Source organism: Bradyrhizobium sp. I1.14.4 (genome assembly GCF_050435825.1).
GTDB lineage: Bacteria > Pseudomonadota > Alphaproteobacteria > Rhizobiales > Xanthobacteraceae > Bradyrhizobium.
Genome location: NZ_JBNDLA010000003.1, coordinates 1 through 112,111 on the forward strand (window position 1 = coordinate 1; position 112,111 = coordinate 112,111).

Sequence of the window (112,111 nt, forward strand, 5' to 3'; positions counted from 1 at the left end):
TCAACCGAAAGGCCTTGGCGTTCTTGCGCCTGGCCTCAATCCGCCTCATGCTGCGAAAGCTCTGTCAAAAAACATCATGATCTCGGACAGACTCTAAGGGGGAAAATCCGGCGAAGCCGGAGTTTCAGCGCAGCCGACAGCCCGGCCCGCTAGGGCGACGTTCACCTGGACTGGTGCAATTGCTTTATCAACGCCGCGCTCACGGGGCCGCTTGGCCGCCTGCGCTTCGCAATTCCGACAAAGCAGAGCCCCATTGTAGTCCGAACGTGAGATGAGCGGCACACTTGTCGGAATAACAACTGACAATTCGTAAGAATCACATGACTCTCGCCGAGCGGCGTTTTCCGTGATGGGCGCCAGATTTCTTGCCGACGAACTGCCGTTCAGCATGCTCAGCTCTGCGGCACCTTCGCAGCTGCTCGCGAGCCTGAACAGCACGTTGTGCGATCCGTCGATCGCTGCGCCATCGGCACCGCATGCCTGCTCAATCGACGCCCTGCACTTATTTGCACGCTAGGCCCGCCGACTGCCGCACCAGCTTCTGACGGCACTTTACCTCACGGATCCGTCGTGCTTCGAGACAGTGCACGAGGGGGCACGAGGGTATGAGAGCATGTCAGCAAGGAGCCCAAAGGATCACGCCGTTCCATTAGCTTCAGCGCGTAGACCGTTGACGCATCGACGCGAGAGTTGACGCCTGTGGTATCCCGCGCCGCCCTTCCCGCCCGCTATCCACCTGTCGGTACCTGGCCTGCACTCATGCCTGCCGATATCGCTGCAGCGTATCTGGGTTTCGCGGACACGCGCGAACTCGCGCGCGCCGTCGGCCGCGGCGAGGCACCGCCACCAATCGCCCATCGCGGAACTGGACGGGCTCGACAACCGGTCTGGTCGAGAGCCAACATCGATCATTTCAGTATCCAGTACGCAGCAGCAGCGGCACCAGATGAAGCCAAAAATGAAGACTTGGCCTCTCTCGTATGAATACGCTCGATGCCACGTCGAGGCCTCCTCGCTATTTCCGGTCGAAGCCATTGAAGGGTGATCGATCGGGCTACTTCTTCGAGCCGCCGACTTGGGCCCGCAAGCAGGGCTGCCCCGTACATGCTGAAGCGCTCGGAGATGACTTCGCGTCGGCGGTCGAGCGAGCTGAAAATATTCTGCTGCCCGCTTTCGACAGCTGGCGTTCCGGAGGATTGACCGACATGCTTCCTGTGCTCCCTGTGCCCGGCACCTTTGACTGGCTCGTCGGTGTTTTCCGAACGCACCAGCGATGGCGAGACATCGATCACAAGACACAGCGCTTATACGGCCAGGGTCTGCAACTTTTCGCCAATCACGAACTAAAAGACGGCAGTCGCGTCGGCTCCAAGCAGATCTCTGATTTCACCAAAGCATTCGTCGATGCGGTCTACGCGAAGCTCCTCGTCGTGCAATACGAGGACAAGGAAGGTAACACCGCCAGGCGCGAACGTCGACGCTTCGCAAATGCAGCCATGACTGCTTGCAGACGTGCCTGGTTTGTTGGTCAGCGCGCGCAAGAAACAATGGTACCGCTGGTCAATCCATTTTCGCGGATGGGCCTAAAATCCCGTGCGCCTGGGCAGCCCATGCGGGAGACACCGACGGCAAGCTGGGACGAACTGGTCGCATTCAGGCGGGCTGCGAAACGGCTCGGATATCACTCAATTGGAACTGCCGCGCTATTGACATGGGAGTGGTTGCAGCGCGAGGAGCATGTATTCGGCGCTTTCGAAATCGCGCACTATCGGCCGAAAGAGCGGTCAAACAGCGTACGGATTGTGCATCCAAAGAATAACGAGGAAGCCTGGTGGCCTCTGTTCGACGACAAGGGCGCCCTCCTCTTCCCCGAATTGATGGCAGAACTTGATGCGATCAAAGGCTCTGTCGTTTCAGGATTGGTGTTCCGCCGTGATCATGCCCACCGCAAGTCGCTCGCCTTGATCCCATGGATGACCGAGCGCAAGGACCTTCGCTATTTTCGCCATGTGGTCAAAAAGATAGTCATCGCAGCTGGTCTTCGGCACGAGCTCTCATTTACGTCGTTCCGCCACGGCGGGTTCACGGAAGGTGCCGATAGCGATCTCACGGACGCTGAACTTCGCGCCGCCGGCCGCCATCGTTCGAGACAACAACTCCCAACCTACGCCAAACGCACGCGGAAGCAGTTGATCGCGGCAGCAAGGAAGCGCCGAGAGGAACGAGCGAGAACAGCCCTTTCATCAGACTCCGCGCTCGCTTCTCATGGTCCCGTCATTCCAGATAATTGACGCGATTTTCCTCATCAGGGAACGCTTGCGATCGGTCTGCCGCCTAGCGCCCGGTCCATGTCGGCTTGCGCTTCTCGCCGAAGGCCTTGAGACCTTCCTTGGCGTCCTCGGTCATCGCAAGCAGCGCGATCTGGCTTTCGGTATAGGCGATGCTTTCGTCGAACGACATCGACGCGATCGCCCGCATCGCGTATTTGCCGCGACGGATCGCAGTCGGGGATTTGTCGACGATGCGGCCGATCAGCCAATCGACCTTGGCATCGAGCTCGGCCGCCGGCACGACGTGGTTGAGAAGACCAGCAGCCTGCGCGGTCGCAGCATCGAACGGCTCGCCGGTCAGCGCCCATTCGTTGACGAGGCGCGGCGGGGCGATCGACTGCAGCAGGCTCAGCACCTGCATCGGAAACACACCGACCTTCACCTCGGGCAAGCCGAAGATCACCTGATCGCCGGCCACCGCCATGTCGGTCATGCACAGCAGCCCCATGCCGCCAGCCATGCAGACGCCACCGACCCGCGCGATCGCGGGCTTGGTCGCGTCCTGCGACAACCGCAGCAGATCGGCGTAGTCGACATTGGGGCGCGAAAAGTCCATCGAGAACGCCGCGCCGCTGTTCTGCAAATCGGCGCCGGCGCAGAACGCCTTGTCGCCCGTGCCGGTCAGCACGATGACGCGCACGTCCTTGTCGTCATGCGCCTCGCGATAGCCCTTGGCGATGCCCGCGATCACACCGGCATTGAGCGCGTTGCGCTTGTCCGGGCGGTTGATGGTGATCCAGAACGCCTGCCCGCGCTTTTCAAGAAGAACGCTGTTGTCGGTCATGTTTCCTGCCTGTTTTCTTGCCTGCGCGCTGTTGTCAGCCGACATTTGCCGCAGGATCGGCGCCGACTGCAAGCAGGATTTATGCGGCGGTCGACGCCTTCCTGATCCAGACCTTGTTGTCGTGGAACGCCGCGCCGCCAAGAGGTGCGACAGCCTCCGCTCCGGTCAGCATGTTGATGCCGCGCCCGCCGATGTGGGACTTGTTCGGATGGATCGACTCGGCGATCAGCACGCCGCGGCGAACGCCATCGAACAGTTTTGCAGTCAGCGTGGTCTCGCCGCGCATGTTGCCGAGCGTGACGGCGTCGCCATCGGCGATCGACAGGCCAGCCGCATCGTCGGGATGAATCATCACGGTCGGCGCGCCCTCGCGGGCCTGCGACGACGGCGTTTCGTTGAAGCTGGTGTTGAGGAAGCTGCGCGACGGCGACGTCGCGAGCCGGAACGGATGCTGCGCATCCGCCTCCTCGATGATCGTCCAGTGGTCGGGCAGCGAGGGCATCTTGTCCCATGCACCCATCAGCCCGCCGGTCCCGACCGGCACCTTGCCCCACTCCACCTTGAAGTGGAACTTCTTGTCCGGATGGGCAAAGCCATCGAGATAATGCGAGGTGCGGAAATCAGGCTGCAGATCACGCCACAGCTCGGCTTCGAGTGTGTCGATGTCGCCGTGCCCGCTCTTCTTCAGCGTCGCATCGATCAGCTGCCGCGGCGTCATGTCGAAGCCGGGATGCACGGCATTGAGGCGGCGGCCGAGCCCCTGCATCACCTCGTGATTGGAACGGCACTCGCCGGGCGGATCGATCAGCTTCGGGCCGACCGAAATGTGCTGATGGCCGCCGCCGTAATAGAGGTCGTCGTGCTCCATGAACATCGTCGCCGGCAGCACGATATCGGCCATCTGGGCCGTCTCGGTCATGAACTGCTCGTGCACCGCGACGAACAGGTCCTCGCGGGCAAATCCCTGGCGCACCAGCGCCTGCTCGGGTGCCACCGTCATTGGATTGGTGTTCTGGATCAGCATCGCCTTGACCGGCCCGCCGCCGCGCAGCGCCTCAGTATCGCCGGTCAGGATCCGGCCGATCTTCGACTGATCGAGAACCCGTGTGCTGGGATCGATCGCGTCGTGGCCTTCAATGATGGACTCGTCGAAGCGCCAGATTCCGGCATTGTTGAAGAATGCGCCGCCGCCCTCGTATTGCCAGGCACCGGTGACCGCCGGAATGCACGACGCAGCGTGCATCTGGGCGGCGCCGTTGCGGCTGCGGGTGAAACCGTAGCCGAGACGGAAGAAGGCGCGCTTGGTGGTCCCGACCAACCGCGCGAATGCCTCGATCTCCTCGACCGGCACGCCCGAGATCGCTGATGCCCATTCCGGCGTGCGGGTCTTCAGATGCGCCTCGAGCTCGCCGGGGCAATCTGTATAGCGCGCAAGGTAATCGCGATCGGCAAATCCCTCGCGGAACAGCACATGCATCACGGCACAGGCGAAGGCGCCATCGGTCCCCGGCCGCAGCAGGATCTTGATATCGGCCTGCTTCATGGTCTCGTTGTTATAAACGTCGATCGCCGCGATCTTCGCGCCGCGCTCCTTGCGCGCGCGCGATGCATGCGTCATCACGTTGACCTGGGTGTTCACCGGATTGGTGCCCCAGATCACGACGAGGTCGGAGACGCCCATTTCGCGGGGATCGACGCCCGCGATCTTGCCGGTCCCGGCAGCAAAGCCGATGCGCGCGATGGTTGCGCAGATCGTGCCGTAGAAGCGCGAATACTTCTTCACGTGCGACAGCCGGTTGAGGCCGTCGCGCATCACGAGCCCCATGGTGCCGGCGTAATAGTAGGGCCAGACCGACTCGGCGCCGAACTCCCGTTCGGCAGCATCGAAACGCGCCGCGATCTCGTCCAGCGCCTCGTCCCAGGAAATCCGCGCGAACTGGCCGGAGCCCTTCGGCCCGGTCCGGCGCAGCGGAACCATCAGCCGCTCGGCATGATGAATCCGCTCGGCATAGCGCGCGACCTTGGCGCAGACCACGCCGGCCGTATAGGTCTGCTGCTTCGATCCTCTGACACGACCGATCGCGCGGCCCTCGATCACCTCGATGTCGAGCGCACATGCCGAGGGGCAGTCGTGCGGACAGGTGGAATGGCGGATGTCGACTTTGGCGTGTTGGTTCATGGCCAAATTGGTAACATCAAATATCCACTCCGCCGAGGGGCATTATTGACCCGGTCCGGGCGAAAACCGGGCATGAGCCATGCGACGGCCGCGGCCCGGACGGCGCCGCTATCGGCCTCAACCGTCCGTCAAACGCGGAAGATGCGGGTATAGCGCGCCTTGATCGATTCTCCTTCCCGCTCCACCGCCGCAGGGTCGTCCTTCATCGTCTTGATGTCCTTCAACGGCTTGCGCCCGGCCTTCTCCTGGGCCTGGGCGTGGACGGATCTGAGCCCGCCGATCTCGACATTGAGCTGCTGCCCCTCGCGTCCGAGCGCGAAGGATTGAAACAGCCTGGCGGCATTCGGATGCGGGCAGTCCTTGAAGATCCCATTCGGGCCAACAATCATCGGCGACCCTTCGGTGGCGTAGACCGGCTCGACCGGGCGGCCGGCCTCCTTCATCTGAAAGATGTTGTACTCGTTGCCGTCGGCCATCACCGCACGCTCGCCGAGATCGAGCTTCTTGGGTGGGTCGGTCGAGGACTGCACCTGCATGATGTTCTGCTTCGCGAGTTGCTCGAAAAAGCTCCAGCCGAGATCGCGCTGCATCTGATAGGTCGCGGTCATGATGGTGCCGCTGTAGCCGGGATGCGCCTTGACGATCTTGCCCTTCCATTTCGGATCGAGCAGATCGGCAAAACTTTTGGGCGCCTCCTCGGCCTTCACGAGATTGGTGTTGTAGGCGATGATCGACAGCCAGACCCGGAAGCTTGCGAACTGCCCATCGGCATCGCGATGCTCCTCCGGATAGTATTTTGCGACCTCTTCCGGGACATAGGGCGCCAGAATGCCGTCGCGCTTCCACACGATGAAATGCGCGGCGTCGGAGGAATTGACGACATCGACGGCATGAATGTTGCTGGCGTATTCTTGGCCGACCCGCTGGAACACACGCTCCGCGCCGGTGCGTTCGACGCGCACGGTCATGCCTGAATATTTCGCTTCAAACGCCTTCGCCAGCTTCTCCGCGACCGGCAGATCGGTCGAGGTGTAATAGACGACCTGCCCCTCTTTCTTCGCCGCCTCGATCAGCGTCGGAGTAACCGGTTCGGTTGGAGGCGCAGCGGCCATCACGCGCGTCGAAAACGCGGCCCCTGCCAGCAGGGCGCCGGAGCCCCTCAGCATGTCGCGGCGCGATAACCCAGGATGTTTCCTCATATGATTCCCCGCACGCGGTGGCGAAGTTGAATACACCGTCCTCCCGCTCATATTCCGATGCACGAAGACGGAGTCTGTCGTCGACAGAGCCGTCAGGTTGCAGCTAGACTTCTGACCAAGAAACAAGACTAAAGTTGGGGGAAGCAATCAATGGCGGGCTTTCGGTACGCCTTGGTGTTTGTCGCGGCGTTGCTGACCGTGTCCATGTCAGGCTCATATGCGGACGCCGAAGATTATCCCGCGCGGCCGGTCAGGATTATCGTTCCCTTTGGTCCCGGCGGTCCGGCGGATGTCGTTGCACGACAGATCGGCAGCATCTTGCAGGAAGGCCTGGGCCAGCCGTTCGTGGTCGAGAACCGCACCGGCGCCGGCGGCGTGATCGGCACGCTCGAGGTCGCGAAGGCGCCGGCCGACGGTTACACCCTTCTGATGATGTCGAACACCCAGACCGCGAATGAATCGCTGGTGCCGCAGCGTAAATATGAACTGATGCGCGACCTGACGCCGATTGCGTCCCTGAACACGTCAGATCTAGTGATCGTGGTTCACCCGGCCGTCCCAGCGAAAACGCTGCAGGAGTTCATCGCACTTGCAAGGGCCCAGCCCGGAAAGCTGAACTACGCCTCGTCAGGCCAGGGTACGCCGTATCACATAGCGGGCGAATTGTTCAAAGCCATGGCCGGGATCGACGTCGTGCATGTGCCCTACCGCAACAGCGGCGAAGCCCGCAGCGGCATCATCGGCGGCCAGGTCCAGATGATGATCGATGCCGTTCCGGCGATGGCAGCGAATGTTCTCGAGAACCAGGTGCGTGCGCTCGCGACAACCGGCAAGACCCGTTCGAACGTGCTGCCCAACGTTCCAACGGTGATCGAGGCAGGCGTTTCCGGCTATGAGGCGACGATCTGGCTCGGCCTGATGGCGCCAGCGGATACGCCGAAGCCGATCATCGACAAGCTCAACACGGCCGTGAACGCCGCAATCAGACGGCCGGAGGTCGAGAAGCTCTGGGCCGCACAGGGGGCGGTGCCGATGACAATGACGCCGGACGAGTTCGACAAATTCCTGCACGCCGATATCGTAAGATGGGCAGAAGTCGTCAAACGGTTGGACAAGGCCCAATAGACACGCAACGGCAAGACCGTGGCGATGGAACGGAGCGCATGAAGACGTTGAACATCCTGAGCGGCGGCGCGGCGCAGGGCCTGGTGCGCAGCCTCGCGCCGGCCTTTGAAGCCGAAACCGGCCTCGGCATTACTGGGGATTTCGGTGCGGTCGGCGCCATGACCGACAGATTGCGCGCCGGCGTTCCGACCGACATTGTCATCCTGACCACCGCCCTGATTGCGAAGCTCGCCGACGAAGGGCTACTTCTGCGCAGCTCGATCACCAACATCGGCCGCGTTGAAACCGCCCTTGCCGTTCGGGCCGGCGATCTCCTGGTCAGCGCCAAGGACGCGATCAGCCTGCGCGCAGCGCTGCTCGCTGCGGACGCGATCTTCGTGCCCGATACGAAGGCATCGACGGCCGGAATTCATGTCGCCAGGGTCCTTGCGCAACTCGACATTGCCGATGTCGTCGCCGATCGACTGAAAGTCTTTCCGAACGGCGCAACGGCGATGCGGCATCTGGCCGGGTCCAGCGACCGTCGGCCGATCGGCTGCACGCAATCGACCGAGATCATCAGCACTCAGGGCGTCGTGCTATCGGGTGCCTTGCCGCCGGGATGCGAGCTCGCGACCATGTATACGGCTGCCGTTGCGACTCAGGCCTCGGCTGCAGCGCAGGCGCAACGTCTCATCGCGTTGCTGACGTCGCCGGAGACATCTGAGCTACGCAGCAAAGCTGGTTTTGTCTCCGGCCTGACGTCGTAGATGCCACAACCTAACGCGCCAACTGTGTGAGACCCGTCGGCGGTCCATCGACCGCAGTCCAGCCGCCATCGACGAACAGCGTGCTGCCGCTGACATAGCTGGCCGCGTCCGACGCAAGGTAGGCAACCGCGGTCGCGACCTCGTCGGCGCTGCTCCAGCGATTGAGCACGGTGTGGCTGGCATAGAGGTTGTAAATATCGGGCCGTTGCTTGAACGGACCGGTCAGCGCGGTCTCAGCGATGCTCGGCGCGATCGCGTTGACGCGGACGCCGGACCGTCCGACCTCGGACGCGAAGCCCTTGACCAGGAGACCGATCGCAGCCTTGGTCGATCCATAGACCGCGAGCCCCGGCTCGATGGTCACCGCACGCACCGAAGAGCAGGCAATAAGGCTGCCGCCCTGCTGCTTCACCATGATGCTGCCGAACGCCTGGAAGAACCAGACTGTGCCCTTGATGTTGAGGTTGATGACACGATCGAGATCATCCTCGGTGTAATCGAGGATGGTCTTGCGGATGTTCAGCCCCGGCGTCGTCACCGCGATGTCGATGCGCTGAAATTCCGCCAGCGCCTTTGCGGCCAATGCCTCGACGCCGGCGCGATCAGCAGCATCGCAACTGGCACCTGTTGCTGCCCCGCCCTGCTGCCGGATCGCAACAGCTGTTGCCTCCGCGCCTTCCTGTGTTCGATCGGCACACAGCACGCGCGCGCCAAGCGACGCCAGCGCTTCAGCCGAGGACCTGCCGATCCCTGAGGCCGCTCCCAACACGACGGCAGTCTTGCCGGTGAGATCGAACAGCTTGCGGTAGTTGGTCATTTGACCTCCCGGGGATGCGAGCAATGCTCGTTTGCCTTCCGTGACCACTTCATATACTAATATATCAGTTTTGGGACCGAGAATGCCCGCCCGCTCGCCGAAAAAGTCTGAGCTCCGCAACCTCGCTGGACACAGACGGACGGGTCGTCCGCGGACCGCAACTGCGGCAGCGCGGATCTATGCTGAGCTGCGCGCTGAGCTCGTCGCGTTGCAGCGCAGACCTGGCGATCCGATTATCGAGGCTGAGATTGCACTTTTATACGGCGTCAGCCGGACTCCGGTGCGGGAAGCCATCCTGCGGCTGTCGGATGAGGGGCTTGTCGAGATTTTCCCGCAATCGGGAATCTTCGTGTCTCGCATACCGCTCGCCGCCCTCCCCGAGGCGATTATCGTCCGAAGGTCGCTGGAGGAAACCACGACCCGCATGGCAACCGAGCGAGCCAGCGCCAGCCAGATCCTCGGCCTGCAGGCGATCCTCGAACGCCAACGCGAGGCCGAGATGGCCGGGGACCGCGAAGCATTCCATCAGGCCGACGAGGCATTTCACGCCGCCATCGCTGACGTTGCCGGACACCCCGGCATCTGGAACCTGATCCTGCAGGTCAAGGTTCACGTTGACCGCTTCCGATGGCTCACTCTACCCCAACGTGGGCGGATGGCCGAGGTCATCGCCGAGCATGAGGACATCACGGCCGCGATCGAGGCCCGCGACCCTGCATCCGCCGGAGCCGCGATGGCCAGACATCTCGAACGGCTTCTGGCCGACATCTCGGCCACCCAGCACAACAATCCGGAACTCTTCGACGAGCGAAGCCAGCCGGCATGACCGCGGCCGGACTCCGGCCAGGCAGTTTTGGGAGGAAATGACGTGAACCGTACGCATCGATCGCAGCACCGCGGTACCGGGCTCAACCGTCGTGACATCATCAAGATCGGCGCCGGCCTTGGCGCGATCGTTGCGGCCTCGGCGCAGACGGCGCTCGGCCAGTCGAAGGCGGTTTTCAAGGCGTCGGACGTACAGCCGCCTGGCTACCCAACCGTGGTCGCGACGGAAAATTTCGGCAAGAAGCTTGCGGTGGTGACCAATGATCGCCTGTCGCTGCAGATGTTTCCGTCGATGCAACTCGGCGGCGAGAAGGAAACCATCGAGCAGACCCAGATCGGCGCGATCCAGATGCTGCGCGTCAGCGCCGGCTCGATCGGACCCATCGTCGATGACATCAACGTCGTCAACATGCCTTTCCTGTTCAAGAACATGGCGCATGCCGAGCGGATGATGGATGGCCCGATCGGTCAGGAATTGCTGGACAAGATCACAGCAAGCCCGAACGCGGGGCTGGTCGCACTGTGCTGGATGAATTCCGGAGCACGCAGCCTCTACAACACCAAGCACGCGATCAAGACGGTCGCCGACATCAAGGGCCTCAAATTCCGCGTCATCGGCAATCCGATCTTCATCGACATGATGAATGCGCTTGGCGGTAACGGCGTCGCGATGGGCTACGATCAGGTGTTCAGCGCGCTGCAGACCGGCGTCATCGACGGCGCCGAGAACAATCCCCCGAGCTACGTCTTCAGCAATCACTACACCGCAGCGAAACACTTTTCGCTCACCGAGCACCTGATCGTTCCAGAGCTGCTGCTGTTCTCGAAACGGGCATGGTCCGCCCTGGCAGCCGATGACCAGACGCTGATCAGAAAGCTCGCCCGCGAGGCGCAGATGGAAGAGCGCGGGCTCTGGAACACCTACGAGCAGCAGGCGATGGAGAAAGCAAAAGCCGCCGGGTGCGAGATCATCGAGATCGCCGACAAGGCGCCATTCCAGAACGCGGTCAGGCCGGTATGGGACAAATATGGCCCGAAATACCAGGACATGATCGGACGCATCCAGTCCGCCTGACACGGCGCCATACGGTAAATCGACATCTCATAGGAAAAGGACATGGCCGGATCATATCGCCGCGCGATGGACTATCTGTATCTTGCCTGCGTCATCACGGGCTCTGCAGCGCTGATCCTGATTTCAGCGGTCATCCCCTGGGCGGTGTTCACCCGCTATGTCCTGAACAGTGCCGCATCCTGGCCCGAACCCCTCGCGGTGCTGCTCACCATCGTCGTGACGTTCATCGGTGGCGCCGCCGGATATCGGCTCGATCTGCATATGAACGTGGCATATTTTGCCGACGAGCTGCCCGATCCATTCCGCAACCTCGCCGATCTTGTCGTCCAGCTGCTGATGGGCCTGATCGCACTGTTCATGATCATCTGGGGCTATCGGCTCGTCGAGGTGACCTGGCACAACACGATCGCCGACTTCCCGTCCCTTTCGGTCGGCGTCACCTATCTTCCGATTCCGATCGGCGGCACCTGTCTGCTCCTGTTCATCATCGAGCGGATTTTTCTGGGTGCGCCACCCGATCCGATCGGACCACACCGCGACTTTTCCACCGACTGATCGCGAGAGGCCACGATGGATATCCTTATTCTGCTCGCGACAATGCTGCTCTGTTTCCTGATCGGCATGCCGATCGCCTACTCGCTGGCAATGGCGGCCATCGTCGGCGCCTTGTGGATCGGCATTCCCCTGGAAGCGGTGATGCTGAAGATTTCCGACGGTGTCAGCAAAGTCGCCATGCTGACAATCCCGTTCTTCGTTCTAGCCGGCGCGATCATGGCGGAGGGCGGCATGGCCCGGCGTCTGGTTGCGTTTGCCGACGTGCTGGTCGGCCTGACCGGTCTGCGTGGCGGCCTTTCGATCGTCAACGTGCTTGCGACGACATTCCTGAGTGGCATTTCCGGATCGGCCGTCGCCGATACATCCGCCATCGGTTCGGTGATGATCCCGCAGATGGAACGGAACGGCTATCCGCGCGTGTTCGCGACCAACCTGACGATCACCTCGTCGGTTCAGGCCCTGCTGGTCCCGCCGAGCCACAATGCGGTGCTCTACTCACTTGCGACGGGCGGAACGATTTCGATCAGCGCCCTCTTCATGGCTGGTGTGTTCCCCGGGCTGCTGCTCGGCTTCTCGCTGATCATTCTGTGCCTGGCCGTCGCCTATCGCGAAAAGCACCCGCACGGCCAGACTGTGCCGGCAAGAGACGCGATCCGGATCGCCATCGATGCTTCCTGGGGTCTCATCACTCTCGTCATCATCCTTGGCGGCATTCTCGGCGGCATCTTCACCGCGATCGAAGCCGGCGCAATCGCCTGCATCTGGGCCTTCTTCGTCACCATGTTCATCTATCGCGACTATCGCTGGCGCGACCTGCCGGTGCTGCTCCATCGCACACTGCGTACCGTCGCGATGGTGATGACGCTGATCGCTTGCGCCTCCAGCGTCGGCTACATCATGGCCCTGACGCAGATGCCGGCCAAGATGACCGCTTTCTTCCTGTCGATCTCCGATAACAAGTACGTCATCCTGCTCCTGATCAATGTCTTGCTGTTGGTGCTCGGCACACTCGTCGACATGGCGCCATCGATCCTGATCGCAACGCCGATCCTGTTGCCGGTGATGAAGAACTTCGGCGTCGATCCGGTCCATTTCGGCATGATCATGCTGCTCAATCTCGGCATCGGCCTGTGCCATCCACCGGTCGGAGCGATCCTTTTTGTCGGCTGCGCGGTCGGCAAGGTCACGATCGAGCAGGTCATGCGCAAGATCTGGCCGTTCTACGCGGTGATGTTCTTTGTCCTGCTGTGCGTGACCTATCTCCCGGAAATCTCGCTATGGCTGCCGCGGCAACTTCAGGTTCTGCACTGAGGCAGGCGGCATCTTGCACAACTGCGGCAAACGCGTCAGCATCATGGATAGAAGCGCGCCTGCGCCAGCTCCGTCAAGAATGGGCACCCGCCGTGAGGATCATCGACCTGAGCCGAGAGCTCTATCATCGCACGCCGAGCTATCCCGGCCATCCGCCGATCATGCACGGGATGTGGAAGAACCACGAGGAAGCCCTGGCGGAGTCGCGAAATGTCTATGGGCTGGCCTCGATGTTCATCTCGATGCCCGACCACGGCGGGACCCATATCGATGCACCCCGGCATTTCGGCCCCGACGGCATACCGATCAATGAATATCCGCTGGAAAAGTGCATCGTGCCGGGCATCTGTCTCGACCTGCGCCACATTGCGCCGCGTGCCGAGATCACCCCATCCGACCTCGATACGGCCGTGAGGGCGGCTGGACGGCAGATCCCGAAAGGTGGCACGGTCCTGCTCTGCACCGGCCATCACGCGCGGACGTTTCCGCGCAAGGAATACGCGACCGACAATTCCGGCGTGAACGTCGCGGCCACCGAGTGGCTAGCGAAACAGGGCATCGTCCATTTCGGCATCGACTCGATGCGCCCAGGTCCCGACAGCGACGAGAACCTGCTTGTTCACAAGGCCTGCCTCGATCTCGACATCACCCACATCGAAAGCCTGTGCAATCTCGAAGCCCTGCTCGGCCAGGGGCAGTTCACCTTCATCGGCCTGCCAATGAAATGGCGTGACGGAACGGCATCGCCGATCCGCGCGGTAGCCGTATTCGATCTTTAGAGCCGTGATGCGGATGACGGATGTCCGATGACAGGCAGCAGATCGGCTCTTCCCTTGCGTCGTTCGATCCTGAAAGCCGGTGGTGCGCTCGCGATCGCCGGCCTCACCGGAATGGCCAGGGCCGCCGGCTATCCGGAACGCCCAGTCAAGATCATCGTGCCATTCGCGCCGGGCGGACCGACCGATATCATGGCCCGCATCCTTGGCACCCACCTTGGCGAAGCGCTCGGCGGCACCATCGTGGTCGAGAACCGTCCCGGCGGCGGCGGCAATATCGGAATCGGCATCGCCGCACATGCCGAGCCTGACGGCTATACCCTCCTGATCACATCGAGCGCCTATGTCGTCAACCCGGGCCTCTATGCCAAAATCCCATACGATCCGGACAAGGACTTTGCGCCAATTGCCGAGCTCGGCACTTCGCCCAATGTGATCCTGGTCGATCCGAAGCTCGGGATCAGTTCGATCACCGACCTGATCGCGCGTGCAAAGGCCAACCCGGACGAACTGAACTATGCCAGCCCCGGCCTCGGAACGACGCCGCATCTCGCCGGCGAGCTGTTCAAGATGATGGGCCAGATCCAGATGACGCATGTGCCGTTCTCGGGCGCCGGTCCAGCCATACAGGCGATCCTGAGCGGAACGACCCAGGTCGCGTTCGCGGCACTCCCGCCTGCCCATCCACATATCGAGTCAGGAGCATTGAAGGCGCTGGCCGTCACTGGAACCCATCGATGGTTCGATTTGCCTGATGTGCCGACCATGATCGAGCTCGGCTACAAGGATTTCGTCTCCGACACCTTCCAGGGGTTTCTCGCCCCCGCAAATACGTCCCCCTCCATCGTCGAGTTGCTGTCGGCGAAATCGATCGCGATCCTGAAGACGCCGAAGATCGCCGAACAGCTGCGCAACGACGGCTTCGAGGTGCTTGCAAACGGCCCCGATGGCATGCGCAAGCGTATCGCAGACGAAGTTCCGAAATGGCGCGACATCATCGCAAAGGCCGGGATCAAGCCGGTCTGAGCAGATCAAGATTGCGCGACACGCACAGCGTGTGACCTTGCGACCGCTCGCCGGCATCCCTACGCTGCCCGCCCATAACAAAACAAGACCAGGGAGGCGATCGTCATGACCACCAGGCGGGATTTCCTGAGAGCGGGAGCAACGGCGGCGGCAGGCATTGTGTTTTGCAGCTGCGGACTCGTCCACAACGCGAATGCGCAGCAATCGCACCAGAAGTTGCCGGTCACCGTCGACGGCAAGCGCATCAAGACGATCGACATTCATTCGCATTGCCACTTCCGCGAGGCGGGAGCCCTGCTCGGCGCCGACGCCGGGAAACTGCAACTGCCGCCGGTCAACGGCGCCGCCGAGGCCTTCATCGAGATCGACAAGCGCCTGGCGGCGATGGACGCGCAGGCCGTCGATATGGAAGTGCTCTCGATCAATCCGTTCTGGTACGACCGCGATCGTGATCTTGCCAGGAAGATTGTGAAAATCCAGAATGAAAAACTTGCCGAACTCTGCGCCTCGAAGCCCGACAGGTTCGCAGCCTTCGCCTCGCTGACGCTGCAGGCGCCGGATCTTGCGGTTCAGGAGCTGGTGACCGCGGTCAAGAAACAGGGGCTGAAGGGGGCAGCGATCGGCGGCGTCGTCGACGGCCTCGAATTCTCCGATCCGAAGTTTCATCCCGTATGGGCGAAAGCCGAGGAACTCGGTGTCCCCCTGTTCATCCATCCGCAGGGCGTGCCCGAGCTCGGCAAACGGCTCTCCGGCAATGGTTGGCTTGGCAACACGATCGGCAATCCGCTCGAGACCACGATCGCGCTCTCTCACCTGATCTTCGAAGGCACGCTCGACCGCTTTCCGGGATTGAAGGTCATTGCCGCACATGGCGGCGGCTACCTCCCCTCGTATGCCGATCGCTCGGACCATCCCTGCCTGGTCGGACCCAAGGGATGCAATCCGGAGATCAAGCTCCAGAAGGCGCCGACGGAATATCTCAAGCAGATTTATTTCGACTCTCTGATCTTCACACCTGAGGCCATCCGGCACCTTGCGGCCCAGGTCGGCGCCGGCCAGATCGTGCTGGGAAGCGACTATCCCTATCCATGGCAACTGGCGCCGGTCGATCACATCTTCGCTTGCTCATCGCTCGGCGACGACGACAAGGCCAACATTCTCGGCCGGACCGCAGCAAAGCTGCTCGGCGTCGCCGCGTGAGGACGGCGGCGGACCGTTGAACAGTTTGAATTGCCGAGGTCGCGCCGCGATGCGCGACGATGGCGTCAACGATCAATAGGCTTTCACCGTCCGTATCCCATTGCGCGGCTGAGCCGTGGGCGCCGGCTGCGCAACTCTGGGCGACGGATCGGTGTCGACCGCGTCAGTTCCAGCGAACTCCGCTTGCGCCGCGTCTGAAATCCATTTGACCGCTGCGGGGTGACTGACCAGCATCCCGATCAATGCAATGATCACGAGCACCGGCAAAGCGACAAGCTTGATGCTGAAGCTCCCGTAGTTGCTCTCTGGATCCTGCTGTCGGTTGTCGAACGAGCCCTGCATGGATTCCTCTACAGTGCGGATGTGCTCCCCGAGGCATCACTTACCGCAGGGCACGCGAGGCCGATGTGAATGGTTTCACAGGCTTTGTCCGGTTCACCGTTTCGTGAAACGCGGGATCGATCGAGCAGCCGGAGCGGCTACTCGCCGTCGTTCGCGCCGGCGTCGACCAGCTCTTGCAGAGATGCGGGCTTCAGCACAACGATCGCGCCATGCTCAAGCCTGACCCAACCGCGCATCGCCCAGGCGCGGAGCTGCTTGTTGATGCTCTCACGGGTCATACCGACCATCTCGCTGATCTCCTGCTGGGTGATCGAGATGGTGCGCCCCTGCGGCTTGTGCTTGTCGCTCAGGCGCAGCAGCGCGCTGGCCAGACGGCCGGGCAAGTCCTGCAGGATAACCTGCTCGACCTGATCGCTGGTCCAGCGCAACCTCGCGCAAAGCAGCTCGATAAACTTCATCGCAAGCGTCGGCTGGCTGCGCACGAAGGGAATGAACTCGCGCCGGTCGATGACGAACAGCTCGCAATTGGTGTTGGCGGTGGCATCGGCGGTCCGCGACAGGCCGTCGAGCAGCGCGATCTCCCCGAATATCTCTCCTGCCTCGATCAGGTTCAGAATCGCGTTGCGGCCGTCCGGCGACGAGATGCTGATTTTCACCGTGCCCGAAATCACCGCAATCAGGCTCGTGCCCGGATCGCCTTTGGAAAAGATCGTGGTACCCCGCTTCAGCGTGGTGTGCTTGGCATAGCGGCAGAGCTGATCGAATGCCTCGGGCTCGAGATCGGCGAAATAGGGATGCTTGCGCAGCACCGACAGCTTGTTGTTCGAAAACGATGGCGCGCCGGCAGTTCGTTCTATGGGCGGCGCACCGGTCATCGTGATCCAGACTGATTGTGTTGCGTTCAGTCGGCCGCCAGCAGAGCGGACACCGACAAAGCCATCGATCAATGAAAGCGCAGAGACTATAACCCCACCGGGGCCCTACAGCAACAAAAGGTCCGGGCCGGTGGCATTGGGATCTGAGGCAACCAACGTACAATTTGGAATAAATACGCACCTATGCAACGCTCAATTGTAGCCAGCGGCCGCCTTTGACCGGAATGCCCGGTCCATCAACGACAATTCTCGCCTGGCAAAACCCGTCTGTGTAAAGGTCAACGCCGCCAGCTCACAGCAGCTTGCCGTCCGGCCCAAAGAACGGATGCGGCCCGTCAAACTGACCGATGGGGACCTGATGAGTGACCAACTGTCCAAAATCCTGCCCAGGAAACCATGTGTGCAAGTGGAATGCAGGCGGTTCCACCTTGAAGGATGGTTGGCGGAACTGTCCGAGGTCGAGGTCGACCGCATGGTTCGGCGCGGGGCACAATGTCACGGGAATCCCGGCAAAGGTCGTCAGCATGGCACGATGGACATGCCCGCACGCGATCAACCGCACACGCGGGTGACGTCCGACGATGCCTGCCAATTCGTCGGCATTGAAGAGGTCCTGGCGGTCCATATGCCAAATGCCGCCCTTGAATGGCGGGTGATGCAGGAAAAGTAGCGCCGGCCGATCGACTGCCGTCGCCAGCGTCGCGTCCAGCCATTGCAGCGTGGACGTTTCGAGCATGCCGTGGGGCTTCCCAGCTACGCTTGAATCCAGCAGCAGGAGATCGAGGCCATTCACCTCGATCTTCTGGTCGAGCGGGCCCGTTGCGTGAACATAGGGCCCGGCAGGGAACGCGGCGCGCATCCACTCACGCGAGTCGTGATTGCCGGGAATTCCGGCAAACGGCAGGCGGAGCGGCGCGAGCAATCGCTTGAGATAGTCGTATTCCTCGACCGACGGCGTATCGACAAGGTCGCCCGAGATGACAACGAAATCGGGCGCCGGCTCAAACGCGCTCAGCGCGGCCACACAACGCTCGAGCGCCTTCGCGGTATCGACCCGGCCATAGGCCAACGCTCCCGGCGGCTTGATGTGGAGGTCGGATATCTGGGCGATGAGGACCGGTTTCGACGGCATCGATCAATCTCAGGGTTCGGAAGGGAGGAGACGGACAGCACTAGGCGAGATCGAAAGCCCTATTCGATCGCCCACCTTGGCTTGAATCGTGTTGGGCGCGTCGACATTCAGCGGCTTGCTCGATGCACCGCTCACGACGAGCCGCTGTCGGTCGCCGATGAAGCTGACGGAATCGACAATGCCTGAGAGCAGCTCCGCCCCAGCGTCAACCACGCGAATGGTTTCTGGGCGGATCATGACGGTCGCATTCGCAGTCGTTGATTCTCCCTCGATCGGCAACCGTCCACCGGGCAGGATCAATACCCCGTTCTCGATCGCGGCTTCTATGATGTTCGCCGCTCCGACGAATTCCGCCACAAACCGATCCTTCGGCGCAAAGTAAACCTCGCGCGGCGTACCGATCTGCGCAATCGCACCTTTCCGCATCACCACGATGCGGTCGCCCAATTCCATGGCTTCGGCCTGATCATGCGTGACATAGATCGTCGTGATCCCGAGTGCTCGCAACAGCCGGTTGAGTTCGCTCCGTAGCCGGTCCCGCAAGGCGGCATCAAGCGCAGTCAAGGGCTCGTCGAGCAGCAAAATGCCGGGCCGGATTGCGACGGCGCGAGCCAGTGCGACGCGCTGACGTTGGCCGCCCGAAAGCTGGTCGATGCGGCGGTTCTCCAACCCCCCGATGTTTGTGAGAGTCACCAGATCGGCGACGCGTGCGGCACGCTCGTCCCTGGCAACACCGCGGATCCTCAGCCCGTAGGCGATATTGTCCGCCACCGTCATGTTGGGGAACAGGGCGTAGGACTGGAACACCATCCCGACATTGCGCCGCTCGATCGGGACCGATGTCACCTCCTTGCCGTCGAACAGGACCTTGCCGCCAGCATCCGGCAACTCGAGGCCAGCGATGATGCGCAGCATCGTGGTCTTGCCGCAGCCGGATGGGCCAAGCAGCACCAGCGTCTCGCCACGCGCAATGTCGAGGGTTGCGGGATCTAGGGCGCGCGTGCCATCGGCAAAGGTCTTGCCACAGGCCTCGATCCGCACCGCTGCGCCGTGCCCGGCCGTACTCATCGCTTGTAATCCCTGTCGGCCAGCAGTTGCATCGCGACCAGAAGCGGAATGATCATCACAAAGAAGATCAGCGTGTAGGCCGAGGCCACTTCGAGTCGCATCGAGGCGTAGCTGTCGGCGAGCCCGATCGGCAATGTCTTCGTCAACGGCGTGTGCAGCATCCAGGTCAGGTTGAATTCACCGAGCGACAGCGTGACCACCATCAGTGCGCCAGCCAGTATTCCCGGCAGCGCGTTCGGCACGATGACATCGCAGAAGCGCCGCCATGGCGATGCCCCCAGCGAGGCGGCCCCCTCATCGAGCGTCTTGATGTCCACGGTCGCAAACACCGCCATGACCGACCGCACCATGAACGGCATGGTGAAGATCACGTGTCCGACCAGGATGAAGAGCCAGGAACGGCGAAAGTCGCCAAAGCTCCCGTAGGCGAGCAGCAGTGCGAGCGCAATCGCAAGCCCGGGGATCGCCAACGGCAGCGTGATGATCTCCTCGACGATGCGGGCAAGCCGGCCTCCCCGCGTATGGAGGGCATAGGCTGCGGGAACACCCGCAAGCAGCGTGACCGCAAGCGTCGCAAACGCGATCACGAACGACAGCAGAATGGTGCCGGCGTAGAGCTCCCAGACCTGCGCGACCCATTGCAGGGTCACGCCGGACTGGATGCCCCGGAAATAATTGACGGTCACGCCGGCGGAGATCGAAAGTCCCGCAGGCACCACCAGGAATGCTGCAACGAGCAGCGTGAAGATGAACTGGCCGGTGAAGATCAGACGATCGCGCATGCATTCACCCGGCCGCTGCGACTGCGGTGCCGCTAAAGGTGCGCGCCAGCGCAAGGATGAGCCAGGTGATCAGGCCAAGCCCCACCGACAGCGCGGCCGAGGTCGCGAAGTTGGCGGCCAGCGTGAACTCGGTGTAGATCAGCATCGGCAGCACATCGATGTTCGTCGCCAGTGTGAAGGCGGTCCCGAAGGCACCCATCGCGGTCGCAAATGCGATCGCGCCCGACGCGACGAAAGCCGGTGCCAGCGCCGGCAGAACGACGTCACGCTGGACCGCCCAGGGGCTGGCGCCAAGCGAGCGCGCGGCCTCCTCCAAACCGACATCGAGCTTTTGCACGGCCGCCATGATGGTCAGGATCACGCGGGGGATCGAGAAGTAGAGATAGCCCAGGAAGAGCCCGTAGATCGAATAGGCGAACACGAACTTCTCGCCGAATATCCGGTTCGACAGATCGCCGATCAGTCCTTGTCGACCCGCCAGCAGAATGATCATGAAGCCGACCACCACGCCGGGAAAGGCCAACGGGAAGGTCAGCATCGCGATGAGCACGGCCCGCCCGGGAAAGCGGTGCCGCTGCAGAAACATTCCGGCAATTGTCGCCACGATCAACGTGACCACCGTCGTTGCCGCCGCCAGGAGCACGGTGTTGATCAGCGTCGCGCGATAGCGGCCTTCCGTCAGGATGGCGAGGTATCCGGCGAGCCCGTGCGACCCTTCGGCGCCTGCGACCACCAGCCGTGCCATCGGCAACAGGAAGAATGCCGTGGTCACGACCGCAAGCGGCAGCAGGCAGAGCCAAACGAAGGATTTTTGCGACATCGGAAGAATAGTGCCCCGGCAAGGGGCACCATATTGCCTCAGCGGACCTCGGCGAGATAGCGGTCGACGAAGACTTTTTGCATGTTTTCCATCTCGCCCCAATCGACGCTCTTGGCGCGGGCATAGTCGCTGTCGGGGAGGAATTTGCTCTTCACGGAAGCCGGCAATTCGATCGGGCGGGCCGGACGCAGATAGGCATTGGTCCAGATCGCCTGCCCCTTGTCGGACAGCAGATAGTCCATCGTCTTCTTGGCCTTCTCCTTGTCGGGCGCATTCTTCACGAGACCGACGACATAGGGAAACACCACCGACCCCTCGCAGGGAATGACGAACTCGAAGTTGCCCTTTTCCGAATACTTCGCGCGGTAGGCGTTGAAGTCGTAGTCGAACAGGATCGGCATCTCACCGGAGACGACGCGGGCATATGACGTCTGCTTGGGCACGATCGGATCGTTCTTGCGCAGTTCCTTGAAGAAGTTGATCGCCGGATCGAAATTGGTAGGTGAGCCGCCCAGCGCCAGATTGACGGCGACCGCGCCGACATAACCGACCGCCGCCGACGACGGGTCGAGGTAGCCGACCATGCCCTTGTAGTCGGGCTTCAGGAGGTCCTTCCAGCAAGCCGGCACCAGCTTGCCGCCAAGCGCATCCTTGTTCACGAACAGGCCGAGCGTGCCGGAGTGGATCGTGGTCCAATAGCCATCCGGATCCTTGAGGCCGGCGGGGACTTGATCCCAATGCGCCGGCTTGTAGGGCTCGAGCGCGTCCTGGGCCTTGGCCTTCATGCCGAAGGTCACGCCGAAATAGCCGATATCGCCGACCGGATTGCTCTTCTCGGCCAGGATCTGAGCCAGTGCCTGGCCGGAATTCTTGTTGTCATGCGGGATATCGTAGTTGAGATCCGCCTTGATCGCCTTCAGCATCGAGGCCCAATCTGCCCATTCCGGCGGACAATTGTAGCAGATCACGTCGGCCGCCTTGGCGGATTGCCACGGCGCGATCAGCGTCAGCGCCAGCAACGCAAGGACAAGGCGGACGGTCTTCATGGGAGGCTCCGGTCCGAGAGAGGATGCAATGAGGACTTCAACATCAACCGGGCGACCAAGTATAGGCCGCGTATGAACGTTTTGCGACGCGCTCGCTGCCGTGCAGCAAATGCAACGGCCCCGGTGCCGACCATCAGATGCTCGCGGCAACCGATCGTTTCGCGCTAGGCTGCCGGCCAAAAGAGGAAACGCCCATGTACCAGCCGCCCGGCGTCAAAACGTCCCCTGATCTTCCCGTCCCCGACCTGATGAAAGCCTGGGTCCTTGGCGACCCCGACCACCTCCTCCTGCGCGAAAAGCCAACGCCGGTCCCGTCACGTGCCGAGGTGCTGGTGCGCATCGACGCTGTTGCGATCTGCGCCACCGATCTCGAGATTATCCATGCCGGGTCGCCGGCGAGCATTCAGGGCGGCGTGCCCTTCAACAAGAACTTCACGCCGGGCCACGAATACATGGGCACGGTCGCCGCGCTCGGCCCGGACGTTGATGAATTCAGGATCGGCGAACGGGTCAGCGTCGAGATCCACGCCGGCTGCGGTCAATGCAAACGCTGCCGCCAGGGCATGTACACCTCCTGTCTCAACTATGGAAAGCCGCATAAGGGTCACCGCGCCAACGGCTTTACGACCGACGGCGGATTCGCCGAATACGCGGTCAATCACATCAATACGCTGGCGCGCGTACCGGATACCATGAGCGACGCGGAAGCGACGCTGGTGGTGACCGCCGGTACGTCAATGTATGGCTTGACGGAATTGGGAGGATTGGTGGCCGGCGAGAGCGTCGTGGTGATCGGCCCAGGGCCGATCGGACTTCTCGCAGTTGCTGTGGCCAAGGCGCTTGGTGCAAGCCCGGTGATCCTGACCGGCACGCGCAACAAGCGGCTGGCGATCGGCCAGGAACTGGGGGCCGACCGCGTCGTCAACATCAGCGACGAAGACGCCGTTGAGGTCGTGAAGCAACTAACAGGTGGGATCGGCGCGGACTATGTCGTCGAATGTGCCGGCACCGAAGCGACACTCAACCAGGCCATTCACATGACCAATCGCGGCGGCAAGATTTGTCTGGCCGCCTTCCCGCACGAAGCCGCGACGCTGGACATCGCGCATCTCGTGCGGAACAACATCTACGCTTACGGGATCCGCGGCGAAGGCCGCAGCGCCACTCACCGCGCCATGGCACTGATGGCAGCGAAGCGGTTCGACGCGACTAGGATCCACACGCATACGTTTCCGCTGGCCGACCTGCCGACGGCGCTCAGATATGCGCGAGACCGCGTGGATGACGCGATCAAGGTCGTCCTTACCAATCGCAAGGCCGACGCGATCGCGAGCGCTGCGGAGTAAGGTCCGTTCGTGCCGGTTGCAGGAGTGCTGATCCGAGAGCCTGCTCATACCGAGCAGTATCGCTCCTTGATCTCGTCGTCGGCCAACAGTGCCTGCGCCGATGCCTGGTGCACCACCGCGCCCTGATCCAAAACGTAGGCGCGATCGGCAATACCAAGCGCGAGCTCAACGTTCTGCTCGACCAGCAGAACCGTCGTTCCTTGCGCCTTCATGCTGCGGAACAGCTCGAACATCTCGTCGACCAGGACTGGCATGATGCCCTCCGAAGGCTCATCCAGCATGATCAGATCCGGCTTTGCGACCATCGCTCGCGCGATCGCCAGCATCTGCTGCTCGCCGCCAGACATCGTGACCGCCTCTTGATCCATGCGCTCGGCCAGTCTTGGAAATATCACCGCGATCTCGTCAATCAGCTCGGCTTCCCGCTTCTTCGCCGGCGACGCCACCAGGCCGAGCCGCAAATTTTCCCGCACGGACAGGCCCTGCACGATGCGCCTCTCTTCGGGGACATAGGCCAGGCCCAACGCGAAGCGCACATGCGCCGGCTGGCGCAGCAGCTCTTCGCCCTTGAAGGTGACCGAGCCGCGCGCCCGCGCCATCAATCCCATGATCGATTTCAGCGTGGTCGTCTTGCCGGCCCCATTGCGGCCGATGAGGCAGACGATTTCGCCTTTGGTCACCTCGAGGCTGATGTCCTGCAACGCGTGGCTAGCGCCATACCAGGCATTGAGCTTGCTGATCTGCAGCATTCCGTCAATGCTCCCGCTGACCGAGATAGACCCGCTTCACGGCCTCGTTCTGTCGGACCTCCTGCGGCGTTCCTTCGGCCAGCAACTCTCCATGGTGCAGCACGAGGATGCGATCACTGATCCCGAGCACTAGCTTCATCTTGTGCTCGACGAGGATGACCGTACGCTCCTCTGCCAGCTTCACGATCAGATCCATCATGGTTCGGGTTTCTTCCGGACTCATGCCGGCCGTCGGCTCGTCCAGCAGCAGCAAACGGGGGTGGCTGGCAAGTGCCATGCCGATCTCCAGCGCCCGCTGCTCACCATGTGCCAATGTCTTGGCAGCTCGTTCCCGAGATTCCCACAGCCCAACCAGGGCAAGCAGCCCGTCAGCCCGCTCGACCAGTTCGGTCAGGCGCGCGCGTGGGCGCCAGATGTCATATCTTGACACCAGTGCCTGCAGGCCGACGCGGATGTTCTCGCGCGTCGTGAGCTGCGGGAATACGCTGGTGATCTGAAAGGATTTTGCGATCCCCATGTGAGCAAAGCGGTGTTGCGGCAGGCCGGTGACATCCTTGCCCTCGAATTCAACGCTACCCCTCGTGGGCGGAAAGGCGCCGCACAGCAGATTGAAATAGGTGCTCTTTCCTGCACCGTTCGGACCAATGATGGAGGTGATCGCTCCTCTGGAAAACTCGGCTGAGATATTGTCGAGCGCAACAAACTTCCCGAACGTCTTGCCGACGCCCCTGGTGCGCAGAATGATTTCTCTCGCTTGGCCTGCTGCGGCAGTCATCGTTTGCCCCGCGCGATCAGCGTGCCCCAGATGCCGGCCGGAAAGAACAGCACGCATGCAATGAAGATGGCGCCTACGATCAGTTGCCAGTGAACGGTCCACACGGATACTACGTTCTCCAGGACCAGGAAGACCGCGGCGCCGATCATCGGCCCGAAGAACGTCCCCATACCACCCAGCAATGCGATCATCACGACCAGGCCCGACGTCTCGTAGTGCAGGATCTCGATTGGAACGATCGACAGATGCAGGGCCTGCAAGGCGCCGGCGAGGCCGCAGAAGCCACCTGACAAAACGAAGGTCAGCAATCGCGTCAACGTGACATCATAGCCCGACGCGCGTGCACGCATCTCGTTCTCGCGCACCGCTTCAATGACGGCGCCAAATGGCGACGCGAGAATGCGCGACATCACGAAAAAAGCGGCAATCACGAAAGCCGCAATGACGTAGTACCGGATCATCGGATTGATGAAGTCGATCCGCAAGCCGAACAGATCGATGGTGCAGACATTGATGCCGCGGAGCCCATTTTCGCCGCCGGTCAAGTCAACCGCCTGGTAGAGAAGGTAATAGACACATTGCGACAGCGCCATCGTGACCATGGCGAAGTAGATGCCGCGGGTCCTGATCGCGAGCACGCCAATCAACAGCGCCATCAACAGGCCGCCGGCGACCCCGGCCGTGATCGCCGCATACCATGGCCAGCCGAAATGCACGATGGCGATGCCACAGAAGTAGGCGCCAGTCCCGAATAGCGCCGCATGACCAAACGACAGGAGCCCAAGATAGCCAAACACGAGATTGAACCCCAGGGCGTACAACCCATAGATCAGGATGTTCACGGCCAGGGCCGTGAAGGGCATCGCCAACGGGAAAATCAGGATCACCGCAGCCACAATGCTGGCGCGATGTCTCGTTGCCAACTCGTACCAGCTGGCTGTCGTGGCACGGGAGTGTTTGATGGATTCAGTAGTTTCGGTCATGCCGGGCTCAGCTCATCAATCCGGCGCGGCCGAAGAAGCCTTGGGGACGAACGATGAGAACGATCGCCATCAAGGCAAAGATCGAAACCTTGGCCATCTCGGGTGCAAACAGCGAGGTCATGCTGACCACCACGCCGACCAGCAAGCCTGCCAATACGGCGCCGCCGATCGATCCCATACCCCCCACGACCGTCACGACGAAAGCCTCGGCGAGAATCGTGCCGCCCATCTCCGGAATGACACCCTGAAGCGGGGCCGCCAACAGGCCGGCAAAGCCCGCAATCGCGGTACCTATCCCGAACACGATCAACCAGACCCTGGAAACATCGACCCCAAGGACGCGGACGATTTGCGGATCGCGCGCGCCGGCGCGGATAATGAGCCCGAAGCTGGTCTTCTCCAGAAACAGCCAGAGCGCCAGCAGGACGACGGCCGTCGCGCCAATCACGAACAGACGGTAGAGCGGGAAATAGCCGACACCGATGTAGACGGCCCCTTGAAGGACCTCGGGCGTATCGAAGGGATAACCGGTCTTGCCGAAGGCGATGCGCACGCATTCGACCATCACGTAACTCAGCCCGAAGGTCAGCAGCAGCGGATAGTCGATACCGCGGCCGTAAAGCGGCCGGATCAGCACGCGCTCGACTGCAAGGCCGAACAGTCCGATCACGATCGGCACAGCCGCGAGGCAGATCCAGAAATTCCCGCCGATCGAAATCAGATAGAGCCCGACATAGGCGCCGACCATGTAGAACGCGCCGTGAGCGAAGTTGACGACGGTCAACATCCCGAAGATCAGCGAGAGACCGATCGCAAACAGCACGTAGATTGCACCGAGCGCCAGCCCGGCAAATAATTGCAGCGCAATCAGGTCAAAGCTCAAGCCGGCCATTTATCCCCCAAACTACGGCGCGCACCGCCCGCGGCGCGCGCCGCCGTCGCACGGCTCAGCTCTTGTGGCCGAGCGCTTCGCAGGTACGCAGGTTCTTCTCATTGGGTTCTTCGGTTGAGAGAACCTCGAACACATCGGACTCGTTCTTCATATCCTTGGACTTCGACTTGATCACGAGTACCGATTGCACCGACTGGTGATCACATTTGCGATAGTATTGCGGCCCCTTGTAGTCGTCGTACTTCAGGGCTTCCAACGCGGTGACGATTTTGTCGGTCTCAACGCTGCCGGCACCCTTGACCGCCTCGAGCACGGTCCGAACGCCACCATAGCCGAGCGCACCGTAATCGGTGGGCAACTTGCCGTCATACATCTTGCGGAAGGCGTCGTTGAACGCCTTGGTCGAGGCGAATTTTTCCTCGATGCCCCAGTAGAACGAGCAGCCGCCGACGACGCCTTCGAATGCCTGAGGGCCCGCGGCGACGCGGCTGGCATGCGAGAGCAGCGGTGCAATGATCTGAATCGATTTCTTTACGCCGAAGTCGGTTGCCTGCTTCAGCGCGATCTGCTGGTCCCGGCCGAAATTGCTGATGCACAGAATATCGGGCTTCAGCGCCTGGAGACGGGGCAGCAGGGTAGAGAAGTCGGTTGTTCCCAACGGATGGCGGATGTCACCGAGATTCTCGATGTTGAACTCCTTGCCGACCTCGAGGAAACCGCGAACCATCTCGTGACCGTAGGCGTAATCCGCCGTCAAGAACGCAACCTTCTTGCCGAATTTGGCAAAGGCATAACGGCCGACGGCGCCTGACGTCATGTGCGGGTTCAACGCTTCGTGGAACGTGAATTTGCTGAAGTCTGCCGCCTCGTTGATTGCGTCGGACTGGCTGATCGAATTGAAGATTACGCCGCGCTCTTTGGTGACGTTGTTGATTGCGAGCTGAACCGCCGCGGACAGACTGCCGACGACAAAATTTACCTTCTCCTTCTCGACCAGCTCCAATGTCCGCGTAGCCGCCTCGCCGGGATTCAGCTTGTCGTCGCGCACGACAAGCTCGGCCTTGCGGCCGTTGAGACCGCCGGCATCATTGAACTGGGCGACAGCGAGCTGCCCGGCCCGCACCTGGTCCTGGGCCTCGGCGCCATACGGACCGGTCAAGGGAACGGGGAAGCCGATCTTGATGGGTGCTTCCTCGGCGTGCAGCAGATTGATGCGAAAAGGTGAGACGGCGAGAGCGGCGCCTGCGCTTGCCGTCGTCAGCAGACGACGCCGCGATATCGATCCAGCTTCAGCGACCTTGTTCGTCATGACTATTCCTCCCCCAGAACTGTCTGTATTTTGCTTATCGTCTTACTTTGCCCGGAGCATCTCCACCTCAGATGCGTCCCAAGGCAGTCAGGATAACCTGAGGCGTAAGCGGAATCTCGGTAATTATTGCGCCGAACGGCCGGAGCGCGTCATTGACCGCGTTGGCAACCGCAGCTGCCGCACCGGCCGTGCCGGCCTCGCCCGCCCCTTTGGCTCCCAGCTCCGATTCCTGCGTCGGAGATACCACGTGGCCGATCTCGATATCGGGCATCTCGCCGGACATCGGGACCAGATAGTCCGCCATATTGGCGTTGGTCAGCTGACCGCGCTCGTCATAGATGCATTTCTCGAAGAGCGCCGCGCCGAGCCCCTGCACGACCCCGCCCCGGATCTGCTCGTCGACGAGTTGCGGGTTGATGATGGTGCCGCAGTCTTCGACAACCCAATGCTTCAACAGCGTAACGAACCCGGTTTCGGTATCTACCTCAAGCCATGAGGCCTGAATGCCGTTGGTGAACGCAAAGGGATACTGGCGCGGAACGAAATGTCGGGTCGCCATCAACTCAGGCTGAATGCCTGGCGGGAGGGTGTCCGGTCGAAAATAGACGATCCGCGCCAGCTCGTTCAGCTCGATGCGCGGCGCACCGTCGTCGGCATTGACGATGCTGTTGTTGACGATATCGAGCCCGTCCGGCGTCGATTGCAGGATGGCCGCGGCGACATCCAGGATATTCTGGCGCAAAGCCTTGGCAGCCTGCAACGCGGCTTCGCCGCCGATGCCGGCGCCGCGCGAGGCCCAGGTACCACCGCCGTAGGGCGTATTGTCGGTGTCGCCCAGGGTCACTCGGATTCGGTCCATCGAGACGCCAAGCACACTGCCTGCGATCTGGGCAGTTAGCGATTCCGACCCTTGCCCCTGTTCCGTGATGCTGGTCTGGCAGATGACCGAGCCTTGCGCGTCGAGCCGAACCGCAACGCCATCTTGCGACGAAATTCTCGCGCCGCCGACGCCATAAAAGGCAGCACTTGGGTTGGTCACCTCGATGAAGCTGGCGATTCCGATGCCCCGGTGAACGTTTCTGGCGCGCAAGGCCGTTTGCTCAGCGCGCAGCGCGTCGTAATCCATCATCTGAAGCAACTTGGCCAACGAGGCGTGATGCGAAAGCTGCTCGAACTTCATGCCTGAGGGTGATGCGCAGGGATAGGCATCGTCGGCGATCAAGTTGCGCCGGCGGATTTCGACGGGGTCCATGCCGATCTTCGCTGCGGCAAGATCGACCAGGCCTTCGGTGACCGAACAGGCAATCGGGTGTCCGACCGCTCGGTACTGGCACATGACGTTCTTGTTCTGGAACACGACGCGCGCCCGCGCTCGATAATTCGGGGTGACATATGGCCCACCGACCAGATTGACCACCTGATTTGCCTCGATGGCGCTGGTGCGCGGATACATCGAATACGGGCCGATCCCCGTCAGATCGTCGATCTCGAAGGCCGTGATCGTACCGTCGGGCCTGACGCCGATCCGTCCCTTACATCGATGATCGCGGGCGTGAATGTCCGTATTGAAGCTCTCGACGCGGTCGGCCACGAACTTGACGGGCCGGCGCAGCAGTTTGGACAGTGCGTAGGTCGCCATTTCGTCGGCGTAGACGTGGACCTTGATGCCGAAGGAGCCGCCGACATCCTTGCAAACCACCCGGACTTGCGCTTCCTTCAGCCCCAGATGTAGGGCTGCGATATTCTGCACCATATGGGGCGCCTGCGTGCCCTGATAGATCGTGAGCCGCGCCTCGGCCGTATTCCAGTCGGCAACGACTGCCCGCGGTTCAAGCGTCACGCCGGTGTGGCGCCCGAATACGAAGTCGGCTTCGACGACCTCGGACCCCAACAATGCGTCGTCGACATCGCCGGCATCGAGGCTCCGTTCAAAGGCAAGATTGTCACCGAGCGAGGCATGAATGACGGGCGTGGCCGCATCGAGCGCTGTGCGCATGTCCGTGACCGCCTCGAGTTCCTCGTAGTCGACGGAAATGTGCTCCATGGCATCTTCAGCTGCCGCACGGCTGGTTGCCACAATCGCCGCAACTGCCTCACCCTGCCAGCAAGCCCGGTCGATAGCGATCGCGTGCTGCGGCGCCGACTTCAATCCCTTCAGATGCGAGAGCACGCCGACCCACGGCGTGATGACAGCTTCCAGCTCACGCCCCGTGACGATAGAAATGACGCCCGGCATGCGCCTAGCCATCTCGGCATTGATCGCCACGATTCTGGCGTGGGCATACGGCGACCGTAGAAAAACCGCGTGCGCCATCCGCGGCAATTCCAGGTCACTGACATATTGTCCGCGCCCTTGCAGCAACCTGTCGAGGTTCGGCCTTGGCACCGTCTTGCCGATGTAGGAATTCGGGCGATCGAGCACCGAAAGCGCGCCTGCTGGTGCACGGGTCACGGTCATGACCGCCGCTCCGCGCGGGTCCTGGCTGTCGCCTCCACAGCGTCCACGACGGCCTGATAGCCGGTGCAGCGGCAATAGTTGCCGGAGAGATGCTCGCGGATCGCTTGACGATCAGGCGCAGCCGTGTGCTTCAGCAGGTCCTGGGCCGTCATCAGCATCCCAGGCGTGCAGTAACCGCACTGCAATGCATTGCGTTCGCGAAATGCCGCCTGAAGGTCGGCGATTTCACCGCTGTCGGACAGCCCCTCGATTGTCTCGACCGACGCGCCCTGCGCCTGGACCGTCAGCATCAGGCAGGAGCGAACGATCTCACCATCGATTCGAACCGTGCAGGCACCGCAAACGCCGTGTTCGCAACCGATATGGGTTCCAGTCAGCTCGAGATTTTCTCGGAGGAAATCAGCGAGATTGAGCCGCGGCAGGACAAAGGCATCGATGGGTTCACCGTTGACGAGAAGCGAGATCGATACCGGAGCGCTCACGTGGTCACCTCCGTTTCCAACTCCGGCCGCGCGAGCAAGACGGCCACGCAGCGTCGGAGCAAGACTGTGGCCAAGTGTCGGCGCATGGCCGGGCTAGCCTGCTGATCCTCCTGTGGGTCGAGTTCATTGGCCAGCGCTGTCGTCGCTCCGGCGAGCAAGGCGGGAGTCAAGGATGCGTTGATCAGCTTGCCGGCGGCCGCTGCGAGCAACGGCCGGTCGCCAACAGCAAAGAAACCGAGCCGAAGATCCGCAAACTTGCCATCTGCGACAACTGCGCGTGCCGCGAGACCAACAATGGCGTAGTCACCGTGCCGCCGGGCATACTCCTGAAAGAAAAATGTCGAGCCGCGGCCTGCGACCGGCACCTCGACCGCGACAAGCAATTCGCTCGGCGACAGCGCCGTTTGGTAGATCCCCTTGAAAAATGCAGTCGCAGCAATCCGGCGCTCCCCGGCCGGGCCCCGAACAACGATCGAGGCGTCAAGCGCCACAGCACAGGCCGGCAGTTCCGACGCAGGATCGGCATGAGCGAGGCTGCCGCCAATCGTTCCGCGATTGCGAATCGCGGGATGAGCAACGTGGGCAACAGCATCGCGCAACAGCGGTGCGTGCAGTGCAATGTCCGATGATCTGAGCAGGTCGACATGCCGGGTCAGCCCGCCAACGACCAGCACGTTTCCCCTCACCGCAATGCCGCGCAACTCGGCGAGGCCGCCGATATCGATCAGAATGTCCGGAGATAGGAGCCGCAGGTTCATCGCCGGCATCAGGCTCTGGCCACCCGACAAAACCTTCGCCTTGTCGCCATGCGCGGCAAGCAACTCCAGCGCATTCACGACGCTGGTCGCACGGGCGTAGGCGAAAGCCGCAGCTTTCATGTGGGCGTGGCCTCCCGGGCCCAATTTTGGTTTGCCCGATTAGAGGGCCGCCCTGTTCAAAGGTCAAGTTTGTTTATCGAGTGATTATTTGTGCGGCAGGGCTTGTCTTCGCCTTGGGAAGGCCGCAGGTTCCTTGCCAACTAAAGTTCAACGCGCGGGGAGGCGGATGATGAAGCTCGGGTTCTTTACGATGCCGATCCATCCTCTCGATAAGGACTGGCGGCAATCGCTCCGGGAGGATCGTGAGGCCTTCCTGCTCGCGGATGAGCTCGGGTTTACCGAGGGCTACGTCGGCGAGCATGTCACCGACAAAGCCGAGAACATCACATCCAGCATCGCCTTCATTGCGTGGCTCGCAGCCGCAACCAAACAGATCAAGCTTGGAACCGGCACCATCAACATGCCGAACACCCATCCGGCAGCGATCGCCGCGTCCGTCGCCATGCTTGATCACATGCTCGATGGCCGCTTCATACTGGGAATAAGCCCTGGCGGATTGCTGTCCGACGCAGAGGTTTTCGGCAATCTCGATGCCGACCGCAATGGCATGTTCCTCGAGGCGATCAATCAGGTTCTCGATCTCTGGGCCGGCAAGCCGCCCTATGATTTGCAGGGCAAATTTTGGAATGTCTCGGTCAAGAGAACTTTGATCGAGGACATCGGCCAGGGAATCGTAGCTCGACCCTTGCAGACCCCCCACCCACCGATCGTGGTGACGGCAGTCGCGCCGTTCTCAAAAGGCGTCACGGAGGCCGCGGCGCGTGGCTGGGATCCGATCTCGGCAAACTTCCTGATGCCAGCCTGGGTGAAGAGTCACTGGCCCAAATACGTCGAGGGTTGCGAGCGCGTGAACCGGCCAATCGACACCGCCAATTGGCGCGTCGCCAAGAGCGTGTTCGTGGCAAAGGACGCAGCAACCGCGAAAGCCTATGCCACGGCGCCCGACAGTCCCTACGTGTATTATTATCACCAGCTGTTCACGAAGCTGAAGCGCAGCGGCCGGCTCGAGCTGTTCAAGACGCGGCGGGACCAGCCTGATGCTGAGGTGACACTGCAGTCGATCTGCGACAAGCTGATCATCTACGGCCCGCCCGAAAGCGTGGCCGACCAGCTGCTCGCGTTCCAGGAGGAGACTGGCACCTTCGGAACCTTGCTTTATGCCGGCAAGGACTGGAAAGATCGTGAGCTCGGCCGTCAATCAATGATCCTGATGGCCGAGAAGGTCTTGCCGCGGATTAATGCTGGATCATCGGCGTGATCAAGGAGTTTCGACATGGCCCTTACTGATCGGATTCCGTACCAGGCGCAGGTCGATCGGCCGAAGCTGACATTGCCCGATGGCAAGAAACTCGCCGTCTGGGTCATCCTCAATGTCGAGGAATGGCGCATCGGGAGTGCGATGCCGCGTACCGTGCTGAGCCCTCCGATGGGCCAGCCCCTGCTGCCCGACGTGCCGAACTGGTCGTGGCACGAATACGGCATGCGCGCCGGCTTCTGGCGGCAATTCAAAGCCTTCACTGACCGAAAGATACCGGTGACGCTGGCTGCGAATGCCAACGTCTGCAACAGCTATCCGCGCGTGGCATCGGCGGCGCTTGAGGCGGGCTTCGAATTCATGGGACATGGGTTTGTCCAGGGCCCGATGCACAAGGTCGAGAACCAGGCCGACGCAATCAAGCGCACGGTCGAAACCATTGCCGGATTTACCGGCAAGCCACCGCGATCATGGGAAAGCCCGGGCTTGACCGAAACCGAAGAAACGCTTGATCTCCTGCGCCTGAACGGGATCGAATACGTGGCCGATTGGGTGATCGACGATCTTCCCCAGGACATCGCCACGCCGCACGGAACTGTGACGACGATTCCCTACTCGGTCGAGACCAACGACATCGTCATTCACGCGTTGCAGCACCTTCCGTCAGACCAGTTCCTGACGCGCTGCACCGACCAGTTCGATCGGCTATACCTCGAAGGCGCAGAGAATGCGCGGATCATGGCAATCTCGGTGCATCCCTACATCACAGGGGTACCACATCGAATCAAGTACCTGGAGGCCCTGCTCGATTACGTCATCGGCCATGACGGCGCGGCACTGATGACGGCGAGCGAGATCGGAGATTGGTATCGGGATCAGATGGCGACAAAGTAATACGGCTCAGCCGACGATTTTGATCGGCGCCCGCCGACGATCTGTCGCGCTCTCAGCCATCCTCTCAAACCCCGCGAGGAAGAGATCCAGCGCGTCACTGATCATCTGCGCCTTGTCCTCCAGGACCGGCGCTTCGTAGATGTACTTGCGTACCCCATAATAGAAGATGCCGCCGTGAAATACCCAGGCCAGCTCCAGCTCGGCGGCGCCGGGTCTGCTTTGCGTCGCAAGGCCAGCGTCGTGGCGGCATTCCCTGAGAATACGGGTCAGGATCTTGTCCTTGACCATGCCAACATACCAACGATTGATATCGAGGCCCTTCAGGCCGGAGTAGAGGTAGATTCTCAACCATTTTCGGTTGAAGATCGCATCCGTGTAGACTTCGTAGAATTCCTGAAGCCGCGCGCGGAGTGGGCGCGACCGATCCGACAGCAACTTCTCCCAGCCGATTTCGAGGGGTTCGAGATATACCTTGCGGTAGACCTCTTTGATGAGATCGTCCTTGCTCGGAAAGTAACGGTAAAGCAACGGCTGCGTTACACCGAGTTTGCGCGCGAGTGCACGCGTGCCGCCGCCAAATCCCTCTTCCGCAAAAAGCTCGGTCGCCTTGGTAACGAACTCACTGCGACGATCGTCGGCAGATAATCGCCTCTGTTTGACACGAGCTCGCTTGACCGGCGTCTTTCGATTCATGATGCCTTGTCACCGTCGTCAGCCAGGAACCGGCCAAAACCTCCCCGCGCGAATAACAGCGGATTGCTTCGATTGTAGGCGTAGGCTTCCACCGCCCCCAGGAAAATAACGTGATCCCCGCCGTAGTAGCGGTTGGCGGCACGACATTGGAAATTTGCGACCACATCAGCAAGCACAGGAGCGTTCCCGAGACCTGGTGTCCAACGCACACCCGTGAACTTATCGCCTGACGATCTGGCAAACCGCATCGCCAACGTCTGCTGTGACGCATCGAGGACGTTGACCGTGAAATGGCTGGCATTCTGGAAGATCGGCAGCCCCTGCGAAAACATGCCCAGGCTCCACAGCACCAGTGGCGGGTTGAGCGACACCGACGCAAAGGAATTGCAAGTAATTCCGTACGGCCGTCCTTCGGCCGACATTGCCGTGACGATCGTCACACCGGTCGCAAATGTGCCGAGTGCGTTGCGGAAGTCACGAGGATCGATCGTCGAGCTGTCGCTTGCGAGCTCACCGGCCGGATCGGGTGGATGTTTGGGTGAGTCGGACATCCAGCGGCCTCAAAGCGTCGGGTTTTCAGACGGTAGCCCAAGAGCCACCCGCCCGTAATTCGTGCCCGCCGCGTCGAAATTGAAGGCGAGATGTGCGTTGATCGCATGCGCATCTCGGAATTGGCGCTGCAACGCTCCCGAGGTGAACAGGCTGCGCGCCCCGCTCGCCGCAAACAGAAGAGACACCGCCTCTGTGCACAGGTTGACCGCGAACGCGCCATCGCGCCGGAGCTTCGTCTTGGCCGCAATGCTCGGTATATCGCCACGCCGGACCTCCGCAAGCACATCAACGCAATTCGTGCGCATGATCAGCCGCGCGGCATCTATCTTCGCGGATGCCTCGGCGATCTTGATCTGCGTGCTCTGCAGGTCCCCGATCTTGGCCCGGTTATATGTCGAGGCGCGGTGTCGCGCGATCTCGACATAATCGTCAAGGCAAGCCTGGGCATTTCCCAGTCCGACCCCAGACAATACATAGGGAAACAACGAAAATACCGGAAGCATGTAAAGCGCATTCGGATTAACAACACTGCCAGGCGTTGCGCCACCCGCAAGATCGCTGACGGCAACCGTCATATGCTCGGGGACGAATGCGTCAGTTACCCGCACATCGTTCGATCCCGTTCCGCGCAGACCAGCCGCATTCCAGGTGTCGTCGATGCTGTAGTCCCGTCTGTTCAACAGGAACAGCCGATATTCGACACCATCGGCCTCATCATCCGAGGCAACCACACTCGCGAGCATGTTCCATCCGCAGGCCTCCACTCCGGACGAGAACGGCCAATGACCACTCAGCACATATCCGCCACTAGTCTTTCTGGCGCGACCTGCCGGGAAAACAAAGGAGGACGCGATCAGCGTATCTGGATTCCCGCCCCACACCGCGCTCTGAGCCGCGGGCGCGAACATACCCAGCATCCAGTGGTGACTTGCAAGGTTGGCAAAATTCCAGGACACCGAGGCGTCTCCCTGCCCCAGCGCATCGGCGCAATCGACCAATGCAACATAGTCGAGCTCGCTGCCTCCGACGCGCTTGGGCTGCAGGATCCGGAAAAGGCCGCTATCATGCAGATCGCGCTCGGTCTCCGATGGCAGGTGGCGCAGCTCTTCGGTCCGCGACGCCCGTTCACGCAAAGCCGGAACAAGCGCCCTGGCTCGTGCGACCATGGCCAAATAACGGTCCACATCTGGGCCTGGCGGCACCTTCGCCTCGAGCCCGCGGCCAACCTCAACCATGGTCTCTCCTTCGTTCGATCCCCCAGGACATTCGCGCGTGCGATCGAGCCGTACGGCTCAGTTTATCGATCGATCACCAGAGATCAAGACGCGCAAGCGTGCGTCCCGCGAATTCGCGCTCAGGACCCACGACTGCCGCAGGGGCGCCCATTTGACGGAACGCTTCCAGGGATGCTTCGTCCGCACGAGACAGGCTAATCTAGCATTATCTTGCCCAAGATTCGATGCGTAACTCTGGCGCCCGCTCACGACCGCGGCTTACCGAAGGGTGCCACCTACGGCTCAGAAACGCAAAGAAGCCCGGTGGCTATTCGGCCACCGGGCACACTACGTCGTCGAATTGCTGGCAACAGCCCGCCCCACCTCGTGTGATCTAGACGAGTTCTTTCCGCCAATACAGCGTGTGCTGCCATGCCCATGGCAAGACAGGTTCGAAGAGCCGATACCCCTGCCGGATAAAGTTGTTGGCCGAGAAGACGTTATCGGTCGTATCCGAAACGATCGCTTTCCAGCCGGCACGCCGCGCTCGCGCTTCCAGCGCGCGAGTAAGTCGCACCTGCAGGCCGTGGCCGCAATGCGGCATCGCAACGCCGACCCGGCATAGATATCCAGCATTTGCAATATGGGTCGAGGGAACGACACCCGCGAACGCGATCGACTTCGCTCCGCGGTAAGCAATCCACCAATACCCCTGCCCGAAGTCCGGTACGCGGGTCCCGTCACAGAATATCAGCTGATGAAGCTTAGCGAGCGAGTCCGAGACCTCCTCGTCTTGCGCGATGATCCGCTCGATGCGATGCACAAGTTCGAGTGCTCCGTCGCCGTTTTCGATCGCCTGCGGCGCTTTGCCCCAGCCGCGATCGAGGATGGCATTGGCGGCGGAGACGCGGGCAGCCGGGGTTGCGCTGGTCGATCGCATCACGCCGACCAGTGCGTTGAGTGCGCTTCTCGTGTGACTACGCGCAAGCGAGCGGATCTGCGTGATAGTCCTCGCCACTCACTTCTCCTCCCAATCGGACGGGAGATATTCGCTCGGAGCCGTGTCGACATAATCCGTATCAGGATCGGGTAACGCCGAGCGAAATGCGATCGTGGGAAAATCCGTTCGCTCGCATTCGTGACGCGGTCGCGGGATGAACTGGATAATCTCTGCGCTCATGCAAACTCCGACAACGCAATGGCGATCAGGCCCGCGAGCGCGAGCGATATCAGATAGGCGGTCATGCAAGCCTCGTTGATCGGCCGTCCGCGCCCGATGCGGCCATCGAATGGAATGTGCGGCAGATCGCTCAGCGGGCGGCGATCTTTGGGGCGCGAACCTTATCCCTGACGAGTGGGGCCGCGGGCGGCGCCGGCTTTCGCCGCGCCGCAGGGCCGGCGCGTTCGCGCGCACCGGCCAATTTCGTGCTCGTTTCAATGGGTTCGGACGGCGGCTCGCTTGCGACGCTCAGGCGACGGGCTGGGAGGATGTGGCGTCGTGACGTTGCGGCCGCCGTCCGATTGGTGAAACGGCAAAGAAAAAGCCCGCCGCGGATTGCTCCGCGCGGGCTCAACAATTTCTGATTATCGGATTATGCCCCTGAGTTGCCCGACGTGTCAAACCTTTTTGCAAGCTGAATACGATCGGTAAAATATGATGCGTCGGTTTCGACGGCGGGAAACCGCCCTGATCGAAAATCTGCGCATGATCCGGAATCGCAACACGAGCTGGCGCCGATCGGCCGTATGCTTGTTGCGATGATGTCAGTGTGCAGCTGATTTGCCCGACGCGTCAAGCGGACGAGTGGCGCATAATATTTGGATCGACATCAGGACAGTTTTGGACAGTTTTGGCCGCGTCGGTTCGAACCAACCCACGCCGCAGTTAGATTGCAAGGAGGAAGCGCCGATGTATTTCGTTGCTGCCGTGCTCGCGGTCCTGTCCGGCCTGTTCTATGCCGCGAGCCATCATCAGATCGGTTCACTCGGTACCACCATGTGTCAGTATGGCGGGGTCCTCTGCGATAGTCCCGTGCTGGTTCTCGTCAGCGCGGGGTTCGCCGCCGCGTGGGGCATGCTCGTCAGCGTGCGCTGATCGCGTGCGATATTGGCGACAATGACGTTGTCGCCGCTGACTTGCCCGACGAGCCAATTTCCGTGCTTTGCGTCGGATGCAATCTCAAGAAACCCCCGCATCTATTGCGGCGTGCTCGGGCTTGCCGGTTGAGCAGGCTCTGGACCAGCCGGAGCTGGCTCCATCGGCCTCTTGGGCTCGGTCGGCATCACCTTCGCGCCGGCCGCACGTGCCGCCTCGCCGGTCGTTGAGTAGTTGGCGGAAGCGGCCGGCTGCACCTTCGGCTTGTTCCACGGGCCGTGGTCGACGATCAGCATGCCCAACACGCCGAGGATCGCAACCACCGCCGCAACCAACAGCGGTGCGCCACCGTGCCGATTTCGATGCTTGACCGGATCGCCTTGGGTACCGCCTCGGCTTATGCCATGCGCATGCGTTGTCATCGTCGTCTCCTCCACGGAAACAAGCCGCGACCCGCGCGTAAGTTTCCGGTTCCCCGATGTGAAAGCGAGACATGCCGGTGGAACCAATCCACAACTGCTGAATTTCCACGATATGTGGGCGTCACCCGCCGTTCAAAACACGCGAACGCGGGTAGCCAACGGCGACGGTCACCTGGCTTTTAGTGAAATCGCGGCACGGCACATGAACTCCGAAACACCCGAGTCCCCGCTGCAGCCCACGCTCGGTGAGCGAGCGATCGACATAGCGACGGACGTTTCGCGTACCATCACGGAGGTATCGGACGGACTTCGAGCGGCCGCCGATCGCCTTAGCGACGCGATCGCAACCTCGCGCCGGCCGGGCGGAGTCCTCGCCACGGTGAGCGCGGTCACACGTGAAGCGCCGCTCGCAAGTCTGTTCGTCGCGTTTCTGCTCGGCGTCGCTGTCGCGCGCCGGCGCTAGGCGTTGATGCGACCCGAAGGCTTGTCCTAGAACTTGCCCTTCGTCGCGTCCTTGGTTGCGGACATCACGCTTCCGCTGATCTGCCGCATATGTTCGCCAGCATTGGTGAACTGGCTACGCAGGAATTCCGACTGGATCCGCATCGCCTCCTGCAGATCGGTCGCGTGCACGAGCTTGCGCGCATGCTCAAACGCCGCTTTCATGTTCTGTTCGGTGAACGATAGCGCCTGTTTGGAGATCTCGGTACCGGCGCCCGGCATCGTCGTCATCGACTTGCTCGCGGCATCAAAGAACAGGCTGAAGGCCTGTTCGGCTTGGTCGATGGTCTTTTCCGCGAGATCGCGCAACTCGGCGGGAACTTCAAGCTTCGGCTCAATCATGATCGCGCCCCCCTGAAAAAGCGTCCGGCGACGTTAGCATAGATTGTGACGGCGTCAGCGCCGTATCGCCAACCAGGACCGGCCCCACCCGCTGCAGCAGGCCAAGGAAAAATTACCTAGCTACGGCCGGACGACGTCACCAGCCGATTCCAACCATGTCAGCACTGTGGCATAGTGATTCGGTCTCTTCGTTGGCCGCGTTCGCGTCTCTGGGGAATAAGGGGATCTGATGCTGCGCGCCGTTCGTCTACGTCTCTCGCAGCCGCTCAGTAGCGGTAGGTGTCGATATCGAGAAGCGGGAATGCGCTGAACACGCCCGGGAGATTGGTCGGCATCGCCGGATGCAGATAGGACCTGTCCAGCTCGGCAAAGCTGGTGACGCCGAGCAGCCCAAGGCAGCGGATCACCTCGTCCTCCAGCAATTCCAGCATCCGCACAATGCCTGCCTCGCCGGCCGCAGCGAGTGCCCAGCATTGCAGACGGCCGATCCCGACTAGGTCGGCCCCCGAGGTGATGGCCTTCACAATGTCGGTGCCGCGGCAGATCGAGCCGTCGACCATGATCTTGGCACGGCCGGCGACGGCCTGAACGATCTCGGGCAGCACATGCATGGACCCACGGCCGTGGTCGAGCTGCCGTCCGCCGTGATTTGAAACGTAGATCCAGTCGACCCCGTGGTCGAGGGCGGTCCTTGCGTCTTCTGCGGTGGCGATTCCCTTGAGTATAAGCGGAACCTTGAACTTGTCCTTTATCAACTTCACCGTCCGCCATTCCAGCCCCTTCTGGAAATCGCCGCCGGTGGCTCGAATTCGGCTTTCGCGGACATAGCGCTTGGCGATATCGCGCTCACGCCGGCTGTAATGGGCGGTGTCCACCGTGAGGCAGAACGCGGCGTAGCCGTTGTCGATGGTACGGCTGACCACATCCTCGACGAATGCATCGTCGCCGCGCACATAGAGCTGGAAGATCCGCAGCGCATCCGGCGCCGCCTTGGCGGTGTTCTCCAGCCCCGGCTCCGACACCGAGCTCAGCATGTGCGCCGCGCCGAATCTTCCTGCTCCGCGCGCAACGGCCGCGCCCGCATCCGGATCGAATATCTCGAGCGCGCCGACCGGCGCGATCATCACGGGAAGCCGGAGCTTGCGTCCGAATACCTCGGTGGAAGGATCGACATTGATGACGTTGCGCAGCACGCGCGGCCGGAACGCGATCTCGTCGAGCGCCATCCTGTTGCGGCGCATCGTGGTCTCGGTTTCCGAGGCGCCGACGATGTAGTCCCACGCGTTCTGGTTCAACTTGGCGCGGGCCTTTCGCGCGAATTCGTGCAGGTTCTGGAATTCCTCGCCGCTGGCGCCGAGTTCGACATTGCGCACCTGTCGAATGGGGGTCCCGTCATTCATGGTGTTTCTTCTCCCGATTTGGCCGGCACATTAGCCGCAGACAAACCGGAAAAGCTACCACCTTGAACCACAAATCCAGCCAGCGAAGGCCAGCTATTCGCTCGCGGGATAGATCGCCTTTCGACACGAAGCGGCCGCGTCCAAGCGGACCTCTCCCGAGGCGAGCTAGCTGCCCGAAAACCGGTTTCGATACTCGGTCGGCGACACGCCGAGGTGGCGCAAGAAAGCCCGCCGCATTCGTTCGTCATCGCCAAACCCCGCGCGCTTGGCGACCTCGACCACGCCGCCGATCTGGCGGCTTTCGAGCAGCAAGCGCGCGGTCTCCACACGCAGCGCTTCGACGCCGCTTGCAGGTGTCATGCCGGTTCGGCTGACATATGTCCGGGCAAACGTACGTGGCGTCATCCCGGCCTTCTCCGCGAGTGTCTCGACCTTGAGGTCGCTCGTGATGTTCTCGATGATCCAGGCATGAAGCGCGCTGAAGCGTCCCTCGACGTCCGACGCCTGGGCCGCAAGGACAGTCGAGAACTGGCTCTGACCGCCGGGCCGTTTCAGAAACACCACAAGTCTGCGCGCAACATCGAGCGCGATGGTGTGGCCAAAATCCTCTTCGATCATGGCGAGCGCGAGGTCGATGCCGGCACTGACGCCGGCCGACGACCAGACCCGTCCGTCCTTGACGAAGATGGCGTTGGGCTCGACGCGGATGTTCGGGAAACTGTCCTGCAGCCGCGGGCAATAGCGCCAGTGCGTCGCAGCACGCTTGCCGTCCAGGATTCCGCTCCAGGCCAGCGCAAAGGCGCCTAGGCATACCGACGCGATACGGCGCGCCTTCGGTAACGCTTCCGCAATCCACCCCATCAATTTGGCGTCGTTCCGGATCTTCCAAATGCCGGGCCCGCCGGGGATCACAAGCGTGTCGACCCCGACGGGGGCAATGCTGTCGATCGGCGCTGTGTCGATCATCATGCCGACATCGGTCGGCACCAATCCGCCTGAGGTCGACAGATAGGATATCGAATAGCCGGGCCCGGGCAGCTCGATCGCCTCCAGTTCGGCGAAGACCTGCGCCGGCCCCGAAATATCAAGCAAGGTCACGCCCGGAAAGGCGACGATCGCGATCAATCGCGTCGCCATCTTGTCGCGCGGCTCAAGCCGGGGCGCTTTGGCAGTTTTCGAGGGCATATTGTCCTTTAAGCCATTCCGGGCTGCCCTGTATAGCTCGCGGTGGAATTCTGGAGTTCTGCCATGTCGCGACATCTGGGCAGCGGATATGAGGCGATCAAATCGCCTTGGACGGATTACGCGATCTACAGTCTACCCGATGCGTCCCGGATCGAGGCCTGCGACCGTCAGCCGCTGATGGACGCCATGAACGGCATCATTGCCGTCAACTGGAAGGCCACCGAGCCGCACTGGACAGCGACCTCCTCGCCCTTCGACAAGAAGTACAGCCTGATCCTCGTCTATGACGGCTCAGGCCTCGTGGCCTTCTCGGTCTACCGCATCCTGCAGATGTCGGCCGGACTTGGAATCTATCGAAGCGGCACCGAAGTGCTCCCGGCACACCAGGGCCGCGGCTTCTATAGCTTCTTCACATCGGAAGTTCTGAAATGTTCGGGCGCGGCCGAGAGAGCCGACGGCAACGTGCTCTACGGTTGGCGGACCCGCAATCCGATCGTCTGGGCAGCGAACGCTAAGATTTGCGAAAAAGTGTCTCCATCATTGCTCGACGATGCGCAGGATCCCGCGTTGCAGGCGGCCTGTCTCGAGATGTGCACCTCGCTCTATCCGGGTAAGCCGCTCGAACTGCCCGACATGATCATGCGTGGCGCTTACGGCCACATTCAGCACCATCGGCAGGCCTATCATGGCACCGTGTCGCTGGTCGATGCCGCGATGTCGCGCAAGATTCCGAATTCAGCGGATGCCCTTTTCTCGGTCGGTTACGCGAGGGTTTGATGTCGATGCTCGGACAACAAGCGGTATACGTGCCCACGTCGCGCTTCACCGATCGCGCCTATCTTGCTTGGACGGCGGTGGCGATCGCCTACGCCATTGCCTTCCTGCAGCGCGTGTCGCCGCAATCGGTAAGCCTCAGCTTCATGCACGACTTCAGCACCGACGCTGCCGGTGTTGCGATGCTCGCCTCGAGCTACTTCTGGGGCTACACCCTTATGCAGATTCCGGCCGGCCTTCTGGTCGATCGTTACGGCGTCAAGCGCGTCGTCCTCGTCAGCATGATCGCCTCGTCGCTCGGCAGCGCTGCATTCGCCCTGGCGCCGAACCTGCTCGACGTCTTTGCCGCGCGCCTGATCGTGGCCTGCGGCGACGCGCTGGTCTTCACCGCACTCCTGAAGCTCGTCGCGCAGAGCTTCGCCGACGAGCGGTTCGGCATGATGTCGGGCATTTCGCAGGTCTCCGGCTATGTCGGAGGCGTGATCGCAACCACGCCGCTCGCAGCCGCGGTCTCGGGGTTCGGTTGGCGGGCCTGCTTCCTGTTCATCGCCTGCATCGGGTTGGCCAACCTCGCCTTCGCCAAGCTCGCGCTCAAGCCCGATCCGGCCTCGTACACCAACAAGACGCTGAAGGGCGTGGTGCTCGCTGCGCGGCAATCGCTGGCCGATGTCGCGAACTGGGGCTGCGCAATGACGTTTGCGTCGCACTTCGCGGTCGTGACAACGCTGTCGGGCGTCTGGGGCATTCCGATGGTCGCGCACATTTTCCATATCTCTCCGACGGCTGCCGGCACGCCGCTGCTCGCCTTCATGATCGGCAATGCGCTCGGCTCGATCTTCCTGGGTCACGCTGCTGATCGTGCAGCGGCGGTGCTCGACCGCGCGTTGGTCGGCATTTGCGTGTTGCGCATGTTGCTGATCGCGCTGCTGCTGCCCCCGATCGCCCAGACCTTTGGGCTTGCCTACGTCACCGTTGTGTTCACGGCCCTGGGGCTCGTCGCCGGCGGCACGGTCCCGCTGGTGCTTAAATGCGTCAAGAAACTCTACACCGCCGACCTGATCGGTGTCGGTGCTTCCGTCAACACCACGGCCGCCGGGATCTTCGCCGGCATCTCGCAGCCCATCATTGGCTTCGCGATGCTTGCTGCGAGCCACGCCTCCGGGGCCGACGCCGTGCACAACACGGCCGCGATCGGTGACGGCGGCTACAGCGCCTTGATTATTATTCTGCTTCTCATGTCACTGCCCGGCATTGCCGGGCCGCTATTGATGAGAAGCAAGTTGATAGATCGTTAGCGTCGTTATGAGTGTAGGGGGTGTTATGGAGCGCTTGTTCTTGAGAAAAGGCGAAGTCGCATCAAACTTTCCGGTCAGCAGCTGGCAAAGCGTGATGTTTTCCGAGTTTGAAGCGCAGATGAGCAGCGAGGCAAGGCCGTTCCCTTGCGTGTTCGGGGTGACCGGACATCGCCAGGATCAGCTCCGCTACCTCTTTCTCGATCCATACGATGTCGCAGCGCTTGGCGAACAGCTGGCACAATATGTCTCGGAGGCGCGCTCGTTCGGCCCCAACACCTCGTTGATCGTCTTCACGCGGCCCCGCCCGGTGCAGACGCTCGATGCCTATTATCGTAAGATGTGGCTGACGCTCGATCAGCTCGCGCGCCTGGACAAGAACCCATGGCCGGCCGAGATTCCGGAACAGATTGACCACCCGATGTGGGAGTTCTCATTTGCGGGCGAGCCAATCTTCGTGGTCTGCACGACACCCGCGCATGTGATGCGCCAGAGCCGCCGATCCAGCGCCTTCATGCTCACGTTCCAGCCGCGCTGGGTGTTCGAGAAGATCCTCGGGACGGAAAAAGCGGCGACCGCCGCGTTCGCCGAGGTGCGCAAACGTCTGATCCCTTACGACAGCGCCAGTCCCTCTCCGCTTCTTGGCCGCTACGGCGCAACCGACGGCCGCGAATATCTGCAGTACTTCCTGCACGACGACAACAATGCGAGCGCCGGCTGTCCCTTCGCCCAGCTTGCGCAGAACAAGACGCCACCTATCGCGAATAAGGAACAGGCAGCATGACCCAGATCATCGCAAGCACGAAGACCGAATTTGCCATCGATCCGGATATCCTGAACCTGCTCCCGGCCCAGGGCTCCGTCGAGCTGCAGCATGATGCGGCCGGCAAGGTGCATCACTTCCATACCCATCCGGTCGATGAAATCCTGATGATCATCAGTGGCCAGCTGAACTTCATCTGGGACGGCGGTGAGCGGGTCGTCGGCGCCGGCGACACGATCCTGCTGCCTGCCGGCACCAGGCATCAATCTGAGGCGCTCGAGGGCGGCGCAATCTACGTGATCGCGACGCAGCCGCCCGCCAAGCCAATGAACAACTGACACGGAGGGGAGATTGCGAACACCTCACGACAGTGAAGGATCGCGCGGCGGCTCAACCGCCAAACGTTCGACCAGCTCGACAACCTCGGAACGCTGGTCGGGCGCAAGTCGAAGGAAAGCCTTCAACAGTCGCAGGCTTTCCAGTGTTTCGCTCGATGGAGCTCCGAGCTTCTTCTGCAGCTCTGCAACATATGTGGGATTTTTCATCTCGCACCTTAAGTGAGGATTACGAATGGCATACCCAGGTAAACGTGAAGGCTTGGCCCAGAAGGTCGACACCGCAGCGCAAGAGGCCGAACGCCTCGGCCTGACCACGGCAACCCTAATACTCCGGATGGCACGCCTCGAGATTGATCGGGCGGAGCCCGAGGAGGTTGAAAGTATGCCAAGGAACAACTTGCGCAGCAAGCCGAACTGAGGTCCTAAACGGGCCAGTTCCGACTCGGCACGCGCCCGGGAGCCTGTGGCTTCTGAGCGACGTCCTACGAGGCGAGAGGCTGTGCTCTCGCCTCGGTTGGGTTATTTTGCAATTTTGGTCTTCTATACAGGCTGACCACGCTAGCCGGTGTTGCCTGCCTTGCCGAACGCGCCTGCCTCGGCCAATGCGGCGATGCGCCGGTCGTCGTAGCCAAGCGTCTTGCTCAACACATCCCATGTGTGTTGACCGAGCAGCGGAGCCGCAACGGGATCGACCGTCGGCGTCAGGCTCATATTGACCGGCGACTCGATGTTCGGAACCGAGCCGGCGGTTGGATGCCCAATTTTGCTCAGGCGATGACGATCGCGCACCTCGGGTGCGTTGAACCCTTCCTCGACCGTACGCAGATAGCCAACCGGAATGTTGGCCGTCTTCATCTTGGCCATCCAGTTCTCGAGCGTGTCGCTTGCAAACACGCTGGCAATGATGGCACGCAGCTTCTCCTTGTTGGCCGTCCGCACCTTGCGGTGAGAAAACTCGGGGCCGGTGACGAGATCCGGGCGCTCCAGCACGTCGGTCACGAGCCGGCGATAGAGCCGGTCATTGGCGCATGCGATGTAGAGCGGGCCATCGGACGCCCGGTAGACGCCGACGGTCGGCGAACCGTTCGGAGAGTTGCCGAAACGGCCGGGGTTGTTGCCGTTGATGAGATAGGCCATGCCGTAGAAGCCGGTCATTGATACCGCGGTGTCGATCAACGCGACCTCGACCTGCTGACCGCGACCGAGCCGATCGCGCGCAATCAACGCCAGCAGGATGGCGTTGCAGGCCGACATGCCCGTTGCCATGTCCACAATCGGTGGACCGGTGCGCACCGGTTCGCCATCCGGAAAGCCGTTGAGCGACATGAAGCCACTTTCGGCCTGCGTGATCGGGTCGAAGCCGGGGCGTAGTGCGAAATCGCCCTTGCGGCCGTACGCGGAGATCGAACAATAGACCAGCCGCGGATTGGTCGGCGCCACCGATGCATAGTCAAGACCGAACTTCTTCATCACGCCGCCGGAGAAATTCTCTACTACGACGTCGGCCTTGGCAATCAAGGCGCGCGCGACTTCGAGCGCAACCGGATTGTTGAAATCGAGCGCAATGCCGCGCTTGTTGCGATTAAGGCTCAGATACGCCGCGCTCTCCCCACCGATTTCGGCGTGCTCGTAGGCGCGCGTATCATCACCACCGTCCGGATTCTCGATCTTGATGACCTCGGCCCCGAAGTCGGCCAGCGTTTGCGTGCAGGCCGGGCCGGCCACGACGCGGGTGAAATCAACCACCAGCAGGCCATCGAGCGCCGTCGGAACTCCCTCCCCGCGCGGCGCGCGCTCTGGCAATTCTGGTCTGCTCATGATCCGACGCTTCCTCTGTTATTTTGTCAGGCGAAATACCACGGCCCTTGGCAAAACCGATGCTGCTCGCCTTTTAGCGGAAGCCCATCACCAAGACCAAACCCGGATTTTGCAGAGCGGGACCTTCGTCTGACATGGCTGTCATCGGCCGCAAGGGTCCTGCGCTGCCGGCGGCACCGGCACGGTCAGACGATTCGAATGTCAGGGAAACCCGTCGGATAGCGAACCTGTCAGGGCAAACCGGCCGGTGGAAGAGCATGGATCGGCGAGCAGCGACGCGCCCGGTCGCTACCCGCTTTCATCGCAGAGCGCGGTCGCGCTATTCGGCGATCACCTCGCCGGAGCCGCCAAACTCGGCCGGAAAATCCTTCAACTTCGGCAGGCCATCGCGTATCGGCAGCACCGCCTCGGAATAGTTGACGTGAACGCCAGGGCTGAATTTCAACGTCGGGATCGTTGCCGTGAACACGTCGACGAGCCCAAGCGTCGGGTGGTTGGTCATCAGGTGACCGCCGCACTTGGTGCAATATTTGCGCTGGCTCATCGCGGTCTTCTCGAACGTCGCGATGTGGTCGGCGCCCTTGGTGACCTCGACCGCCTCAGGCTTCCAGAGGCTGAATGCATTCACCGGACCGCCGGACCAGGAGCGGCATGAACGGCAGTGGCAGTAGCCCATCGCCTCCGGCTCCCCCGTGACCTCGAGTTCAACGGCGCCACAAAAGCAGTTTCCAGTGTGATTCATCGGACGGTTCTCCCTTGGGTTATTTTGATTGGGCTCCGCGTCGACATCGGCCCAGGTTTCCCGTGGTGTTCATCATGCAGAGCAAGACGTGGACAGGTGTAGCCGCTGCGAACTCCCTTGCGTGGACGTGCTAGACCATTCCCCGCACGAGAGGCCATCACACTGCGCTCGAATGCAGGCAGGTCGTCGACGCAAGCGAAGTTACATGAGAGTCCGCGCCGCTGTCGACCACCTTCGGCATAGCACGGCTGAACATGATGTCCATCACACTCAGGGCGACGTCGCGGCGCATGCTCTTTTCCTCCGCGACAATCTGGATCAGATTCACAAATGGCAGACGGTCGCGCACGGCGCGACACGAGCGTGGACGATCGAACGACAATGCGCGCGTCAGGAATTCATCCTTCGCCTCCGCAACCTTGTCGACTTTGTCGATGAGATCGACCAGTAGGAAGTCTTTCGACAATGATTTGCGGAGTTGGAGCTCTACACCCGATCAATCTTCTTGATGTCCAAGCTTATGCTGCCGCTGCTGATGGTCAAGGCCACGCTGCGGCCACATCGGTGTTCGGCCTGCCGTCCGCGGTCATTTTGGTCGAGCAGTCGGATCGCCCGTGGACCTATCTGCCAGATCGTAAGCGGCTGGATCGGAGCCGAGCTCGGATACACCTTTCCCAAGTTCGGTTCGGAGCAGCGTCCGGAAGCCGTCATCATAGGTCGCAATGCTTGTGCGGATCGCCGCCCTCCACTGATCGCCGCGATCCCATGCCTCCGTATAGGCGGCGGCGAGATCCGCGTGCTGCCTGTTGGCGATCATCGCTTCGATGATCGATTGGGCCTGAAGCCGGTCCTTCGCGCTTTTTGCGGTCGCATCGCGGTCCTCCTTGCGGCGGGATCCGACGATCAGCTTGTGGATGGCGTAGCGCTCGGGCGATGGGATGAGGACCGGCACGCCTGGACCGTGCAGCAGCACCGCGCGGATCGGCTGGTAGATCAGGTAGTCGAGGAAGCGGAGCGGAAGTGCTGCCGCCCCGCCCAGAGCCGGCATCGGGACCGGCTTGCCTGCTTGGTCGTCGGACCCCTGGTTCGGCGTCAGGAATTCCACCTTGAACTTGTCCCTCGACGTGAATTGAGTGGAAACCCTGCCATCGGCCTGGCTCGGAACCTCGCGGAAGGTCGGATCGACCTTCCGTAGGACCTCTAGAATGGGAGGCATGGAATCCTTGATCGCGACCGAGATTTCATGGAATTGCGCAAAGTCGGCGTCGCCGGTCTGCATGGCTACGGCATCAAGGCGCCGGCCGAGCACGGCGGAGTAGCACTGATAGGCAACGGTGCCGACGAGCACACCCCTCATGCGGAAGAAGCCCGCCTTCGCCAGTTCTTCCACCACTTGGCCAGCCGTCGGCAGAGGGCGCGGCAGATAGGCCTCGCGCGTCAGCGTGGAAACGAGACGTCGACGGCCCTTGAGATCGGCCTTCAGATCTTTGAACGCTTCGACCCTCTTGGTGATTTCCTGATCACCCACGGGACCGACATAGCGGCGGTTCTGGCCGGCGCCTTCGGGCTTCGGCGTGTCGAAGTACCAGTATTTTTTGCCCTTCACCTCGACCGCCACGAAGCGGCCGCTTGCAGAAAACTCGGAGACAAAACTGTCGTCCAGGCTTCGCTGGACAAGTTCAGAATAGAGCGTCTGATAGATGATATCGAGGCCTTGGTTCGCTGGCATTGCGGAACCCATTTATACTATTTTCACGGAAATAGTATAACCTTTGGAGCTTTCGAACAAGCCAGCTATACTACTCTCGCAAAAATAGTATAACTTATATTAATTTCAATACGTTGACTAGACAGCTTCGCGAATGCCTTTGCCCCGACCTGACCGATGACCAATCGCTCGCGGGCCCGCCCAAATACCGGCCGCCAAGACACCAGCACGAACTCATGGGATGGCTCGATCACGGGGAACCGTCATGCGCCAGTATCCACCGGCTCCTTGGTCGAGATCATCGACGACCTCATCCTTCCACACCGGAACTGGAAGAAGAGGCCGTTCACCCAACACGAGAGGCTAGCCCCGCAAGGGGGGCGCGCAATGCCGATCTGGATCATGTTCGACAATCCTACTATGCCAACGGTTCGCAGATGAAACAGATGCCCATTGGAACCGGCTAGCTCTTCGCCCGCAGGACGACCCATCACCACGAGAGCTTGGCTCCGATGAAGCCCGCGATGCTCGGCGCGCGGTACAGATCTGCCCTCACATCGGCCGACACCGGGACGTTCCGATCCAGCGCAACCTTGGCGCCGAGATTGATGCGGATGAGGTCGGTCGGCGCCAGCGCGCCATCGATCACGAAGCAAACGCTGGCGCTGCGATGAAGGACGGGTTCACTGTTCGAAGCGGCAGGAATTCGTGCAGCCCGTTGGCACGCGCCCAAGCGCACAGCGAGCCGCAGTGGCGAGCAACTGGGTGGTATCCACCTGCGCGCCGATGAAGGTCGGAACGGGTTAGCGAAGCGAGCCGTTGACGGTAGCTATCGGCGATGCATCTAGTGCTGCCGGCGCGATAGACAACTCCCCGATGTGGGCAGCGAGTTTCTCGCTTTAAGCCTCCGGCGACGCAGCGTGTATGGCGGCCTCGCGCTCGGAGCCAGTGATCGGCGCGTAGCATCACAGAACGGACGCCTCGCATGACTAGAATCGGGCCGGCTCCCCGCCTCGGTACGAATTCGTCAACCACCGGCTCGCGACCATTGCCTCAGTCCGGATTGGAAACTTTCACGTATTTTGACGGCGTGTTCGCCAGACTATCCATCCGCTTCCAATGCCCGAAGAAAGTGGGCCTTGATTTCTGATAATCGTAACGGCTATGATGCATCAGGGTTTTTGGAGAGGATGAGACATGCTGGATGCGGCGCTAATCGAACGAGCACTGGAAAAGACCGGTAAGAGCAAAGGCGGGCTTGCCCGCGCAATGGGGGTTCGGGCCGGGGCCGTGTCCGAAATCCTGTCGGGAATACGGTTGATCAAGGCATCAGAGATCGCCCCGATCATCGAATACCTGGAGCTGAACTCGGTCCCGATCATGGGCCGGATCGGCGCCGGCGCCTCGATCCAGCCCGAGCTTGAACAGGTCCCGCCGGAGGGTCTCGGCGAAATCGAACTGCCGTTCCCGATGACGGAGGAAACGGTCGCTTTCGAGGTCTCGGGCGATTCGATGCTGCCAAAATACGAGAATGGCGACGTCATTGTGGTATATCGCGAGCAGCGCTATCCGCTGTCGAGCTTCTACGGAGAGGAAGCTGCGGTCCGACTGAAGAGCGGCGAGCGTTATCTGAAGACGATCGAACGCGGCAGCTCGTCCGGTCTGGTCAACCTCAAGAGCTTCAATGCCAAGCCGATCAACGGCGTGAAGCTTGAATGGATCGGCGAAATCTGCGTCACGCTGCCCCGCGGCCAGATCGAAAGGCTGCGCGGAAAGACGGCGCCGAAGAGCCGAAAATCCGGCCGGACGCAGAGTGGGCGATCGTCCGAGAAATAGCCGCGCGGCTTCAGGGCCGGCCAGGCCGATTCGGATACCATCGGACCGAATCGGTCAGGTCGCGCACGCCCGAATTCCGATTATCGACAATTTCCCTTGACATAATTCCGATTATCGGAAATAATGACCGACAACCGCCAACGCATCGAATGATCGGGCTATGCAGTATTTTGTCGTGATGACCGACTATGGACGACGTGGCCGCGAGGCGATCGTCGATCCGGAAATGACACGACACGAGGTCGTCTCGCGGGTCGCGTCGGGAGAATACACAAACATCAGCTTCATCCACGAGATTGCCGAGTGGTCGGTCGAGGATGTCACGAACGATATCCTCGCCGAGGCCGCCCTGTCGGAGATCGCCCTGACCGGCGCAAACTTGCAAGCCAATACGCTGGATCACGCCCACGAGCTGCGCAAGCACGAGCCGGTCTGACGTCGCTCACGTCGTGATTTCGAAAACGTGATCTTTCTTGAGCCGGCCACTTGGCCGGAACCCGAAACGGACTAGATAGGGCTCACGCAAAGTCGATTCGGACCGGGCGTGGGTTCCCGCTAGATTAGCGATTCGTTTCTCGGGCCGGTAGATTTCAGCTTCAGATGACTTCGACAACAAACGCCGAGATCGCGAAGGCCGATGGCGATCTCAGGATCGCGCTGCTGCTTGGCATCGCAAACTGGTTTCTGTTCCTGGACCATATTCCGCACAACGCCGTGAGCGCGCTGACCATGCGCAATTTCGGCTTCAGCGGCGCGACCGACCTCTTTGTATTCGTCGGCGGCTACGCAGTGACGCTCATCTACGCCAGGATGGCGCTGGAACGCGGATTCGTGGTGGCTGCTACCCGCATCTTCAAGCGTGTATGGCAGCTCTATGCTGCCTATATCGTTCTGTTCGTAGTCTATGTCGAGTTGATCAGCTATGTCGCCGAGCGGACCGCGGCGCCCGAGATCATCAGCGAGTTCAACATCACAGGCTTCATTGACCACCCGGTCCGGACACTGATCTACGGCTTGTTCCTGCAGGCCAAGCCGCTCAATCTCGACGTGCTGCAGCTCATTATTGCTTTGATGGCCTTCCAACCGATCGTCGTCCTCGGATTGCTATACGTCCCGAACGCGACGATTCTCGCGTCCGTGGCCCTTTACGCCACCGCCCGCGTGCTCGACTGGAACCTGAGATCGTATCCGTACGGAGACTGGTACCTTAATCCGTTCTGCTGGCAATTACTGTTCGTTATGGGCGGTTGGTTCGCGCTCATCGGCACCCGATACGCACCGGCGATCCGCGCGATGCAGGCGATTCCCATATTGCGCGCCACCGCGTTGCTGTATCTGCTGTTCGCGCTGGTGATTGTCTCGAGTAGCGATATCCCCGCGCTGGCCCAGATGATGCCGAGCGAACTGAGCGACATGCTCCAACCGAACGATCGGGAGGACATCGCCCCTCACCGCATCCTGCATTTCCTGACCCTGACATTCCTGTTCGCATGGTTGGTGCCGCGCGACTGGGGGTACTTGCGATCTTACGCCTTGCAGCCGATCATCAAATGCGGCGAGGAATGGCTGGCTGTGTTCTGTGCAGGCGTGTTCCTCTCCTTTGCCGCGCACCTGATCCTGATTACGGGCCCGTACTCGCTGGCAAGGCAATTCGCGGTCAGCATCGCCGGCATCGCCGCGATGACCGCCGTCGCCTACTACGTCTCGTGGTCGAAGCAGCAGGACAACAAATCGGCCGTCGGCGCTCATTCCTGAACCCGGCGGTTTCGATCAACAGCGCTCGCCTGAGCCGAGCCGGCGGCATGAGATCCTTCCGCGCCGACCAGAATTGGCGACCGTCCCTCAGTTTCGTGACTTTCACCGTTCTCGCCCTGGTCGCAGTCCTGCCAGTGATGGGCTGTCTTCTTTCCGCCTTTACGACAACCAGCTGATTCATCAGACCCTGCCCGAACTGATTGCACAGAGCCGCGTGCCGGCCGCGATCTATGCGCGGCGACGCGAGCGGGATCGCGGCAGAGCCGTCGACCACATCGGAGGAATTTCCCGCGTGGTGGACAAAGTTGATGTCGAGATCGGTGTGTTTCTCTAGGATCAACTTCCGGTAGTCGTCCCCTTGTCGTCCAGCGCGTAGTCGACGACGGCGGGAAACGCCGCCCTTCAGTCTGGCGAAACCTTCCATCGTAGTCTGCGGCCGCGGATACTCCTCGCGGTCGAGCGCAAGTGGACCACGACGCATGATGCGCCGCGCTCTCCGGTTGTCCCAAGCTCAGCCGAGCCCTGCTTGACGCGCAAATTCGTTTGTGCGCAGCTGCCTGAAATAACAAGGCTACTCAGGGCAGGAAATATGGGCGGGCTTCGGCGGGTGCTGGCCGGTTACGGCTTCCTCATCGCATCGGTCAATCTGGCGGCAGCGGCTGAGCCGATCAAGCTGCGGGTAGCCGACTCCTTTCCAAAAGGGCACTACCTCGTCCGCCTGGTGCTTGAGCCCTGGATGGCCGAGGTTCAGAAACGCACCAACAACGCCGTGACGTTCGAGCACTATCCGGCCCAGCAGCTCGGCAAGGCCGCCGACATGCTCAAGCTGACGCAAACCGGCGTCGCCGATATCGGCTATGTCGCGCCCGCCTACGTGTCCGACAAGATGCCAGTCTCCGAAGTCGCGATGCTCCCCGGCGCGTTCGAACATTCCTGCCAGGGTACACTGGCCTATTGGAAGCTCGCGCGAAACGGTGTCATCGCGCAGCAGGATTATAGCGCAAACGGCATACGCCTGTTACTGGCGGTGAGCCTGCCGCAATACCGCATCTTCACGGTCAAGCAAGCCGTGAAGGGGGCCGGTGACGTCGCTGGCCTGAAGTTGCGTTCGACAGGCGGCGCGCAGGATCTCACCTTGCGCGCCATCGGAGCCGTGCCCGTGCGCATGGCTGCGCCTGACGCTTATGAATCTCTGCAGCGCGGCACCATGGATGGCTTGCTGTTTCCGCTGGAGAGCGTGGTTGCGTACGGCGCAGACAAGTTGGTGAAATATTCGACCGACGGAATCGGCTTCGCCAGCTTCATCGTCGCCTATTCGATCAGTGACACCGTCTGGAAAAAGCTCACGCCGGATGTTCAGAAGGCGATGATCGACGTAGCTGAAGAGATCATTCCGTCAGCCTGTCAGCAGGTCCAGAAATCCGACGATCAGACCAAGAAGTCGCTTGAGGCGGCCGGGGTGCGGTTTGAAACCTTGCAGCCGGACGTGAAAGCAAAGTTCAAGGATTTGATGAAAGGCGTCGCCAGGACCTGGGCCGACGGCCTCGATGGCCGCGGCAAGCACGGTAGCGATGCATTGAAGGAATTCGATGCGGCTGTTGCCGCCATTCCTGCAAAGTGATCGAGCAAGTTACCGGGAGGCAAATTTTGTTCGACCGAATATTAAGGGCGCTCGGGGCGATCGAGAAGATTGCCTCGACAATCGCCGCGGTATTCATGTTCGCGATCATGATCATCGTGTTCGGCGATGTCATCATGCGATACGTGTTCAACAAGCCGTTCTCGTGGGCCTATGACCTGATCTCGCTTTACCTGATGGCCGGCATCTTCTTCCTGGTGCTTTCCGAAGCCTACGCCAGCCACGCCCATGTCAGCGTGGATATCCTCCAGCAGAAATTCTCGCCGACGATGATCCGCATTTCAGAAATCGTGACCTGCATCGTCGGCATCACGGTGTTTTCGCTGATCGCCTATCTCGGCTTCCTGCGCGCCATTGACAGCTTCAGGTCCGCCGATGTGATGGCCGGTGCGATTCCGTGGCCCATGTGGCCGTCCATCGGGCTGGTCCCATTCGGTGCTGGCCTGATCACGATCCGCCTCGCGCTGCACCTCATTGGACACGTCATCTCGATTGCCACCGGACGCAGCGTCATCGCCTTGCCGGCCTCCCACGCCGCCGGAGAAACCTTCGAATGACGCTCACACTGGCAATGCTCGTGCTGTTCGTGCTGCTTGCGATCGGCACGCCGGTTGGCTTTGCAATGGCAGGAGCCGGCGCGCTCGGGCTTTACATGGTCGGCGGCATGCCGATTCTTGCGGGCATTTTGCAAACGGCGCCACTCTCGGCGGTCACCTCCTATGAGCTAATCACCATCCCGATGTTCCTGCTGATGGCGGAATTTGTTCTTGTCAGCGGCATCGCAGACGATCTGTTCAAGGCAACCGCAGCCTGGGTCGGTCGAATTCCCGGCGGCCTGGGTATGGCGACTGCACTGGCCGGCGCCGGCTTCGGCGCAATCTGCGGCACCAGCACCGCTTCCGCCGCCACGCTGTCGGCCACCAGCCTGCCGGCGATGCTGAAGCAGGGCTACGAGCCGAAGATGGCGGCCGGCGTGGTCGCGATCTCAGGCACGCTTGCGATGCTGATCCCGCCATCGGTCGCGCTCGTGATCTATGGCCTGCTTGCGGAAGTGAATATCGGTGCGCTGCTTATCGGCGGCGTCATCCCCGGCATTCTCGTGACCTTTACCATCATGGCCACGGTGTGGTTTCTGGCCTGGCAGGATCCATCGCGCGCACCTTCGGCGCCTTCGGTCTCGCTCGCGGAAAAGCTCCGGATGCTTCGCGTGGTAGGACCGATGCTGCTGCTGTTCGGCATGGTCACCGGCGTCATCTACACTGGCGTCGCCACGCCGACCGAAGCGTCTGCGCTCGGCGCGTTCGGTGCGTTCGCGCTCGCCCTCTGGAAGGGCCGGATCAACCGCAAGACGCTGCGCAGCGCGCTGCTGCGTTCGGCGCATGGCTCTTGCATGATCGCCATGATCCTGTTCGGTGCCTCGATCTTCGGTTACTTCTTCACGCTGACGCAGGTGACGCAGAACCTGGTGAGCTGGGTCGGCGGCCTTCCGGTGCCGCCGTGGCTGATCCTGACGATCATCCTGTTCGGCTATATCGTTCTCGGCTCCTTCATGGACCAGATCGCAATCCTGGTACTCACGGTTCCGATCGTGCTTCCGCTGATCAAGTCGCTCGGCTACGATCCGCTATGGTTCGGCGTGATCAAGATCGTGACGGCCGAGGTCGGCATGATCACGCCGCCGGTGGGGCTCAATTGCTTCGTGGTGGCGCGCTACTCGGGTCGTCCGGTGGGCGAGGTCTTTCATGGCGTGTTCCCTCATTTCGTCGCGCATCTGATTGCCATTGCGATCCTCGTGATCTGGCCGATGATCATCCTCTGGCTGCCCATGAAAATGGGCTACTGAAAGACCAACGAACAAGGGAGAGAAACATAATGTCGGTTCGACTGGCGAGACCGCTTGTACTGGCTGCAATGTCGTTGGCGGCAACAATGGGGTCTGGCAACGCGCAGGAAAAGATCACACTGCGGCTCGCTGACAGTCTGCCGAACGGCCACGTGATCCACGAACTCGTCGGCAAGCCGTTCTCGGATCTGGTGACCAAGCTCACCAACGGGCAAGTGACGTTCCAGCACTTCCCGGCGGAGCAGCTCGGCAAGGCCAAGGACATGGCCCAGCTCACCGCGCTCGGCGTCGCCGATGTGTCCTACATCGTGCCGTCCTATTCGTCCGACAAGTTTCCGCTGACGGCCGTCGCCGAATTGCCCGGCATCTTCGACAGCGAATGCCAGGGCTCGCTCGCCTTCTACAAGGTCTCGCACAATGGCGGCATCCTTGAGACCAGGGAGTTCGCGCCCAACCAGCTTCGGCCGCTGGTGACGCTGGCGCTGCCGGCCTACCAGATCCAACTTGCGACCAGCCGTGACGTGAAGACCGCAAAGGATCTCGAAGGTCTGAAGATCCGCACCACCGGCGGCGCTATGGATCTGATGATGCGCTCGATCGGCGGCGTGCCGGTACGGATGGCCGCTCCCGAAATCTATGAATCGCTGACCCGCGGCACGCTCGACGGCCTGATCTTCTCCTATCAGAGCTCGGCATCCTACGATTTCGGCAAGATCCTGAAGTCGGGCACCGAGGGGCTTAACTTCGGCACCGCGATCTTCACCTATTCGATGGGCGAGATGAAATTCAAGTCGCTGCCCGAGAACGTGCGCAAGGCACTGGTCGAAGCCGGCGAACAGACCACGCGCGAGGCCTGCAAACGGTTTGAGGGCGGCGAGAAGGCTGCGACCGACAAGATCAAGTCGCAGGGCATGAAGGTCATCAGCTTCGGTGCCGACGACAAGAAGGTGTTCGACACCGCCTTCAAGTCCGTGGCGCAGGACTGGGTGAAGGACGTCGACAAGCGCGGCAAGCCCGGCACCGACGTCTTCAAGGCCTTCACCGAAGCGCTGGCCGCCACCCATTGAACAAGGCACCGACAAAAGACACCCCATCCGCGCCGGAGGGCCCGCTCACCGGCGTCAGGATCATCGACCTCACCAGCGTGATGATGGGGCCCTATGCAACCATGATCCTCGGCGACTACGGCGCCGACGTGATCAAGGTCGAGAGCCCGGACGGCGATGTCATGCGCCACGCGGCCCCGATGCGCCATCCCGGGATGGGCGCGATGTATCTGCAGGGCAACCGCAACAAGCGCTCGATCGCGCTCGACCTGAAGAGACCGGGCGGTCGCGCAGCACTGCTGCGGCTTGCCGCGGCCGCCGACGTGTTCGTCCACAACGTCCGTCCCGCGGCAATGGCGCGGCTGAAGCTCGGCGCTGACGATCTCCTCGCCACCAACCCACGGCTCGTCTATGCCAGCCTGCACGGCTTCGGCGAGAGCGGGCCCTACGCCGGCCGCCCCGCCTATGACGACTTGATCCAGGGATTGACGGCCCTGCCCGCGCTGACCGGCAGGATTACCGGTGAACCGCGCTACTCTCCGGCGACCATGGCCGACCGCATTGTCGGCCTCAATGCCATCCACGCCATCCTGGCGGCGCTGCTCTCTCGCGAGCGCACCGGCGAAGGCCAGGCGATCGAGATCCCGATGTTCGAGACCATGGCGCAGTTCGTGCTCGGCGATCACATGGCCGGCCGCAGCTTCGAGCCGCCGATCGGAGCGCCCGGTTACTCCCGGCTGCTGTCGCCCGACCGCCGCCCCTACCAGACCAGCGACGGCTATATCTGTGCGCTGGTCTATTCCGACAAGCAGTGGAACGCCTTCTTTTCCAAGATCGGACTTGCCAACGAAGCCGATCGCGACCCGCGGCTGAACAGCATCTCCTCGCGAACCCGAAACTACGATTTCGTCTACGACTGGTTCTCGCAGATGATGAAGACCCGCAGCACCGCCGAGTGGATGCGCTTCTTCGAAGAAGCCGACATTCCGCACGCGCCGATGCACGACCTCGGCAGCCTGATCGATGATCCGCATCTGGCAGCCGTCGGGCTGATCCAGTCGCTGGAGCATCCGACCGAAGGTACGCTGCGCCTTGCCGGACCGGCCGCGACCTGGAGCCGGACGCCGCCGTCGATCCGAAGCCATCCTCCGGGGCTCGGTGAGCACGGCCGGGAGATCCTTCTCGAGGCCGGCCTTGCGGAGGCGGAGATCGCCGCCCTCATCGCCGACGGCACGCTGATCGAACCCGTCTCCTGACTTATTTCCTGCGCGACGCCAGGATCTTCTCGGCGGCGCGAAGATGCGGTTTGTCCAGCATCTTGCCGTCCATCTTGGCGACGCCGGACGGATTGCCGGCGAAGGCGGCGATGACGCGCTCCGACCATGCTACCTCCTCATCCGTCGGCATGAAGGCCGCATTGACGACGTCGACATGCCTGGGATGGATCACGGCCTTGGCGAGGAAACCGTCCTGCCGCGCGGCGATCGCCTCCGCCTTCAACGCATCGAGATCGTTGATGTCAGTGGCGATGGTGTCGATGGCAACCACGCCGGCCGCCGCCGCGCCGACCAGGCAGAGATCGCGGGCGAGGATGAACGGAGAGTGATAGCGACCGTCGGTGCGGTTGCGGGTTGCCCCGAGCGAGGCCGCGAGATCCTCCGCACCCCACATCATGCCCCAGAGCCGCGGGCTCATATTCTCGAAGTCGAGGATCTTGAGGACCGCCCGCGCCGTCTCGGTGGCGACCGTGACGATCCGTGTGGACCCTTGCGCAATCCCGGAGGCAGCCTCGAACGCATCGAGATAGAGCGCCAGTCTGTTGACGTCCGCGGCGCCGGCACATTTCGGCAGCACGATCCCGTCGGGCTTCCCGGGCATGACAGCGGCGAGGTCACCGAGCGTCAGGTCGGTGTCGAGCGCGTTGATGCGGATATAGAGCTTCTGGTTCGGATTGCGCGCATCGAGCATCTGTCTGACAATGCCGCGCGCAACGACCTTCTGGTCCGGCGCGATGGAATCCTCGAGATCGAGGATCAACGCATCGGCCGCGGTCTTCTTCGCACTCTCATACTTCCGGGTGCTGTCGCCGGGAACGAACAGGAACGATCGCATCGCTTATGCCTTCGGCTTGCAGTGCATCAGGCCGGTGCGGCGGCAACTTGCCACCACCTCGCCGCGCTGATTGGTCATGGTATGTTCGAATTCGACGATACCCTGGGTCGGCCGCGACTTACTGGCGCGCTTGCCGATGATCCTGGTGTGCGCCTTCAACGTATCGCCATGGAACACCGGCTTTGGAAACTTGACGTCGGTCATGCCGAGGTTGCCGACCGTGGTGCCTAACGTCGTGTCGTACACGCTCATACCGATCATGATGCCGAGCGTATAGAGGCTGTTGAACAGCCGCTGGCCGAACTCGGTCTTCTCGGCGAAATGCGCATCGAGGTGCAGCGGCTGCGGGTTCATGGTCAGGAGGCTGAACATGGTGTTGTCCATCTCCGTCACGGTCCGGCTGAACTCGTGATGGAATTCCTGCCCAACCTCGAACTCCTCGAAATACAATCCGGCCATTTACCGTCCCTTGTAGTTGGGCGTCCGCTTTTCAACAAACGCATTCAGCGCTTCCTGGCAGTCTTCCGTCGATGCGACCACCACAAAGCTTTCCGCCGTATTTTCGACTGAGCGGCGGAAATCGGCATCGACCGCGCGCATGAAGGCGTCGCGGCCGATCTTCATCACGATGGGCGATTTCGACGCAAGCTTGCGCGCGATCTCACGGGCACGAGCGAGTGCGGTACCCTTCGGCACCACTTCGCTGAGCAGGCCCATACGAAAGGCGGTTGCCGCATCGAAGGACTCGCCGAGGAACAGCGGGCCGAACGCCTGGTGCTTCCCCACCAGCCGCGGCAACTGCACAAAGTGGATCGCCGGGATCAGGCCGACATCGATCTCGGGATAGCCGAAGGTCGAGCCGTCGCCCGCGATGATCATGTCGCAGGAAATCGCGATCGTCATGCCGCCGGCCCGCACCGCGCCATCGATCGCCGCGATCGTCGGCTTGCCCATGCGGTACTGCGTATCGTTAAGCGCGAAATACAACCGCTCTAGGAATTTCTTTGTCTCGACCGCGGGCTTGCCCCTGACGATGTCGAGGTCGAGGCCGGCGCAAAACACCTTGTGAGCGCTGCTGATGACGACGGCGCGCACCGCCTCATCATCGCGCGCTTTCGCCAGCGCCGCCAGCAACGCGTCGATCAAGGGGATGCTGAGTGCATTGACCGGCGCGCGATCCAGCACAATCTCCGCAATCTGGTCGGCGACCGAGTAGCGAACGAGGTCCGTGCTCATGATGTGTTGCCTCCGTTATCTGTTGGCTTGCCGCACGGCGCCCGAGAGCAGCAGGCCGTCGATCTCGGCGGAACTAAAGCCGGCCTCTGTCAGCACAGCGCGGCTATCCTGTCCAACGTCCGGCGCGGGGCGGAGGCGATCCTCGGACAGGCTCGCAATGCCCGGCGTCCGCGGCGAGTAGACCGCGCCGACGCCGGGCGTATCCTGGCACACCGACGCCCTGGTCGCCTCGACATGGGCGTTGCGCAGCCATTCGCCGGGAGTGAGGATCCGCTCGGCGATGATATCGGCGGCGTGCAGCCGCGTCAGCCACGCCTCCGTCGGCTGCGCCAGGAACACCTCGCGCAATTGCGGAATCAGCGTGTCGGCTGCATCGGCGCGCCGGGCGAAGTCGGCGAAGCGCGGATCGCCGGCGAGATCCTCACGGCCGATTGCGGCGCAGAGACGCTTGTATTGCGGCTCGTTCACCAGCGTCACCATCATCCAGCCGTCCTGCGTCTGGTAGGTGCCGGCCGGCACGTTCAGCGCGCGCGGCGCGCCGCCCTCGAGGATGAACTCCGCGACCTTGTGCCCAAGCAGCGCCGACGTCGATTGGCAAAGATTGACGTCGATCCAGCGTCCGGTACCAACGGTCGTACGTGCGAACAGGGTGGTGGCAATGGCCTGGAATGCGTACACGCCGGTGACGACGTCGGAGATCGTGGTGCCGACCCGGTGCGGCACGCCATCGGTGCCGACATTGACCGAGACCAACCCCGAGAATGCCTGCGCGACCGAATCCGAGCCGGGCCGCTTGGCAAAGGGTCCGCTCTGCCCGAAGCCGCTGACCGACAGGTAGACCAGACCGGGATTGTCGCGCGAAAGGCTCTCGTACCCAAGCCCGAGCCGCTCCGCGACACCCGGGCGAAAGCCTTCAATGAGGACGTCGGCTTCGCTGGCCAGCCGCTGCGCGATCGCGATCCCGTCCTTGTGCTTCATGTCGAGGCATAGGCTGCGCTTGCCGCGGTTGTAGACCGCCGACAGGGTCGTATGATTGCCGTAGGTCGTACCAAGATAGCGCGACCAGTCGCCTTCGGGCGGCTCAACCTTGATGACGTCGGCGCCATAGACCCCGAGCAGCATCGCGCAATAGGGCGAGGCGATCCCCTGCCCGAAATCGAGCACCTTCAGCCCCCGATACGGCGCCTCGTGCGTCGGCGTCAGCTTGCCCGCCATTTGTCCTCCCACAGCTGTCGAAGAGCCCTATCCTTTGGGCACAATCCGACCGCAAAACTGCTGCACACTTTTCTGGATCATGCCCTACAGCGCCAGGTAGCGCTGTCGGATGTTGTCGTTGGCCTTCAGCTCTTCGATGGAGGATGTGTAGACGATCTGTCCCTTGTCGATAACCGTCGCGTGGCTCGCAAGGCCAAGGCAAAAATGCATGTTCTGCTCGGCGATCAATACTGTGGCACCGGTGCCGCGGAGCTGCCGCAGCAACTCGCCGATGCGCTGCACGATAATCGGCGCCAGCCCCTCGCTCGGCTCGTCCAGCAGCAACAGCACCGGATTGCCCATCAGCGTGCGGGCGATCGCCAGCATCTGCTGCTCGCCGCCGGACAGCCTTCCGGCGATCCGGTGCCGCAGCGGCTCCAGCAGCGGGAACACGTCATAGACGCGACGGATCGACCATTCATCCTCGCCGCCGGGCCCCTTCTTCTGGCCGATAACGAGATTGTCTTCGACAGTGTGCTCGGGAAAGATCTGGCGGTCCTCCGGCACGAAGCCGAGCCCGGCCCGCGCGATGCGATGCGGCTTCATTCCGGACACCACCCGGCCGCGCAGGCTCACCTTGCCGCGGCGCGCCGGCGCCAGCCCCATGATGGCCTTCATGGTGGTCGATTTGCCGGCGCCGTTGCGGCCCAGCAGCGCCATGGTCTCGCCCTGCCGCACCGAGAGGCCGACGCCGAACAGGATCTGGCTGGTGCCGCAATAGACGTCGAGGTCCTCGACCTGCACCACCGGCTGCGCGCTCATGCCACCACTCCCGCGTGGTCGTCGCTACCTAGATAAGCCTCGATCACGGCATCATTCCTGCGGATTGCATCCGGCGTGCCGGTTGCGAGAATTCGCCCGTAGCACAGCACGACGATCTCAGGCGCGATCTTGAACACGATATCCATGTCGTGCTCGATGAACACGACGGTGATCCTCTGCTTCTCCCAGAGTTCGCGCACCTTGTCGATCATGCGCCAGCGTTCTTCCGTGCCCATGCCGGCGGTCGGCTCGTCCAGCAGCAGCACCTTGGGATCGAGCACCAGCGCGAGCGCGATGTCGAGCAGCTTCTGGTCGCCATGCGACAGCGTCGCCGCGGTCCTGTTGCGCTTGCCGGCGAGGCCGAGCAACTCCATCGCATGCTCGGCGCGGTCGCGCGTCTCGGCCAATGGAAAGCGGCGATGCAGCACGCCAGCGCGGCGCTGATCGGCACAGACCGCTGCCAGCATCGTCTCCTCGACCGTGAGCGCCGGGAAGATGCTCGCGACCTGGAAGGCGCGGCCGATGCCGTGACGTACGATCTCCGGCGGGGTCTTGCCCGCCATGTCGACGCCATTGAGCAGGATCTGCCCGGCGTCAGGCCGCAGTGCGCCCGTGATCAAATTGAAGAACGTGCTCTTGCCGGCGCCGTTGGGACCGATCACGGCGGTGAGCGAACCGCCGGCAAAGTCGAGCGAGACGTTGTCGGTCGCCTTGACGCCGCCAAATGATTTCGAGAGCCCGCGAATTTCCAGCATGGCTAACCTCGCCCTTCGCCACGTCGCTGGCCGAACCATTCGACGACAAAGTCCATCAGGCCCTTTCGCAAGCCGATGGCAAAGAACAGGATCACGATGCCGAGCACGATGCCGTGATACTCGGTCAGTCGCGTGACAGTATCGTTGAGGATCAGCAGCAACACGGTGCCGACCATCGGCCCGAGGAAAGTGGTCACGCCGCCGAGCATGTTGATGAAGATGCCCTCGCCCGAAATCGTCCAATAGGCGAATTCGGGATAGGCGCCGGAGACGAACAGCGCCATGATCATGCCGCCGGTCGCAGCGAACAGCGCCGCCAACACAAAGATCGTGAGCTTGGCGCGCCAGACATCGATGCCGATGAAGCTCGCCCGCGTGGCGTTGTCGCGGATCATGCGCAGCGTGTAGCCGAACGGCGACTGCGCGATCTGGCGCATCAGCAGCAGCCCGATCACCAGCAGCGCGCAGCTTGTGATGTAGAGATGCAGATGGTTCGACAGATCAATGCCGAGAAACGGCGGCCGAGGAATGCCGCCGCGCAGGCCCTGGTCGCCGCCGGTCAGCGATTGCCACGACAGGATGGTCGAGTGGATCAGCATCTGGAACGCCAGAGTGACGAAGGCGAAGTAGATTTCCTTCAGCCGCACGCAGATCGCGCCGATGACGATGGCAACCACCAGCGTCATCGCCAGCGTGGCGACGAAGGCCACCGGGATCGGTACGCCGGTCTTCTGCATCGTGAGGCCGAAGCCATAGGCGCCGAGGCCGAAGAACATGCCGTGGCCGAACGAGATCAGTCCGGTGTAGCCGACCAGAAGGTTGAGCGACGTAGCGAACAACCCGTAAGCGGCACAGCGGATCACGAAGTCGAGCAGCTGCTTGCTGCCGAAAATCATCGGCAGCAGTGCGAGCAGGACAAACGCCACGAGCGCGATCAGCACATCGCGATAGCGCTGCGGCCTGGCGTCGATCCGGGGAACCTCAAGGGGCTGCGCGCCCTGCCCGGCCTGCAACTCGGTCATGCGACCTCCTTGCCGAACAGGCCGGTCGGCCGCGACACCAGCACGATCACCATGAAGAGATACATCAGCCCCTCGGTGAACAGCGGGAAGCCGAGCGATCCGAACGAGCGGATCAGGCCGATCAGCAGCGCACCGATCAGCGCACCAAGGATCGAACCCATGCCGCCGATCACGGTGACGATGAAGGACTCGATCAGCACCGAGAAACCCATGCCCGGCGTCAGCGAACGCACCGGCGCGGCAAGCGCGCCCGCCAGCCCCGCAAGCATGCCGCCCAGCGCGAACACGCCGCCATAGATCAGCCCGGTGTTGATGCCGAGCGCCGAGACCATCCCGGGATTATGCGCGGCCGCACGGATCACCTTGCCGATCCGGGAGCGTGCCAGCCCCAGCCCGAGAACGACGGCAGCGATGAGCGCCACGCCAATCAGCAGCAGATAGTATGGCGGCACCACGCCGCCGGCGATGAACAACGGCGGAACCTGGAACGCGGCCGGCATGCCCATCGACCTGAATTCGGGCCCCCAGATCATGCGGACGACGTCGTCGAAGATCAGCACGAAGGCGTAGCAGACCAGGAGCTGCATCAGGACGTCCCGGCCGTAGACCCGGCTCATGAAGGCGCGCTCGAAGATCAGGCCGAGGAGCGCGGTGCCGACGGCACCGCTCAGCATCGCCAGCGCAAAGCTTCCGGTGAGCTGGTAGGCCGTCATCGCGAAATAGGCGCCGAACATATAGAAGGCGCCGTGACTGAAATTGACGACCTTGAGCACGCCGAAGATCAAGGTCAGCCCGACGGCGACGAGAAACAGCAGCATGCCGATGATCAGGCCGCTGGTGGTCTGCGTCACCAGACAGGCAGGGCTGGCGAGGCAACTGGCGAGCGCGTCGAGGTCCACGAAAATCATCCATTACGGCGGGCCGCAACGCCGGCGCGCGACAAACATCAGATGAAAGGCGGAGTCAGCATGCTGCCTCCGCCTCGCATGCGGATCAGGTGTAGCCCTTGCTCTTCTTCCACTCGGCTTCGAGCTCGAAGATGGTCTTCCAGTCTCCGGCCTTCACGTCAGGAACGTAGGGCTCCTGCGGGATCGTGGTACCCCAGCCGATCGCGTAGCCGACCAGCGTGTGGTCGTCGGCGCGCATGGTGACGGTGCCGTCCGCACCGAACGGGCACTTGATGGTCAGCCCGGTGAGGGCTTCCGCGACCTTCTTGCCGTCGGTCGAGTTCGCTTTCTTGACGGCCTCGCTGAGGAACATCACCGCGGTTGCGTTCTGCCAGGACCAGTTGGTCGGATACTCGTTATACTTCGCCTTGTAGGCATCGCCCCAGGCCGCATTCTCCGGCGTCGGCGGGAATGTCTTGATATAGCGATCGCCGGAGTGGATGCCCTTGGGCAGGTTCTTCACCACCGTGAGCGCGGTGTAGTCGGCCATGTTGACCGCGAACACCTCCATCTGGGTAAACATCGCATAAATGTTGGCCTGGTCGATGTAGGAGGTGAGATCACCGCCCCACAGGCAGGAATACAGCGCCTGCGGCTTGGCCTGCAGGATCTTGGTCACCACCTCGGTGTAATCGGGCTGGAACAGTTTTGGCCATGACTCGCTGATGATCTCGACATCAGGCGCGAACTTCTTCAGGTACAGTACGAACTCGCCGGTGGTGTCGCGGCCATAGGCATAATCCGGCGAACAGGTCGCCCATTTCTTGAGGCCCTTGGCCTTGGCGATCCCTGCCGCGTAGCCGGCGCCGACGATCGAATCATGAATGCCCTGCCGGACGCAACGGAAGGCGTTCGGGATATGCTGCTTGGGATCGGCCGTCAGCGACGACGCTTCCGAGCAGGTATGGATGCAGAGCACGCCGAGATCGCGCGCCACCTCGTGAACCGCGAACGATCCCGACGACGCCTCGCCGTCGAGCAGCATCTCGCAACCATCGGTGTTGACGAGCTCACGCGCGATCCGCGCGGCTTCCTGCGGCTGCCCCTTGGAGTCGCGGATCACCATCTCGATCTGCCGCCCGGCAAGTCCGCCGGCGGCATTGACCTTCTCGACTTCCAGCAACACCGCGTTGCGCGAGGACGTGCCGAGCTGCGCGACGCGACCCGACAGAATGGTCGGCATGCCGATCTTGATGGTCTTGGCCTGTGCGCGCGCCACCCATGGTGCAGCAAAGGTCACCGCACCAGCGCCCATCAGCGCAAGCGTCGAGCGCCGGCTGATGCCCGGTTTCCGGGTCCTCGTCATATTCCCCTCCCTGTCGGGTTCGCGTTCCCAAAATCCCTTGCGGAGATCGTTCCGTCTCCATGACCGCGATGTTTTCAGAGCAAGGGGGGTGACGTCAAGCCAAAGATGAATTACGACTCATAATTCATCTAGGGAGAGAACCGGTGCCGGAATCGGCCCGACGAGCGACAAATGATCAATCTTTCCAGCTTCATCGCATTTCACGCCAGGCGGACTCCGGACCGCTGTGCGCTGAAATATCGCGGCGAGGACATTTCCTACGCCGAATTTGATCTGCGAATCCGCCAGGTCGGCGGCTGGCTCGCGGCACGCGGTATTGCGCCCGGCGATGTCGTCGCCGTCCTGATGAAGAACAGCGCGGCCTTTCTCGAACTGGTGTTCGCGACGAGCCATATCGGCGCGGTCTTCCTGCCGATCAACTATCGCCTGTCGGGAGACGAGGTCGGCTACATCGTCGGCAATTCTGGCGCGCGGCTGCTGGTCGCTGACGAGGAGTTTGCCGCGATCGCAACCGGTGGCGCGCCTGTGGTGTTGCTGGGTGAAGTCGCACAGTCCAGCATCACCAGCCTTGCGCCCGACATCGCGCCGGCGCCGATCCATGTGCGCCAGCCGCGCGACCTGATGCGGCTGATGTACACCTCGGGCACGACGGATCGTCCCAAGGGCGTGATGCTCACTTACGAGAACATCTACTGGAAATCCGCCGACCAGACGCTGGTGCTCGGGCTCAACGCCGACACGCGGCTACTCGTCGTCGGCCCGCTCTATCATGTCGGCGCGCTCGATCTGCCCGGCATCGCCGTGCTCTGGCATGGCGGCATGCTGTGCATTCACCGCACCTTCGAACCCGAGCCGGCGCTGGCCGCAATCGAGCGGGAGAGACTGAACGCGGCGTGGTTTGCGCCTGTGATGACCACGGCCCTCCTCACCTGCCCGAACCGCGAACGCTACGACGTCTCCAGCCTGAAATGGGCGATCGGCGGCGGCGAGAAGACGCCGGAAGTGCGCATCCGCGCCTTCTCGGACCATTTCAAGAATGCGCGCTACATCGATGCCTACGGCCTCACCGAAAGCTGCGGCGGCGATACCTTCATGGACGCGGGCCGCGAGATCGAGAAGATCGGCTCGACCGGCCGCGCCATCGCCCATGTCGAGATCGAGATCCGCGACGATGCCGGCAAGCGCCTGCCCGCCGGCCAGAATGGCGAGATCTGCCTGCGCGGCCCGAAGATCACGCAGGGCTACTGGAACGATCCGGAGAAGACGGCATCCGCCTTCTTCGGCGACTGGTTCCGCACCGGCGACGTCGGCTATCTCGACGACGATGGCTTCCTCTATCTGACCGATCGCAAGAAGGACATGATCATCTCCGGCGGCGAGAACGTCGCCTCGTCCGAGGTCGAGCGCGTCATCTACGAAATCCCCGGGGTGCGCGAGGTCGCGGTGATCGGCCTGCCGGACGACCGCTGGGGCGAGAAGCCGGTGGCCGTCGTGGTGCTGACCGACGACGCGAAGCTCGACCTGCCCGATCTCACCGATTTCTGCCGAACAAGGCTCGCCGGCTTCAAGGTGCCGCGGCAGTTGATCATCCGCGACAGCCTACCGCGCAATCCATCCGGCAAGGTGCTCAAACGCGTGCTCCGCGCCGAACTCGAGGCCACCGCATGACACAAGCGACATCCGCCAAGGTCACCAAGCTCAACCGGGTCGAGCGCAACGCTTGGACCAAGCAGAAGATCTTCGACGCCGCGACCAAGGTCGTCGGCAAATACGGCTACGCCGAAGCCTCCGTCGCCCGCATCACCGAAGCCGCCGGCGTCGCGCAAGGCACCTTCTACAATCACTTCGAGAACCGCCAGGAGTTGCTCGACCAGCTGCTGCCGAAGATCGGCCTCGACATGGTCCGCTTCATCCATGCGCGCACCGGCACTGCGAGCGAGGCCCGGCAAGAGGTCGAGCGCTTCAGCGCGTTCTTCGATTTCATCCGCGAAGTGCCGGAGTTCCTGCGCATCCTCAACGAGGCCGAGTTCTTCGCGCCGATCGGCTACCAGAAGCATTTTGACAACATCTCGAGCGCCTATGTCCGGATCCTCCAGCGTGCGCGGGCTGCCGGCGCCACCAACACGTTCAGCGACGAGGAGTTCGAGGCCATCGTCCAGGTGCTAATGGGCGCGCGCGGCTATCTCAGCCGCCGCTATTCCTATTCCGAGCGCGGCGTCACCGCCGTGCCCGACTATGTGATCTCGGCTTACCAGAAGCTGGTCACCCGCGGCCTGTTCACCACCAGCGACAAGGGAAGAAAGTCATGAGCGCTGACGGCAGCATTCTCGTCACCGGCGGCAGTCGCGGCATCGGCGCGGCGACCGCGACGCTGCTTGCCGATCAGGGCCATCGTGTCGTCATCGTCGACATCGCGCCCGAGCCATTGGTGGGAACAGCCGCCATCCTGTGGCCGGCGCCGTTCGACGTCGCAAGCGAAAGCGCCGTCGTCGCCGGCATCGCCGATATCGAGAAGGCGCACGGCCCGATCACCGGCCTCGTCAACGCGGCCGGCGTGTTCGGCAAGATGCACACGATCGACCGGGTGCGGATGGAGCAATGGGACCGCGAGGTCAATATCGACCTGCGCGGTACCTTCCTGGTCGCGCGCAGCGTCGGCATCGGAATGGCGCAGCGGCGGCATGGCGCGATCGTCAACGTCGCCTCGGTCGCCGGCATGACGTCGGGTCCGATCCACGCCTATACCGCGGCGAAGGCCGGCGTCATCCAGATCACGCAGACGCTCGCCGCCGAATGGGGACGTTCCGGCGTTCGCGTCAACGCGGTGTCGCCCGGCTTCACCCGCACGGCCGCGCTCGAGGCCGGCATCGCGTCGGGCGTCCTGAACAAGGACCTGCTGGCGCGCCCGACCGCCATGAACCGGTTGGTCGAGTCGATCGAGGTGGCGCAGGCGATCGCCTGGCTGCTCTCGCCGCAGAGCAGCGGCGTGACCGGCATCAACCTGCCGGTCGATGCCGGCTACATCGTGGGCACCACCTGGGCCGCCTATGGCGGTCTGCCGGAAGCACCACGCAGCTGAGGACGATGCATGAATATCGAGCTTTCGCGTAAGCACCTCGATCTGTCCTCCGCCATTGCCGAGGGCGACATCCGGGTGCTGCTGATGGTGCTGGTGCACATGACAGGCGACGAGAAGTGGCTGGAGCCGCCCTACAAGCCGAAGCGCGACGTCCGCCTGATCCCCGATCCGGACGCCGGCGTGCCGAAGGAGATCCAGGACGAGATCCGCGCCGCCGTGCTGAACCTGTTCGCGAACGGGACGCCGAAGCCCGTCATCACTGATCCCGGCAATGAGCAGATGCTGCGGATGATGCGCGCGACGCTCGGCGAGAATGTCGCGCCGGAATATGCCCCGCTGATGCGGGAGGAGATGGGGTTCGTCCCGCGCGATGCGCACTGGCGCGAACGCCCCTCCAACGAACGACTGGCGCAGCAGCATGTGCTGATCGTCGGTGCCGGTGTCTGCGCAATCGCGCTTGGCGTCGCACTCGGGCGGCTCGGCATTCCCTACACGATCGTCGAGAAGCAGGACGAGATCGGCGGCACCTGGTACGTCAACCGCTATCCCGGCTGCGGCGTCGACACGCCGAACCATTCCTATTCCTTCTCGTTCGGCGCCCGCAATCCGTGGACGCGCCATTTCGCTCAACGCCAGGAATTGCTGGACTATCTGCTCAATGTCGTGCGCGAATACGACATCCGCAGGCACGTCCGCCTCAGCACCGAACTTGTCGCCTCGCGCTGGGACGAAGGCAAACGCCACTGGATCTCGACGCTGAAGACCGCGAACGGCGAAGAGACCTTCGAGTCCACCGCGCTGGTCAGCGCGATCGGCCAGCTCAATGATCCCCTGCCCGCCTCGTTCAAGGGAGACGAGGAATTCACCGGCCTGAAGGTTCATTCGGCGCTGTGGTCCGACGACATCAAGCTCGACGGCAAGCATGTCGCCGTGATCGGCACCGGCGCGACCGCGATGCAACTGGTGCCGTCGATCGCCGACCGTGTCGCTTCGGTGACCGTCTACCAGCGCACCGCACAGTGGGCGCGGCCGGTGAAGGGCTATTCCGATCCGATCACCGAGGGCGCGCAGTGGCTGCTCGCCCATCTGCCGTTCTATGTGCAGTGGTATCGCTTCAACATGTTCTGGCGTTACGGCGACGGGCTGCTGCCGTTTCTGCGCAAGGATCCGGCCTGGCCGCATCCGGACCGCGCCGTCAACAAGGGCAACGACCGGCACCGCCAGGAGCTGGCCGACTTCATCCTCGCCGAGCTGAAGGATCGCCCCGACCTGATCGAGAAGTGCATGCCGACCTACCCGCCCTACGGCAAGCGCATCCTGCTCGACAACAACTGGTTCAAGACGTTGACCAGGCCGAATGTCGAGCTGGTCACCGACACGATCGACCATTTCGCTGCGGAAGGAATCGTCACGGCCGACGGCAAGTCGCGGCAGCACGACATCGTCGTGATCTCGACCGGCTTCAAGGTCTCCGAGATGGCAGCGCGGCTCAACATTACCGGGCGTGACGGCAAGAACCTCCGGCAGGCGTGGCGCAACGACAATCCGACGGCGTATCTCGGTCTCACGGTGCCTGATTTCCCCAACCTGTTTCTGATGCTCGGCCCCAACTCCGGCCCTGCGCATGGCGGCAGCGTGATCTTCCAGTCGGAATGCCAGAGCCGCTACATCTCTGCCTGTCTTGTCGAGATGATCGAGAACGATATCGCCGCGATCGACGTGAGTCCCGATGCGCATGACGCATACGTCTGCGACGTCGATGCCGAGCATGAGCAACTGATCTGGACACATCCGGGCATGACGACCTACTACCGCAACAGCCACGGCCGGGTGTTTTCGGCGATGCCGTGGCGGTTCGTCGACTACTGGAAAATGACGCACGATCCGGACTTCAAGCAATATCGACAGACCAAGGCGTGACAGGAAACCTGACCTGAATTCAGACACTCGTTAACTTGACAGATCGCTATAACTGCCGCAGCATTTCGCTCACTGCACCTGTCGGGGTGCTGGAGCGCTTGCTCCTCGCGTCGCAGGAATTGACGGACGATTATGGGATCGGCTGCCAGGCAGTAAAAGCGGACAGATGTCCGTCGGCCCACCCTTGGAGAGGAGCATGACGCCACCGGCTCAAGCCAGCGACCTTGCTCAGCGGCAAGGTCTCGGTGCACGTGAGGCGAACAGCAGCTGCTAGCCGCGTGCGCCGCCGACAATCTGAAACATATCCGCAGGACGAGAGCGCAAAGGCCAAGCGCTCTTGGGTCCCGAAACACTACTGGTCTACACCAGAGATCCTTCGCTAAAACGAAGTCGCAGGGCCCCGCGATGCTTGAATGCACCGGGGCCCATTCGTTTGCCTGCCATCTCCCCTTCGTCACGCCACATTGCGCCACCGCGCCGGATCGGGAACAATTGTGCTGACGGGGTGAGGAGCGACGACGGAAAAGCCGCAGGTACGAATCTACACCGACTACAAAAGCCCCTACGCCTATGTCGCCAATAAGCGGCTGTTCGAACTCGAGGAGAACCACGGCGTCGAACTCGAATGGCTGCCATACACGCTTCGCATTCCCGAATTCATGGGCACGGTCGAGCAACGCACGCCGCACTTCTGGCGCAAGGTGCGCTACTCCTACATGGATGCGCGGCGTTTCGCCAACGCGCAAGGACTGACCATGAAGGGCCCGCGCCGGATCTATGACGCGTTCTATTCGAGCGCCGGGATGCTGTTCGCGCAGCGCCACCGGCTGTTCCGGCCTTATCATGACACCGTGTTCCAGAGGTTCTGGAGCCATGAGCTGGAGATCGACGACCTGTCGGAGATTGCAGGCGTGATTGCTTCGATCGGCGGTTCTGCCGACGCGTTCGAGGCATATGTTTGCGGCCCGGCCCGCGCCGAGCATGATCGCATCATCGACGAGGCCGAGGCCATCGGCGTGTTCGGCGTCCCCAGCATGGTGTTCAACGGCGAGCTGTTCTGGGGTGGCGACCGCATCGAGATGCTGATCGAGCGCATCAAGCGGCCCGAGACGATCGCGGTCGCGTTAGGCAGCAGGCACCGGACATAGGCGCTGGCTGTTTCGAATCTGCTTGCCGTCCCTGATCGATCAGCCCCCATTCAGGATGGCCCGGCATCCCGTACGTTCCAGCACGGGCTTCAACGCCGCGCGATCGCCGGCATCGAGCGCGGCAAACTTCGCGTGCAACTGCTGCAGGCACTTGACCTGATATTTGAACGGCGCGAGCGCGTAAGGCAGCCCCCAGACATCGATTTGAAGCCGCTCGAACCCTTTCGCGAATGCATCCGCATTGGCGGCAAGGAACGGCAAATAGAGTTCGCCCGCGATCCGCAGCAGCGCTTCAGCGAACCCGCCAAGCGCCTGCTCGCGCGGATACCAATTGCCCTCGACACCGGACGCATCATCGAGTCGCCGTACCCAGTGATCGGTGAACGGCGCGCGTTCGCGCATGATCCGCATCGGAGTCGGATCGGTCGCCATCTCGCTGAGTTGTCCGAACCAGGCAAAATCCGCCAGCGACGGCCGGCTGCCGAACAGATAGTTCGTCATGCCGACATGCGGCTCGAACGCGGCGAGGATCCGCCGATAGCTCTCCTCAAGCAGCGGCCTGTTCTCGTCCGTCGCGCCGAGAATGACCATGCGCGAAATCTGACGCTGCCGGAACTCCTCGATCTCCTCGCGGCTGCCGGCCTCGGCCTCCGAGGTGGACCATTCCTCGCCGGCCCAGCGCGAGACGTAGGCCTGGTCTTCCGGATCCCACCAGCGATAGAGAAACAGCGGCTTCACCGCCCATTCGTCGGCGACGTCCTCGAGCAGATCGCAGACAAATGCAACGGCCTTATCCCGGGGGATCACCGAGCGCCCCTGGTGACGCGCTTCCAGATCATAGGCCAGCGTCGTGGTCTCGCCGCGGTAGCTGCCGTCGGGGTATTGCAGCACCGGGATCAGCATCGGCTTCAGATGCGCGGTCGCTTCGCGCAGCGCCTTGGTCATTATCACCCAGTCGTGCGGGATCCGACGGTAGCGCATCAGCGCGCGCAGCTTGATCGCATAGGGCGACGCGGTCGAACCGATCAGGCGATAGCGGCCTTCCATCATGACGACGCCTCCGGAAACGCCGGGTTGCCGTAGGGATAGAACCGTGTGAGGTCGACATTCTTGTAAGGCAGCTTGTCCAGACGCGTCGTGCCGAGGAACGGCTGGTCCGGCTCGACCAGCAGGATCGTCCTGGCAAAGCCATTGTCATCAAAACCGCGCCGGAAATGGACCCGCGATTTGATCGCCATCACGTCGAATGCACCGATATCAGGCACCAGCGCCTTCAGTGAGAACGGATCCATGACCTGCACCAGATAGGTGGAGAGGATCAGCACATTGTCGCGGCCGAAACGCACGCAGACCCAGAACTGCCCGTAGCCCTCGACGGCAGCCGAGACGGTGCCCTGAATGCGAACCGGATCGCCCGCCGACTCGTCGGCACGACCACCGATCTCGATGTCGAAGGCATCGCCGGCCTTGGCGCCGGACGCCTTCAGGCTTGCCGTCGCCCTGCCATCCGCAATGGTGGCGATCACCGTGTTGGCGAGGTCCTGCGCGATGATCTCGCGCAGCAGCCAGGTCGCCGATCCCGACCGGTCGCTGTGATCGGCGAGCACCACTGGCGTGTTGCCATCAGCGACGGCCTGCTTTGCCAGCGCCACGCCCTCGGCGATGCTGTGCAGCCTGGTCGAGTGCAGCAGCGCCTCGCGCAGCCGCCAGATCGTGCCGGCGAGATCGCGCGCGACCTGCTCGGCGAGCTTTGGGTTGTCGTTGGTCAGGACCTGCACGGTCATGCCGACATCGGGAACATCGGCGAACGGGAAGCCGAAGAAGATGTTGACGTAGACGTCAACCTCGCGGGCCTCCCAGACGAGCGCACGCTGTACGAGATCCATCCACGGACGCGCGCCGGTCCATTGCAGCACGGTCGGCGAGATCACGGGAACCTTGATGGTCCTGTGCGCCGGCTTGTAGTCGCCGCGGATCGCCCGCACCAGCATGCGCGCCGCCCGCTCGCCCTGCAGATGCGCGTCATAGTGCGGGAAATATTTGACGGCGAACGCCATGTCCGCCTGCACGAGGAACGCCCCGTCCTCGTTGCCGTGAAGATCGAAGGTCGCTGCAATGAAGGCGGAGCGGCCGACCACCTCGCGGACCTGCCGCGCCAGATCGGCCTCCGGCCGCGGCACGCCGCGCACCGCCATCGCACCATGCAGACACAGATAGACGCCGTCGAACGGCCCCTCCTCCCTGAGCCCGGCGATCATCTTGCCGGTGAAGGTGCGATAAGCTTCCTCCGTGATCCAGCCCGATCCGGTGTAGGTCTTCGGCCAGAGCGGCGACTCGATGCCGACCAGCTCGACATCGGAGAACTCGCGAGCCACCTGCACGAAGCCGCCCATGTAGTTCTTGGGATCGAACTGCAACAGCGCCTCGCCCTTCGCCGGCGAGCCCGGATAGATGAAGTCGTCGAGCGTGGTCTCGTTCGGCAGGAACGAAACGGTTTCGTGGGAGAAATGCAGGACGGCGATACGGATCTTGCGATCGCTCATTTTCTTCGTGCGCCTCGGCTTGTTTTCCGCATACTGGCATCGAACCCGCGGTGCGCCAATCCGCATTCGGTTTTTGCCCGCCAGACCTGCAAATAAGCAGGCGCGCTAGAGCTTGCCGCCGCGCGGATTCTGCTATGTTCCACGCCAACAACCCCCGAGGTTTCCCAAGGAGAGAACGCCATGAATCCCCCCGTCAGCTCGCCCGCGATCAAGGTGGTCAAATCCGTTCGCGAGCAGGTTAGCGCCGAGGAGTGGCAAGCCCGCGTCGATCTGGCCGCCTGCTATCGCCTCACGGCGATGTACGGCATGACCGAGATGATCGCGAACCACATCTCCTGCCGCGTGCCTGGGACAACCGACCAGTTCCTGATCAATGCCTACGGCATGCTGTATGAGGAGATCGACGCGTCCAGCCTGATCAAGGTCGACGTCGAGGGCAACACGCTGCTCAACGCCACCGACTACGACGTCAATGTCGCCGGCTTCGTCATTCACAGCGCCATTCACATGGCCAAGCACGACATGGACTGCGTCGCGCACACCCACACCCCGGCGGGCATGGCTGTCTCCGCGATGGAATGCGGCCTGCTGCCGCTCGCGCAGACCTCGATGCGCTTTCTGCGCATCGCCTATCACGACTTCGAAGGCATCGCCGACAACATCGACGAGCGCGAACGCCTGGTCCGCGACCTCGACGTCAACGAGGCGATGATCCTGCGCAACCATGGCCTCCTGGTCGTCGGCCGCACCGTGCCGACCGCCTTCAACGTGCTGTTCCGCCTCGAGCGTGCCTGCCAGACCCAGGTAATGGCCATGTCCTGCAACACCAAGCTGATTTATCCGCCGCAAAAGATCCTCGAAGACACCTATGAGCGGATGCTGCCCAAGCCCGGCCGCGCCGCGCGCAACGGTGAGCTCGCCTGGCCCGCTCTGCTCCGCAAGCTCGATCGCGCCGACCCCTCGTACCGGGACTGAGGCGAAATCGCGCCTTCGCATCAACTTTGGGCGGCGCTTGCCCGCTATTTGAGCGCACGCTTTGCTCTGACATCGCCGATGCTAGCTGTCGGCGAGACGGCAGGTGCGTGCGATGAAAACCTTCATTCGCGTGGTTGAACTGTGGGTGCCCGATCAATCCCGGACGCGGCTGGAATTCGGCGGCAGCCTCTGCAGCACCGAGTTCGCCGAATTCCAGGCGGTCAGCGAGCACGCCCTGTTCGCCTATGACGAGAGCCTTCCCGGCAAGGCCTGGGCGAGCGGCCATCCGGTCATCCTGACCGAATTCGCCAACTCCTATTTCAAGCGGACCGACGAGGCGCTCGAAGCCGGCCTGACCTGCGGCGTCGCGCTTCCGGTGTTCGCCGGCGAATTCCTGATGGCGGTGATGGTGCTGCTCTGCGGTGACGACAGGAGGCATGTCGGCGCGATCGAGCTCTGGCACAGCGATCCCAACAGATCCCACGAGATGGCGCTGGTCGACGGCTACTACGGCACGGCCGACATGTTCGAGTTCAACTCCCGTCACACCAAATTCCCGCGCGGCTTCGGCCTGCCCGGCCGGACCTGGAAGGCCGGCATGCCGCTGATCATCAAGGATCTGCACAATGCCAAGGGATTCCTGCGCTGGGAGGATGCATCCGAGATCGGCATCAATTGCGGTGTCGGCATCCCCTACACGACCAGCGACCAGACCTGGGTGGTGACATTCCTGTCGGCCCAGGCGACGCCGATCGCGCGCCGGTTCGAGATCTGGGTGCCGAACGAGCAGCGGTCGGCGCTCGTATTCCACTCCGGCGATTGCAGCGAGCAGTCCGATCTCGCCACGCTCTATGCGGAAAAGACGATCCGCCGCGGCGAAGGCAGCATTGGCGGCGCATGGGCGACCGGCATGCCCGCGCTCACCGAACATTTGAAGCAGGATGAATCGGTTGCGGCCGCACTGGCGCGTGCCTCCGGCATGAACCAGGTGGTCGCGCTGCCGGTGATCGAGAACGCCCGGCTCAAGGCGGTGCTTGCCTGGTATCTCTGATCGGTCGAGGCGAATTCGCCGCGTCGCGATCCGCGAATGCACAATGTTTCGTTCTCGCGGCACGATGTGTCCGAGCTTTGCATGTCGTTCCGCCCTCTCCTTGAACAGAGGGCGCAGGGAAAGCCGGGTGCCGATCGCACCCATGGGTCCCGTGCAGAAAAAAGCACGGGAGGTAGGACCACAGGTGTAACCGGAAACACGCCGGCTTTCCCTGCGCGATGGTTTTACGGCTTACTTCGTGCTCTCCCCGGCGAGACTGGGCTTGCTTGTCACCGCCTTCGCCAAACGCTTGCGCGTTTGACTAGAGGACACCGGCCACTAGGGCGTCAGGACCACACGACTTCACCGTCCGCCTCATGCGCACTCGTCAGTTGCGCAATCGGCGTCCACCGCATCTCACCGCAACACTCGTGACGATCGCGAAGCGCCCCTCAATCGGGTGAGACGGGTAGATTGAACATCTGAGTTGGGTAAAACGCGAAGCGGAAAATTGCCCGTCGGGTTAATTTGTCGCAGGCGCTGCGCTCATATGGCCTTGCGCTTCACAGCGTGCGATCGAGTGTGATTCGGAGATCAAGCTACGTTCATTCGCCCCGCAAGTCCGGATTGCTTGCCGGGAGATCATCTGGGATTCATTTGAGCATGTCGGCTTTGGACCAAAGAGGCGACACCGTCGGCACACCAAAAGCTCGGCATTACTGAGCCTTGATGCCCGCCTCTCGAATGACCCTTGCCCACTTGGCGCCTTCCGTCTTGAACAGGGCCGCAGCCTCGTCAGGCGTACTGCCGACCGCTTCGAAGCCGAGCGTCGCCATTTTCTCCGTGATGTCCGGCAGCGCGATGATCTTGACGATCTCGCGATGGAGCAGCGTGGCAATCTCCTTCGGTGTTCCGGCTGGAACGATGAACGCGAACCATCCCTCCCCCGCTACTTCAAGATAGCCGGCTTCCGCCATGCTGGGCACCCCCGGCAGTGCCTGCGACCGCATCTTGCTCGTCACCGCCAGGGCGTGCAGCTTGCCTTCCTTGATCTGCTGCACGGCTGGTGGCAGCGAGGTGAAGGCGATGGGCGTATGCCCGGCGAGCGTCGAGGCGACCGCCAAGCCTGCGCTGTTGAAGGGCACGTGTACAAGGTCGAGGCCGAGCAAGAGGCGGAAGTGCTCGCCGACGAGGTGTGGCGGTGTCCCCGTCCCTGGAGAAGCGAAGCTGTATTTGGCGGGACCGGATTTGACCAAGGCAACGAGATCTTTGACCGTCTGGACGTCCAATGACGGATGAACCGTGAGCACCGTGGGCGAGGTGACGGCAATCGTTATCGGGTCGAAGTCCTTGTAGGGATCGTAGGGTACCGTGTCGTACATGGCCGGGTTGACGACGATATTTGGCGGAACCACAAGCACCGTATAACCGTCGGGTGCCGCTCTCGCGCCCTGCCCCATGCCGATATTGCCACCGGCACCTCCGATGTTCTCGACGTAGAACTGTTTTCCGAGACGTTCGGACAATTTCTGTGCGGTAAGGCGCGCCAGTATGTCTGTCGGGCCGGCGGCTGCGTAAGGAACGATCACACGCACCGGCCGTGTCGGATAGCTTTGCGCCGGCGCAGCGACCGAGAGAAAGGGCGCGAAGGCCACACCCGCTGTTAGCTCTAGGAATTGCCGGCGCAGAAGTTTCATGACGGCTCTCCGGACTGTCGGGAAACGCCGCCTCAAAGGACAACCGGGCTGCAATGTTTCCCAAAACGGAGCTTGATTACCACCGCATAGAAAGACGAGATATAATATAGATATATGAAAAATGATATCGAATTGGATATGACAATGGAGCTTAGACATCTCCGGTATTTCATCGCGGTCGCAGAAGAAGGACATATCACCCGAGCCGCAGAACGCCTCGGCATGCAGCAGCCGCCGCTCAGCCAACGGATCAAAGCAATTGAGCGCGAGTTGGACGTTCAGCTCTTTCGCCGGAAGGCACGTGGTGTCGAACTGACCGAAGCCGGGCGCGTCTTCCTTGACCATGCGCGCGCGATGCTCACGCAGAACGAGCGAGCAATCGAGTCAACACGACGCTCAGCGCGAGGCGAGCAGGGCCGGCTTTGCGTTGGCGTCACTCCCACGGGTCCATTTCATCCATTCGTGCCGCGTGTCATCCGCGCGTTCCGGGAGGCCTTCCCGCTGGTGAGCCTGACCCTGGAGGAGTGCCTCAGCCCAGATCTCCTCCAACGACTCCGAAACGAGCAGATGGACGCTGCCTTTCTACGAACGCCGATGACCGAACCGGAGGACGTTGTCGTCGAGGCTTTGCTCGAGGAACCGATGGTCATGGCCTTGCCCAGTGCCCATGCGCTGGCTCAGAACGACGGCGATGACGCGGTGTCATTGAAAGATCTCGCCGGCGAAACCTTCATCGTCTATGCGCGCCAACATGGGCCCGGGCTGTATGACGCAACGACTGCGGCATGCCTCAAGGCGGGCTTCAGTCCACGGCTCGGCCAGGAAGCGCCCCGCATCACCTCGGCGCTGAGCCTCGTTGCAGCCGGCCTCGGGATTTCCGCTGTTCCGGCTTCCATGGAGCGAATGATCATGGACGGTGTTGCGTATCGGCGCCTCAAGGGACCCAATCAACCGAAAGCTGTTCTGAACCTCGCATCCCGCCGGGGCGACCCGTCAGCCGTGGTTCGACACTTCCTGAGGTTGGTCAAGCGAGCAGCGAGAAATTTTCGATCCGTCAACGCATCCTGAGCGCTTCGTCTGCTTGCAGTCCGCAGGATGGGTGGAGCGCAGCTCCACCAATCCCGCACGCGTCGCGTGATTTGCCCGCGGCGCGTTTTCAACTAAGGTCGCCGGATGGACATGCTCGTCAAGCTCTATGCCCTGCCCGATTCCCGGCCCGCCTACGATCGATTGCAGCAGGCCGGGATTGTCATGCGCCGTGGGCTCGCCCCCGAAAAGCACAGGGTCGTCGCTTGGGTGCGGGAGACATTCAGCGAGGCATGGGCCAGCGAAACCGAGGTGGCGTTCAGCCGCCAACCGGTTTCCTGCTTCATCGCGATCCAGCAAAAGAAGATCGTGGGATTCGCCTGCCACGACGCGGCCTGTCGCAACTTCTTCGGTCCGACCGGCGTCGCGCCGAAGGCTCAGCAGAGCGGAATCGGCAAGGCCCTGCTGTTCGCCTGTCTTGAGGACATGAAACACCAGGGGTTCGGCTACGCCATCATTGGTGGCGTCGGGCCAGCAGAATTCTATTCGAAGGCCGTCGGCGCGGTGGCCATCGAAGGCTCCGCGCCAGGCATCTATCGGGGACTGCTGTAGTTCGCAGGATGGTCGAGCCCACGGGTCAGCGCGACGCGCGGTCCGATGATAAACTCACCCATCGGCTTCGTTCCGCGGATCAGGATGCTGGGTCTGACCTCGCTCTCCCGCTAGAACCCTGCCTTCGCGAATTCAGGACAGAACCTGAAATCCGTTCGACTTACCCGCACAAGTTGCGTGCCGACGACGGCACGCCGGACCAGATGCGCACCACGCGCTGCGCTTCCACGATGCCGCCCCTCGCATCGAGGCGACAAAAATATTTGGTGCCGGTCGCCAACGACACGACATGAGGACCTTGCGCTTGACATGCTGCCGATGGTCAACTCGCTGATCGGAATGTTCCTGCATCGTTGGGGGAAACATGAAGTTCAAGTTGATTGCGATCGCGGCCGGTCTGGGGCTCGCACTCGCCGCCACGGCTGCGGCCCAGACACCGCGCAAGGGCGGGACCATTCGCATGACGGCACCCTATGGCTCAAGCTTCACCAGCATGGACATTCACACGACACCGCGTGCCCAGGACGAGATCTACGCCAAGGCTCTGCACCGGTCGCTCTACATCTGGGACTCAACGGAGGGCAAGCCGGTTCTGGAACTTGCCAAGGAGGTTGTCGTCTCGGGCGGGGGTCTCATTCATACCTTCAAGCTGCGCGACGACGCCTATTTCCACAATGGCCGCAGGATGACGGCGGACGACATCATCTGGTCCTACAATCGCATCATGGACGGCACCAAGGCCTATCCCGGCGCACGCTTTGTCCGTGTGATCGAGGGCGCGGCCGAGGTCGAGAAGGGCCAAGCCAAGGAAATCTCCGGCTTGAAGAAGATTGACGACTTCACCCTCGAAATGAAGCTGACCGAGAAAGTCGATCCCGCCTTCTATTTCTTCACCGCGTTGACCTCGATCTATCCCGCCGACGAGGGAGCGAAGGAGAGCTTCATCCAGAGGCCGATCGGTCTTGGTCCATTCAAGTTTGTCGAGCACGTGCCGGGATCGCGCATCGTTCTGGAACGGTGGGACCGGTTCTACAAGCCCGGCAAGCCATACGCCGACAAGCTCGTCATATCGCTGATGGGCGAAGCCGCGGCGCGCGATGTCGCCTTCCGCAACAAGGAAATCGACACCTCGGTGCTGGGGCCCGCGCAGTATGTCGCCTATCAGGCCGACCCCAACCTCAAGGGCACCATCGTCGAGGTCGCGGAGGTCTTCACGCGCTATATGGGGATGAATCCCGCATTCAAGCCTTTCTCCGACAAGCGGGTTCGGCAGGCCATCAACCATGCGATCGATACTGATCTGATCATCAGCAAGCTGGTCAAGGGCAAGGCCTATCGCGCCACGAGCTGGCTGCCCCTAACCTCGCCCGCGTACGACAAGGCCATGAAGCCCTACCCCTACGATCCCGCGAAGGCGAAGCAATTGCTCGCAGATGCGGGTTATCCCACGGGCTTTGAATTCGAATGGACGACCAGCCAGAATGAAAGCTGGGGCTTGCCGATCGTCGAAGCCGCCATCCCGATGCTGGACAAAGTGGGCATCAAGGTGAAGGTGAAGCAGGTCGAGACCGCGGTGCTGGCAGAGGTCATTCGCAAGGGCGACTACCAGGCCTTTATCTATTCCCAGGCGACCGGCCCGGATCCGCAGGCAGCGCTCAAATGCTTCCACTCGGCGACGCCGCAATCGGCCTGCAACTACACGACCTTCAAGAACGCGGAGTTCGACAAGACGATCGATGAAGCCGGGCAGACCGACGACGCCGCAAAGCGCGTTCAGCTGCTGCAAAAGGCCAATGCGCTGCTCTATGAGGAAGCGCCGATCTGGTTCTTCAATTACAACAAGGCGGTGATGGCGGTGCAGCCCTGGCTCAAGGGAATTCAGCTGGACGCGACCGAACTGACCCATCAAAACGTCGAAGACCTTTGGGTCGACGACACCTCTCCGGCGAAGTGACTGGTGCCATCGCTCTCCCTCCATCGCAGGAAATGACGGAGGGAGTGAGGAAAACGTCCAATGCTCTCCTTCGTGGTCCGTCGAATCCTGCAAACCGTTCCGACCGTGCTGGCCGTCGTGCTGTTGATCTTTGTGTTGTTCAGCGTCGTTCCGGGCAGCGTCGTATCGAGCATGGGCGACGACGGCCGAGGTCCGACGGACCCGCAGGTCGTGGAACGCATGAAAAAGCAACTCGGCCTCGACGATCCCGTTTACATCCGTTTCGGCTCCTACATTGCGAAGCTCACGACAGGTGATTTCGGGACGTCGTTCCGGACCCGCGAGCCGGTCACGACCATGATTGCCAAACGGATATGGCCAACGCTGCAATTGATATTCGCAGCCCTGACGTTTGCGATTGCGGTCGGCGTACCGCTCGGTTTCGTCGCCGCGCTGAGGCCGGGCAGCATCGTCGATACGATCTCGATGGTGCTGGCGGTGTCGGGCCTTTCAATGGCCAAATTCTGGCTCGGGCTGCTGCTGATGTATCTGTTTGCATTGAAGCTCGGCTGGCTGCCGAGTTTTGGCTATGGCGATGGCGGGCTCAAATATCTGATCCTGCCTGCCGTGACACTCGGTGTTTCGCCGATGGCGCTGCTGGCACGGACGACGCGTGCAGCGGTGCTCGAGATCATGACCGCGGATTTTGTCCGGACAGCGCGCTCGAAGGGCATGAGCGAGACCCGGGTCGTGACGTGGCACGTGATGCGCAATGCCCTCGTCATCATTCTCACGGCGATCGGCTTGCAATTCGGCGTCGTGATGGGTCAAGCGGTCGTCGTCGAGAAATTGTTTTCCTGGCCGGGCATCGGCTCGCTGCTGGTCGACAGCGTCCTGCAGCGCGACATTCCGGCCGTGCAAGGCACTATTCTCGTGGTGGTGCTGTTCTTTCTCACCATCAATACATTGGTTGACATGCTCTACGGCGTGATCGATCCCAGGATCAGATACGCATGAGCGGCGGCCGGTTTCATCACGCCTGCGCACGATCGATCTTGCAGCCTGTCACGGCGGAGCGGCCGCGATGAAGCTTGGAACCAGCGCGATCATCGGCGGAGTGCTGTTCGCGCTTGCGATCTTCGTCGGCCTGTTCGCGCCCTGGCTGGCCCATACGGATCCAGTCATGGGCGCCAACCTCATGAATGCGGAAGAACCGCCGAGCTGGATCTGGTGGTTCGGCACCGATGCGCAGGGCCGCGATATCTATTCCCGCGTCGTGCACGGCGCACGCATCTCGCTGACGGTCGGCATCGTCTCGCAGCTCGTCAATAGCGTCATCGGCGTGACGCTGGGCTTGACCGCAGGCTATTGGGGCGGCTGGTGGGACGATTTCGTCAACGGGCTGACCAACCTCATGCTCGCGATCCCCTCGCTGATCTTCGCACTCGCCATCATGGCAGTGCTTGGACCCGGCCTAACGAGCCTCCTGATCGCGCTCGGATTGACCAACTGGTCCTTCACCTGCCGGATCGCACGGGCCTCGACGCTATCGCTCAAGAGCCAAGGCTATGTGCAGGCTGCAAGAGTGCTCGGCTATGGAGACTTGCGCATCATGATCACGCAGCTGCTGCCGAATATGGTAGGCCCCATCATTGTCATCGGCACGCTGGGCATGGGCGGCGCGGTACTGGCCGAAGCTTCACTTTCGTTCCTCGGCCTCGGCATCCGTCCACCCTATCCAAGCTGGGGCAGCATGCTGTCGGAGGCCCGCGACCAGATCACCACGGCGCCATGGCTGTCGGTCTTCCCGGGCCTCGCCATATTCCTGACGGTGCTCGGCCTCAATCTGCTTGGCGACGGATTGCGTGACGTTCTCGATCCCCAGTCGCGGAGCCGACGCGCATGACGGCTGCTCCGCTGATCGAAGTCGAGGACTTGCGCATCGATCTCGACGACGGCGCCACCCGTGTTGCGGCGGTCGAGGGTATTTCATTCCGCATCGATCGTGGCGAGACATTCGGCCTTGTCGGCGAGTCCGGCTGCGGCAAAAGTATCACGGCTCTCGCCCTGATCGGCCTGTTGCGCCGGCCGCTCTCGATCGCGGCCGGCGCCATACGCCTCGAGGGCCGCGAGATTCAGGGACTTTCCGCGACCGAGCAACGCACGCTGCGCGGCAACCGCATCGCCATGATCTTCCAGGAGCCGATGACGGCGCTCAATCCGGTCTCGCCGGTTGGTCGGCAGATCGCGGAAATGTTTGTGCTGCACAAGGGCAAGAGCTGGCGCCAGGCGAACCAGCTGGCCGTCGAGGCGCTGGCGAACGTCCGCGTCCCCGCGCCGGAGCGGCGGGTGAAGGATTACCCGCACCAGCTTTCGGGCGGCATGCGCCAGCGCGTGATGATCGCCATCGCGATGGCGTGCGACCCGGATCTTCTGATCGCCGACGAGCCGACCACCGCGCTCGACGTAACCGTACAGGCGGAAATCATCGAGCTGATGCGCAATCTGTGCGCCGAGAGAGGCACGGCGATCTTGATGATCAGCCACGATCTGGGCCTGGTTGCCAACGTCTGCCGCCGCGTCGGCGTCATGTATGCCGGTCGCATTGTCGAGCAACGCCGCTCGGATGACATCTTCCGCGCCTGCGCGCATCCCTACACGCAAGGCCTGGTCGATTCGCTGCCGCGGCTCGGGAGTCGCGCGGCACTTGGCCGGTCGCGGCTCAGGGAAATCGCCGGCGTCGTACCGGCGATCGCGGACTTTCCAAGCGGTTGCCGCTTCAATCCGCGTTGCGCGCGGGCGACCGAGATCTGCAGGACCACCGTACCGGAGACGACATGGCTCGGTGCTGGCGGCCTAGTCAGGTGCCACCATCATGCTTGAACCCGCGGTGAGGCCCGGCGACGAAGTCATCCTCAGCGTGAAGGATCTCGCGGTTCATTTTCCATTCGGCGGCGGCCTGCTGGGGGGCGGCCGTCGGCTGCTGCGCGCGGTCGACGGCATCGATCTCGAGCTCAAGCGCGGCGAGTGCCTCGGTCTCGTCGGCGAATCCGGCTGCGGCAAGTCGACCGTCGCACTTTCGCTGCTTGGGCTCCTGACGCCGACGCGAGGCAGAATCGTGCTGGACGGGCACGTCGTGACGGACCGGCGATCGGTCGATCGCAAGCGATTGGCCCGTATCGCCCAGATGGTATTTCAGGATCCCTACGCCTCGCTCAATCCACGCCAGACCGTTCGCCGCACGCTTGAAGACCCGCTGCGCCTGCATGGTGTGACGGCCCAAAGCGAAATCGACGGTCGCGTCGCGGCGATGCTCAGGCACGTCGGCCTGCGGCCCGAACAGGCCGGCCGCTACCCGCATGAATTCTCGGGCGGCCAGCGCCAGCGCATCGGCATCGCCCGCGCGCTGATTCTCAATCCAAAGATCGTCATCTGCGACGAACCGGTATCGGCGCTCGATGTCTCGATCCGTGCCCAGGTCATCAATCTGCTGCTGGAACTGAAGGAAAGTCTGGGCCTCTCCTACATCATGATCAGCCACGACCTCGGCGTGGTCGAGCACATGAGCGACAGGGTCGCGGTGATGTATCTCGGCCGCATTGTGGAGACAGGCGGCTGGCACGAAATCTTCGAACGGCCGGCACACCCGTATACGCAAACCCTCATCGCCGCCATTCCCGATCCGCTACGCCGCGCACCGCTCGCGACGACCAAGGGCGAGCTTCCCAATCCCCTCGATCCGCCGGACGGATGCGCATTCAGTCCGCGCTGTCGTTACGCCGAAGCGAGGTGTCATCGCCAGCCCGGGCCTTCGCTTGAAACGCGTCCGGACGGGCACGCGGTCCGGTGCTGGCGAGCTGACGAAATTGCCGGTCAGGCGACCTGACCTCTTCGCGCGCTAGCTTGTTGTCTAAGCATGATCTTTTCGGAAAACCGCTTCGCACTTTTCCGGATCATGCTCTAGCGCAGCTTCCCGAAGAACTTGCGCACCTCGCCGACGAACAGCTCGGGCTGTTCGAACGCGGAGAAATGTCCGCCCTTCGGCATCTCGCTCCAGTGCTGGATGTTGGTGAAGCTCGTCTCCATCCATTTGCGGACCGGCGTGACGATCTCCCTGGGGAAGACGGCAACGCCGGTCGGCACGCTCACCTTGTGCGGGGTTCGTTTGCCAGGCCCAAAGCTCTCCCAGTAGAGCCGCGCCGACGATGCAGCCGTCGCGGTGACCCAGTACAGCATGACATTGTCCAGCAGCTCGTCACGGCTGAGGATGTTCTCCGGATGCCCGTCGCAGTCGGTCCAGGCCCAGAACTTTTCCAGGATCCAGGCCGCCTGCCCGCTCGGCGAATCCGTCAGGCCATAGCCGAGCGTCTGCGGCCGGGTGGACTGCTGCTTGGAATAGCCGGAATCCCAGTCGGCATAGTATTTGATGCCGTTGAGTGCCCTCGTCTCCTCCGGCGTCGGCTGGCCGTCGACATTGGGCCGGGTCGACATTGCAAGCGTAATATGAATGCCGGCGCAGTGAGCTGCGTCCTGCCCGCCGATCGCGGTGGTGACCGCGGAGCCCCAGTCGCCGCCTTGCGCGAAATAGCTGGTGTAGCCGAGCCGCTGCATCAGGACCGCCCAGGCCTTGGCGATCCGATCGACGCCCCAGCCTGTCGCGGCTGGCTTGGCCGAGAAGCCGAAACCCGGCAGTGACGGACACACCACATGGAAGGCATCGGCGGCGCTGCCGCCATGCGCCGTCGGATCGGTCAGCGGTTCGATCACCTTGTGGAATTCGACCACCGATCCCAGCCAGCCATGGGTGATGATCAACGGCCTCGCCTCCGGATGTCGCGAGCGGACATGAATGAAGTGAATGTCGAGCCCGTCGATTTCGGTCGTGAACTGGTTGAAGCGGTTGAGCTTCGCCTCGCGCTGCCGCCAATCATACGTCTCGGCCCAATGGTGGCAGACGTCCTTGATCCATTTCAGCGGCGCGCCCTGGCTCCAGTCGTCGACCAACTCGGCCTCCGGCCAGCGGGTCCGGCGCAGCCGGATACGCAGATCCTCGAGGACATCGTCATTGACAGCGATGCGAAACGGGCTGATGGCGGTATTCATGGCGTCTCCCCGGGATGCAGACCTTCCCGGGCAAGATAGGCGCGCGCAGCTCGCCGATCAAACGCGATACGGCGCTACCTGCCGATCGCCGCCTCAAGCAACGCCTGGGCCTGCCTGGTGGCCTCGGTGAATGCCGGCTGTTGCGGCGCGCGCTCGGTGAAGCAGCGCTTGAATGCGTCCTCGCCCTGCTGGCGCAAGTCGCCGAGCTTGTCATACGCCGTCCTGGTGATCTGCTTGCGCTCGAACTTCTCGGCCGCGGCGGCGGCCTTCTTGGTGTAGTCGGCACGGATCTCGGTGCAGGCCGGCACCTGCACGGCCGGCTCGATCTCGCCATAGGCGACGTACATCTTGCCCCCGGCGAGCGCCGCAACGAACACCTCGTCGGCCTTGTCAGGGAACGAATCCTGGGTGCGGCCGGCGAGGAAGCCGTAGGTCAGGATGGCGGACGCGGGCCTAACGACCGGCAGGTCGTTGAAATTGACCACCGCGGCATCGGTCGAAATCGCCTGGGTGTAGAGGCCCTCGAACTTCAGCGCTGCATCGACCTGCTGCGGCACATTCTTGCTGCCCTTGTCCCACCATGTCTTGTGTTCGTGCAGCCAGTGCGTGAACAGGGCTTCGGTGGTGACGATGATATGGGCTTTCGGCTCGACGAAGCTCCCGTCGGCGCGGTTGTCGCCGATCTTGGCGCCATCCCAGCCGGGGTCGGCATCAAATCGCAGACCGTCCAGCATGCCGAACCCCATATCGCCTTTATATAGAGTGTCGAGATTGAGCTGGGCGGGAGCAAAGCCCGGCCGCGCCGGCTGTGACAGGATCGCGGTCAGCTGCCTCTTGAGTTCGTCGCGCGCGTCTGCCTCAGCCTTGTCGATGGCCTCGCCGACCTTGCCGTCCTTTTCCTGCTTGGCGAATCTGGCGATCGCAGCGTCACGTGCGGCAAGGTAGCGATCTTCCGGCGAAGCCGCGTGGGCGTGCGAGAGGACCAGGATCGGGGAAATAACGATGGCAAGGCGGATGATAAAATGCATGCCCTGTGGTCGCCCTCAGGGCATGCAAGGTTCAAGGTCACGGGTACTACCAGCATATCCGTCGCCGGCAGGCCCTCTGCCGGCGCAGGATCTCTCAGGGCTGAGCCGGTCAGGCCGCCACTGTCGTCAGGCCGCCCTTGTCCGGCTGCCTTGGTCAGGCCGCTTTGGACTGCGCAACATGAGTAGCGATCGCGTCCATCAGCGGCGGCGACAGGCAGTCATAGGGCTCGAGCCCAAGCTCCTTCAGCCGCGACCTGATCCCGGCCATATCGGCCGGCTTGACGCCGGACTCGATCACCGACGACACGAAGGCGGCAAATCCGGGCGCTGCTGAGCCGGACTCCTGGAACAGCTCGGGATGGATGAAGTCGAGGCCATAGAACGGGTGGCCCTTGTTCTCGATCCGGCCGTACATGTGGGTGCCGCATCCCGTGCAGGCGTGACGCTGGATCACCGCCGCGGCATCGACGATCTTCAGCTTGTCGCCGTTCTCCAGCACGGTGACGTTCTCGCGCGGAACCACCGCGACCACCGAGAAGGTGGCGCCCGACGGCTTCCAGCACTTGGTGCAGCCGCAGGCGTGGTTGTGGGCAACGTCGCCCTTGACCCCGACCTTGACTGGCTTGTCCGCGCATTTGCAGACGAGCGTGCCGCCGGCGAAACTGCCGGAGCCTTGCTTGACGCCATTGTCGACCGACGGGTGGATATGAACAGTCATTGGTCTATCCTCCTAGTGCTTGGTGTTTTGATTTCAGAATACGACGACCGAACGGATCGACTTGCCCTCGTGCATCAGGTCGAAGCCCTTGTTGATCTCGTCGAGCTTCAGCAGGTGGGTGATCATCGGATCGATCTGGATCTTTCCGTTCATGTACCAGTCGACGATCTTCGGCACGTCGGTGCGGCCGCGCGCGCCGCCGAAGGCGGTGCCCTTCCAGACGCGTCCGGTGACGAGCTGGAACGGACGCGTCGCGATCTCCTTGCCGGATTCCGCGACGCCGATCACGACCGAGACACCCCAGCCGCGGTGGCAGGCTTCCAGCGCCTGACGCATCACGTTGGTGTTGCCGGTGCAGTCGAAGGTGTAGTCGGCGCCGCCGTCGGTCAGGCCAACCAGGTGCTGGACGATATCGCCGCTCACCTTGGTCGGGTTGACGAAATGCGTCATGCCGAACTGGCGGCCCCAATTGTCCTTGGAATCGTTGATATCGACACCGATGATCTTGTCGGCGCCGACCATCCTGGCGCCCTGGATCACGTTGAGGCCGATGCCGCCGAGGCCGAACACGACGACGTTGGAGCCCGGCGTCACTTTGGCCGTGTTGACGACCGCACCGACGCCGGTGGTGACGCCGCAGCCGATGTAGCAGCTCTTGTCGAACGGCGCGTCCTCGCGAATCTTCGCAACCGCGATCTCAGGCAGCACGGTGAAGTTCGAGAAGGTCGAGCAGCCCATATAGTGGAAGACCGTCTTGCCCTTGTAGCTGAAGCGCGAGGTGCCGTCGGGCATCACGCCCTTGCCCTGGGTGGCGCGGATCGCGGTGCAGAGATTGGTCTTCTGGCTCAGGCAGCTTTTGCATTGCCTGCATTCGGGCGTGTAGAGCGGGATCACATGATCGCCCGGCTTCACAGACGTCACGCCGGCGCCGACCTCGCGAACGATGCCCGCACCTTCGTGGCCGAGGATCGAGGGGAAGATTCCTTCGCTGTCGAAGCCGTCGAGCGTGTAGGCATCCGTGTGACAGATACCCGTCGCCTTGATCTCGACAAGGACCTCGCCGGCCTTGGGGCCTTCCAGATCTAGCTCGACGATCTCAAGCGGCTTCTTTGCTTCGAATGCGACTGCGGCGCGGGTCTTCATCTTGGTCTCCACAAAACTTCAAACAGGTTTCTCATTCGCACCGGACACGCTCAGTTCTTGTTGCCCATGCAGGCGTCTTCCGCCTTGCCGTAGGCTTCCGATTTGTCTTCGTGCTTGGCCGGTCGAACACGCCCAACCGCGTCGTTGGCGCGGGCGCGCAGGTACACATAGAGGTCGTCCATGTAGCAGGCAACGTTCGGGTTATCGCCGAACGCCGGCATCACGTTTTCCTGCGACGTAGACACGTTCTTGCGCCCGCTCGCGACCACACCCATGAAGTCGGGATAGCTCATGGTCTTCAGCGAATCCTTCAACGCCGGCGCGTAGGTCGAGCCCATGCCATCGGGTCCGTGGCAGACGTGGCACTCCGAATGATAGCGGCGGTAGCCGGAGTAGGTGTACCAGTCCACCGCACCATCGGGCGCAACCTTGAACGTCGGGTTTCCATCCTTGTCGAGATACTTGCCGTCTTCGGATTTGACGGCGGTTGGATCACCTACGTCCTCGGCGGAGGCAACTCCCCCCATTGCCACGACGAAGATCGCAGCAGTCACAAACCAGATCTTACGCAAAAGCATATCCTCGCGTGCGGATTGAAGACGGACCGGCGCATGGAGATCGCCCCATGCGCCGGAACGAGGGTTGCTCAGCTCACTGCGGCAGCGCGAACACGGTGAGCGTTCCACCGAGCGCGGTGTAGTTGCTCAGCGCGGCATAGCCACCGACTGCACCGAGACCGGCCGTCGGATCAGTCAGACCGGCCGCGAGGCCGATGCCTGCCCAACCGCCGACACCCGACAGAACCGCAACGTACTGCTTGCCGCCATTCTCATAGGTCGTGACGTTGCCGATGATGCCGGACGGGGTCTTGAACTTGTAGAGCTCCTTGCCCGTCTTGGCGTCGACAGCCTTCAGGTAGCCTTCCAGCGTGCCGTAGAACACCACGCCGCCGGCGGTCGCGAGTGCACCCGACCAGACCGAGAACTGCTCCTTGTTCGACCACACGATCTTGCCGGTCTTGCCGTCCCAGGCGATGAAGTTGCCCATGTTGGTTTCACCGGGAGGCGGATACATCGACAGCGTCGCGCCTACATAGGGCTGACCTGCGGTGTAGCTCACCTTGAACGGCTCGTAGTCCATGCAGACGTGGTTGGTCGGCACGTAGAACAGTTGCGTGTCCGGCGAGTAGGCTGCCGGCTGCTCGTCCTTCGAACCAAGCGCCGCCGGGCAGATGCCCTTGACGTTGTGGTCCTCGCCGGCCTTGTCGGTCGACGCCGCGTCAAGAACCTTCGGACGACCATAGGTCGGTGAGCTCTTGTTCATGTCGACGCCGGAGGTCCAGTTCACCTTCGGATCATACTTCTCGGCGACCAGGAGTTCGCCGGTGGCGCGATCGAGGGTGTAGCCGAGACCGTTACGATCGAAGTGGGTCAGCAGCTTGCGCGCCTTGCCATCGATCGACTGATCCGAAAGGATCATCTCGTTGATGCCGTCATAGTCCCATTCGTCATGGGGCGTCATCTGGTAGACCCACTTGGCGACGCCGGTATCCGGGTTACGCGCCCAGATCGTCATCGACCACTTGTTGTCGCCGGGACGCTGCTTCGGATTCCAGGTCGAGGGGTTGCCCGACCCGTAATACACGAGGTTCAGCTCCGGATCGTAGGAGATCCAGCCCCAGGTCGCGCCGCCGCCGATCTTCCACTGATCGCCTTGCCAGGTCTTCAGGCTCGACTCCTTGCCGACCGGCTTGCCGAGCTCGGTGGTCTTGTCGTCGACCAGGATCTGGTCATCCGGACCTTCCGAGTATCCACGCCAGACCAGCTTGCCGGTCTTGATGTCGTAGGCGCTCATGTGAGCCTGAACGCCGAACTCGCCGCCGGAGATGCCGATCAGGACCTTGTCCTTGATCACCATCGGTGCGGAGGTGCCGGTCGAGCCCTTGCTCGGATCGCCGTTCTTCACGGTCCATTCCACCTTGCCGGTCTTGGCATCGAGCGCGACCAGCGTGGTGTCGGCCTGGTGCAGGAAGATCTTGCCGTCACCATAGGCGACGCCACGATTGACCGTGTCGCAGCACATCACCGGAATGACGTTCGGATCCTGCTTCGGCTCGTACTTCCAGACGATCTTGTTGTCCTGCGAAAGGTCAATAGCGTAGACCTTGTTCGGGAACGGGGTGTGCACGTACATCATATTGCCGATGATCAGCGGGCCGCCTTCGTGGCCGCGCAGCACGCCAGTCGAAAACGTCCAGGCTACCTGCAACTTTCCGACATTCGAGGCGTTGATCTGATTCAGCTTCGAATAGCGCTGATTGGTGTAGTCGCCGGTCGGCATCACCCAGTCTTTCGGGTTCTGCGCCATCTTGTGGAGTTCATCATTGGCATTGGCCGCTCCGACGGCAAATACCGCCATTGCCCCAAGACCGGTCGCGTAAAGCAACTTGCGCATCGTGGTTTTCCTCCCAGGTTCAAGAGCTCAAGGGTTTCCGCCGAAACGGCCCCACTTCTTCCATTTTGGTGTCCCAGTCGTAGTCCCATCAAACCCTGCTGACTTGCCCAGAAGCGAAGAGCCGTTTGCTCAGCAGCGAAGCTTTGTCGGATTTTTGCAAGCCATGGCCCGAATTGGCAGGAAAGGCTGCTTCATGTTGCAGGGCATCAATCGCAGCCGGCGCAATTCGAGCGCCAGATTTATGCGTGCCAAGGTAGCGCTTGACGAGCCCAGAACTAAGTCGGAGGATCACCCGACATTAACCGGGAAGAAATCCCGCCGCCTCCCTAAGCCATTCAGAATCAGGGAGAAGGCGTATCATCCCGAGCCAGATCTAGCTCGGTTGGCAGTCACGTTGGGGATCGAATCGGTGGCTGGAAAGATGTCCGATACAGTCCATTCACTCAGCACAAACGGATTGACGCCGAAACGGCAGATCCAGCGCTGGTCGGACGCGCTCACTGACCTCTGCGGTCAGTTCGACGTCGACGCGCTGGAAGGATCCTCGCTCGAAGGCCGGATCAATTTCACGACGGTGTCGCGGTTGAAGCTGTGCCAGATCGAGGCAAGCCAGCATCGCATCGCCCATACCGTCTCGCGCATCAAGCTGAGCGAGCACCCCTACATCAAGATCGTGTTCCAGACCCACGGCGTCTCGCATTTCGAACAGGACGGTCTGCACTTCGACATCATGCCGGGCGACTGCTTCGCCTACGATGTGTCGTGTCCGCACACGATCATCAGCCCGTCCCTGACGCGTCACGAGGTCGTCATCGTGCCAAAGGACCTGCTCAAGGAGCGCGGCTTCCAGCTCTCCAAGATGGCGCCGTGCAAGCTGTCGGCGCGCAACGGCACCGGCCGCATCGCCTATGATTTCGTCCATGCCGCGTTCGGCGAGGCACCGACGCTGACCCCGGTCAACGCGGTCGGCGTCGCCGATGCGCTGATCGACCTGCTGCTGCTGCCGCTGCGCGAAACCGGCGCCATGTTCGACCGCGGCAGCGCCGAGGCGACCTACGTGCGGGCCCAGGGCTTCATCCGCGAGCATCTGCGCGATCCCGATCTCTGCATCGACCGCATTTCCGCAGCGCTCGGCTGCTCGAAGCGCTACCTGCACATGCTGTTCAGCGATCGCGGCATGACGGTCAGCGACTACATCTGGAAGGCCCGGCTGCAGAACTGCCGGCAGGAGTTGGAGTCCCAGAACGGCAAGACCATCACAGATGTCGCATTCTCCTGGGGCTTCTCGAGCTCTTCGCATTTCAGCCGCGTATTCCGGAAGTATTTTGGCATCGCGCCCTCCTCCGTCCACAAGGGTCTGCACGGCGGCATGCCGGTGGACGTGGTGCTGGAATAGCGTTTCCGTCTGGCGTGCAGGCGCCGCGCCATGCTGTCCGGCTTCAAACTCTCCTCAATCAAAATCTCCTCAATCAAGCTGTCCTCAATCAAAGATTGGGCGCGCAACCTCAAGCGAGACAGCGTTGCGCTCTATCTCGCATCGCGTGACCCGCGCGTGCCGTGGTACGCCAAGGCGCTTGCCGTCGCCATCGCGGCCTATGCGCTGTCCCCCATCGATCTGATTCCTGATTTCATCCCTGTCATAGGCTATCTCGATGATCTGATCCTGCTACCGCTTGGCATCCGGCTTGCGATCGCGCTCATTCCAGCCGAGGTGATGGCGGAATGCCGTGCCAAGGCCAGCGCCGTATTGCAACGTCCGACCAGCCGGGCCGGAATGATCGCCATTATCGCACTCTGGATCGCCGGCGCGGTCGCGCTGACATGGGCTGCGTTGGCATACTGGCCGCGGGCCACGCCCTAGGCCCGCGCTGCCTTTGGCACAAGCGCCTCGACCGTCACGCCATCATCGCTGGAGTTGATGTTGAGCGTGCCTCCGAGCGCGAGGATTCGCTCCTGCATGCCGGTCAAACCGCGCCCGAGCCGGTGATCCCTGAGCAGGCCGCGGCCGTTGTCGCGGACTCTCACCAGCGCGCAGCCGCGGCTCCCGCGCAGGCCGGTCAGCCCCTCCGCCGGTTCAATCGAAATATCGACCGCCGTCGCGCCGGCGTGGCGGAATACATTGGTGAGCGCTTCCTGGACGATGCGATAGATCGTCAGATCGGCCATCTCGCCGGTGTCGCCGAGCGCCTCCGATATGCTGCTCTCGATCTCCACCTCCGGGTGCGACTCGCTCCACAGCCGCACCAACGCGCCGAGCGCTTCCGCAAGCCCGAGTTCGGCCAATCCCACCGGCCGTAATCGCTCCAGGATCCGGCGGGTGAATTGCTGCAGCGCGTTGACCTGCTCGAGGATGGCGTTGCCATGCTTGCGCAGCGCAGAGGGATCGGGCGTTTCGACCTCCGACAGCCGCGTCAGCGCGCCGGCATGCGCACGCAGCGCAAACAGATAAGGCCCGAACTCGTCGTGCAATTCGCGCGCGATCTCCTTGCGTTCGGAATCCTGCAGTGAGACCGCGCGCTCGGCCAGCTGCCGCTTGCTGTCTACGGCCTCCCCGAGCGTCGCGGCCAGATGGTTCAGTTTGGCACAGATCGCGGCCAGTTCAGGCGATCCGCCGGGCTCGACGCGCGCATCGTAATCCCCGGCCTCGATACCGGTCATGGCCTTCGACAGCGCCTCCAGCGGCGCCAGCGCGCGGCCGACCACCAACATAGTGACCAGAAGCAGCGCGACCGCGATCGCGGAGCCGACCTCGAGCTGTGTGACGATGCCATCCCAGATCTCGGCGATTTCGTCGTCGGGATGCGAGGTGACGACGAGCGATTGCGCCTTGCCGTGAACCGAGATCGGCACCCGCACCGAGGTCTGCTCGGGATGCACGAGCGCGATGAACCACTCCGGCGGGGCCCGATCGCCGGCGCGCTCGGCCGATTTTGCGGTCGCGCCGTCCTGCCGCGTGATGCTGACATGACGAAGCCGGCTCAAATCCTGGACGATCTGATCGAGCCGCGCATCGGGATCCGGCGCTTCATCGAGACCGGCCACGATCGTCGTAACAAATTCGCGCGCCAGCCGGATGACGCTCTGGTCCTCGGCCTGCACACGCGGCCCCGCTTCCAGCACGAGCCGCGCAATATTGATGCCCAGTCCCAGCGCCAACATCAGCGCCAGCAACAGGTTGATCCGTGCGCGCAAGGATAGCTTTTGCCACATGACGTTGCCCCCGACCCGCGATCCCTCCTTCGAGAGGATCGTTGACAGCCAAGTTTGCCCGGCTATCTAATCGCAGCCTATCGCAATCTCGCGCGAGGCGCACAACCGGTCGGAACCGACATGGCCCTGGTGCAAACCGATGTGATGACGAGTGAATCGAAGCAGGCTGCCGGAACAACACCATGCGCATTCTGATCGTTGATGATCATCCCATCGTCGCCTCCGGTTGTCGCACCGTGTTCGCCGACGATCCCGAGATTACCCTGCTCGAAGCGGCGGATGCCGAAAGCGGTGAACGCGCGTTCGTCGCGGAAAAGCCCGATCTCTGCGTGATCGACATCAACCTGCCGACCGTCTCCGGTTTCGAGCTGGCTCGCCGTATCCTGACGCGCGATGCATCCGCGCGTCTCATCATGTTCAGCATGAACGATGACCCGGTGTTCGCTGCCCGCGCCATCGATATCGGCGCCAAGGGCTACGTCTCAAAGACCGGCGATCCCAACGATCTGGTGGAGGCGGTGCGCGAAGTCGGCAATGGCGGCGTCTATCTGCCGCCCGCGATCGCTCGCAACGTCGCCTTTGCGCGGCCGGGCTTTGCACAAAATCCGCTTTCCAGGCTGACCTCGCGCGAGATGGAGATCCTGCGCCTGCTCAGTTCCGGCAAGAGCCTGTCGGAGATCGCCTGGCTGGTGCATTCGTCATACAAGACGGTCGCGAACACGTCATCGATCATGCGCCAGAAGCTTGGCGTGCGCACCTCGGCAGAGCTCGTGCGCCTGGCGATCGAGAGCGGCGTCGCCTGACGTCGCGCTCCAACACAGAGGAATACGACAATGCAGACGGTTTCCCAGAACAAGTCGCATGACGGCACGCAAGGCGTATACCGGCATCCAAGCCGCGAAACCAAGACCGATATGACCTTCTCGGTGTTCGTCCCGGATCATGCCGCCGGCGCCAAATTGCCTGTTGTCACCTATCTGTCGGGCCTGACCTGCACGCACGCCAACGTCACCGAGAAAGGTGAATTCCGCCAGGCATGCGCCGAGCTTGGCCTGATCTTCGTCGCGCCCGACACCAGCCCGCGCGGCGAAGGCGTCCCCGGCGATCCCGCCAATTCATACGATTTTGGCCTCGGCGCGGGCTTCTATGTCGATGCGACGGAGCAGCCGTTCTCGAAAAACTACCGGATGTGGAGCTACGTCACCGAGGAATTGCCAAAGCTGATCGCCGAGCAATTCCCGGTTGATACGACGCGGCAATCGATCCTCGGTCACTCCATGGGCGGCCATGGCGCGCTGACGGTGGCGTTGCGATATCCCGACCGTTATCGCGCGGCGAGCGCGTTTGCGCCGATCGCGGCACCGTCGCAGGTGCCGTGGGGTAACAAGGCGCTTGGCGGCTATCTCGGCAGCAACAAGCAGGCATGGCGCAAGCACGATGCGGTCGCGCTGATCGAGGACGGCGCGCGCTTTTCCGATCTGCTTGTCGATTACGGCGATGCCGACGGATTTCTCACCGAACAGCTGCGGCCCGAGCTCCTGAAGGCCGCATGCGAGAAAGCCAACATCCCCCTCACCTTGCGGCGCCAGCCCGGCTACGACCACAGCTATTACTTCATCTCGACCTTCATGGCCGATCATCTGCGCTGGCATGCCGCGCGGCTGAAGGCGTGAGCATCGCTTAGGAAGGCCAGTCCATCACCGTCATCCTGAGCGCTTAGCGCGTCTCGAAGGATGCACGGTCCGGCTGGTGGCCGTCGATCCTTCGAGACGCGCGCAAAAGCGCGCTCCTCAGGATGACGGAACTACATTGGTACGCGCAGCTATCGCAATTGCGGCGCGCCGTAGTTCGGCGCGAGCAGGCGGTTGCGCACGAGGTAGTCGGTGGCACGCGACCAGGATTCGTCGGTGTTGCCGCGCATGTCGGCGCTCACTGCTGCCACCAATTGCCCGGTATGCACGTCGCGCAGATAGAGATTGGTGTTGAGGATGAGGTTGGAGACCTTCTGCACCACGCCTGTCATCGCGAGGTCAGCACGTAGCTCGCCGGCCAGTTTTACATCGCATCCGCCACAAGCCTGAAGATTGCGCCGCAGCATTGACAGGCGCGATATCGAGCACCCGGAACTTGCCCGAGTCCGCGAGCTCCTTGCGCACCTGATCGCCGGTCCGGAGCAGCCGTGCCTGCTCGTCGGTCCGCGGCCCGTTCACCTCTCCTTGCAGGCTGGTGTCGATCATCTCGAGGTCGAACACCGCGAGCTTGGGCGGCTCGGCGCGCGCCGCCGCAGACATCACCAGCAAAGATACGACGAAAGCAAACGCTGTTCTCATGATTGTGAACCAATCGAAATTTGTAACCTCGCAACGACAAAAAGCGGGGTTGCAAGCTAGGCCAATTCGGTCATCTTGCACGTCAACGCATGGCCCAGAAAAGCGAAGCCGCTTTTCGACAATGCCATGCCGAGTGAAGAAAGACTGCGGGAGGAGTTATGTTCCGATGGCTGATCGGCACGATCGCGCTCAGCATGATGGCTACCGGAGCGCTGGCGGCTGATCCCGTCGAGATCCATATCGGCTATCTCGGCCATGCCGGCGTCAAATCGACGCTCTCACTGGTCGAACAACCGGCCGACAATGATGGCATCGCCGGCGCCCGCCTTGCAATCGAGGACAACAATACGACCGGGAAATTCCTCAACCAGCGCTTCGTGCTCGACGAGGTCAAGGTCAGGGACAGCGACGATGTCGCCAAGGTCGCGGCCGATCTAGCCGGCCATAACGACTATATCATCACCGACCTGCCCGCCGATGCCCTGCTCAAGGTCGCCGACGCGCTGCGCGACCGCGGCACCGTGCTGCTGAACGCCGGCGCGATCGACGATCGGCTCCGCGAGCAGGACTGCCGCACCAATGTCATCCATATCGCGCCGACCCGCTCGATGCTGGCCGACGCGCTTGGCCAGTATCTGGTGTGGAAGCAGTGGAAGCGCTGGCTGCTGGTGACTGGCTCGCATGATCAGGACAAGCTCTACGCCGATGCGTTGCGCCGCGCCGCCACGCGTTTCGGCGCCAAGATCGTCCAGGAACGGACATTCGAGGACACCGGCGGCGCGCGCCGCACCGACAGCGGCGTGACGCTAATCCAGCGCCAGATGCCGGTGTTCACGCAGCAGGCGCCGGCTTACGACGTGCTCGTCGCCGCCGACGAGAGCGAGGTGTTCGCGAACTATCTGCCTTACCGGACCTGGGACCCGCGGCCCGTAGCCGGCTCCGCCGGCCTGGTGCCGACCAGCTGGGACGCGGCGCATGACCAATGGGGCGCCGTCCAGATCCAGAACCGCTTCGTCAAGCTGAACATGCGCCGCATGACGGCGCTCGATATGCAGGCCTGGACGGCTGCGCGCATGATCGGCGAAGCCACATCGCGGACCAATTCGGGGGATCCCAGGAAGGTCGTCGCCTTTCTCAAGGGTCCGGATTTCTCGATCGCCGCCTTCAAGGGCACGCGGTTGACCCTGCGAAACTGGAATCTGCAGCTCCGCCAGCCGATCCTGCTGGCCGATGGTCGTATGGTCGTTTCGGTCTCGCCGCAGGAAGGTTTTCTGCATCAGGTCTCCGAACTCGACACCCTCGGTGTTGACCGACCCGAAACGAAGTGCAAGCTGCAGTGAGGGAGATGAAACGTATGTGGCGCCGCTGTCTGTTGACCGGGATGCTGATTTGGCTTGCCGCGACCCCGGCGTCCGCCTTCGTTGCCTACGTCTCCAACGAGAAGGGCAACACCGTCACAGTCATCGACACCGATAGCTGGACGGTGACCAAAACCATCAAGGTCGGCCAGCGACCGCGCGGCATCGAGTTCTCGCGCGACGGCAGGTTCGTGATGGTCGCAGTCGGCGACGACGATACGATCCAGGTGATCGACAGCAAGACCCAGGAGATCGTCGATACCCTGCCCTCCGGGCCCGACCCCGAATTGTTCACCCAGGATGCCGCCGGCAAGACCATGTATGTCGCCAATGAGAACGACAACACGGTCACCGTGATCGATCTCGGGAAGCGCGCCCGGATCGGCGACATCCAGGTCGGTGTCGAGCCTGAGGGCATGACGATTAGCCCGGACGGCAAGATCCTGATCAACACGTCCGAGACCACTAACATGGCGCATTTCATCGACACGACGACGCGCCAGATCGTCGCCAACGTGCTGGTCGATTCGCGGCCGCGCTTCGCCCAGTTCAAGCGCGACGGCTCCGAATTGTGGGTCTCCTCCGAGATCGGCGGCACGGTGTCGATCATCGATCCGGTCAAGCGCGAGGTGACCGGCAAGATCACCTTCGAAATTCCAGGCCTGCGGAATGAGGCGATCCAGCCCGTCGGCATCGGCATGACCAAGGACGGCAAGACCGCATTCGTTGCGCTCGGCCCCGCCAACCGCGTCGCGGTGGTCGATGGCGCGACCCACAAGGTCCTCAAATATCTGTTGGTCGGCCAGCGGGTCTGGCACATGGACTTCACCCCGGACGAAAAATATCTGATGGTCACCAACGGCGTCTCCAACGATGTTTCGGTGATCGACGTCGCGGCCCAGAAGGTGACCAAGACCATTCAGGTCGGCGAATTGCCCTGGGGGATCACGATCGCGCAGCCATGACCGCAACCGACGCCCATATCGCGAGCCAGCCCTCGCCGGACGCAGGCCCCGGAGCAGCCACTGGCGTGCAGCCTGCGCTGTCGATCGGCAATGTCAGCCACAGCTACGGTCCGCGCCGCGCATTGATCGACGTCAATTTCACGGTCGCACCGGCGAGCTTCACTGCATTGCTGGGCCTCAATGGCGCCGGCAAGAGCACATTGTTCTCGCTGGTGACGCGGCTGTTCGGCATCCAGAACGGCCAGATCAAGATCTTCGGCCACGATATCAGCCGGACGCCGGGTGAAGCGCTGCGGCTGATGGGCGTCGTGTTCCAGCCGCGAACGCTCGATCTCGATCTCTCGCTGACCCAGAACCTGCTCTATCACGCCGCGCTGCACGGCATCTCGCGGCGCGAGGCCCGGCTGCGCAGCGCCGAGGTGCTCGGCCGCATCGGCCTTGCCGACCGCGCCGGCAGCAAGGTGCGCGATCTCTCGGGCGGCCAGATGCGCCGGCTCGAGATCGCCCGCGCGCTGCTGCACCGTCCCCGGCTGTTGCTGCTCGACGAGGCCACGGTCGGACTCGACGTCAAGGCGCGCGCCGATATTCTCGACCACGTCCGGCAGCTCGTCACCGAACAGGGCATCGGCGTGCTCTGGGCGACGCATCTGTTCGACGAGATCATGCCGGGCGACGATCTCGTCGTCCTGCATCAAGGCCGGATGCTGGCACACGGCCCGATGACGCGCGTGATCGCCGAGGCCGGCGCCCAGGACGTCAACACCGCGTTCATGCGCCTGACCGGAACGGCAACCCTCACCGGGAAGCCGCCAACATGAGCAGCACGACGGTCACGCCTGAGCGAAGCGGCTTCTCGCTGTCGGACTACATCGTCTGCCTGAACGGCATCGTGTGGCGGGAGGCGCTGCGCTTCCTGCACCAGCGCGAGCGCTTCGTCTCGGCGCTGGTAAGGCCGCTGGTCTGGCTGTTCATCTTCGCGGCCGGCTTTCGTCAGGTGCTCGGCATCTCGATCATCCCGCCCTATGAGACCTACATCCTCTACGAGGTCTATATTGCGCCCGGCCTGATGGCGATGATCCAGCTGTTCAACGGCATGCAATCCTCGCTGTCGATGGTCTATGACCGCGAGATGGGCAACATGCGCACGCTGCTCGTCAGCCCGCTGCCGCGCGGCTATCTCTTGTTCTGCAAGCTGCTCGCCGGCACGGCGGTTTCGCTGCTGCAGGTTTACGCCTTCCTTCTGATTGCGTGGTTCTGGGACATCACGCCGCCGACGATCGGCTACCTCACCGTGCTTCCGGCGCTGGTGCTGTCGGGTCTGATGCTTGGCGCATTGGGCATGCTGATCTCGGCCAGCATCAAGCAGCTCGAAAATTTCGCCGGCGTGATGAACTTTGTCATCTTCCCAATGTTCTTTGCATCGTCGGCCCTCTACCCGCTCTGGCGCGTGCAGGAAGGCAGCCCGATTCTGTATTATGTCTGCCAGTGCAATCCGTTTACGCACGCGGTGGAGCTGATCCGGTTTGCGCTGTATGGCAAGATGAACTGGGTTTCGCTCGCGGTGGTCGGCGGCTGCACGGTGGTGTTCATGATCGGTGCGATCCTGGCTTACGATCCATCGCGCGGCCTGGTGCGCCGCGGACCCGGCGGAGGCGAAGCATGACGGGGTGGCGACTAGGACTGGTCGGGCTGCTCGCGATGGTTCTGTCGAACCAGGGCGCATCAGGCGCGGACCCGCGTTACCCGGACTGGCCCTGCGCACAGGCCAAGGTGCCGGAGATCTCGCTCGCCGCGGTCTGGGCCGGACCGCCACTCGGCGATGCCGAAACCAAATGGAAGGACGATCCGAAGATCAGCGCACTTGCGACCAAGCTTGCAGCGCGCCGCGTTCCGCTCGAGGACGCGCAGAAAGAAATCACCGAGTTCCTGTCGGCCGCCACGGCCGACAAGGCCAATGCAGGAAAACTGCTGTTTGCGGGCCTGTTCGATACGCTCAACGGGCAGCGCGCCTCGGTCATGAGCGGGCTGGAGCGCGTGATGCGCAAGCAGCGCGAGGCCGCGGAAAAGATCCGCGCCGATACGCTCGCATTGCAGGCGCTGCAGGACGCCACGCCGCCGGACCAGGCCAAGGTCGATGAACTCGGCAATCAGCTGGTCTGGGAGACGCGGATATTCGAGGACCGCGGGCGCGTGGTGAAGTTCGTCTGCGAGGTGCCGACCGCCATCGATCAGCGGCTGTTCGCACTGGGACGCACAATCCAGCAGGAGCTGGATTGAGGCCCGCGACCGATCGAGCCAGCGATCGTTAGCGCGCCCCCTTAATGTGTCTCTCGGGCCGCGCTGGTCCGGAACCAATTGCGCTCCCCGCTCGTTGTCTCCAACTATATCTAAAGTTGGGAGACCTTGATGAGAGCAGCCAAGATCGTCATGACCAGCCTCGGCGCTGCGAGCCTGATCACCTCAGCGGCTTTGGCCCAGCAATCCATGTCGGGAATGGTCACCAAGATTGACCGACTGCGCAGTACCATCTCGATCCAGCAGACGCAAAGCGGCACGGTGGGCGCGGCCGGCGGCGCTATACAGGAATACAAAGTGCCCAAGGGACAGTCGCTCGAAGCCTTCCACGCCGGTGACAAGGTGACGTTCACCGCGTCGGACAGCGACGGGGGCAAGACCATCGACAAACTCGACAAGGAGAAGTAGCACGCAAGGGCGCCGGAGGGGCTCATTGCTCCCCCTCGCGCGGCTCAGGCTCCGCATCCGCCAGCGGCAATTTGGCGCGCCCCCACCCGTCGGTTCCATCCGGATACCACGCCACGTTGCGGTGGCCGTAGGAGAGCACGCGCTTGGCCGCGTTCCACGACATCCAGCAATTCTCCTGGCAATAGACCACGAGCAATTTCGCTTTGTTGTCTCCGGATGCGCGGGCCAGGCCGCGGCGCAGATAGTCCTCCGTCGATGCGGCGAGCTTGCCGTAGCCGGTGTCGGGCAGCCAGATGCTGCCGGGAATATTGAGATGCGGCCGCTCGCGCCACACGGTTCCGGCGGGCAGATTCGGCTTGGGCGCGCGCGGCAGCACGTCGACGAAGGCGCCGGACCTGTCGCGCCAGATCGCTTCTGCCTCCGCGGTCGTGAGCACGCGTGCGCCGGCAAGCGTTGTCGGCACCGGCGCGCGATAATCCTCGGTGCGATAGCCCTCGGGCTCCGCGGGCTGGTCTTGCGCGCGGACAGGCGAAGCGGCGACGAGTATCGCCGCCAGCATGGCCGCGAGCCTGATCATGGCGACTTGGTCGCGGTCTCCGGCCCGATCGGGCGGTCGTTCTCGTCGAGCAGCGGAACGCCGTAATCGAGCAGTATCTTGTTGATCTCCGGCTGGCTCTCCTGGATCAGGCGGTTGAGCTGCCGCTTCCAGTTCTGGTCGGACGCCCGCACGCCCATTCCGATGCGATAGACCAGCTTCGGTCCCGTGGTCTCCTTGACCAGCGCCGTGATGTGCAGCGGCGGGTTTGCCTTCTTGGCATAAAAGCCGGCCATCGGCCCCCACAGGATGCCGGCGTCGATCTCGCCCTTTTCGAGGTCGTTCATCATCGCCTCGGCCGAGGAATCGTAGCGCGTATCGATCATCAGCGGATAAGGCTTCGCATTCGTCATCAGGCCGTTCAAGGCCATGTTGGTCGCGGGCGGCGTTCCCGCCACAATGCCGATATGCTTGCCCTTGAGCCGCTCATCCTCGAGCGTCGCGACCTCATCAAGTCCACTGCCCGGCTTGGCGACGATCGCGTAGGCCGTGCGGTAATATGGATTGGTACCCTGCGCGAGGTCATCGCCTTGCGGAAAGCCCATGATCACGTCACAGCGATGCGAGCCGAGCGTCATTCGCACGAAGCCGGTCGCCTGCGGAAAGAACATGTAGTCGAGTTTCTTTTGCAGCTTCCCCGCCAGCAGCTCGCCGATCTTGTTTTCAAAACCCTCACCCTTGTCGTTCGAGAACGGCAGGTTGCGCGGATCGGCGCAGATGCGCAGCACCCTGGGATCGACCAGCTCGATGGAGAGTTCGCCCTGGTCATTGACCTGCGCGCGCGCGATGTCGCGGCCGGCGAAACAGGCGACGAAGCCGACAAGCGCGAGCAGAATAGGACGATGTCCGACAATTCTCATTACGCGGTCTCCTCTTGATCGGATCGATCGCCGCCATCCGGCAATTGCCCGGCGCACCATGACGTGCAACAGCAATAATGATCGCGACCGCGCCGTGTTGCTTGCTGCAGCGCAAACTGGAGCGCGACGACATCGATCTCGCGTCCCGGAGAAACTGAGGCGGAAACATGGCTCATGGCGGTTCGGTGCTTGCGCTGCTCCTGGTGCTTTGGGCGCCGACCATAGCGCGGGCGCAAGAGGTGGAATTGCCTGTGAGCGAAGTCGCCCCCGGAATATTCGTTCACACCGGGGTCACCGCATTGATGACGCGCGAGAACGAAGGCGCCATCGCCAATGTGGGGTTCGTGGTTGGCGACAGTGCTGTTGCCGTCATCGACACCGGCGGCAGCGTCCGCGAAGGCCGGCAGTTGCTCGCAGCGGTCCGCAGCCATAGCGACAAGCCGATCCGCTACGTGATCAACACCCACGCGCACCCGGACCACAGCTTCGGCAACGCGGCTTTCGTCGGCGACGGGACCAGCTTCGTCGGCCACAAGACCCTGCCCCGTGCGCTGGCCGCGCGTGGGCAATTCTATCTCGACGGATTTCGCCGCACCATGGGCGACACGTTGATCGACGAGGTGAAGATCGTCCCCCCGACCGTGCTGGTCGCGGACACGCTGAAGCTCGACCTCGGCGGACGGGCTCTCACCCTGAAGGCCTGGCCACCCGCCCACAGCGACAGCGATCTCACGGTCTTCGATGAACGCACCGGGACGCTGTTCGCGGGCGATATGGTGTTCCTCGAGCATATTCCCGTGGTCGACGGCAGCCTCAAGGGCTGGCTGCGCACGCTGGACGACCTCGCGGCGATTCCCGCCGAGCGCGTGGTTCCCGGTCACGGACCCGTGAGCGCATGGCCCGCAGCGCTTGGCGAGGAACGGCGTTATCTTGAGACGCTTGCCGCGGACGTCCGCGCGCTGGTCGCAAGCGGCAAGCCGATCACGGCCGCGGCAGAGCATGCCGCGGCCGCCGAGCGCCCGCGCTGGCAATTGTTCGACGATTACAACGCCCGCAACGCAACTGCAGCATTTTCGGAAATTGAATGGGAGTAGCTGTTGGTCCTATAATGAGGCGGCTGCATAGGATTTCGCGAACATGACTGGACATCGCGTCCGCCTGCTTTGCATCACCAGCCTCCTCACGATCGCGCTGGGCTCACCAGCTGCGCCTGCAGCCGAGACCTATGATCCCTGGCCTGGCCTCGTCCAGGACATCTTCAGCAACCGTCCGATGAATGACGGCGACGGTATCATCGGCATCGAGATGCCGGTGCGCGCGGAAGACGCCGCGATCGTTCCGGTGACGCTGCGCAGCAAGCTTTCGCCCAGCGACGGTCGACGCATCAACAGGATCACGCTTGTCATCGACGAGAACCCGGCGCCGATGGCGGCGAAATTCACGCTGGGGCCTGACGCCAACGTCACCGAGATTTCGACCCGCGTCCGCATCAACAACTACACCAATGTGCACGCCGTCGCAGAGCTCAGCGACGGCAAGCTCTATGTGAGCAAAGTCTATGTCAAGGCATCCGGCGGCTGCTCGGCGCCGGCCGGAAAAAATGTCGAGGAAGCGAAGAACCGGCTCGGCCAGATGCGCTACCGGCAATTCGCAAAGTCCGAACAGGGACCTGCGACCCGCACGCGGGAAGCCCAGATCATGATCGGGCATCCGAATAATTCAGGCCTGCAGATGGACCAGGTCACGCAGCTCTATATCCCGGCCTTCTTCGTCAACGAGCTGCACATCTGGCAGGACGACAGTCCGGTGCTGGCGATCGAGGGAGGTATCTCGATCTCCGAGGATCCCAATATCCGCTTCACCTACGTCTCGAATGGCGCAAAGCGCTTCCGTGCCGAAGCCAAGGACACCGAAGGACACGTCTTCGAGCACGAATGGAAGGTCGAGGATCCCGGGACTTGACGCCTCGCGCTCTCACGACAGACGCCAAAGCGCGATGAGATAAGGTCGAATCGTCAGCGCGCTTCAGCTCTTTGTTTGAGCATGATCTCTTCGGAAAGCCGCTTCGAACTTTTCCGGATCATCTAGAAGCACCTGACTTCGGCTTCGGCCTGGGCGCGCCTGAGGTCGTTGAGCGCATTCGCTGCCTGCTCGGACGAGCGGAACTGGCCGCCCAGATTGCCGCGCACCTGCGCCATGCTCAGCACGGTCTCGGCGGTAACGTAGCGATCATAGGGAATGATCGAGGCGACGACGTCAATCGAGCAGGAACATTGCTCGATCGACTGCCGGGATTCGCCGTTGGCCTTCATGCAGCCGAACACATATTCCGCCCGCGCCGAGGTCGGATAGTCGTTGATCTCCTGGGCCCGCACGCTGATGGCCGTCCCGGCGAGCACCAAGACGGCGACAATCGGTCGTAGCATGCCGGCTCCTGCCATGGTCCTGCTTCCTCTTCTCTTCCCGCAAGCTATGCTATGGATGTTGATCAGAAAAGAAAACATTCGGGGAAGTGGCTCAAGAAACGATGATCATCTCTGTACGCACGGTGTTGGCTGCGGCAGTTCTGGCGGTCATGCAGTTCGGCACCTCGTGCACCGCGGAGACCATCCGCGTTGCAGCGCAGAAGACCGGAACGCTGACCTGGGAACTGGCCGTCATCCGCTCCCATGGACTCGACAAGAAGGCCAATCTGTCGATCGACGTTGTCGAGCTCGCCAGCCCCGAGGCCGGCAAGATCGCGCTGCGCTCCGGCGGGGCTGACATCATGGTGTCTGATTGGCCCTGGGTGTCGCGTGAGCGCTCGCTCGGCGCCAAGCTGCAGTTTTATCCCTATTCGAGCGCGCTGGGGGCCGTGATGGTCCCTGCCTCGTCGCCGATGAGGACGCTTTCCGATCTCAAGGGGCGCAAGCTCGCCATTGCCGGCGGACCGATCGACAAGAGCTGGCTGCTGCTGCAGGCCGCATTGAAGCAGGACGGCGTCGACCTGAAGTCGCAATCGACCATCGTCTATGGCGCACCGCCGCTGTTGGCCGCCAAGACCCTCGGCGGCGAGATGGACGCGACGCTCAACTACTGGAATTTCTGTGCCGCGCTCGAGGCCAAGGGCTTTCGCCGCCTTGCCGGCATGGAGGAGATCCTGCAGAAGCTCGGCAGCAAGGGCCGCATCGCGATGATCGGGTACGTGTTCGACGAGGCGTGGGCCAACGCCAACAAGGATCTGGTGGCCCGCTTCATCGCGGTGACGCGCGCCGCCAAGGACATCCTCGCATCCTCGGATGCTGAATGGGACACGATTGCGCCGCTGACCGGTGCGCAGGATGCGGCGACGCTGCATGCTTATCGCGACCGCTACCGCGAAGGCATCCCGCGCCGTCCGATCGCTGACGAAGAAGCGGACGCGCGCGTGCTCTACCGGGTGTTGGCGCAGCTCGGCGGCCGCGACCTGGTCGGCGCCGCAACCGAGCTCAATCCCGGCACGTTCTATCAAGCGATCCCGGGAGACTAGCAGTGCTGCGCCTCCTGTCATTCACGCTGTTCATCGCGACCTGGTGGATTGCCTCGCTCGTGATCGGCGACGCGAAGCTGCCGGCTCCGCCGGCGGTGCTGTCGGTCCTCGTCGCCGAGGCGCGATCGGGGGCGTTGTTCGTCAATCTCGGCGCAACGCTGGCGCGTGTCGCGCTGGCCTTCACCCTTGCGATGGCGCTCGGCTCGGCGATCGGCTATCTGATGGGCCGCGTCTCGCTCGCCAATCGTCTTGGCGACCCCTGGCTGATCCTGCTGCTCAACCTGCCGGCGCTGGTCGTCATCGTGTTGGCCTATATCTGGGCCGGGCTGACCGAGGTCGCCGCGATCGCGGCCATCGCCATCAACAAGCTGCCGACCGCCGTGGTCACCCTGCGCGAGGGTGCCCGCGCGCTCGACCCCGCACTCGACGAGATGGCGACGGCGTTTGCCATTCCGCGCGGCCGCGCCTTCCGCCATGTGATCCTGCCGCAGCTTGCGCCCTATATTGCGGCCGCGGCGCGCTCCGGGCTCTCGCTGGTCTGGAAGATCGTGCTGGTCGCCGAATATCTCGGTCGGCCGAACGGTGTCGGCTTCGAGATCGGCGTCGCCTTCCAGCTGTTCGACATCCCCTTGCTGCTCGCCTACTCGCTGAGCTTTGCGGGTGTCGTGCTCGTCATCGAGACGGCCCTGGTGCAGCCGTTTGAAACCAGGCTAACGCGGTGGCGGCTCCGTGCAGCTTGAGGTCAATATCACAGGCAAGAGTTTCGAGAGCGCGGCCGGGAAGCGTCACGACGTGCTCGACAACGTCACCTTCACGTTGAACGCCGGCGAAGTTGGCGTGCTGTTCGGCCCGTCGGGCTGCGGCAAGAGCACCCTGCTCCGGATTCTCGCCGGGCTCGACGGCAACTACCGGGGCCATGTCACGCGATCATCAGGCATGCGCCTTGGCATGGTGTTCCAAGAGCCTCGGCTGTTGCCCTGGCGCACGGTCGAGGAGAACGTGCGGCTGGCCGCGCCGCATATCGACGACGGCACCCTGTCGGCGCTGTTCGAGGTGCTCGAGTTGAGCGTGCACCGCAACCATTTTCCCGGGGAGCTGTCGCTCGGCCTCGCCCGCCGCGTCGCGCTCGCCCGCGCCTTCGCCATCGAGCCGGATTTCCTGATCCTCGACGAACCGCTGGCATCGCTCGACAGCGCACTTGCCGGGCGGCTACGCGACCAGGTCGCCACGCTGGTGGCCAGCCGGAAGATGATGACGCTCCTGGTCACCCACGATCTCGACGACGCGGTCCGCCTCGGCGACCGCCTGTTCTTCCTGTCGCCGCGGCCGGCCCGAATCCTTCACGTCGAAACCATCGCCGCGCCCCGCAGCGCGCGCGGCGACGCCGAGATCGCGGCGATAAAGGCAGGCATCGTGCGGCGAACCAACGGCGAACCTGGCGAGCGGGACGCCTCATAGGCGATCCTTGCGGTGCGTGCTAGGCTGTCGGCGGAGTTGACCGTGAAACGGACGATCCGAACCGTAACGCTCGGCCTTGCACTTGTCGCGGGTACGGCGCTCGCGCAGGACATGATGCGCGATGTCGACCTGTCGTCCCCCGATATGGTCTCCGCCGAAATGACCCGGCAAGACGTCGAGGCCGTGCTGGCCAAGGCGACCGCCACGGCACGCGCCGATTTCACTGGAAAGAAATTGTCCGGCCTCGACCTTTCAGGGCTCGACCTGACCGATGCGATTTTTCGCGCAGCGCGGCTCAACAAGACGAAGCTTGCCGGCGCGAAGCTTGATGGGGCGGTCCTCGACCAGGCGTGGTTGCTCGCGGCTGACCTGACCGGTGCCAGCCTCAAGAGCGCCAACTTGTTTGCAGCCCAAATGGCAGGCGCCCGTCTCGACGGCGCCGATCTGTCGGGAGCGCGCATCGCCGCCGACCTGACTGGCGCAAGCCTTGTCGGTGCCTCGATCGCGGGCGCGCGATTGGGCGCCGACATGCGCAATCAGTCGATGGGCCTGATGCGCGCGGTGCTGAGATCCGCCAATCTGGAGCGGTTGAACGCCCGCGGCGCCGACCTGTCCCGTGTCGATCTCGAATTCGCGTCGGTGAAGGGCGCCGACCTGACCGGTGCCTCGCTCAAGAACGCACAGCTAGGAGGCGCCGACCTGACCGGCGTCACCCTCATCGACACCGATTTCGAGGCCGCCGATCTGGCCTCGGCGAGATTGATCGCCCCGATTGGCCTCGACCGGGCGAAGAATTTCGACATGGCGAAGAATCGCGACCGTCTGATAAAGGAATGACGGTTCTTCAGGAGGATCGTTGATGCGATGGATATTTGTCTCGATCGCGCTGTTGCTGACAGGCACTGGCGTATCGCTCGCGCAAGGCAAAGGCATTCGGCTGTGGAATCTGACCAGCGCCACGATTTCGAGCTTCGAACTGTCGCCGGCCGGCAAGAACGAGTGGGGTCCCAACCAGACGCTCAACGACAAGGACAAGGAAGTCGACCACGACGAGCGCCTGCGCATCACCCGCGTCGAACCCGGCCGCTACGACGCCAAGGTCGGCTACAGCGGCGCGAGGCAGTGCTTCGTCCGCGACATCGAGATCAAGGCCGACGCCGTGTTCTCGGTGTCCGACAAGGATCTGAAGGATTGCAACAAATAACGGGCTAGCCGGCCGACGGCTCGCCACCGGTATTGGCGCGATCGTTGCTGTGCGGATATTCGCAACGCCAACGCACTGCGGTCCATTTCGGATGTTCGCCGACCCATTGCGCGATGTAAGGC

114 protein-coding genes and 3 pseudogenes (1 of these 117 cut by a window edge) are annotated in these 112,111 nt (G+C 62.4%); 59 read left to right on the plus strand and 58 right to left on the minus strand.

What is annotated here, in order from left to right; genetic code table 11:
- Positions 1–980 precede the first annotated feature (980 nt).
- Positions 981–2,291 (plus strand): hypothetical protein, encoded by a 1,311-nt coding sequence (locus ABIB78_RS07085; RefSeq protein ID WP_429023025.1) that lies wholly within the window; start codon positions 981–983, stop codon positions 2,289–2,291.
- Between the two features lie 43 nt (positions 2,292–2,334).
- On the opposite strand, the gene ABIB78_RS07090 is transcribed toward ABIB78_RS07085, so the two are convergent.
- The 3 genes from ABIB78_RS07090 to ABIB78_RS07100 form a co-directional block, all read right to left on the minus strand.
- Positions 2,335–3,114, minus strand: a complete 780-nt coding sequence (locus ABIB78_RS07090; protein ID WP_429023027.1) for an enoyl-CoA hydratase/isomerase family protein — start codon at positions 3,112–3,114, stop codon at positions 2,335–2,337.
- 79 nt (positions 3,115–3,193) lie between these two features.
- Positions 3,194–5,293, minus strand: coding sequence for a molybdopterin oxidoreductase family protein (locus ABIB78_RS07095; RefSeq protein WP_429023029.1), 2,100 nt, complete (start codon positions 5,291–5,293; stop codon positions 3,194–3,196).
- 128 nt (positions 5,294–5,421) lie between these two features.
- Positions 5,422–6,492 (minus strand): extracellular solute-binding protein, encoded by a 1,071-nt coding sequence (locus ABIB78_RS07100; protein WP_429023030.1) that lies wholly within the window; start codon positions 6,490–6,492, stop codon positions 5,422–5,424.
- Between the two features lie 204 nt (positions 6,493–6,696).
- Here ABIB78_RS07100 and ABIB78_RS07105 point away from each other — a divergent pair, with 204 nt between their 5' ends.
- Positions 6,697–7,617, plus strand: coding sequence for a tripartite tricarboxylate transporter substrate binding protein (locus ABIB78_RS07105; RefSeq protein WP_429024026.1), 921 nt, complete (start codon positions 6,697–6,699; stop codon positions 7,615–7,617).
- 38 nt (positions 7,618–7,655) lie between these two features.
- Complete coding sequence (locus ABIB78_RS07110) at positions 7,656–8,366, plus strand: molybdate ABC transporter substrate-binding protein (RefSeq protein WP_429023032.1); 711 nt, start codon at positions 7,656–7,658, stop codon at positions 8,364–8,366.
- Positions 8,367–8,376: 10 nt separating this feature from the next.
- Here ABIB78_RS07110 and ABIB78_RS07115 read toward each other — a convergent pair whose 3' ends face one another.
- On the minus strand, positions 8,377–9,183 hold the full coding sequence (locus tag ABIB78_RS07115; RefSeq protein WP_429023034.1) for an SDR family NAD(P)-dependent oxidoreductase: 807 nt from the start codon (positions 9,181–9,183) through the stop codon (positions 8,377–8,379).
- Positions 9,184–9,265: 82 nt separating this feature from the next.
- Here ABIB78_RS07115 and ABIB78_RS07120 point away from each other — a divergent pair, with 82 nt between their 5' ends.
- From ABIB78_RS07120 to ABIB78_RS07150, 7 genes are all read left to right on the plus strand, one after another.
- Complete coding sequence (locus tag ABIB78_RS07120) at positions 9,266–10,009, plus strand: GntR family transcriptional regulator (RefSeq protein WP_429023037.1); 744 nt, start codon at positions 9,266–9,268, stop codon at positions 10,007–10,009.
- 42 nt (positions 10,010–10,051) lie between these two features.
- On the plus strand, positions 10,052–11,083 hold the full coding sequence (locus ABIB78_RS07125; protein ID WP_429023039.1) for a TRAP transporter substrate-binding protein: 1,032 nt from the start codon (positions 10,052–10,054) through the stop codon (positions 11,081–11,083).
- A gap of 42 nt (positions 11,084–11,125) precedes the next feature.
- The gene (locus ABIB78_RS07130) at positions 11,126–11,638 is read left to right on the plus strand and encodes a TRAP transporter small permease (RefSeq protein WP_429023041.1); all 513 of its coding nucleotides are present in this window, start codon (positions 11,126–11,128) and stop codon (positions 11,636–11,638) included.
- Between the two features lie 15 nt (positions 11,639–11,653).
- Positions 11,654–12,949, plus strand: a complete 1,296-nt coding sequence (locus ABIB78_RS07135; protein WP_429023043.1) for a TRAP transporter large permease — start codon at positions 11,654–11,656, stop codon at positions 12,947–12,949.
- 92 nt (positions 12,950–13,041) lie between these two features.
- Positions 13,042–13,728 carry a cyclase family protein gene (locus ABIB78_RS07140; RefSeq protein WP_429023046.1) on the plus strand — a complete coding sequence of 229 codons (687 nt, stop codon included), beginning with the start codon at positions 13,042–13,044 and terminating at the stop codon, positions 13,726–13,728.
- A 27-nt stretch (positions 13,729–13,755) separates the two neighbouring features.
- Positions 13,756–14,751, plus strand: a complete 996-nt coding sequence (locus ABIB78_RS07145) for a Bug family tripartite tricarboxylate transporter substrate binding protein (protein WP_429023049.1) — start codon at positions 13,756–13,758, stop codon at positions 14,749–14,751.
- Between the two features lie 105 nt (positions 14,752–14,856).
- Positions 14,857–15,951, plus strand: a complete 1,095-nt coding sequence (locus ABIB78_RS07150) for an amidohydrolase family protein (RefSeq protein ID WP_429023052.1) — start codon at positions 14,857–14,859, stop codon at positions 15,949–15,951.
- 72 nt (positions 15,952–16,023) lie between these two features.
- Here the strand turns inward: ABIB78_RS07150 and ABIB78_RS07155 are convergent, their stop codons facing one another.
- From ABIB78_RS07155 to ABIB78_RS07185, 7 genes are all read right to left on the minus strand, one after another.
- Entirely contained in the window at positions 16,024–16,293 is a 270-nt protein-coding gene (locus tag ABIB78_RS07155; RefSeq protein ID WP_429023054.1) for a hypothetical protein, read from the minus strand.
- A gap of 137 nt (positions 16,294–16,430) precedes the next feature.
- On the minus strand, positions 16,431–17,168 hold the full coding sequence (locus ABIB78_RS07160) for a Crp/Fnr family transcriptional regulator (RefSeq protein WP_429023057.1): 738 nt from the start codon (positions 17,166–17,168) through the stop codon (positions 16,431–16,433).
- A gap of 292 nt (positions 17,169–17,460) precedes the next feature.
- Entirely contained in the window at positions 17,461–18,300 is an 840-nt protein-coding gene (locus tag ABIB78_RS07165) for a phosphodiesterase (RefSeq protein ID WP_429023059.1), read from the minus strand.
- A gap of 9 nt (positions 18,301–18,309) precedes the next feature.
- The gene (locus tag ABIB78_RS07170) at positions 18,310–19,368 is read right to left on the minus strand and encodes an ABC transporter ATP-binding protein (RefSeq protein WP_429023062.1); all 1,059 of its coding nucleotides are present in this window, start codon (positions 19,366–19,368) and stop codon (positions 18,310–18,312) included.
- Positions 19,365–20,150, minus strand: a complete 786-nt coding sequence (locus ABIB78_RS07175) for an ABC transporter permease (protein ID WP_429023064.1) — start codon at positions 20,148–20,150, stop codon at positions 19,365–19,367. Before ABIB78_RS07175 ends, ABIB78_RS07170 begins: the two co-directional genes overlap by 4 nt.
- Positions 20,151–20,154: 4 nt before the next feature.
- Positions 20,155–20,970 (minus strand): ABC transporter permease, encoded by an 816-nt coding sequence (locus tag ABIB78_RS07180; RefSeq protein ID WP_429023066.1) that lies wholly within the window; start codon positions 20,968–20,970, stop codon positions 20,155–20,157.
- A gap of 38 nt (positions 20,971–21,008) precedes the next feature.
- Positions 21,009–22,016: an ABC transporter substrate-binding protein gene (locus tag ABIB78_RS07185; protein ID WP_429023068.1), complete on the minus strand. Its 1,008-nt coding sequence runs from the start codon at positions 22,014–22,016 to the stop codon at positions 21,009–21,011.
- A 194-nt stretch (positions 22,017–22,210) separates the two neighbouring features.
- Here ABIB78_RS07185 and ABIB78_RS07190 point away from each other — a divergent pair, with 194 nt between their 5' ends.
- Positions 22,211–23,362, plus strand: coding sequence for a zinc-dependent alcohol dehydrogenase (locus tag ABIB78_RS07190; RefSeq protein WP_429023070.1), 1,152 nt, complete (start codon positions 22,211–22,213; stop codon positions 23,360–23,362).
- A 44-nt stretch (positions 23,363–23,406) separates the two neighbouring features.
- On the opposite strand, the gene ABIB78_RS07195 is transcribed toward ABIB78_RS07190, so the two are convergent.
- The 8 genes from ABIB78_RS07195 to ABIB78_RS07230 all read right to left on the minus strand — a co-directional run bounded on the left by ABIB78_RS07195 (position 23,407) and on the right by ABIB78_RS07230 (position 31,888).
- Complete coding sequence (locus ABIB78_RS07195) at positions 23,407–24,111, minus strand: ABC transporter ATP-binding protein (protein ID WP_429023072.1); 705 nt, start codon at positions 24,109–24,111, stop codon at positions 23,407–23,409.
- 4 nt (positions 24,112–24,115) lie between these two features.
- Positions 24,116–24,886: an ABC transporter ATP-binding protein gene (locus ABIB78_RS07200; protein WP_429023074.1), complete on the minus strand. Its 771-nt coding sequence runs from the start codon at positions 24,884–24,886 to the stop codon at positions 24,116–24,118.
- A complete protein-coding gene (locus ABIB78_RS07205; RefSeq protein WP_429023076.1) occupies positions 24,883–25,869 on the minus strand; it encodes a branched-chain amino acid ABC transporter permease in 987 nt (328 codons plus the stop codon). Before ABIB78_RS07205 ends, ABIB78_RS07200 begins: the two co-directional genes overlap by 4 nt.
- A 7-nt stretch (positions 25,870–25,876) precedes the next feature.
- Positions 25,877–26,761, minus strand: a complete 885-nt coding sequence (locus tag ABIB78_RS07210; RefSeq protein WP_429023079.1) for a branched-chain amino acid ABC transporter permease — start codon at positions 26,759–26,761, stop codon at positions 25,877–25,879.
- A gap of 55 nt (positions 26,762–26,816) precedes the next feature.
- Entirely contained in the window at positions 26,817–28,070 is a 1,254-nt protein-coding gene (locus ABIB78_RS07215; RefSeq protein WP_429023082.1) for an ABC transporter substrate-binding protein, read from the minus strand.
- Positions 28,071–28,137: 67 nt separating this feature from the next.
- Positions 28,138–30,528, minus strand: coding sequence for a xanthine dehydrogenase family protein molybdopterin-binding subunit (locus ABIB78_RS07220; protein WP_429024027.1), 2,391 nt, complete (start codon positions 30,526–30,528; stop codon positions 28,138–28,140).
- Entirely contained in the window at positions 30,525–31,010 is a 486-nt protein-coding gene (locus ABIB78_RS07225; RefSeq protein WP_429023083.1) for a (2Fe-2S)-binding protein, read from the minus strand. Before ABIB78_RS07225 ends, ABIB78_RS07220 begins: the two co-directional genes overlap by 4 nt.
- On the minus strand, positions 31,007–31,888 hold the full coding sequence (locus ABIB78_RS07230) for an FAD binding domain-containing protein (protein WP_429023086.1): 882 nt from the start codon (positions 31,886–31,888) through the stop codon (positions 31,007–31,009). The genes ABIB78_RS07225 and ABIB78_RS07230 overlap by 4 nt, the downstream gene beginning before the upstream one ends.
- A gap of 169 nt (positions 31,889–32,057) precedes the next feature.
- Between ABIB78_RS07230 and ABIB78_RS07235 the strand changes: the two genes are divergently transcribed.
- Positions 32,058–33,146 (plus strand): LLM class flavin-dependent oxidoreductase, encoded by a 1,089-nt coding sequence (locus tag ABIB78_RS07235; RefSeq protein ID WP_429023089.1) that lies wholly within the window; start codon positions 32,058–32,060, stop codon positions 33,144–33,146.
- Positions 33,147–33,161: 15 nt separating this feature from the next.
- Entirely contained in the window at positions 33,162–34,037 is an 876-nt protein-coding gene (locus ABIB78_RS07240) for a polysaccharide deacetylase family protein (RefSeq protein ID WP_429023092.1), read from the plus strand.
- A gap of 6 nt (positions 34,038–34,043) precedes the next feature.
- Here the strand turns inward: ABIB78_RS07240 and ABIB78_RS07245 are convergent, their stop codons facing one another.
- The 4 genes from ABIB78_RS07245 to ABIB78_RS07260 all read right to left on the minus strand — a co-directional run bounded on the left by ABIB78_RS07245 (position 34,044) and on the right by ABIB78_RS07260 (position 37,436).
- The gene (locus tag ABIB78_RS07245) at positions 34,044–34,730 is read right to left on the minus strand and encodes a TetR/AcrR family transcriptional regulator (RefSeq protein ID WP_429023095.1); all 687 of its coding nucleotides are present in this window, start codon (positions 34,728–34,730) and stop codon (positions 34,044–34,046) included.
- Positions 34,727–35,281, minus strand: coding sequence for a flavin reductase family protein (locus ABIB78_RS07250; protein ID WP_429023097.1), 555 nt, complete (start codon positions 35,279–35,281; stop codon positions 34,727–34,729). Before ABIB78_RS07250 ends, ABIB78_RS07245 begins: the two co-directional genes overlap by 4 nt.
- Before the next feature lie 9 nt (positions 35,282–35,290).
- Positions 35,291–36,517 (minus strand): acyl-CoA dehydrogenase family protein, encoded by a 1,227-nt coding sequence (locus ABIB78_RS07255; RefSeq protein WP_429023100.1) that lies wholly within the window; start codon positions 36,515–36,517, stop codon positions 35,291–35,293.
- 373 nt (positions 36,518–36,890) lie between these two features.
- On the minus strand, positions 36,891–37,436 hold the full coding sequence (locus ABIB78_RS07260; protein WP_429023103.1) for a GNAT family N-acetyltransferase: 546 nt from the start codon (positions 37,434–37,436) through the stop codon (positions 36,891–36,893).
- Positions 37,437–38,405: 969 nt separating this feature from the next.
- Here ABIB78_RS07260 and ABIB78_RS07265 point away from each other — a divergent pair.
- Positions 38,406–38,591, plus strand: a complete 186-nt coding sequence (locus ABIB78_RS07265; RefSeq protein WP_429023106.1) for a hypothetical protein — start codon at positions 38,406–38,408, stop codon at positions 38,589–38,591.
- A gap of 101 nt (positions 38,592–38,692) precedes the next feature.
- Here ABIB78_RS07265 and ABIB78_RS07270 read toward each other — a convergent pair whose 3' ends face one another.
- The gene (locus tag ABIB78_RS07270) at positions 38,693–39,013 is read right to left on the minus strand and encodes a hypothetical protein (protein ID WP_429023108.1); all 321 of its coding nucleotides are present in this window, start codon (positions 39,011–39,013) and stop codon (positions 38,693–38,695) included.
- Positions 39,014–39,215: 202 nt separating this feature from the next.
- Here ABIB78_RS07270 and ABIB78_RS07275 point away from each other — a divergent pair, with 202 nt between their 5' ends.
- On the plus strand, positions 39,216–39,476 hold the full coding sequence (locus ABIB78_RS07275; protein WP_429023111.1) for a hypothetical protein: 261 nt from the start codon (positions 39,216–39,218) through the stop codon (positions 39,474–39,476).
- Between the two features lie 26 nt (positions 39,477–39,502).
- On the opposite strand, the gene ABIB78_RS07280 is transcribed toward ABIB78_RS07275, so the two are convergent.
- From ABIB78_RS07280 to ABIB78_RS07290, 3 genes are all read right to left on the minus strand, one after another.
- Positions 39,503–39,856, minus strand: coding sequence for a phasin (locus ABIB78_RS07280; RefSeq protein WP_028343174.1), 354 nt, complete (start codon positions 39,854–39,856; stop codon positions 39,503–39,505).
- Between the two features lie 266 nt (positions 39,857–40,122).
- Positions 40,123–41,256 (minus strand): alpha-hydroxy acid oxidase, encoded by a 1,134-nt coding sequence (locus ABIB78_RS07285; protein WP_429023113.1) that lies wholly within the window; start codon positions 41,254–41,256, stop codon positions 40,123–40,125.
- Positions 41,257–41,421: 165 nt separating this feature from the next.
- Positions 41,422–42,441 (minus strand): GlxA family transcriptional regulator, encoded by a 1,020-nt coding sequence (locus ABIB78_RS07290; protein WP_429023115.1) that lies wholly within the window; start codon positions 42,439–42,441, stop codon positions 41,422–41,424.
- A 63-nt stretch (positions 42,442–42,504) separates the two neighbouring features.
- Between ABIB78_RS07290 and ABIB78_RS07295 the strand changes: the two genes are divergently transcribed.
- From ABIB78_RS07295 to ABIB78_RS07310, 4 genes are read left to right on the plus strand one after another with little or no spacing between them, the layout of a single operon-like run.
- Positions 42,505–43,218, plus strand: a complete 714-nt coding sequence (locus tag ABIB78_RS07295; RefSeq protein ID WP_429023117.1) for a hypothetical protein — start codon at positions 42,505–42,507, stop codon at positions 43,216–43,218.
- Positions 43,218–44,510 (plus strand): MFS transporter, encoded by a 1,293-nt coding sequence (locus ABIB78_RS07300; RefSeq protein WP_429023119.1) that lies wholly within the window; start codon positions 43,218–43,220, stop codon positions 44,508–44,510. The genes ABIB78_RS07295 and ABIB78_RS07300 overlap by 1 nt, the downstream gene beginning before the upstream one ends.
- Before the next feature lie 40 nt (positions 44,511–44,550).
- On the plus strand, positions 44,551–45,291 hold the full coding sequence (locus ABIB78_RS07305) for a YqcI/YcgG family protein (protein WP_429023122.1): 741 nt from the start codon (positions 44,551–44,553) through the stop codon (positions 45,289–45,291).
- Complete coding sequence (locus ABIB78_RS07310; RefSeq protein WP_429023124.1) at positions 45,288–45,608, plus strand: cupin domain-containing protein; 321 nt, start codon at positions 45,288–45,290, stop codon at positions 45,606–45,608. Before ABIB78_RS07305 ends, ABIB78_RS07310 begins: the two co-directional genes overlap by 4 nt.
- A gap of 24 nt (positions 45,609–45,632) precedes the next feature.
- On the opposite strand, the gene ABIB78_RS07315 is transcribed toward ABIB78_RS07310, so the two are convergent.
- The 6 genes from ABIB78_RS07315 to ABIB78_RS07340 form a co-directional block, all read right to left on the minus strand.
- Positions 45,633–45,815 (minus strand): hypothetical protein, encoded by a 183-nt coding sequence (locus tag ABIB78_RS07315; RefSeq protein ID WP_429023126.1) that lies wholly within the window; start codon positions 45,813–45,815, stop codon positions 45,633–45,635.
- A gap of 351 nt (positions 45,816–46,166) precedes the next feature.
- On the minus strand, positions 46,167–47,426 hold the full coding sequence (locus ABIB78_RS07320; RefSeq protein WP_429023127.1) for a CaiB/BaiF CoA transferase family protein: 1,260 nt from the start codon (positions 47,424–47,426) through the stop codon (positions 46,167–46,169).
- Between the two features lie 319 nt (positions 47,427–47,745).
- Positions 47,746–48,168, minus strand: coding sequence for a GFA family protein (locus ABIB78_RS07325; RefSeq protein WP_429023129.1), 423 nt, complete (start codon positions 48,166–48,168; stop codon positions 47,746–47,748).
- A 157-nt stretch (positions 48,169–48,325) separates the two neighbouring features.
- The gene (locus ABIB78_RS07330) at positions 48,326–48,634 is read right to left on the minus strand and encodes a hypothetical protein (RefSeq protein WP_429023130.1); all 309 of its coding nucleotides are present in this window, start codon (positions 48,632–48,634) and stop codon (positions 48,326–48,328) included.
- Positions 48,635–48,754: 120 nt separating this feature from the next.
- A complete protein-coding gene (locus tag ABIB78_RS07335) occupies positions 48,755–49,897 on the minus strand; it encodes a nucleotidyltransferase family protein (RefSeq protein WP_429024028.1) in 1,143 nt (380 codons plus the stop codon).
- A gap of 469 nt (positions 49,898–50,366) precedes the next feature.
- Positions 50,367–50,525: a hypothetical protein gene (locus tag ABIB78_RS07340; RefSeq protein WP_429023132.1), complete on the minus strand. Its 159-nt coding sequence runs from the start codon at positions 50,523–50,525 to the stop codon at positions 50,367–50,369.
- 548 nt (positions 50,526–51,073) lie between these two features.
- Here ABIB78_RS07340 and ABIB78_RS07345 point away from each other — a divergent pair.
- The 4 genes and pseudogenes from ABIB78_RS07345 to ABIB78_RS07360 form a co-directional block, all read left to right on the plus strand.
- Positions 51,074–51,712: a LexA family transcriptional regulator gene (locus tag ABIB78_RS07345; RefSeq protein WP_429023134.1), complete on the plus strand. Its 639-nt coding sequence runs from the start codon at positions 51,074–51,076 to the stop codon at positions 51,710–51,712.
- A 160-nt stretch (positions 51,713–51,872) separates the two neighbouring features.
- Positions 51,873–52,148, plus strand: coding sequence for a hypothetical protein (locus ABIB78_RS07350; protein WP_429023136.1), 276 nt, complete (start codon positions 51,873–51,875; stop codon positions 52,146–52,148).
- A gap of 164 nt (positions 52,149–52,312) precedes the next feature.
- Entirely contained in the window at positions 52,313–53,467 is a 1,155-nt protein-coding gene (locus tag ABIB78_RS07355; protein WP_429023138.1) for an OpgC domain-containing protein, read from the plus strand.
- A gap of 47 nt (positions 53,468–53,514) precedes the next feature.
- Positions 53,515–53,705 (plus strand): annotated as a pseudogene (locus tag ABIB78_RS07360) (two-component sensor histidine kinase); the annotation flags it as partial.
- On the opposite strand, the pseudogene ABIB78_RS07365 reads toward ABIB78_RS07360, so the two are convergent.
- Positions 53,703–53,939 (minus strand): annotated as a pseudogene (locus ABIB78_RS07365) (acetyl-CoA C-acyltransferase); the annotation flags it as partial. The pseudogenes ABIB78_RS07360 and ABIB78_RS07365 overlap by 3 nt on opposite strands.
- Positions 53,940–54,056: 117 nt before the next feature.
- Between ABIB78_RS07365 and dctP (ABIB78_RS07370) the strand changes: the two are divergent.
- From dctP (ABIB78_RS07370) to ABIB78_RS07390, 5 genes are all read left to right on the plus strand, one after another.
- Positions 54,057–55,088: a TRAP transporter substrate-binding protein DctP gene (gene dctP, locus ABIB78_RS07370; RefSeq protein ID WP_429024029.1), complete on the plus strand. Its 1,032-nt coding sequence runs from the start codon at positions 54,057–54,059 to the stop codon at positions 55,086–55,088.
- Positions 55,089–55,114: 26 nt separating this feature from the next.
- Positions 55,115–55,663 carry a TRAP transporter small permease subunit gene (locus ABIB78_RS07375; RefSeq protein WP_429023140.1) on the plus strand — a complete coding sequence of 183 codons (549 nt, stop codon included), beginning with the start codon at positions 55,115–55,117 and terminating at the stop codon, positions 55,661–55,663.
- Entirely contained in the window at positions 55,660–56,949 is a 1,290-nt protein-coding gene (locus tag ABIB78_RS07380) for a TRAP transporter large permease (RefSeq protein ID WP_429023142.1), read from the plus strand. The genes ABIB78_RS07375 and ABIB78_RS07380 overlap by 4 nt, the downstream gene beginning before the upstream one ends.
- An 86-nt stretch (positions 56,950–57,035) precedes the next feature.
- A complete protein-coding gene (gene dctP / locus ABIB78_RS07385) occupies positions 57,036–58,016 on the plus strand; it encodes a TRAP transporter substrate-binding protein DctP (protein WP_429023144.1) in 981 nt (326 codons plus the stop codon).
- Positions 58,013–59,251: a CaiB/BaiF CoA transferase family protein gene (locus tag ABIB78_RS07390; RefSeq protein WP_429023146.1), complete on the plus strand. Its 1,239-nt coding sequence runs from the start codon at positions 58,013–58,015 to the stop codon at positions 59,249–59,251. The genes dctP (ABIB78_RS07385) and ABIB78_RS07390 overlap by 4 nt, the downstream gene beginning before the upstream one ends.
- Before the next feature lies 1 nt (position 59,252).
- Here the strand turns inward: ABIB78_RS07390 and ABIB78_RS07395 are convergent, their stop codons facing one another.
- From ABIB78_RS07395 to ABIB78_RS07435, 9 genes are all read right to left on the minus strand, one after another.
- Positions 59,253–60,107 carry an HpcH/HpaI aldolase/citrate lyase family protein gene (locus ABIB78_RS07395; protein WP_429023148.1) on the minus strand — a complete coding sequence of 285 codons (855 nt, stop codon included), beginning with the start codon at positions 60,105–60,107 and terminating at the stop codon, positions 59,253–59,255.
- A 3-nt stretch (positions 60,108–60,110) separates the two neighbouring features.
- On the minus strand, positions 60,111–60,566 hold the full coding sequence (locus tag ABIB78_RS07400) for a MaoC family dehydratase (RefSeq protein WP_176530014.1): 456 nt from the start codon (positions 60,564–60,566) through the stop codon (positions 60,111–60,113).
- A complete protein-coding gene (locus tag ABIB78_RS07405) occupies positions 60,567–61,343 on the minus strand; it encodes an enoyl-CoA hydratase/isomerase family protein (protein ID WP_429023152.1) in 777 nt (258 codons plus the stop codon).
- A 15-nt stretch (positions 61,344–61,358) separates the two neighbouring features.
- Entirely contained in the window at positions 61,359–62,558 is a 1,200-nt protein-coding gene (locus ABIB78_RS07410; protein ID WP_429023155.1) for a CaiB/BaiF CoA transferase family protein, read from the minus strand.
- An 84-nt stretch (positions 62,559–62,642) separates the two neighbouring features.
- On the minus strand, positions 62,643–63,359 hold the full coding sequence (locus ABIB78_RS07415; RefSeq protein WP_429023158.1) for an ABC transporter ATP-binding protein: 717 nt from the start codon (positions 63,357–63,359) through the stop codon (positions 62,643–62,645).
- Positions 63,356–64,114, minus strand: a complete 759-nt coding sequence (locus tag ABIB78_RS07420) for an ABC transporter ATP-binding protein (protein ID WP_429023161.1) — start codon at positions 64,112–64,114, stop codon at positions 63,356–63,358. Before ABIB78_RS07420 ends, ABIB78_RS07415 begins: the two co-directional genes overlap by 4 nt.
- Positions 64,115–64,116: 2 nt before the next feature.
- Positions 64,117–65,136: a branched-chain amino acid ABC transporter permease gene (locus tag ABIB78_RS07425; protein WP_429023164.1), complete on the minus strand. Its 1,020-nt coding sequence runs from the start codon at positions 65,134–65,136 to the stop codon at positions 64,117–64,119.
- Positions 65,133–66,035: a branched-chain amino acid ABC transporter permease gene (locus tag ABIB78_RS07430; RefSeq protein WP_429023167.1), complete on the minus strand. Its 903-nt coding sequence runs from the start codon at positions 66,033–66,035 to the stop codon at positions 65,133–65,135. Before ABIB78_RS07430 ends, ABIB78_RS07425 begins: the two co-directional genes overlap by 4 nt.
- Before the next feature lie 94 nt (positions 66,036–66,129).
- Positions 66,130–67,389, minus strand: a complete 1,260-nt coding sequence (locus tag ABIB78_RS07435; RefSeq protein WP_429023170.1) for an ABC transporter substrate-binding protein — start codon at positions 67,387–67,389, stop codon at positions 66,130–66,132.
- A gap of 171 nt (positions 67,390–67,560) precedes the next feature.
- Between ABIB78_RS07435 and ABIB78_RS07440 the strand changes: the two genes are divergently transcribed.
- From ABIB78_RS07440 to ABIB78_RS07460, 5 genes are all read left to right on the plus strand, one after another.
- Positions 67,561–69,057, plus strand: a complete 1,497-nt coding sequence (locus ABIB78_RS07440) for an AMP-binding protein (protein WP_429023173.1) — start codon at positions 67,561–67,563, stop codon at positions 69,055–69,057.
- Complete coding sequence (locus ABIB78_RS07445; protein WP_429023176.1) at positions 69,054–69,698, plus strand: TetR/AcrR family transcriptional regulator; 645 nt, start codon at positions 69,054–69,056, stop codon at positions 69,696–69,698. Before ABIB78_RS07440 ends, ABIB78_RS07445 begins: the two co-directional genes overlap by 4 nt.
- Positions 69,695–70,468 carry an SDR family NAD(P)-dependent oxidoreductase gene (locus ABIB78_RS07450; RefSeq protein ID WP_429023178.1) on the plus strand — a complete coding sequence of 258 codons (774 nt, stop codon included), beginning with the start codon at positions 69,695–69,697 and terminating at the stop codon, positions 70,466–70,468. Before ABIB78_RS07445 ends, ABIB78_RS07450 begins: the two co-directional genes overlap by 4 nt.
- A 9-nt stretch (positions 70,469–70,477) precedes the next feature.
- Positions 70,478–72,388 (plus strand): flavin-containing monooxygenase, encoded by a 1,911-nt coding sequence (locus tag ABIB78_RS07455; protein ID WP_429023180.1) that lies wholly within the window; start codon positions 70,478–70,480, stop codon positions 72,386–72,388.
- Positions 72,389–72,927: 539 nt separating this feature from the next.
- Positions 72,928–73,536, plus strand: a complete 609-nt coding sequence (locus tag ABIB78_RS07460) for a 2-hydroxychromene-2-carboxylate isomerase (RefSeq protein WP_429024030.1) — start codon at positions 72,928–72,930, stop codon at positions 73,534–73,536.
- A 39-nt stretch (positions 73,537–73,575) separates the two neighbouring features.
- On the opposite strand, the gene ABIB78_RS07465 is transcribed toward ABIB78_RS07460, so the two are convergent.
- Positions 73,576–74,586: a glutathione S-transferase N-terminal domain-containing protein gene (locus tag ABIB78_RS07465; protein WP_429023182.1), complete on the minus strand. Its 1,011-nt coding sequence runs from the start codon at positions 74,584–74,586 to the stop codon at positions 73,576–73,578.
- The gene (locus ABIB78_RS07470; RefSeq protein ID WP_429023184.1) at positions 74,583–76,079 is read right to left on the minus strand and encodes a M81 family metallopeptidase; all 1,497 of its coding nucleotides are present in this window, start codon (positions 76,077–76,079) and stop codon (positions 74,583–74,585) included. Before ABIB78_RS07470 ends, ABIB78_RS07465 begins: the two co-directional genes overlap by 4 nt.
- Positions 76,080–76,259: 180 nt before the next feature.
- Between ABIB78_RS07470 and ABIB78_RS07475 the strand changes: the two genes are divergently transcribed.
- On the plus strand, positions 76,260–77,054 hold the full coding sequence (locus ABIB78_RS07475; protein WP_429023186.1) for a class II aldolase/adducin family protein: 795 nt from the start codon (positions 76,260–76,262) through the stop codon (positions 77,052–77,054).
- 112 nt (positions 77,055–77,166) lie between these two features.
- Positions 77,167–78,105: a GAF domain-containing protein gene (locus tag ABIB78_RS07480; protein WP_429023188.1), complete on the plus strand. Its 939-nt coding sequence runs from the start codon at positions 77,167–77,169 to the stop codon at positions 78,103–78,105.
- Positions 78,106–78,800: 695 nt separating this feature from the next.
- Here ABIB78_RS07480 and ABIB78_RS07485 read toward each other — a convergent pair.
- Positions 78,801–79,781 (minus strand): Bug family tripartite tricarboxylate transporter substrate binding protein, encoded by a 981-nt coding sequence (locus ABIB78_RS07485; RefSeq protein ID WP_429023190.1) that lies wholly within the window; start codon positions 79,779–79,781, stop codon positions 78,801–78,803.
- Between the two features lie 114 nt (positions 79,782–79,895).
- Here ABIB78_RS07485 and ABIB78_RS07490 point away from each other — a divergent pair, with 114 nt between their 5' ends.
- From ABIB78_RS07490 to ABIB78_RS07520, 7 genes are all read left to right on the plus strand, one after another.
- The gene (locus tag ABIB78_RS07490; protein WP_429023192.1) at positions 79,896–80,849 is read left to right on the plus strand and encodes a LysR family transcriptional regulator; all 954 of its coding nucleotides are present in this window, start codon (positions 79,896–79,898) and stop codon (positions 80,847–80,849) included.
- Between the two features lie 105 nt (positions 80,850–80,954).
- Positions 80,955–81,419 (plus strand): GNAT family N-acetyltransferase, encoded by a 465-nt coding sequence (locus tag ABIB78_RS07495; RefSeq protein ID WP_429023193.1) that lies wholly within the window; start codon positions 80,955–80,957, stop codon positions 81,417–81,419.
- Between the two features lie 364 nt (positions 81,420–81,783).
- Positions 81,784–83,373 carry an ABC transporter substrate-binding protein gene (locus tag ABIB78_RS07500; RefSeq protein ID WP_429023196.1) on the plus strand — a complete coding sequence of 530 codons (1,590 nt, stop codon included), beginning with the start codon at positions 81,784–81,786 and terminating at the stop codon, positions 83,371–83,373.
- Positions 83,374–83,433: 60 nt separating this feature from the next.
- Entirely contained in the window at positions 83,434–84,369 is a 936-nt protein-coding gene (locus tag ABIB78_RS07505; protein WP_429023199.1) for an ABC transporter permease, read from the plus strand.
- A 67-nt stretch (positions 84,370–84,436) separates the two neighbouring features.
- On the plus strand, positions 84,437–85,258 hold the full coding sequence (locus ABIB78_RS07510; protein WP_429023202.1) for an ABC transporter permease: 822 nt from the start codon (positions 84,437–84,439) through the stop codon (positions 85,256–85,258).
- Positions 85,255–86,235 (plus strand): ABC transporter ATP-binding protein, encoded by a 981-nt coding sequence (locus ABIB78_RS07515; RefSeq protein WP_429023205.1) that lies wholly within the window; start codon positions 85,255–85,257, stop codon positions 86,233–86,235. The genes ABIB78_RS07510 and ABIB78_RS07515 overlap by 4 nt, the downstream gene beginning before the upstream one ends.
- A complete protein-coding gene (locus tag ABIB78_RS07520) occupies positions 86,228–87,238 on the plus strand; it encodes an ABC transporter ATP-binding protein (protein ID WP_429023207.1) in 1,011 nt (336 codons plus the stop codon). Before ABIB78_RS07515 ends, ABIB78_RS07520 begins: the two co-directional genes overlap by 8 nt.
- Positions 87,239–87,312: 74 nt before the next feature.
- Here the strand turns inward: ABIB78_RS07520 and ABIB78_RS07525 are convergent, their stop codons facing one another.
- The 6 genes from ABIB78_RS07525 to xoxF5 all read right to left on the minus strand — a co-directional run bounded on the left by ABIB78_RS07525 (position 87,313) and on the right by xoxF5 (position 93,798).
- On the minus strand, positions 87,313–88,455 hold the full coding sequence (locus ABIB78_RS07525) for an epoxide hydrolase family protein (RefSeq protein WP_429023209.1): 1,143 nt from the start codon (positions 88,453–88,455) through the stop codon (positions 87,313–87,315).
- A 74-nt stretch (positions 88,456–88,529) separates the two neighbouring features.
- Positions 88,530–89,483 carry a hypothetical protein gene (locus ABIB78_RS07530; RefSeq protein WP_429023211.1) on the minus strand — a complete coding sequence of 318 codons (954 nt, stop codon included), beginning with the start codon at positions 89,481–89,483 and terminating at the stop codon, positions 88,530–88,532.
- 154 nt (positions 89,484–89,637) lie between these two features.
- Complete coding sequence (gene gfa / locus ABIB78_RS07535; protein WP_429023214.1) at positions 89,638–90,201, minus strand: S-(hydroxymethyl)glutathione synthase; 564 nt, start codon at positions 90,199–90,201, stop codon at positions 89,638–89,640.
- 33 nt (positions 90,202–90,234) lie between these two features.
- Positions 90,235–91,344, minus strand: coding sequence for an S-(hydroxymethyl)glutathione dehydrogenase/class III alcohol dehydrogenase (locus ABIB78_RS07540; protein WP_429023216.1), 1,110 nt, complete (start codon positions 91,342–91,344; stop codon positions 90,235–90,237).
- A 50-nt stretch (positions 91,345–91,394) separates the two neighbouring features.
- Positions 91,395–91,871 (minus strand): c-type cytochrome, methanol metabolism-related, encoded by a 477-nt coding sequence (locus ABIB78_RS07545; RefSeq protein WP_429024031.1) that lies wholly within the window; start codon positions 91,869–91,871, stop codon positions 91,395–91,397.
- A 124-nt stretch (positions 91,872–91,995) separates the two neighbouring features.
- Complete coding sequence (xoxF5, locus tag ABIB78_RS07550) at positions 91,996–93,798, minus strand: lanthanide-dependent methanol dehydrogenase XoxF5 (protein WP_429023219.1); 1,803 nt, start codon at positions 93,796–93,798, stop codon at positions 91,996–91,998.
- Between the two features lie 421 nt (positions 93,799–94,219).
- On the opposite strand from xoxF5, the gene ABIB78_RS07555 reads away from it, so the two are divergent.
- Both ABIB78_RS07555 and ABIB78_RS07560 read left to right on the plus strand, forming a co-directional pair.
- Entirely contained in the window at positions 94,220–95,194 is a 975-nt protein-coding gene (locus ABIB78_RS07555) for a helix-turn-helix domain-containing protein (RefSeq protein WP_429023221.1), read from the plus strand.
- A gap of 30 nt (positions 95,195–95,224) precedes the next feature.
- Positions 95,225–95,659, plus strand: a complete 435-nt coding sequence (locus ABIB78_RS07560) for a YkvA family protein (protein WP_429023222.1) — start codon at positions 95,225–95,227, stop codon at positions 95,657–95,659.
- On the opposite strand, the gene ABIB78_RS07565 is transcribed toward ABIB78_RS07560, so the two are convergent.
- Positions 95,656–97,008: a histidine kinase gene (locus ABIB78_RS07565; protein WP_429023224.1), complete on the minus strand. Its 1,353-nt coding sequence runs from the start codon at positions 97,006–97,008 to the stop codon at positions 95,656–95,658. The two genes, ABIB78_RS07560 and ABIB78_RS07565, sit on opposite strands and share 4 nt — an antisense overlap.
- 182 nt (positions 97,009–97,190) lie before the next feature.
- On the opposite strand from ABIB78_RS07565, the gene ABIB78_RS07570 reads away from it, so the two are divergent.
- Together ABIB78_RS07570 and fghA are read left to right on the plus strand one after the other, a co-directional pair.
- Positions 97,191–97,811 (plus strand): response regulator transcription factor, encoded by a 621-nt coding sequence (locus ABIB78_RS07570; RefSeq protein WP_244067425.1) that lies wholly within the window; start codon positions 97,191–97,193, stop codon positions 97,809–97,811.
- Between the two features lie 30 nt (positions 97,812–97,841).
- Complete coding sequence (gene fghA, locus ABIB78_RS07575) at positions 97,842–98,681, plus strand: S-formylglutathione hydrolase (protein ID WP_429023226.1); 840 nt, start codon at positions 97,842–97,844, stop codon at positions 98,679–98,681.
- A 149-nt stretch (positions 98,682–98,830) separates the two neighbouring features.
- On the opposite strand, the pseudogene ABIB78_RS07580 reads toward fghA, so the two are convergent.
- A pseudogene (locus ABIB78_RS07580) lies at positions 98,831–99,299 on the minus strand (DUF3280 domain-containing protein).
- A 197-nt stretch (positions 99,300–99,496) separates the two neighbouring features.
- Between ABIB78_RS07580 and ABIB78_RS07585 the strand changes: the two are divergent.
- The 6 genes from ABIB78_RS07585 (at position 99,497) to ABIB78_RS07610 (ending at position 104,364) form a co-directional block, all read left to right on the plus strand.
- Positions 99,497–100,678: an ABC transporter substrate-binding protein gene (locus ABIB78_RS07585; RefSeq protein ID WP_429023228.1), complete on the plus strand. Its 1,182-nt coding sequence runs from the start codon at positions 99,497–99,499 to the stop codon at positions 100,676–100,678.
- A gap of 5 nt (positions 100,679–100,683) precedes the next feature.
- Positions 100,684–101,661, plus strand: coding sequence for a YVTN family beta-propeller repeat protein (locus ABIB78_RS07590; protein ID WP_429023230.1), 978 nt, complete (start codon positions 100,684–100,686; stop codon positions 101,659–101,661).
- On the plus strand, positions 101,658–102,479 hold the full coding sequence (locus ABIB78_RS07595; RefSeq protein ID WP_429023232.1) for an ABC transporter ATP-binding protein: 822 nt from the start codon (positions 101,658–101,660) through the stop codon (positions 102,477–102,479). Before ABIB78_RS07590 ends, ABIB78_RS07595 begins: the two co-directional genes overlap by 4 nt.
- On the plus strand, positions 102,476–103,324 hold the full coding sequence (locus ABIB78_RS07600; protein ID WP_429023234.1) for an ABC transporter permease: 849 nt from the start codon (positions 102,476–102,478) through the stop codon (positions 103,322–103,324). The genes ABIB78_RS07595 and ABIB78_RS07600 overlap by 4 nt, the downstream gene beginning before the upstream one ends.
- Positions 103,321–103,938 (plus strand): hypothetical protein, encoded by a 618-nt coding sequence (locus ABIB78_RS07605; RefSeq protein WP_429023236.1) that lies wholly within the window; start codon positions 103,321–103,323, stop codon positions 103,936–103,938. The genes ABIB78_RS07600 and ABIB78_RS07605 overlap by 4 nt, the downstream gene beginning before the upstream one ends.
- 129 nt (positions 103,939–104,067) lie before the next feature.
- The gene (locus ABIB78_RS07610; RefSeq protein WP_429023238.1) at positions 104,068–104,364 is read left to right on the plus strand and encodes a copper-binding protein; all 297 of its coding nucleotides are present in this window, start codon (positions 104,068–104,070) and stop codon (positions 104,362–104,364) included.
- A 22-nt stretch (positions 104,365–104,386) separates the two neighbouring features.
- Here ABIB78_RS07610 and ABIB78_RS07615 read toward each other — a convergent pair whose 3' ends face one another.
- Together ABIB78_RS07615 and ABIB78_RS07620 are read right to left on the minus strand one after the other, a co-directional pair.
- Complete coding sequence (locus tag ABIB78_RS07615) at positions 104,387–104,941, minus strand: PQQ-dependent catabolism-associated CXXCW motif protein (protein WP_429023240.1); 555 nt, start codon at positions 104,939–104,941, stop codon at positions 104,387–104,389.
- Positions 104,938–105,819, minus strand: coding sequence for a substrate-binding domain-containing protein (locus tag ABIB78_RS07620; protein WP_429023242.1), 882 nt, complete (start codon positions 105,817–105,819; stop codon positions 104,938–104,940). Before ABIB78_RS07620 ends, ABIB78_RS07615 begins: the two co-directional genes overlap by 4 nt.
- A gap of 167 nt (positions 105,820–105,986) precedes the next feature.
- Between ABIB78_RS07620 and ABIB78_RS07625 the strand changes: the two genes are divergently transcribed.
- Positions 105,987–106,913: a quinoprotein relay system zinc metallohydrolase 2 gene (locus ABIB78_RS07625; RefSeq protein ID WP_429023244.1), complete on the plus strand. Its 927-nt coding sequence runs from the start codon at positions 105,987–105,989 to the stop codon at positions 106,911–106,913.
- 43 nt (positions 106,914–106,956) lie between these two features.
- Entirely contained in the window at positions 106,957–107,781 is an 825-nt protein-coding gene (locus tag ABIB78_RS07630; protein WP_429023247.1) for a quinoprotein dehydrogenase-associated SoxYZ-like carrier, read from the plus strand.
- 122 nt (positions 107,782–107,903) lie between these two features.
- Here the strand turns inward: ABIB78_RS07630 and ABIB78_RS07635 are convergent, their stop codons facing one another.
- Positions 107,904–108,245, minus strand: a complete 342-nt coding sequence (locus tag ABIB78_RS07635) for a hypothetical protein (protein ID WP_429023249.1) — start codon at positions 108,243–108,245, stop codon at positions 107,904–107,906.
- Between the two features lie 101 nt (positions 108,246–108,346).
- Here ABIB78_RS07635 and ABIB78_RS07640 point away from each other — a divergent pair, with 101 nt between their 5' ends.
- The 5 genes from ABIB78_RS07640 to ABIB78_RS07660 all read left to right on the plus strand — a co-directional run bounded on the left by ABIB78_RS07640 (position 108,347) and on the right by ABIB78_RS07660 (position 111,989).
- Positions 108,347–109,327 carry an ABC transporter substrate-binding protein gene (locus ABIB78_RS07640; protein ID WP_429023250.1) on the plus strand — a complete coding sequence of 327 codons (981 nt, stop codon included), beginning with the start codon at positions 108,347–108,349 and terminating at the stop codon, positions 109,325–109,327.
- Between the two features lie 2 nt (positions 109,328–109,329).
- Positions 109,330–110,067, plus strand: coding sequence for an ABC transporter permease (locus ABIB78_RS07645; protein WP_429023252.1), 738 nt, complete (start codon positions 109,330–109,332; stop codon positions 110,065–110,067).
- Positions 110,057–110,785, plus strand: coding sequence for an ABC transporter ATP-binding protein (locus ABIB78_RS07650; RefSeq protein WP_429023254.1), 729 nt, complete (start codon positions 110,057–110,059; stop codon positions 110,783–110,785). The genes ABIB78_RS07645 and ABIB78_RS07650 overlap by 11 nt, the downstream gene beginning before the upstream one ends.
- A 111-nt stretch (positions 110,786–110,896) precedes the next feature.
- Complete coding sequence (locus ABIB78_RS07655; protein WP_429023256.1) at positions 110,897–111,622, plus strand: pentapeptide repeat-containing protein; 726 nt, start codon at positions 110,897–110,899, stop codon at positions 111,620–111,622.
- Positions 111,623–111,644: 22 nt separating this feature from the next.
- Complete coding sequence (locus ABIB78_RS07660; protein ID WP_429023258.1) at positions 111,645–111,989, plus strand: hypothetical protein; 345 nt, start codon at positions 111,645–111,647, stop codon at positions 111,987–111,989.
- A 4-nt stretch (positions 111,990–111,993) separates the two neighbouring features.
- Here ABIB78_RS07660 and ABIB78_RS07665 read toward each other — a convergent pair whose 3' ends face one another.
- Positions 111,994–112,111, minus strand: the final stretch of a protein-coding gene (locus ABIB78_RS07665; RefSeq protein WP_429023259.1) for a hypothetical protein. 119 nt of this gene lie beyond the right edge of the window; the window shows 118 of its 237 coding nt (coding positions 120–237); the start codon falls outside the window, past its right edge; its stop codon occupies positions 111,994–111,996.

Bases quoted from the DNA above. Each gene is read 5' to 3' on its own strand.
- ABIB78_RS07470 (WP_429023184.1), bottom strand. From the start codon at position 76,079: ATGAGCGATCGCAAGATCCGTATCGCCGTCCTGCATTTCTCCCACGAA.
- ABIB78_RS07660 (WP_429023258.1), top strand. From the start codon at position 111,645: ATGCGATGGATATTTGTCTCGATCGCGCTGTTGCTGACAGGCACTGGC.
- ABIB78_RS07215 (WP_429023082.1), bottom strand. From the start codon at position 28,070: ATGACGAACAAGGTCGCTGAAGCTGGATCGATATCGCGGCGTCGTCTG.
- ABIB78_RS07525 (WP_429023209.1), bottom strand. From the start codon at position 88,455: ATGAATACCGCCATCAGCCCGTTTCGCATCGCTGTCAATGACGATGTC.
- ABIB78_RS07540 (WP_429023216.1), bottom strand. From the start codon at position 91,344: ATGAAGACCCGCGCCGCAGTCGCATTCGAAGCAAAGAAGCCGCTTGAG.
- fghA (WP_429023226.1), top strand. From the start codon at position 97,842: ATGCAGACGGTTTCCCAGAACAAGTCGCATGACGGCACGCAAGGCGTA.
- ABIB78_RS07290 (WP_429023115.1), bottom strand. From the start codon at position 42,441: ATGCCCTCGAAAACTGCCAAAGCGCCCCGGCTTGAGCCGCGCGACAAG.
- ABIB78_RS07275 (WP_429023111.1), top strand. From the start codon at position 39,216: ATGAACTCCGAAACACCCGAGTCCCCGCTGCAGCCCACGCTCGGTGAG.
- ABIB78_RS07135 (WP_429023043.1), top strand. From the start codon at position 11,654: ATGGATATCCTTATTCTGCTCGCGACAATGCTGCTCTGTTTCCTGATC.
- ABIB78_RS07600 (WP_429023234.1), top strand. From the start codon at position 102,476: ATGAGCAGCACGACGGTCACGCCTGAGCGAAGCGGCTTCTCGCTGTCG.
- ABIB78_RS07565 (WP_429023224.1), bottom strand. From the start codon at position 97,008: ATGTGGCAAAAGCTATCCTTGCGCGCACGGATCAACCTGTTGCTGGCG.
- ABIB78_RS07400 (WP_176530014.1), bottom strand. From the start codon at position 60,566: ATGGCCGGATTGTATTTCGAGGAGTTCGAGGTTGGGCAGGAATTCCAT.
- ABIB78_RS07510 (WP_429023202.1), top strand. From the start codon at position 84,437: ATGAAGCTTGGAACCAGCGCGATCATCGGCGGAGTGCTGTTCGCGCTT.
- ABIB78_RS07485 (WP_429023190.1), bottom strand. From the start codon at position 79,781: ATGAAACTTCTGCGCCGGCAATTCCTAGAGCTAACAGCGGGTGTGGCC.
- ABIB78_RS07105 (WP_429024026.1), top strand. From the start codon at position 6,697: ATGTCAGGCTCATATGCGGACGCCGAAGATTATCCCGCGCGGCCGGTC.
- ABIB78_RS07560 (WP_429023222.1), top strand. From the start codon at position 95,225: ATGCTGTCCGGCTTCAAACTCTCCTCAATCAAAATCTCCTCAATCAAG.
- ABIB78_RS07145 (WP_429023049.1), top strand. From the start codon at position 13,756: ATGACAGGCAGCAGATCGGCTCTTCCCTTGCGTCGTTCGATCCTGAAA.
- ABIB78_RS07635 (WP_429023249.1), bottom strand. From the start codon at position 108,245: ATGCTACGACCGATTGTCGCCGTCTTGGTGCTCGCCGGGACGGCCATC.
- ABIB78_RS07570 (WP_244067425.1), top strand. From the start codon at position 97,191: ATGCGCATTCTGATCGTTGATGATCATCCCATCGTCGCCTCCGGTTGT.
- ABIB78_RS07585 (WP_429023228.1), top strand. From the start codon at position 99,497: ATGTTCCGATGGCTGATCGGCACGATCGCGCTCAGCATGATGGCTACC.
- ABIB78_RS07655 (WP_429023256.1), top strand. From the start codon at position 110,897: ATGATGCGCGATGTCGACCTGTCGTCCCCCGATATGGTCTCCGCCGAA.
- ABIB78_RS07115 (WP_429023034.1), bottom strand. From the start codon at position 9,183: ATGACCAACTACCGCAAGCTGTTCGATCTCACCGGCAAGACTGCCGTC.
- ABIB78_RS07310 (WP_429023124.1), top strand. From the start codon at position 45,288: ATGACCCAGATCATCGCAAGCACGAAGACCGAATTTGCCATCGATCCG.
- ABIB78_RS07605 (WP_429023236.1), top strand. From the start codon at position 103,321: ATGACGGGGTGGCGACTAGGACTGGTCGGGCTGCTCGCGATGGTTCTG.
- ABIB78_RS07555 (WP_429023221.1), top strand. From the start codon at position 94,220: ATGTCCGATACAGTCCATTCACTCAGCACAAACGGATTGACGCCGAAA.
- ABIB78_RS07415 (WP_429023158.1), bottom strand. From the start codon at position 63,359: ATGAGCGCGCAGCCGGTGGTGCAGGTCGAGGACCTCGACGTCTATTGC.
- ABIB78_RS07270 (WP_429023108.1), bottom strand. From the start codon at position 39,013: ATGACAACGCATGCGCATGGCATAAGCCGAGGCGGTACCCAAGGCGAT.
- ABIB78_RS07630 (WP_429023247.1), top strand. From the start codon at position 106,957: ATGACTGGACATCGCGTCCGCCTGCTTTGCATCACCAGCCTCCTCACG.
- gfa (WP_429023214.1), bottom strand. From the start codon at position 90,201: ATGACTGTTCATATCCACCCGTCGGTCGACAATGGCGTCAAGCAAGGC.
- ABIB78_RS07615 (WP_429023240.1), bottom strand. From the start codon at position 104,941: ATGATCAGGCTCGCGGCCATGCTGGCGGCGATACTCGTCGCCGCTTCG.
- ABIB78_RS07595 (WP_429023232.1), top strand. From the start codon at position 101,658: ATGACCGCAACCGACGCCCATATCGCGAGCCAGCCCTCGCCGGACGCA.
- ABIB78_RS07315 (WP_429023126.1), bottom strand. From the start codon at position 45,815: ATGAAAAATCCCACATATGTTGCAGAGCTGCAGAAGAAGCTCGGAGCT.
- ABIB78_RS07090 (WP_429023027.1), bottom strand. From the start codon at position 3,114: ATGACCGACAACAGCGTTCTTCTTGAAAAGCGCGGGCAGGCGTTCTGG.
- ABIB78_RS07445 (WP_429023176.1), top strand. From the start codon at position 69,054: ATGACACAAGCGACATCCGCCAAGGTCACCAAGCTCAACCGGGTCGAG.
- ABIB78_RS07150 (WP_429023052.1), top strand. From the start codon at position 14,857: ATGACCACCAGGCGGGATTTCCTGAGAGCGGGAGCAACGGCGGCGGCA.
- ABIB78_RS07610 (WP_429023238.1), top strand. From the start codon at position 104,068: ATGAGAGCAGCCAAGATCGTCATGACCAGCCTCGGCGCTGCGAGCCTG.
- ABIB78_RS07190 (WP_429023070.1), top strand. From the start codon at position 22,211: ATGTACCAGCCGCCCGGCGTCAAAACGTCCCCTGATCTTCCCGTCCCC.
- ABIB78_RS07455 (WP_429023180.1), top strand. From the start codon at position 70,478: ATGAATATCGAGCTTTCGCGTAAGCACCTCGATCTGTCCTCCGCCATT.
- ABIB78_RS07265 (WP_429023106.1), top strand. From the start codon at position 38,406: ATGTATTTCGTTGCTGCCGTGCTCGCGGTCCTGTCCGGCCTGTTCTAT.
- ABIB78_RS07245 (WP_429023095.1), bottom strand. From the start codon at position 34,730: ATGAATCGAAAGACGCCGGTCAAGCGAGCTCGTGTCAAACAGAGGCGA.
- ABIB78_RS07100 (WP_429023030.1), bottom strand. From the start codon at position 6,492: ATGAGGAAACATCCTGGGTTATCGCGCCGCGACATGCTGAGGGGCTCC.
- ABIB78_RS07640 (WP_429023250.1), top strand. From the start codon at position 108,347: ATGATCATCTCTGTACGCACGGTGTTGGCTGCGGCAGTTCTGGCGGTC.
- ABIB78_RS07185 (WP_429023068.1), bottom strand. From the start codon at position 22,016: ATGAAGACCGTCCGCCTTGTCCTTGCGTTGCTGGCGCTGACGCTGATC.
- ABIB78_RS07165 (WP_429023059.1), bottom strand. From the start codon at position 18,300: ATGCCGTCGAAACCGGTCCTCATCGCCCAGATATCCGACCTCCACATC.
- ABIB78_RS07210 (WP_429023079.1), bottom strand. From the start codon at position 26,761: ATGGCCGGCTTGAGCTTTGACCTGATTGCGCTGCAATTATTTGCCGGG.
- ABIB78_RS07395 (WP_429023148.1), bottom strand. From the start codon at position 60,107: ATGCGATCGTTCCTGTTCGTTCCCGGCGACAGCACCCGGAAGTATGAG.
- ABIB78_RS07260 (WP_429023103.1), bottom strand. From the start codon at position 37,436: ATGCGATCGACCAGCGCAACCCCGGCTGCCCGCGTCTCCGCCGCCAAT.
- ABIB78_RS07350 (WP_429023136.1), top strand. From the start codon at position 51,873: ATGCAGTATTTTGTCGTGATGACCGACTATGGACGACGTGGCCGCGAG.
- ABIB78_RS07520 (WP_429023207.1), top strand. From the start codon at position 86,228: ATGCTTGAACCCGCGGTGAGGCCCGGCGACGAAGTCATCCTCAGCGTG.
- ABIB78_RS07280 (WP_028343174.1), bottom strand. From the start codon at position 39,856: ATGATTGAGCCGAAGCTTGAAGTTCCCGCCGAGTTGCGCGATCTCGCG.
- ABIB78_RS07345 (WP_429023134.1), top strand. From the start codon at position 51,074: ATGCTGGATGCGGCGCTAATCGAACGAGCACTGGAAAAGACCGGTAAG.
- ABIB78_RS07425 (WP_429023164.1), bottom strand. From the start codon at position 65,136: ATGACCGAGTTGCAGGCCGGGCAGGGCGCGCAGCCCCTTGAGGTTCCC.
- ABIB78_RS07545 (WP_429024031.1), bottom strand. From the start codon at position 91,871: ATGGGGGGAGTTGCCTCCGCCGAGGACGTAGGTGATCCAACCGCCGTC.
- ABIB78_RS07230 (WP_429023086.1), bottom strand. From the start codon at position 31,888: ATGAAAGCTGCGGCTTTCGCCTACGCCCGTGCGACCAGCGTCGTGAAT.
- ABIB78_RS07250 (WP_429023097.1), bottom strand. From the start codon at position 35,281: ATGTCCGACTCACCCAAACATCCACCCGATCCGGCCGGTGAGCTCGCA.
- dctP (WP_429023144.1), top strand. From the start codon at position 57,036: ATGGGGTCTGGCAACGCGCAGGAAAAGATCACACTGCGGCTCGCTGAC.
- ABIB78_RS07180 (WP_429023066.1), bottom strand. From the start codon at position 20,970: ATGTCGCAAAAATCCTTCGTTTGGCTCTGCCTGCTGCCGCTTGCGGTC.
- ABIB78_RS07490 (WP_429023192.1), top strand. From the start codon at position 79,896: ATGAAAAATGATATCGAATTGGATATGACAATGGAGCTTAGACATCTC.
- ABIB78_RS07325 (WP_429023129.1), bottom strand. From the start codon at position 48,168: ATGAATCACACTGGAAACTGCTTTTGTGGCGCCGTTGAACTCGAGGTC.
- ABIB78_RS07220 (WP_429024027.1), bottom strand. From the start codon at position 30,528: ATGACCGTGACCCGTGCACCAGCAGGCGCGCTTTCGGTGCTCGATCGC.
- ABIB78_RS07295 (WP_429023117.1), top strand. From the start codon at position 42,505: ATGTCGCGACATCTGGGCAGCGGATATGAGGCGATCAAATCGCCTTGG.
- ABIB78_RS07130 (WP_429023041.1), top strand. From the start codon at position 11,126: ATGGCCGGATCATATCGCCGCGCGATGGACTATCTGTATCTTGCCTGC.
- ABIB78_RS07300 (WP_429023119.1), top strand. From the start codon at position 43,218: ATGTCGATGCTCGGACAACAAGCGGTATACGTGCCCACGTCGCGCTTC.
- ABIB78_RS07410 (WP_429023155.1), bottom strand. From the start codon at position 62,558: ATGGCGGGCAAGCTGACGCCGACGCACGAGGCGCCGTATCGGGGGCTG.
- ABIB78_RS07500 (WP_429023196.1), top strand. From the start codon at position 81,784: ATGAAGTTCAAGTTGATTGCGATCGCGGCCGGTCTGGGGCTCGCACTC.
- ABIB78_RS07505 (WP_429023199.1), top strand. From the start codon at position 83,434: ATGCTCTCCTTCGTGGTCCGTCGAATCCTGCAAACCGTTCCGACCGTG.
- ABIB78_RS07515 (WP_429023205.1), top strand. From the start codon at position 85,255: ATGACGGCTGCTCCGCTGATCGAAGTCGAGGACTTGCGCATCGATCTC.
- ABIB78_RS07175 (WP_429023064.1), bottom strand. From the start codon at position 20,150: ATGCGCGATCGTCTGATCTTCACCGGCCAGTTCATCTTCACGCTGCTC.
- ABIB78_RS07110 (WP_429023032.1), top strand. From the start codon at position 7,656: ATGAAGACGTTGAACATCCTGAGCGGCGGCGCGGCGCAGGGCCTGGTG.
- ABIB78_RS07380 (WP_429023142.1), top strand. From the start codon at position 55,660: ATGACGCTCACACTGGCAATGCTCGTGCTGTTCGTGCTGCTTGCGATC.
- ABIB78_RS07095 (WP_429023029.1), bottom strand. From the start codon at position 5,293: ATGAACCAACACGCCAAAGTCGACATCCGCCATTCCACCTGTCCGCAC.
- ABIB78_RS07170 (WP_429023062.1), bottom strand. From the start codon at position 19,368: ATGAGTACGGCCGGGCACGGCGCAGCGGTGCGGATCGAGGCCTGTGGC.
- ABIB78_RS07205 (WP_429023076.1), bottom strand. From the start codon at position 25,869: ATGACCGAAACTACTGAATCCATCAAACACTCCCGTGCCACGACAGCC.
- ABIB78_RS07335 (WP_429024028.1), bottom strand. From the start codon at position 49,897: ATGCCAGCGAACCAAGGCCTCGATATCATCTATCAGACGCTCTATTCT.
- ABIB78_RS07320 (WP_429023127.1), bottom strand. From the start codon at position 47,426: ATGAGCAGACCAGAATTGCCAGAGCGCGCGCCGCGCGGGGAGGGAGTT.
- ABIB78_RS07475 (WP_429023186.1), top strand. From the start codon at position 76,260: ATGAATCCCCCCGTCAGCTCGCCCGCGATCAAGGTGGTCAAATCCGTT.
- ABIB78_RS07160 (WP_429023057.1), bottom strand. From the start codon at position 17,168: ATGACCGGTGCGCCGCCCATAGAACGAACTGCCGGCGCGCCATCGTTT.
- ABIB78_RS07285 (WP_429023113.1), bottom strand. From the start codon at position 41,256: ATGAATGACGGGACCCCCATTCGACAGGTGCGCAATGTCGAACTCGGC.
- ABIB78_RS07590 (WP_429023230.1), top strand. From the start codon at position 100,684: ATGAAACGTATGTGGCGCCGCTGTCTGTTGACCGGGATGCTGATTTGG.
- ABIB78_RS07435 (WP_429023170.1), bottom strand. From the start codon at position 67,389: ATGACGAGGACCCGGAAACCGGGCATCAGCCGGCGCTCGACGCTTGCG.
- ABIB78_RS07355 (WP_429023138.1), top strand. From the start codon at position 52,313: ATGACTTCGACAACAAACGCCGAGATCGCGAAGGCCGATGGCGATCTC.
- ABIB78_RS07620 (WP_429023242.1), bottom strand. From the start codon at position 105,819: ATGAGAATTGTCGGACATCGTCCTATTCTGCTCGCGCTTGTCGGCTTC.
- ABIB78_RS07255 (WP_429023100.1), bottom strand. From the start codon at position 36,517: ATGGTTGAGGTTGGCCGCGGGCTCGAGGCGAAGGTGCCGCCAGGCCCA.
- ABIB78_RS07200 (WP_429023074.1), bottom strand. From the start codon at position 24,886: ATGACTGCCGCAGCAGGCCAAGCGAGAGAAATCATTCTGCGCACCAGG.
- xoxF5 (WP_429023219.1), bottom strand. From the start codon at position 93,798: ATGCGCAAGTTGCTTTACGCGACCGGTCTTGGGGCAATGGCGGTATTT.
- dctP (WP_429024029.1), top strand. From the start codon at position 54,057: ATGGGCGGGCTTCGGCGGGTGCTGGCCGGTTACGGCTTCCTCATCGCA.
- ABIB78_RS07625 (WP_429023244.1), top strand. From the start codon at position 105,987: ATGGCTCATGGCGGTTCGGTGCTTGCGCTGCTCCTGGTGCTTTGGGCG.
- ABIB78_RS07240 (WP_429023092.1), top strand. From the start codon at position 33,162: ATGGCCCTTACTGATCGGATTCCGTACCAGGCGCAGGTCGATCGGCCG.
- ABIB78_RS07495 (WP_429023193.1), top strand. From the start codon at position 80,955: ATGGACATGCTCGTCAAGCTCTATGCCCTGCCCGATTCCCGGCCCGCC.
- ABIB78_RS07530 (WP_429023211.1), bottom strand. From the start codon at position 89,483: ATGCATTTTATCATCCGCCTTGCCATCGTTATTTCCCCGATCCTGGTC.
- ABIB78_RS07420 (WP_429023161.1), bottom strand. From the start codon at position 64,114: ATGCTGGAAATTCGCGGGCTCTCGAAATCATTTGGCGGCGTCAAGGCG.
- ABIB78_RS07195 (WP_429023072.1), bottom strand. From the start codon at position 24,111: ATGCTGCAGATCAGCAAGCTCAATGCCTGGTATGGCGCTAGCCACGCG.
- ABIB78_RS07480 (WP_429023188.1), top strand. From the start codon at position 77,167: ATGAAAACCTTCATTCGCGTGGTTGAACTGTGGGTGCCCGATCAATCC.
- ABIB78_RS07120 (WP_429023037.1), top strand. From the start codon at position 9,266: ATGCCCGCCCGCTCGCCGAAAAAGTCTGAGCTCCGCAACCTCGCTGGA.
- ABIB78_RS07155 (WP_429023054.1), bottom strand. From the start codon at position 16,293: ATGCAGGGCTCGTTCGACAACCGACAGCAGGATCCAGAGAGCAACTAC.
- ABIB78_RS07450 (WP_429023178.1), top strand. From the start codon at position 69,695: ATGAGCGCTGACGGCAGCATTCTCGTCACCGGCGGCAGTCGCGGCATC.
- ABIB78_RS07440 (WP_429023173.1), top strand. From the start codon at position 67,561: ATGATCAATCTTTCCAGCTTCATCGCATTTCACGCCAGGCGGACTCCG.
- ABIB78_RS07235 (WP_429023089.1), top strand. From the start codon at position 32,058: ATGAAGCTCGGGTTCTTTACGATGCCGATCCATCCTCTCGATAAGGAC.
- ABIB78_RS07465 (WP_429023182.1), bottom strand. From the start codon at position 74,586: ATGATGGAAGGCCGCTATCGCCTGATCGGTTCGACCGCGTCGCCCTAT.
- ABIB78_RS07405 (WP_429023152.1), bottom strand. From the start codon at position 61,343: ATGAGCACGGACCTCGTTCGCTACTCGGTCGCCGACCAGATTGCGGAG.
- ABIB78_RS07085 (WP_429023025.1), top strand. From the start codon at position 981: ATGAATACGCTCGATGCCACGTCGAGGCCTCCTCGCTATTTCCGGTCG.